This window comes from Janthinobacterium sp. GW821-FHT03C10, from assembly GCF_059420865.1.
On sequence record NZ_JBWKUN010000002.1, the window covers coordinates 359005 to 472823 of the forward strand.

Sequence of the window (113819 nt, forward strand, 5' to 3'; positions counted from 1 at the left end):
TCGCAGAACAGGAAGTGACGGGCTTGCGCGGCGGCCGCGTCTTCGCGTTCAACTTGCGTACGCGCAATCCCATACTGGTCTTCCGCCACAGGCACCCTGCCCTGCGTGGCGACGAACTCACGTAAATACTCGGGCACCCAGACGGTGCCGTAGCGCTCGGCCAGGGCCGCCGCCAGGGTCGACTTGCCCGACGATTCCGCGCCCAGGATGGCCACGCGCACGCAGCGGCCCGTCACTTGAGGACCATCGCGCCGGGCGCGGCGGGCGCCGACTTCTTCCACGCCAGCAAGCCGATAACGGCCATCACCACGAAGAAGGCGTACAGCACGGCCGTCAGGGTCAGGCCCTTGTGCACATACAGCCACACATACAGCACGTCGACGATGATCCAGGCGATCCAGTTTTCCAGCTTCTTGCGCGACAACAGGAATTGCCCCACCAGGCTACCTGCAGTGAGGAAACCATCCGCATGGGGCACGTCCGTGTCCGTCGTCGTCAGCAGCCAGGCGATGAGCAGGAAACCCACCAGCCAGCCCGCGGCGCAGGCCAGCCAGCCGCGGCCATCGAGGCGCGTGACGGGCAGGGTCTTGCCGCCGCTGGCCGGATGCAGCCACTGGTACCAGCCCCAGAATGAGACGCTGATGAACAGCAGTTGCAAGGCCATGTCGCCATACAGGCGCGATTCGAAAAACACGAAACCGTAGGCGGCCGAGGAAATGATGGCGAACAGCCACGCCCAGTGATTCTGGCGGATGTTCAGCGCAACGGTTGTCAGTGCCAGGACAAAGGAAATCAGTTCAAGCGGCGTGGTGGCAAAACCCAGCAGGAGAAGCGTATCGTTCATGGGAATCGTGATGAGGCTGGTGGTGCAGTATGCAATACCGGCCATGAATAAGCAAGATTGCCCTTGCCGTCCGCCCCCTCCCCGCCTCAGGCGAAGCCCGCCCTGGCGGCGCGCGCCAGCGAATGCCGCACGATCAGCTTGTGAAACGGGCGGATCAGCAGGATGTAGGCGCGCCCCACCCGGTTATGGCAATGCACGACGCTGGAAACGGTGACGCTGCCATGGCGGCCAGCGTCGCGGTTGCGCAGCACGGACAGGCGGAAATCGAGATGGCTGTCATCCTCGCCCAGGATGATCTCGTCGTCGCTGACGGCATAGATGCGGAAGATGCCGATGCGCTTGCCGGGCCGCGCTTCCATCTGTTTTGCCGTCCGGATGCCGAAACGCGCCACGATGGCGTCGCGCAGCACCATCAGCTTGCGCGCCCAGCCCGGCTGCCTGCCCAACAGCTGGCGCGCCAGGCTCTGCATGTCCATCTGGCGCGCCTGCGCGGTGGGCAAGTCGACGGCGTACGCATCGGCCAGGTTGCTGCCGGGATACAGCGGGGCGATGCTGGCGCCTGGCGGCAAGTCCACGGTGCGGACGGCAATCTTCATCTCACGCATGTGCTCTCCATGTTTTCAGTGATAACATGCCCATCATACACGACAATGTGAACAGCGATAACATAGAATGACAACAACGAGCACCTATCATCACGGCAACTTGCGCGACACCCTGGTCGCCACCGTCATCGCGCAACTGGCGCAGCAGCACGACGCCGCCCTGTCGCTGCGCGAACTAGCGCGCACGGTGGGCGTCTCGGTCGCCGCCGTGTACCGCCACTTCCCCAGCAAGGAAGCCCTGCTGGCCGAGGTGGCGGCGGCCGGCTTCGCCAGCCTGATACAGAAATGGGAAACGCAGCTGCCGCCTCCGGGCAGCTTGCCCGCCGAACAGCGCTTTCAATTGCTGGGCCAGCAATACATCGAATTCGCCCTGGCCGCGCCCGCCCACTACCGGCTGATGTTCGAACACCAGGATGTGCGCCAGTTCCCCGCCCTGCAGGAAGCGGCGCAAGCGTGCTTTCAATATGTGCTGCAGACGGCGGGCGCGGCCGTGCGCGATGCGGGCCTCGACCCGCGCTGGGACAAGGCCGCCGCCAGCGCCGGCTGGTCGCTGGGCCACGGCTACGTGATGCTGCTACTGAGCGGCCGCCTGGCCATGGCGGACGGCGGCGACGCGCTGTCGCCGGCCATGGTGCCGCGCTTTTTTCAATTGCCGGTGGAGGCGCTGCGGCAGGCCGATAAAAAACAGTGATGGCTGTACAGATAAACAGACATCGCAAGATGAGTCCCCCCTACTTGATACATTGTTGATTTATGCAGGATATTTCAATCGACACGCTCTCCGTGATCGCCAGGCAATGCATTGCCGTCACGTGCCTGCAACGTTTTTGCCGGCGCTTTGATATGGATCATCCCGCCCTGGCCGCGTTCGCCGCTCACGTGTGGAAAGTGGCGCAACTCGCGCCTGGAGGGTTTGCAGCCTGGGAACGGGGCTTTGCATCCCTGGCCGTGACGGGCATGGGCGATCCCTGGCCGGAAGACGTGCGCGCGGCACTGCCCGGGCACCTGCTGGGCACGCTGGAAGCACTGGTGCAGCATGTGCTGGAAACGAGCGCCTGCACCTGGCATGGCGATGACCTTGCGGCAAGCAGGCGCCAGCTGGAAGCCGTCTTTGCCATCTGCGTCCGGCATGACGTGGCGCTACCGCAGTTTGGGCACTATGCGCAGCACGATGCGGCGCTGCGCGGCGGCTGGGGGCCGGCGCTCACGGACGGGGAAGTGAAGGCCTGGCAAGCCCTGATATAGCGCTCACGCCAGAAGGCCTTGGCGCACATGCTCGAGCAGGCGCTCCTCTTCATCCGTATCGGCATCGATTTGCGTGACCACGGTCCAGAACGGCGCGCACGTCCTGATCTGCTCGAAAGCACGGCTCGTTTCCAGCCGCACCATGGTTTTCCTGAGGCTGTGCAGATAGCCTTCCTCGATGGCGCAGAGCAGCTCGTCATCGGCGGCGTCGATCAGCTCGCTTAAAGCATCTTCGATCCTTGCATGCCCCTCCTCCCACAATTGCCCGATTTCCGGCACGTCGGCTTCCATGCACTCGTTCGACCAATCAGGAGGATAGTAATCGCGCGCCCTGTTACCGGGATCGGTATCAAAGCTCAGCGAAATGGACGGGAACGATACGGCGTTGAAGGCAAAGGCTGAAAATGCCTGATCCTTGAAAGCGGACGCGCCCAGCAGCGCCAGCGATGCGCTGGCCAGCCTGAACCAGGTTGCCTCGACGTCGTAGGCTGTTTCAAACGCGTGCCAATCCGGCGGCAAATCGGGAGTCTGGGGCATGGGAACCTGTCGAAAAAGAATAGCGGAGGATAGTGGAGGAATTATACGTGGCACAGCCTATGCGGCAGGCCGTGGCGCGTGAACAGTGCGGGCGATGCCGGGACGGCAAACCGGCGGGACGCAGCGCATAGTTGGCGGCCAGGAAATATGGTTTTTGCAACAGCGAGGCGGCGCTTGGCTGCGGGGTGGCTGGCGGCGGGCGGACGCCCATGGCAGCATCAAGCAGGCTCTTTCGTTGACCATCCCAAGGCGGCAGATCGGCCGGTGGCAATGGCAAGATTTTATCGAGGTTGGGAAAGCGGCGATTGGGGTTGAAGCCGAGGGCATCTCCTAACACTCCATATCGTAAGGCTCGAGCCTTATCGATGTGCGGAGTGAACATATTGGATAAATCAAAGGGATGGTCAAATTCTATTTGCAATGCGTTAGCGCAACTTTCACAACCGAATTTGACACCCTCATGCAATACCTTTAGGGCGCGCGCTTTTGTTTCAGGGGTGCTGTCTCCGTTTGCGGTCCCATCAGATGATCTTAAAACCACATACAAATAATGCAAATCAAATGCGGCTTGGCCATACCCTTGTGCAAGCGCACACTCCAGCATTTTGGTCGCTACAGGAATGTTGCCCCACATATCAATACCTGGGTGATCCTCTCCAGCAGTCAATTTTTCGCCGAGAAAACCCATTGCCTGCGGATTTCCCATCTGCGCCGCCTTTTGCCAGAAGGCATAAGCACGAGTGATGTCGCCGTTGACACCCGTGCCATTCGCGTAATACGTCCCCATCCGGTCATATGCGGCCGGTATGCCCAGCCGCATCGCCTTTTCCACCAGTTGTACCGCCTCTTCATTACCGTATAACGGATCGCGCCCTTCCACATACAGGCTGGCCAGATTGAGCATCGCCTTCCAGTGCAATCGCTCTGCCGCCTGACGCGTCAAATCGACGATTTTTTTGTAGTCGCGGTCTTCCACGAAAATTTCAGGATCTTCCAAGGCGCGCGCTTCGAGAAACCGGTCCTCCGCTTGCGCATCGATGGGCGGCACCTTGCTTGCCTCGATTTCGCAAATGAAGTCGGGAACATGCGGATTGAAGAGGGGCAGGCTCTGGTTACGTGGCAAGACTTTGTCGTCTGGCATTTTGCAGGCAAGCAGGCAGCACAAGACAATCAGCGACGCAAAGCGTCCTCTCGCGGCAGCCATGCTGGATTGATTGCGATCCATTGCCTTATCCAAGATCAGGAGGGGAGGCATCCATCAAATGCCACGTCACGTCGCCATCTGGCAAGTCCAGCAGCCAGTCGCGGCGCGGTCGCGGGAACGGCGCGCCCTGGTTCAGCCACGCCTGGCGCCAGTACTGGTTGACGATGGCCTGCAGCGGATGGTCGGCCGCCACCCACGGTTGCCAGACGCCGCTGACCGGACAGGCTTGCCCGCAAGCGCAGCTCAACAAAGGCTCGGGCCGCGCCACCTCGCGCAGCAAACCGCGCGCCGCGCGCGGTTCCACGGCGCCATGGTTGTGCCGTATCGTCAGGCACTGCTCCCACGTCACGGGGCCATAACGACTGTTTCCGTCAGCATCGAGCACGCTGAAATGGCGGAACGCTTCGCCTTCACTGAACAGCCGGGCCGGCTCAGTCGCTCCTTGCCCTTTGGCGGGTTGCCAGTATGCGGAAAACGGCGCAGTCGGCGCGTCGCTGTGCAAGCCGGTGGGACGCAGCGCATAGTGGGCGGCCAGGAAGTACGGTTTTTGTAATAGCGCGGCGGCGCTTGGCTGCGGAGTGGCTGGCGGCGGGCGGACGCCCATGGCGGCATGCAGCAAGGTATCCCTGTCGCCATTCCAGGGCGGCAGATCGGCGGGCGGGAGCGGCAAGACCTTGTCCAGATTAGGAAAGCGCGCATTGGGATTGAATCCCAGTTCACGATTAAGTACCGCATAACGTTCGCCGCGAGCCTTGTCCACATAGGGCGCCAGCATATCGGCAAGATCAAAAGGTGAACCAAATTCAATTGCCAATGCGCTCGCGCACTCAGCGCAGCCAAACTTGACTCCCTCATGCAACACATTTAGAGCACGCTGTTTGGTTGCAGGAGTTCGATCGCCAATTTCATCGCCATTTGCAGCTCTTGGTATTGCATACAAATAGTGCAGGTTAAACGCAGCAGGCCCGTATCCCTGAGAAAGCGCACATGCCATCATTTTTATCGCTACGGGAATATTGGCCCAATATCCAGGAATAGCACCGTCTGTTCCCGCTCTTAATTTCTCTCCTAAAAATGCCATCGCCTGAGGATTGCCCATGACAGCAGCCTTTTGCCAGAAGGCATAAGCGCGAGTGATGTCGCCGTCAACGCCGGTGCCATTCGCATAATACGTTCCCATCCGGTCATAGGCGGCAGGTATGCCCAGCCGCATTGCCTTTTCCACCAGTTGCACCGCATCTTCCTCACCATATAAAGGATCGCGCCCTTCCACATACAGGCTGGCCAGATTGAGCATCGCCTTCCAGTGCAATCGCTCTGCAGCCTGATGCGTCAGAGCAACGATTTTTTTGTAATCGCGGTCTTCCACGAAAATTTCAGGATCTTCCAAGGCGCGCGCTTCGAAAAACCAGTCCTCGGCTTGCGCATCAATGGGCGGCACCTTGCTTGCCTCCACTTCGCAAATGAAGTCAGGAACATGCGGATTGAAGAGCGGCAAACTTTGGTTGCGCGGCAAGACTTTGTCGTTTGGCATTTTGCAGGAGAATAAAGGTATACATAGGAAAACTGCCAAGATAAAAAATGGCGGGCGAATGAATATCTTTTGATACTGTTTCATGCTCACCCCAGACGTATAGTAGAACTTCGGCTATCTTCTAATGGCAACAGAAAACCAATCATTTTTTTTAATTTTGCTCCTCCTTTTTTTGCCAGCTTTTTCGTCCGATTGGCCTTCATTAAGTTTCCCCACTTTTCAAAAGCATCCACAATCTCCGCCTTCGTCCCGCCCCCGCCATCAACCAGTTCCCCGCTATGCATGCGCCACACCCGCTTGCGCAAATCGCGGGCCACGCGGTGGTCGACGGTGGCGATATTGATTTCGCTGTCGACGGCCATGCTGCGCTGGTTCAGATTGGCGCTGCCCAGCGTCATGAACGCGTCGTCGACCAGCATCAATTTGGAATGGATGTAGATTTCACGGTAGCGCCAGCGGTCCTTGTCAAACGCGCTGACATTGAGCATGGCCACCGATACCTTCAGCCCGAATTCGCTTTCGAGCGTCATCGCACCGGGTTTGTTGATGCCGTTGGCATGCTGTACCACGTCGGGCAACTTGACTTCCGCCTCAGTGGAAATGCCGAATCCGGCCCTGACACGCCGGGTTTTCGGTCGCTTGTTGTAGTCGTCGATCATGGTGTTTTGCCCCGTCATGCCAGCCTGCTGCCCCAGCGCCGCCAGCGTATCGTGGGTGCGCGGCACCATCTGCGCGCGCTCCGGCACGGGGATGACGATGAACACGTGCATGACCGGCATATCTTCAAGACTCTTGCCCGCCTTGACACTGCCGGCCTTCCACGCGGCGACCACCTTCTTGCGCTCGGCCAGCAAGTGCCGGGCCCATTCTTCATACTGGAAATACTGGTTTTCCACATACAGGTAGCCGGCCGCCAGGCTGGCCTGGGTCACGGCGCGAAAATAGGTTTCCTTGATCGTCTTGTCTTGCTCCTCGGGCTGCGTCAGAACGATCTGCACGGTGGAGTCGCTTGGTCCGGCCTTATCCAACAGCCGCGCCGGTGGGCTGCCACATGGCAACTCCCGGCTAACACAGTCGGTGGAAGCCGAACGCGTGCGGTCGTCGATCGCGCGGTCCCATGCCTTCACGAAATTGTTGTAGAGCGCGATCAGCGCACGGCCGCCGTCGATGCGGCAGGCGTAATCCTGATAGGGCTTCAAGGTGGCGAAGCCGCCGTCCTCGGCCACTCCCTGCACACACTCGCGCCGCTCGTTGACGCCGCCCTGTTCGCGGCGCGTATCGTCGAGCAGATGGGCCGTCGTGTCCCAATAATCGGTCACCGAGTTCAGGCCCATCACGTAACCGACGGCCTTGGCGCCCTCTTCGTGATCGAAATCGATCAGGACCGGCTTCTGGTGGTGCGTGCCCAGGTATTGCATGCCGGGCTTTTCGATTTCCCCCATCGTCAAGCCGTGCGGCTGGTTGATTTCGGTCGCGATACTCTTGCTGATCGCGGCGCTGTCGCCGTGCCGCAAACGAATTTCCAGCCCCCCCGAACAGGCCCTTGAACGCGGCCGCATACCAGCTGTAACAATATTCTTGACGCGCCATTATCGGCATATTCTCGGGCCGGAGGTACTCGCCCCAATAACCGTTGCCTAAAATATGTTTCTTTTTTTGGACAGCATCGTGCAACATCGCCAGGCTGGCTTTGGCGCTGATGTCATCAAAGCGTTGTCCATCGGTTTTCCATGGCGAGGTGCCGTGCGAATAGCCCGGCATATTGCGCACCATCGGCGAACCGATCCGGTCATGCCAGACCAGCAGGCGTACCCTGACGTGCCGCCGTGCGGCGGCGATCAGCAAATCACCAAAGGTTTCGCCACGCGGCCAGGTGGCGCTGCTGCCGCGCACCAGTTCCATGCCCGGGTCGAAACCCCAGCAGCACAGGTCTATCGAATGTTTAGCCTTGGCGATCTCGCCGGCGATGTCGGCGAACCCTTCCTGTCCGCAAATGAACAGTGTCAGCTTGTTGTTGTGCGTAATCGGATGAGTGGCCTTGCCCTTCAGGTTGCGGTTTTCCAGCAGCCACTGGAGCGAACTGGTCGCAGTCCGTCCGACTTCGTCGATATGGGTGGTTTCGATGCGGCCGCTCGATTCCGGCATGGCGCTCTCCAGTCAGTGTCGTGCATCATTGAACCCCGCGGCCGTCGGCGGTGTCGTCGAACGCGCGCCAACCGCGGTTCGACAGCTTGTGTTCGCCGTCCGGCGCCGCGTCCGGGTCGAAGCGTGCGCTCGCTTGCAATGAAAACTCTTCGCCATTGCCAAGGACGACACGGTAGCGCGGCGTGCCGTCCTGATGCTCGATCAGGATGCGGCCGAATTCGTCGGTCAGGCCATGCTCGACTTCGGCTTCCCCGTTGTACAGCGTGTACGGCACCTGCGCGTATTGCCCGCCATCCGCATGGGCCTGTATCGTATGCTGCAACTGCCCCGCTGCCGGCGCGATGGGCGGCTCCAACTCCGGTTGCGGCCGGTTCTTGGGCGCCAAGGTTTCCAGGTTTCCATGGAACAGCGTCGGCGACGCGGTAAAAAACTGTACCTTGTCGCTAATTTCAAGCATGCAATCGGCGCCATGCAGGCGCACGCCTTTGCGGCCCCGGATATTCACCCAGTCGGTCTGACTGATCAATTCCAGCACCTTGTTGGCGACGATATCGACCGCATCGGTTTGCGCCGCGATCTGCACCGGGCCAGCTGCGGCGATCAGTTTCATGCCAGCCTTGTGGACGAACAGGCGGAACGCTGCGCCGATGCTGGCGAACAGGCCGCCGCCGGCCGCCAGCGACAGGTCGCGCCCGGACGTCAGCGCAGTGTGCTCGGCGCTGGCGATATGCGTCGATTGCGCGGTCGTCGTTTCGATACCGGCCGGACTGGCCAGCACCAGATGCGGCTTGGATAGTTCGGGAAATGCGCTTTCGCCACTGCCGGCACCGCCCTTGATCGCGGCATGCTGGGCATTGAGCACATCGGCGGCGGCACCCTGCTGGGCGGCGCTTTCTTGCGCGCCGTAATGCTGCGCCAGGGCGGCAAGCGCCTTGTGCCGCTCAGCAGCCTCGGCCAACCGGCGCAAGGTTTCATCCATGCTCTTGATATGCGAGGCGGCGCCAGGGCGCGCTTCGGTGGTCAGCAACATACCGCGCCCGGCCCGCGCCACGCCCCAGGCGTCTGACGCCAGTTCCCAGCCCTCGCCACGCGCATCCTTGCGCCCGCCGGCGTCTTCGATGCGGCTGATGCAGCCGAGCGACAATTGGCTGTGCTGATGATCGCTTTTCAGTTGCGCCTGGATGCGCTGGTGCGTGTCGTCGAGCACCAGCTGGTTGCCGCGCACGCCGCAGCCGCCGCCAGGCATCAGCTCGGCGCTGCGCCAGCCGCCCAGCATGCGTTGCCCCGGCAAATTCCACGGCGGCGCATGGTTGCCGTTGTACACAGCACCGACGATGACGGGACGGTCGATATTGCCGTCGAGAAACTGGATCAGCACTTCCTGGCCGATGCGCGGCAGCGCGATCTGGCCAAACGCCTGGCCCGCCCATGGCGTCATGACCCGGATCCATGGCGAACTGCCCGCGTCGAACTTGCCCAGCCGGTCCCAGTGAAATTGCACCTTCACCCGGCCCAGCCCGTCGGTATGGATGGTTTCGCCTGCCGGCCCGGTGACGATCGCCGTCTGCACGCCGGGCAAGGCGCAAGGTGTGCTGTTGAACTGCCGCCCCGGATACCAACGGATGCTCTTGCGGATGCAGTTAAACCGGTTTTCATAATGCGACTTCGCGCCCGTGCCTGCCTGGTAATTGTTGCTGGCGACGTGATCGACCGACAGGATCAGGTATTCGCGCGCGCCGATGTCCGGGCGCGCCGCCTCACCTCTGGCCGGCATGGATTGCTGGGCGCTGAAGTGTCCGCCCAGCGTGAAACTGCGCCCGGCATGGGCGCAGCGGTGATTGCCGCCCGCTTCGAAGTATTGCGCCTGGCAGTTCTGCTCCTCCAGGCGGCGTTGCGCCAGCGCTTCGCCGTCGCCCATGCCGGCATAGCCATAGCCGGTGTTTTGATACAGTTCATGGGCAAACACGTCGCCCTGCTGGTGCAGCGCATAGCCGCTGGCGCGGCTGGCATACGGATGCTTGTAGTTGAAGCTGGCCAGCGTGAGCGAGCCTGAGGCGATCTTGCGTATTGCCTGCCAATCGCGTATGCCGTCGCGCTCCAGCGAGCCGGCGCCGCTGCAAAACACCATCTCGTCGGCTTCGCTGGCATGGCCGTCGCCTGGATCGATGCTGTCGCTCAGCCAGGTATTGTCGCCCAGACAGAGCGTATGGCCGTCGGCGCGATGTTCATACCAGTAATGGATACCCTGGTCTTCCCAGCGCCGGTGCAGATGGTTGTAATCGGTTTCATTATGCTGGTTGGCGCAGCTTAATATCGCTTTTTCCTCATGCAGCCGGTTTTGCCAGTCGCGCTGCAAATAATGATTGAAGGTCGTTTCACTGATGTCGATGACCGTGCGTTCGTGGAACGAGACGTTGTCCATGCGCAGCCTGGACAACGCCAGCCAGGGCTGCAGCACCATCTGGTAGAACGCGAAACCGCCATCGCTGCGCAACAAGCGAAATTCGCCGACATAACCATTAAAATAGCGCAAGCTGCCGTCATCGCGCACCATCGAAATCGTGACCATGCGTCCCATCATCGCCGTCAGGGGAACGTGGAGATTGTCGGACAGCACTTCGACGTCGAAGCGGAAGTCGCGTGACATTTCCTCGTGTGCCCGCAAGCTGTTGACCAGCAGCGCGGTATCGGGCGGACCATCCTCGCGCGGGAAATCCATGCGCAGCAAGCGGCTGTCCTGAACTTGTCTGCCCGCCCCGAAAAGGCGCGCAAGATCGGCTGCCAGCTCGCCATCATCCATATTGCCTCCATCCCATAGTTTCCCTGATCCATGCTAACCATGGCGGACGCTGGCATATTGATGGAACTCAAATCAGTTGGCCATACGCAAAAAAGCCGCATCGGCCCCGGGGCGGATGCGGCTTTGCGCTAACGCAAGCTGAAGCTTACTTCTTGGCAGTTTTCACAGACTTGGGATACTTGATCGTCATTTCCTGCAGCAAATTATCCGCGTGGTCCACTTCCTTCATCACCCACAGCATGTAGCGGATGTCGAGGTGGATGGCGCGCGTGATGGCCGTGTCGAAGTACCAGTCCTTGGTGATCGATTCATACGTCGAATCGAAGTTCAGGCCGATCAGCTCGCCACGCTTGTTCATCACGGCCGAGCCGGAATTGCCGCCCGTGGTGTCCGCGCTGGTGAGGAAGTTGACGGGCACCGTGCCCAGGGCCGGGTCGCGGAACTGGCCGTAGCGCTTTTGCTTGACGGCGTCGATCAAGCCTTGCGGCGCTTCGAACGGGGCCTTGCCCGTGACTTTCTCGACGATGCCTTCCACGGTCGTGAACGGCCCCTTGGTGATGCCGTCGCGCGGCGAATACGGCGCGACCGTGCCGTAGGTCACGCGCAGGGTCGAGTTGGCGTCAGGATAGACCGGCTTGCCTTGCGATTTCTTCCAGGCGATCACGGCTTGCATGTATTGCGGAATCACGCGTTCCAGGTTACCGTCGATTTCCTTGCGGCGCTCTTCCAGCGCCAGTTCCACGGGCTGCAGCTTGACGGCCAGCTGCATGAAGGCGTCGTAGGACTGGGCCACGGCAGCCTGGTCCTTTTCCAGCCAGGCCAGGCGCTTGGCCGTGTCAGCCAGTTGCGTCTGCTGGTACAGGGCCGCCACGGCGCCTGGGGCCGGCAGCAGCGCGTCCAGGCCTTGCGGGTGGCTCTTCGCCGCCAGCTGGGCATAACGCTTCAGGCCGGCTTCAAAACGCGCCTGGTCGACCTTGTTGACGTACGACTGTTCCAGGCGCGTCAGACGGGCCTTGATGAAGGCCAGGTCGCGCTGCTGGAAGCCCGATTCGCGCTCGGCGTCCGGCTTCTGGCGCTCTTGCGACAGGCGGTAGACGGTGCGCGCGCTTTTCAGCAGATCGCTGTTGGTGGCCACCGTCCAGGCGAACTCTTCTTCGCTGAGGGCCATGTCGCTGGCGATCGCCGCGTCCAGTTCGGCCAGCAGGGTGGCCGACACGTTCGGCTGCTTGGCGTACCAGGCGCGGAACTCGGCGTCCTGTCCATCCTTGATGGCGGCGATGTCCTTGCGGGCGAAACCGTCGAGCAAGCCCTGGGTTTTCTTCAGCACGTTGTTGATGCTTTTCACCACGCTGGCGTAGCGCACGGCGGAGGCGGCATCGCCCTGCGTCGCGTCGGCCATCACGGCCAGGTCAGCTTGCAGTTCGGACACTTTCAGGGGGAAGGCCGTATCGCGCGCGAAGCGGATTTCCGCCGGCAGCTTGTAGCGGCTGGTGCGGCCGGGATAGCCCGCCAGCAAGATGCCGTCGCCGGCCTTCAAGCCTTCGGCCGAGACCACCAGGAAGTCCTTCGACTTGTACGGCACGTTGTCGGGCGACGGGTCGGCCGGACGGCCATCCTTGCCCACGTAGGCGCGCAGGAACGAGTAATCGCCCGTGTGGCGCGGCCATTCGTAGTTGTCGGTGTCGCCGCCGAAGTTGCCGATCTTGTCCGATGGCGCGTACACAAGGCGCACGTCGCGTATCATCATCTGGCGGATGCGGTAGTACTCGAGGCCGCGGTGGAAGGCTGGCACGGAGCAGCGGTACATCTTGTCCGTTTCGCATTCGGCGATCAGGTCCTTGATGCGCTTTTCCACGGCTTCGTGGCGCGCGCGGCCGCTCATGTCGGCCGTCAAGCCTTTCAGCACGCGCTCGCTGACGTTTTCCACCTTGTCCGTCACATACACGAGGCTGTTCGGACCGCCCGGCAGCTCGCTGGCGCGCGTCTTGGCCAGGAAGCCGTTGGTGATGTAATTGTGTTCCGGCGTGGAATTGCGCTGCACGGCGCCATACGCGCAGTGATGGTTCGTCACCACCAGGCCCGCGTCGGAGACGAAAGCGGCCGAGCAGCCGCCCAGCGACACGATGGCGCTCATCGGGTGCTTGCTCAGGTCGGCGAGTTTTTCTGCAGGAATGTCGATGCCGACCCGTTTGAGTTCGGCTTTCAGCTGTGGCAGCTGGTGTGGTTGCCACTGCCCTTCGTCGGCGTGTGCGCCGGCGAACGCGCCCAACAAGGCGACTGGTAAAACGATTGTTTTGAACAAGATATGCCCCTCCATGAATAGCAGGCGAAAGTATAGCCTGTCCAAGGGGCCTGGGTCGGCAAAAATTGACCCATTGCAATTTCTGTATCAGGCGGATGGACGCCCCACGCCGTGCAGCGGAATCTGCAATGCCAGCCGGCAGCCGGCACCCGACGCGGGCAAGCCCACCTCGAAATGCCCGCCCAGCGCCGTCACCCGCTCGGCGATGCCGATCAGGCCAAAACACTGTTTCTTGCGCTGCTGCTGCGGCGTGATGCCGATGCCGTTGTCGCTGATGGCCACGTACACGGCGCAGGCATCCGAACTGAGCTCGATCTCGACCTGGCTGGCCTGGGCGTGCCGCATGACGTTGCTGAGCGCTTCCTGCACGATGCGGAACAGCACGATCTCGGCCTGGCTGCCGATGGCGGCAAACAGGGCCTCGTCGCGTATCAGCAGACGGCAGGCGACGCCGCTGCGCTTGCGGAAGTCGCCCACCTGCCATTCGATGGCCGCCTGCAAGCCCAGGTCCAGGGCCATCGGGCGCAGCTCGTTCATGATGCCGCGCACGCTCTTGATGGTGGTGTCTACATTGCTGAGCACGGCGCCGACGCGGCGGTGCAGGCGCGGATGGGAACCCTCGGTGCGCGCGCTGAGCATGGAAATGTCGATGCGCAGCGCCAGCAGGTTTTGCCCCAGCTCATCGTGAATGTCGCGCGAAATGCGCTTGCGCTCGTCTTCCTTGGCCGTTTCCAGGTGCAGCGCCAGCTGGCGCAGCTGGGCGTGCGACTGGCGCAAGGCGCCATCCATCAGCTTGCGTTCCGTGATGTCCGTGTGCGCCACCACCACGCGCAGCGGCCCTTCGCCCAGAAAACGGCTGATCCTGGCCTGCGACCAGCGGGGACCTGAGCGCGTGGTAAATTCGTATTCGAGCGCAAACGCGTCGGCGGTGCCGGCAATGACGGAGCGGATGCCGGCGGCCAGCTCGCGTCCGGCGCTGCGCTGCCAGCGCGGGTCCATCTCGCAAAATTCCAGGTAGTTCAGCGGCCGCGGGATTTGCCCGACGAAAGCCAGGCAAGCCTGGTTCGCATGCACGATGCTGCCAGCCTGGTCCAGCACCAGCACGCGGTCCGTCAGCGAATCGATGGTGGCATGAAAGAAACGCTCGGCATCGCGCAAGGCTTCCTGCGCCCGCTCGCGCTGGTGCACTTCCAGCTGCAGGTGCTGGTTGGCGCGCAGCAATTCTGCCGTGCGGTCGACAACCCGCTGGTCCAGCTCGCGGTGCAGTTCGCGCAGGTCCGCCTCGGCCAGCTTGCGTTCGGTGATATCGGAAAAGACGCCGACAAAATGGCTGATGGCGCCGTCCTGGCTGCGCATGGGCGTGATCGACAGCGATTCGACGAAGCGCTCGCCATTCTTGCGCCGGTTCACCAGCTCGCCATACCAGCTGCCATCCTGGTGCAGGCTGCGCCACATGGCTTCATAAAACTGCGGCAAATGCGTGCCGCCGCCGAGGAAGGACGGGTCGCGTCCGATGGCTTCCTCCGCCTGGTAGCCGGTGATGGTGGTGAAGGCGGGGTTGACGGAAATGATGCGGTTGTCGCTGTCCGTCACCAGCACGCCTTCGCGTATGCTGTCGAGAATGACGAAGGCGCGCCGCAAGGCCGATTCGCGCGCGTGCTCGTCGCCCAGGTCCGTCACCAGCATGCGCGCCGTGGCGCTGGCCGCGTCGAAATTGGCCTCGATGCGCACCATGCCCATGCCGCCCGTGCCGCCCGCCTCGGCTTCGAACAGCTGCGCTTCGAGCACCTGGCGCGCACCGCTGTTGAAGACGGCGTCGAGGAAACGCCGGAAGCGGCCCTGTGCATGGGGCGCGACGAATTGCTCGAAGCGCCGCCCCAGCAGCTGGTTCTTGTCGCGCTGCAGCAAGCCGCAAGCGGCCACGTTGACACGCGTGACGACGCCATCGCTCGCCAGCGAAAAATAGCTGACGGGCGCCTGCTCGTACAGTTCCGCATAACGGTCGCGGCTGCTTTCAAATTCATTCTTCAGCTGCTCCAGCTCGGCCAGGGCCGCGTTCTGCATTTCCAGCTCGATCTGGCTGACCTGCAGCTCGTGCAGCTGGCGCATCATGTCTTCATTCGACTGCGGCGGCGGCACGGCCTGGCGCTGCTCCGCCGCCAATTGCTCGGCCTGCTCTCTCAGCCTGGCAGGCACGGCACCGCTGTCGAATGGTTCGCTCATGGCGCGCTCTCTCCGCCCGCCCCGTCCGACTGCATCTGGCGCAGCTGGGCTTCCAGCAGCTTCGATTCCGTGATGTTGATGAAGGTCACCACCACGCCGTCGATCACGTTTTCGATCGTGCGGTACGGCATGATGCGCACGTTATACCAGCGCCCCGTCTTGGTCGGCACCTGGCGCTCGCAAAATACCAGGCTGCGGATGACTTCGAGCGCATCGTCTTCCAGGTCCGGATAATCGAGGTCATTGACGATGTCGCTGAGCGGACGGCGCAAGTCCGTCTGGATCAGCTTATAGATTTGCGTGGCCGGCGCCGTGAAACGGCGGATGCGCAAGTCGCTGTCGAGGAAGATGGTGGCGATATCGGTGCTGTTGAGCAGATTCTTCATGTCGCTGTTGACGAGCGACAAATCATCGACCTTCGATTGCAGCTCGGCATTGACCGTATACAACTCCTCGTTGAGCGACTGCATCTCTTCCTTCGACGTGGTCAATTCCTCGTTCGTCGACTGCAGCTCTTCATTGGTCGACTGTAACTCCTCGTTGGCCGATTTGAGTTCCTCGCGCGAGGTCTGCATCTCGTCGCGCACGGCCTGGATCTCATTGCGCGCCTGCGCCAGCTGCTGTTCCAGTTCCAGCACCTTGGGGTTCGGCGAGCGGCCGCGCCGCGCTTCGGCCACCAGGGGCACGCTGGAAAACGTGACAAAGACCATGCCGCGCAGGGATTCGGGCTGGCTCAGGGCTTCGGCGCTCAGGTCCACGCCCAGCGATTGTCCCAGGTGGTCCTTGACGACCAGGCCCTTCAGGCGCACCACGCTTTCGCTCTGCAGCGCCTGCTTGATCAGGCCGGCCAGCTCATAGCGCAAGCCTTCGCGCGCCATGGCGTGGATATTCCAGTTGGCCTTGCCGGCCGCCGGTTCCAGGAAGGCGCCCGTACGGCCATTGATATACAGGATGTCCCCATCCTGGTTCAGCAGCGCGGCGGCAGGTGAGTATTTCTGGAGCAATAATTGCTCGACATGGGATTGAATCTTTCCGGTCATGCTGACTTCTCTCGTGTCGCTAGGTGTGGGGGGGGATGCCAACGAAACCTTGGTGGGAAAATACGTGGGCAGGCGCTGGCGCGCCAGGTTGTCGAGGCGGCGGTACAGCCGGGTCGACGTGGTCAGCGGCGAAAACAGCTCGGAAAAATGACCGGGCGTATCGGCGCTGCCCAGCAGCAAAATCCCATCGCGGTTCAAGGCGTAATGAAACAGGGGAATCAGGCGCTGCTGCAGCTTGGCATTGAGATAGATCAACAAGTTGCGGCAGCACAAGATGTCGAGCTTGGTGAACGGCGGGTCCGAAATGATGTTTTGCTGGGCGAAGATGATCGTGTTGCGGATCTCTTTCTTCACATGGTAGCCGTTCTTGTCATTGATAAAGAAGCGCTCCAGCCGTTCGGCGGATACGTCGCTGATGATGCTGTGCGGAAAGCGCCCCTGGCGCGCGCGGTCGATGGCGTCGGCCGACAGGTCGGTGGCAAAGATCTGCAGGCTGTATTTCGACGGCGGATTGATGCCGGCCACCACTTCATGGAACACCATGGCCAGCGAATACGCTTCCTCGCCCGTGGAACAGGCGGGCACCCAGGCCTTGAAGGCGCGCCCGTCCGGGTGGGCCGCCAGCATTTGCGGCACGACCACCATCTTCAGGTATTCCCACACTTTCGGATCGCGGAAAAAGCTCGTCACGCCGATCAGCAATTCCTTGAACAGCAAGTCGATTTCCGCGGGATTGTCGCGCAGGTAGGGAACGTACTCTTCCATCGACGTCATCTGGTACAAGCTCATGCGCCGCTCGATACGGCGCAGCACCGTGTTGATCTTGTAATCGGTAAAACTGTTGCCCGTATGCTCGGACAGCAAGGCGACGATTTCCTGCAGGGAATTGCGGCCGTTCGGTTCATGCCCCGGCAAGCTGAGGAAACTGCTGCGGAACAGATAGGTGATGATCTTGTCCGGCATCTTGTCGGGGAAATCGACGAGGTCCACCACTTCGGCGGAAATCGCGCTTTGCGGCATCATGTCGAACTTGGCCGTATCGGGATGCTGGGCCAGGGTCAGTCCGCCCGCCTGCTTGATCGCCTGCAAGCCGCGCGTGCCGTCGCTGCCCATGCCGGAAAAGATCACACCGACGGCCAATTCGCCCAGCTCGGCGGCCAGGCTTTCGAAAAAGGCATTGATGGGCAGCCGGTGTCCGCGCAGCTGCACCGGCTCGCTGAGCACGAATCGGCCCTTGGACAGGCCCAGGTCCGCATTCGACGGAATCACGTAGATATGATTGGGGCGCAATTCCGACTGATGCGTGATTTCCGCGACGGGGATGCTGGTGGCGCGCTGCAGCAATTCCGGCAGCATGGCTTTTTGCGTGGGATCGAGATGCTGGATCACCACATAGGCGATGCCGCTTTCCTGCGGCACGTTCGCCAGGAAAGCGACGATGGGATCGAGTCCGCCGGCGGAAGCGCCGATGGCCACCACGGGAAAGACGATGGTGGCCACGTCGGGAACGGACATATTGCTGTGTTTGCTGCGTGTCATCGTCTGCAAGAAAGCAGCCACGGCGGGACCGTCAGGCTGGGAATTGATAATCTTGCATTCTAGCACTCAAGATGCGCAGGAAAACGTGAATTTGGCGCAGGGGTTTTACCCTGCGCCAAGCCGCCCCTTACTGCGCCTGCGGCACATGCCAGCCGCCGCCCAGCGACTGGATCAGTGCCACGGCCGTCGTCTGGCGGTCCGCCTGGGCCTGCACCAGCGAACGGCGCGCCGACAGGGCCGTCACCTGCGCCGTCACCACGTCCGTGTAGCCGACCTGGCCCGCGTTGTAGCGGTTCAGCATCTGCTGTTCGACCTGGTCGGCGGCCGATGACGCCTGCTGGCGCAAGGCCAGCTGCTCGGCCAGCGCGCGCGTGGCCGACAACTGGTCTTCCACGGCGCCAAAGGCACTCAATACCGTCTGGCGGTAGCGCGCCACGGCCGCCTCATGGCCCGCCTTGGCCGCGTCCACGCTGGCCGTCGTGGCGCCCGCGTTGAACAGGGTTTGCGCGGCCGACACGCCCAGGGACCACAGGCTCGACGATGCATTGAACAGGTCGCCCACCTTGCTGGCGCCGGAACCATACGATCCCGTCAAATTCAGGCTCGGGTAGTAGGCCGAGCGGGCGATGCCGATCTGCTCGTTGGCCACGGCCACCCGGCGCTCGGCGGCGGCGATGTCGGGACGGCGCTGCAGCAGGGTCGATGGCACGCCCAGCGGCACCTCGGGCACGGTCAGGGTCCACGGCGCCACGGCCAGGCTGAAGTCGGACGGCGCGCGGCCCAAGAGGATGGCGATCGCATGTTCCAGCTGGGCGCGCACGCGCGTCTGGCTGGACAGGTCGATCTGCGCATTGGCTAGCTGTGTCTGCGCCTGCAGCAGGTCGGACTTGGCCGCGATGCCCGAGTTAAAACGGTTGCCGGTGATCTCCAGCACGCGCTTGTAGCCATCGATGGTGGCGTTCAGCAGCGCGATCTGCGCATCGCTCTGGCGCAGCGAAAAATAATTGGTGGCCAGCTCGCCCTGCGCCGACAGGCGCGCGGCGGCCAGGTCCGCCGCGCTGGCGGCCGCGCTGGCGTCGGCCCCCGTCACGCCGGCGCGCAGCTTGCCCCACACGTCCGGCTCCCACGAGGCGCCGATGGCGGCCTTGAAGTTGTTGTTCGTCTGCTGCTCGCCGCCGCCACCGGAGCGGGCGCCGCTGCCCGTCAGATTCACCGTGGGGAACAGCGAGGCGCGCTGTTCGCGCACCAGCGCGCGCGCCTGCTCGTACGACGCGACGGCGGCCGCCACGTTCTGGTTCGATATGTCGATGCCTTCGGCCAGCTGGTTCAGCTGCGCGTCGCCGAACAGGGTCCACCACGGCCCCCGCTCCAGTGTGTCGGCCGGCGCGGCAGGCTGCCAGCCGGCCGCCTCCTTGAACGTTTGCGGCGCGGCTGCCGTGGGCGTTTCATACGCGGGGCTGACGGCGCAGCCAGCCAGCAGGACGGCAGCAGCCACGGCCAGCAGGCGGCGTGCGGGGACGGCGGAGAAAATAGGTTTTACTTGCTTCATGATTGTGTGCTCGGGTTATCTGGCCCAGGAATGCGGCTCAATTGCTGCTCGTCGGCGCTGCGCGTGCGCAGCTTGTCGAGCAGGATGTAGACCACCGGGGTGGTCAGCAATGTGAGTAACTGGCTGGCGATCAGGCCGCCGATGATGGCGACCCCCAAGGGCTGGCGTAGCTCTGACCCCTCGCCGAAACCGATCGCCAGCGGCAAGGCGCCAAGCGCCGCCGCCAGGGTGGTCATCAGAATGGGGCGGAAACGCAGCAGACATGCCTCGCGCACCGCTTCCACGGCTGTCAGTCCGCGCGAACGCTCGGCCTCCAGCGCGAAGTCGATGATCAATATAGCATTTTTCTTGACGATACCGATCAACAGGAACACGCCGATCAGGGCGATGATGGAAAACTCCATGCGGAACAGCAGCAAGGCCAGCACGGCGCCCACGCCCGCCGACGGCAAGGTCGACAGCACGGTGACGGGATGGATCAGGCTTTCGTACAGGATGCCCAGCACGATGTAGATCACCACGATGGCCGCCAGGATCAAGAGCGGCTGCTCCTTGTTGCTGTCCTGCGCGCTCTTCGCCGAACCCTGGAAACTGCCGCGCACGTTGACCGGCATGCCGATTTCCGACTCCGCCTGGGCCACGGCAGCCTGCCCGTCGCTGAGCGGATAGCCGTCGGCCAGGTTGAACGACACGGTGGTCGCCAGTTCCCCGCCCTGGTGGTTGATCGACGTGGCCGTCGAGCTTTCCGCAAAGCTGCTGAACGACGACAGCGGCACCATGTGCGCCAGGGTGGTGGACAGAGCCGAGCCGCTGGACGGATCGCGCGCCGCCGTCGTGTTGGACGCTGTCGCGGCAACGCCGGTGGTCGCCGTCGCCGTGCTGGTGGCGGCGACGGCCGCCGCATTCGACGCCGGCACATACACGGAGCGCAGCGCTTCCGGGCTTTGCGCATAGCGGGGCGCCACTTCCATGATCACGTGGTACTGGTTCAGCTCATCGTAGATGGTCGCCACCTGGCGCTGGCCGAAGCTGTTGTACAGCGCATTGTCGATATCCTTCACTTGCACGCCCAGCTGCGTGGCGCGGTCCTTGTCGATGGTGACAAAGGTTTCCACGCCGTTTTCCGCCTGGTCCGTGTCGACGTCGATCAGGGCCGGCTGCAGTTTCATCTGGTCGCCCAGCTTCGCCGCCCATTTCTTCAGGTCGGCCTGGTTGTCGCTGATCAGGGTGTATTGGTACGTGGAATTGCTCGAGCGTCCGCCCATGCGCAAATCCTGCACGGGGTTGAGGAACAGCGAAATGCCCGTCACCTTGGCCAGTTGCGGACGCAGGCGCGCGATCACGGCTTGCCCCTTGTCCGTGCGCTGCGACGCGGGTTTCAGGTCGATGAACATGAAGCCGCCCCCTGCCCGTCCGCCGCCCGTAAACCCCACGACGGTGGCGACGGCCGGATCGTCCTTGATGATGTCGACCAGCTGGCGCAATTTACTCTGCATGGCCTGGAACGAGATGCTCTGGTCGGCGCGCATGCCGCCGTTGATCTGGCCCGTGTCCTGCTGCGGGAAGAAGCCCTTGGGCGCGGCCGCGAACAGGTAGACGTTCAAGCCGACGACGAAGACGAGGATGGTCATCACCAGCGCGGCGCTCGACAGGGCCCAGTCCAGGCAGTGCTCGTAGACTTTCAGCATGCGCTCGAAGCCCCGTTCGAACCAGCGCGCGACAGCGCCCGGCTTTTTATGCTGCTGGCCGCTTTTCAGCAGCCAGGCGCACATCATCGGCGTGGTGGTGAGCGAGATCACGAGCGAAATCATCACGGCGGCTGACAAGGTGACGGCAAATTCGCGGAACAGCCGTCCCACCTGCCCGCCCATGAACAGCAGCGGAATGAAAACGGCCACCAGCGACAGGCTGATCGACAGCACCGTGAAACCCACTTCGCGCGCGCCCAGCAGGGCGGCCTTGAAACGGTCCATGCCCGCCTCGATGTGGCGCTGCGTGTTTTCCAGCACCACGATGGCATCATCGACGACAAATCCCGTGGCCACCGTCAGCGCCATCAGGGACAGATTGTTCAGGCTGAAACCCAGCATGTACATCACGCCGAAGGTGCCCAGCAGGGAAACGATGGTGGCCACGGCAGGGATGATGGTGGCGCGCACGCTGCGCAAAAAGGCGCTGACCACCAGCACGACGAGCACGATGGACAGGATCAGGGTGAATTCGATCTCGTGCAGCGACGAGCGGATGGAATTGGTGCTGTCGGACGCCACCTGCAGCTTGATGTCGCCCGGCAGCTGCGCCTGCAGTTGCGGCAGCAGCGCGCGCACGCCGTCGACGGTGGCGATGACGTTGGCGCCCGGCTGGCGCGTGATCAGCACGATGACGGCCGGGTCGCCATTGAACAGGCCCAGGGTGTTGTTGTTCTCCACGCCGTCGACCACCTCGGCCACGTCGTCGAGGCGGATGGCGGCACCGTCGCGCCAGGCCACGACCAGGCTGCGGTAGTCGGCCGCGCTGCGCCCGCCCGAGGCCGTCGCCGCGCCCGAATAGATCTGCAGGCTGCGCTCGTCGCCGGAAATCGCCCCCTTGGGCCGGTTGGCGTTGCTGGCCTGGATGGCGGCGCGCACGTCCTCCATCGACACGGCATAGTGATTGAGCTGATACGGCAGCAATTCCACGCGCACGGCCGGCAGCGAACCGCCGCCCAGTTCCACGTCGCCCACGCCCTTCACTTGCGCCACCTTTTGCTGCACCAGGTTCGACACGGCATCGTAGATCTGGCCCGGCGTGCGCGTTTTCGACGTCAGCGCCAGGATGATCACGGGCGCGTCGGACGGATTGGCCTTGCGGTAGGTCGGGTTGCTGCGCAAGGTGGCCGGCAAGTCCACGCGCGCGGCGGCAATCGCGGCCTGCACTTCGCGCGCGGCCGAATCGATCTTGCGGTTCAGGTCGAACTGCAGGTTGATGCGCGCCGAACCCGTGCCCGACGACGACGTCATTTCGTTTACGCCCGAGATCACGCCCAGGCGCCGCTCCAGCGGCGTGGCTACCGAGGTGGCCATGGTCGCGGGGCTGGCGCCGGGCAGGCTGGCGCTGACGGAAATGGTCGGATAATCGACCTGCGGCAGCGGCGAGACGGGCAGCACGAAGAAGGCGCCGACGCCCGCCAGCGCGATGCCGATGGTCAGCAGCACGGTGGCGATGGGACGCTTGACGAACGGTTCGGACAGGTTCACGCGGCACTCCCCGCACCCGGTTTATCGAGACTGACAGCGTTCTTCCCTTTGCCCGCAAAGCGCTGGCCCAGGCGGTCGAAGCCCAGGTAGATGACGGGCGTGGTAAACAGGGTCAGCACCTGGCTGACGATCAGGCCGCCGAAGATGGCCAGGCCCAGCGGACGGCGCAACTCGGCGCCCTCGCCCCAGCCCAGCATCAGCGGCACGGCCGCGAACAGGGCCGCCAGGGTCGTCATCAGGATAGGACGGAAACGCAGCAGCGCCGCCTGGTGGATGGCTTCCTGCGGGCTTTTTCCCTCGTCGCGCTCGGCCTCGATGGCGAAGTCGATCATCATGATGGCGTTCTTTTTCACGATGCCGATCAAGAGGATGATGCCGATGATGCCGATCACGCCCAGGTCCTGGCCCGAGATCATCAGCGCCAGCAAGGCGCCCACGCCGGCCGACGGCAGGGTCGACAGGATCGTCAGCGGATGGATGTAGCTTTCGTACAGCACGCCCAGCACGATGTAGACGCAGACGACGGCGGCCAGAATGAGCCACAGCTGGTTCGACAGCGAGTTTTCATACGCGCCGGCCGCACCGAGGAAGGTCAAGGTCACCGATGGCGGCAAGGCGATGTCCTTCGCCGCCTGGCGGATGGCGTCGACGGCGCTGCCCAGCGCCACGCCTTGCGTCGTATCGAAGCCCAGGGTCGTGGCCGGGTATTGCGCCACGTGCGTGATCTGCAGCGGCGCCTGTTTTTCGCTGACGCTGGCAAAGGCGGACAGCGGCGTCGACTTGCCGGAACCCGTGCGCACCTGCAGGTCCGACAGGTCGGCCGGCGTGGTGACGATGCCCGGTTGCGCCTCAAGGATCACGCGGTACTGGTTGGTTTCCGTGAAAATCGTCGAGATGATGCGCTGCCCGAAGGCGTTGTACAGCGCGTCGTCGACGGTGGCCGTGGTCACCGACATGCGCGCGGCGCTGTCGCGGTCGATCGCCACCGTGACGGCGGCGCCCGTGGCGCCCGCATCCGTGACGACGTTGCGCAACTGCGATTGCTCGCGCATGCGGGCGGCCAGCTTGCCGGCCCACTCGGTGACGGTGGCCGTGTCGGCCCCTTCGAGCGAGACGCGGTATTGCGTCGGCCCCGATTCCGCATCGATGGTCAGATCCTGCGTCGGCTGCAGATACAGGGTCACGCCGGCCACCTGGGCCACGCGGTTGCGCAGGCGTTCCATGATCTCGTCCTGGCTGCCGCTGCGCGGGCGCTTCAGGTTGATCAGCATGCTGCCCGTGTGCAGCATGGTGTTGTTGGCCGCATCGACGCCGACGAGGGAACTCAAGGTATCGACAGCGGGGTCTTCCAGCAGCGCGCTGGCGGCCGCTTGCTGCAAGGTGGCCATGCGCGCGTACGAGACGGCTTGCGAGGTTTCGATGCGCGCCTGCAGCTGGCCCGTGTCCTGCGTGGGGAACAGGCCTTTGGGGATGGTGATATACAGGACGACGGTCAGCAGCAAGGTGGCCAGGGCCACGAGCAGGGTCAGTCCCTGGCGTTTCAGCACCCAAACGAGCGCAAGGTCGTACTGATGGATGACCTTGTCGAGGAAAGCCTGGATGCGCTGGCCCGTGGCGCTGATTTTTTCATCGGCGTGGCTTTTCAGCCAGCGCGCCGACATCATCGGCACCAGGGTCAGCGAGACCACAGCGGAAATCAGGATCGTGATGGCCAGGGTCATGGCAAATTCGCGGAACAACCGGCCCACCACGTCGCCCATGAACAGCAGGGGAATCAGCACGGCGATCAGGGACACCGTCAGCGAGATGATGGTAAAGCCGATCTGCGACGCGCCTTTCAGGGCGGCGGCCATCGGCGTTTCGCCCTCCTCGATGTAGCGGGCGATGTTTTCGATCATGACGATGGCGTCATCGACGACGAAGCCCGTGGCGATGGTCAAGGCCATCAGCGACAGATTGTTCAGGCTGTAGCCGAGCAGATACATGACGCCGCAGGCGCCGATCAGCGAAATCGGCACGGACAGGCTGGCGATCACCGTGGCGCGCAGGCTGTGCAGGAAGGCGAAGATCACCAGCACCACCAGCAGCACGGACAATAATAGTTCCATTTCCACGTGTTCGACGGAGGCGCGGATGCCCGTCGTGCGATCGCTCAGCACGTCGAGCTTCATGGCCGCCGGCAGGCTGGCCTGCAGGTCGGGCAACAGGGCCTTGATGGCGTCCACCGTCTTGATGACGTTGGCGCCGGGCTGGCGCTGCACGTTCAGGATGATGGCCGGCTGCTTGCCCGACCAGGCGCCCAGGCGCGTGTTTTCCGCGCTGTCGACGACATTGGCCACGTCAGCCAGGCGCACGGGCGCGCCGTTTTTATAGGTGATGATCAGGCGCTTGTAGTCTTCCGCCGTCACCAGCTGGTCGTTGGCGTTGATGGTAAACGAGCGCGTGGGACCGTCGAAACTGCCCTTGGCGCTGTTGACGTTGGCCGCCGCGATGGCCGTGCGCAGGCTGTCGAGGCCCAGGCCGTACGAGGCCAGCAATTTGGTGTCGCCCTGGATGCGCACGGCGGGACGCTGGCCGCCCGACAGCGAGACGAGGCCCACGCCATTGACCTGGCTGATCTTCAGCGCCAGGCGCGTGTTGACGATGTTCTGCACCTGCGTCAGCGGCATCGTGTCCGACGTGATGGCCAGCGTTAGCACGGGCGCGTCGGCCGGGTTGATCTTCGCGTACACGGGCGGCGCCGGCAAATCGGTCGGCAGCAGCGAGCCGCCCGCGTTGATGGCGGCCTGCACTTCCTGCTCGGCCACGTCCAGGGTCTGGCCCAGGGTGAATTGCAGGGTGATGAGGGAGACGCCGGCCGCGCTGGTGGAACTCATGCGCTGTAGACCCGACATCTGCCCGAACTGGCGCTCCAGCGGCGCCGTGACGGTCTGGCCCATGACTTCCGGACTGGCACCCGGGTACAGGGTCTGCACCTGGATGGTGGGGAAATCCACCTGCGGCAAGGCGGCCAGCGGCAGGAACTTGAAGCCGACCAGCCCCGCCAGCACGATGGCCAGCATCAGCAGCGCCGTGGCGACGGGGCGCTGGATGAACGGCGTCGATGGACTCATTGCGCAGCGCCCTTCGCCGGGGCGGTCGCCGGCGCACTGGCCGATGCGGAGGCCGATGCGCTGGCCGCGCCGCCACTGCCATCGGCGTGCTGGCGACGGTGGCGGCGTTCGCCACCTGCCGCGCCGCCCATGGCCGGCTTGTCGCCCGCCAGCATGACCTTCGCGCCTTCCTTCAGGCGGTCGGCGCCTTCCGTGATGACTTGTTCTCCCGCTTCCAGGCCGGCGCGGATTTCCACCATGTCGGTGGTGGCCTGGCCCCGCGTGACCATGCGCACGGTGACGGTCTTGTCCGCTTTCAGCACGTACACGAAGTCGCCGTTGTTACTGTGACGCAGGGCCGTGACGGGCACCAGCACGGCGCCCGTGATGTTGCCCAGTTCCAGCCGCACGTTGACGAACTGGCTGGGGAACAGGGCCATCTTGTCGTTCGTGTAGCGGGCCTTGGCGCGCACGGTGCCCGTCTGCACGTCGACCTGGTTGTCGAGCGCCGTCAGGCTGCCCTTGTCCAGGGTATGCGTGCGCGTGCGGTCCAGCGCCAGCGCCGCCAGGGCCGAACCGCCATTCAGGCGCTCCTGGATGGTCTGCACCTTATCCTGTGGCACGGAGAATTCCACGTCGATGGGCGACAACTGCGTCACCACCACCACGCCGCCCGCGTCGCTGGTGCTCACCAGGTTGCCGATATCGACCACCTTCAGGCCCGCGCGGCCGCTGATCGGCGAGACCACCCTGGTGTAGCCCAGGTTCAGCCTGGCCGTGCCTTCGGCGGCGCGGTCCGTCATGACGGTGCCTTCCAACTGTTTTACCAATGCGGCCTGCGTGTCGACGTCCTGGCGCGCGATGGAATCCTGGCCCAGCAGGGTTTGATAGCGCTTCAGGGTCAGGCGCGCGTTTTCCAGCTGCGCCTCGTCGCGCTGGCGCTGGCCCGTGGCCTGCATCAACGCCATCTCGAACTGCGCCGGGTCGATCTGCGCCACCACCTGGCCCGCCTTGACCATGCCGCCTTCCTTGAATTTCAGCTCCTTCAAGATGCCCGACACTTGCGGACGCACCGTCACCGTGGATGCGGCCGTCACCGTGCCCAGCGCATCGAGCACCACGGGCAGGTCGGACTTCACGGCCGTGGCCACGCCCACGGTGGTCGAGGGCGCGCCGCGGCGTCCGCCAGGCCCGCCCGGGCCACCGGGGCCGCCAGCGCCGGGGCCGCCCTGGGCGCTGGCGCCGGAATGGGTCAGGTACCAGGCACCGCCGCCCAGCGCGCCCATCACTGCCAGCGCGATGACGCTACCGACGATTTTCGAACGGCGGCTGCGCCGCGGGGTATGGGGTGCTGTCTGCGAATCCATCGCTTATCCTTGTAGTGGCCGCTGGCACGGCGAGTCTGTGGCGCCGGCCGAGGTGGGACACACTCAGGCCGGACGACCGTTTTTCGGGGTTGTTTCGGTACATAGCCGGGGGAGTCAAGAGCTGAAAGTCAGCTGAAAAAACATCGCTCCCTAGCGTGAAACGACTCTAGCATAGTCATGTAACTGTTTCATTTCTACTTGAAACAATTACACACAGCCAGGCAGGCATGGGAGGAGCAGACGGGCCGGCAGGCCGGCCGCCACTGCGGGGGAATAGTGAAAAAATCAGGCTTGCGGGGCGCCGCGCCACGGCGAGCACGTGACGCGGGCGACTCGCATGCAGATACAAACTCGCTACAAATCTCCCGCCAGCCGGCTTGACCTGGCGCCGCGTGGGGCTCAAGTGCTCACAGACGGGGCGATTCTTTACCTGGTTTTACAAGGTCATGCCGAGGATGACATCCTGGTAGTCGGTACGGCCCACGCGGAAGGTGCGCCGGCCCAGCTGCGCAAAACCGCAGCGCGCATAGAACGCCAGCGCGTCGTGGTTTTCCGCGTACACGCCCAGCAGCACGCGCCCCGCCCCGCCGGCGCGCGCCTGGCTCAGCGCCGCCTGCATCAGGCGCTGGCCCACGCGCCGGCCCTGGAAGCGGTGCAGCAAGTAGATGCGCTTGATTTCCACGTCGTCCGGGCGGGGGTCCGCCACCGGCAGGCTGGCGGGACTGAGCACCAGGTAGCCCACGGGCGCGCCGCCGGGCGTGGCCTCGGCCAGCCACAGGCGCATGGCCGGCAGCGCCAGCCAGTCGCGGTACAGCTGCGCGTCGTGCTGGCGCTGGCAATGGGCGATGACGTCGGCGCCATCGAGGATGCCGGCGAACGCTTCAAGAAAAGTAGCCTGTCCCACCAGCGCCAGCGCCTGTTCATCGCCTTTCACGCAAGGTCGGATGGCGATCGCACTATCCGTATCGCCGTTCATGTCGCTTGCCATAGTCCTCTCCTCAAGGAAAACAAGCCGGGCAAAGCCGGCTTGGGGTGTCATATCGCTGTGTAAGGCCTGACCTTACTTGCCGCCCAAAGGCACCTCGCACAGGCAGTGCGTGAGGGCCATGAACGGCTTGTGCTCGCGCGTGATACCCGACAGCCAGGAGAGGTCCTGCGCCATGCCCAGCGCCGCATCGGCTGGCAAGCCCGTGCCGGCCAGGCCCAGTTTCACGTGCTCGCCCAGCCCCAGCGAGGCCATGGCCTTGGAGCCGAACATGCCGATCAAACGGTCCACGTTCGACGTTTCCTGCTCCAGGTAGGTCACGCGGTAGTCGGTGCCCAGATTGGCGCGCTTGGCGGCCGAGGCCAGCGCATCGCCATAGCTGCCGATGCGGTCGACCAGGTTGCGCTCTTTCGCCTGCAAGCCCGTCCAGACGCGGCCCTGCGCCACTGCATCGATCTTTTCCGGCGTCGTCTTGCGCGCCTTGGCGGCCAGGTTCAGGAAGTCGCCATACACGTGGTTGATCGAACCCTGGATCACTTCGGCGAAGCGGGGATCGAGCGGACGCAAGGGGTTGCCCGCGTCGGCCAGCCAGGTGGTGGGCGAGCCGGCCGTGTGGATGCCCAGCTTTTCCACCACCTTGTCGGCCGTCGGCAGGATCGCAAACACGCCGATGGAGCCGGTGATGGTGGCCGCGTCGGCGATCACTTCATCGGACGAGGTGCTGATCCAGTAGCCACCGGAAGCGGCCACGTTGCCCATCGAGACGACCACCGGCTTGCCGGCGGCGCGCGTCAGTTCCAGTTCGCGGCGGATCAGTTCCGAGCCGAAGGCGCTGCCGCCCGGCGAATCGACGCGCAGCACGATGGCCTTGATCGACTTGTCTTCGCGCGCCTGGCGGATCAGGCGCGAGGTGGACAGGCCGCCGATGGCGCCCGGTGGCGCGATGCCGTCGCCGATTTCACCCGAGGCGATGACCACGCCGACGGCGTCGCCGATGTGCACGGGGCGCAAACGCGCCAGGTAATCGGTGTAGTTCACCTGGCGGAAGTTCGTGCCTTCCGTGTTCTTGGCGCCGCGCGCCATCATGAACTGGCGCAGTTCATCGCGCGTTTTCAGGCCGTCGACCAGTTTTCCATTGAGCGACAGCTTGGCAATGTCGCCGCCCGCAGCCGTCATCAGCGCGGGCAGGTTATCGATCGTTTGCATGATGGCGCCGGCCGGCAGCTTGCGCGCCTTTTCCACGTCCGCCGTGTAGGTGGTCCACAGGCCGTTGTTCAGGTAGCGGTCCGCTTCGGCCGCCGCTTCGGACGGGCCGTTGGCGATGAAAGGCTCGGCCGCGCTTTTATACGTGCCTACCTTCAGCAGGTTGACCGTCACGCCCACCTTGTCGAGCGCGTCGCGGTAGTAATTGCGGTAGCGGCCAAAGCCTTCCAGCATGACGCCGCCCATCGGGTGCAGGAACACTTCGTCGGCCTTGGCCGCCACCAGGTACTGGCGCTGGTTGTAGCTCGAACCCCAGGCCGTGACTTTCTTGCCCGTGGCGCGGAAACGCTCCACGCCGGCCGCCACTTCGCGCAGCGACGCCAGGCCGCCGCCCTGCAATTCGTCGAGCAGGATCACCATGGAACCGATGTTCTTGTCCTTGCCGGCCGTGTCGAGCACCGCCAGCACGTCGCGCAACTGCACGCTTTTCTTGACTTCGCCGCTGACATTGGCCAGCACCGCCTCGCGCACGCCGCCCGGGGTTTCCTCGACCAGCGGGCCTTGCAAGTCGAGTACCAGGGTGGTCTTGTCCGCCAGGGGCTTGGCGCCGCCGCCAAAGATGGCGATCAGGATGGCGATAACGATCAGCAGGAAAATCAGGTTGATGACCGCGCGGCGGGTGGCGTCCAGCGCGCGCCAGAATGCGCCAAAGCCGCGGCGCAGCGGCGGGAAGGGGTTGAGTGACATCGATGCTCCGTGAGGTTATGTACCTAAAGGAAATCAATATAGCTGAAAATGGCCGCGATCGCCTTGGGATTCGTCTTATTTTGACAAGTATTGCGCGTCCTGGCCGCCCTGCCCTGGCGGCGTGGAAATGAGGAACAGGCCAGCCAGCACCAGGGCGCCGTTCAGGATCAGCAGTTCCAGGCCGATGCGGTAATGCTCGAACAGCCGCGCCTGCTCCCCTTCGATCAGCGCGCACAGCAGCGGCCCCGCCACGGCCACCAGCGGCACCCAGCGGTCGCGCACGCCGCGCCGGCTCAGCAGGCCGAAGGCGAACAGGCCCAGCAGCGGACCATAGGTATAGCTGGCCAGCTTCAGGATCACGCCTATCATGCTGGGATCGTCAAACCACTTGAAGGCCATGATCAGCACCAGGAACAGGGCCGCAAAACCCAGGTGGACACGGCGGCGCCAGCGCATCTGCGCGGCCGCGCTCAAGTCCGGCCTGCGCTGCACGCCCAGGATGTCGATGCAGAAGGTGGACGTCAAGGCAGTGAGCGCCCCGTCCACGCTGGGAAACAGGGCGGAAACGAGGGCGATGAAGAAGATCAGCTGCACCACGGCGGGGAAGTGCCCCAGCACGACGGCGGGGAACAATTTGTCGCCCGTGGCCGTCACGCCGGCCAGCGGCGCATACAGGTGCAGCAAGCCGCCGAGGAAGAGGAACAGCAGCAGCACACCGGTCAGCACCACGGTCAGGCTGAGCATGTTCTTTTGCGAGTCGCGCAAGGTGCGCACGGAAATGTTCTTTTGCATCATTTCCTGATCCATGCCCGTCATGGCAATCGTGATGAACATGCCGGCGAGAATGTGCTTCCACACATAGGCGGGGCTGTCCGGGTCGACGTTGAAGATGCGCGTGAGGCCTTGCGCGCGCATGCGCTCCAGGCTGTCGACGAGGGACAGGTCCATCGCGCGCAGCAAAAACACGCTGCAGATGACGAGGCCCGCCAGCATGCACGCCGTTTGCAGGGTATCGGTCCAGACGATGGTCTTCACGCCGCCCTCGTAGGTGTAGAGCAGGATCAGCAGCAGCACGACGCAGGACGTCAGCCAGAACGGCACGCCCAGGCTGTCGAGTATGGTGGCCTGCAGGATATTGACCACCAGATACAGCCGCGCCGTGGCGCCCAGCAGCCGCGAGACGATGAAAAACGCCGCCCCGCTCTGGTAGGAGCGCCGGCCCAGGCGCACTTCCAGGTAGCGGTAGATGGAGGTCAGCTGCAGCCGGTAGTACAGCGGCAGCAAGATGAAGGTGATGGCCAGGTAGCCGAGCACATAGCCGATCATCAGCTGGATATAGCCGAAGCCGTTGCTGCCCACGGCGCCCGGCACGCTGATGAAGGTCACGCCCGTGAGCGTGGTGCCGACCATGCCGAAGGCCACCAGCATCCAGTTGCTGTCCTTGTTGCCGATGAAAAAACTGTCATTGGTGGCGTGGCGCGAGGTGCGCCATGCCACGCCCAGCAGGATCAGGAAATACGCGAGGACGACGGCAAACAGGATGAGGGGGGACATGGGCGATACGCTGGCGGCAAGGGGAACAGGGGCCGAAATATACAGCAAAGCCCCTGTTTATGCCGGCCTCAGCAGCCAGTCGGTTTGACTTTCTCCACTTCCAGGCCAAACCACGGGCGCAAACGCGTGCCGATGACGTTGCCCAGAAAAGCGCAGACCAGCCACAGCCAGCCGTGCAGGCTACCCGAGACGATGCCGCTGAAATACGCGCCGATATTGCAGCCGTAGGCCAGGCGCGCGCCGTAGCCGAGCAGCAAGCCGCCGACGACGGCGGCGATGATCGAACGGCGTGGGATGCGCCACACGGGCGCGTAGCGTCCGGCCAGGGCCGCCGCCAGCATGGCGCCCAGCACGATGCCGATGTCCATCACGGAAGTCTTGTCCTGCGTCAGCGGCGCGGCCAGCGCGGCCGCGTTGGCCTTGGTCGACCAGTAGGCCCAGCTGGCCGTGTCGATGCCGACCGCGGACGCCGCTTTCGCGCCCCACAGGGCGAACGCGGACGTCACGCCCCACGGCCGGCCCGACAGCGCCAGGGTGATGAAATTGAGCACGACGAGCGCGATGGCGCCCGCCACCAGCGGCCAGGGGCCGTGCAGCCACGGCGACGCCTGCGACGGGCGCAGGGGCGTCGCGACGAGCTTGCCATGGCGGCGCTTTTCCACCAGCACCGTGATGCCGGCGATCAGCGCGAAGACGAGCCAGTTCAGCGCCAGCGCGGGTACCAGGCCCAGGCTTGTGACGAGGGAAATGGGTTTCAATTGCGGCAATGCCGTCCAGAACGGCATGTGCGCCGTGCCGATCACGGAGCCGACGATGAAGGCGGCCAGCGTGATGAGCATGCGCGTGCTGCCCCCGCCCACCGTGTACAGCGTGCCGGAAGCGCAGCCGCCGCCCAGCTGCATGCCGATGCCGAAGATGAAGGCGCCGAAGATGACGGAAGTGCCGGCGGGCGACACCAGGCCCGCGACGGGCGTGCCGAACAGCGTGCCCGCCGACAACGCGGGGAAGAACAGCGCCACGCCCACGGCCAGCATCAGCATTTGCGCGCGCAAGCCGTCGCCGCGGCCGTCGGCGATGAAGACGCGCCAGGCGGATGTGAAACCGAACGCCGCGTGATACAGGGTGATGCCGAGCAAGGCGCCCACCACGTACAGCGCGGACTGGGTGGCGCCCACCGTCAGCGCCAGGTACCAGGCGCCGAGCACGATGAGCAACAGGGCGACGCCCAGCGGTTTCGGGTTGATGGCGGCGCGCAGGCGCAGCGGTGACATTGCGGTATCGGACATGGGGAGTATGGGCGAGATAAAGGTAAGCGCTATTGTAAACCCTGCTCTCGCGCATGCCAGCGACTTGCCTGTAGACTAATGCCCCACCGCATGCATCGACTTTTCGCCGCCCGCACGCACGGGGATGGGATTCAAACGGTCCATCCGGCCGCTCAAGGCCGTCAAGCCAAAGGCGCCCAGCACGACAATGCCGCCGATCCAGCCCGTGTGCACGAGGCCCAGGTGTTCCACGATCAGGCCGCCGCCCCAGGCGCCGCCGGCGATGCCAAGATTAAAAGCGGCGATATTCAAGCCGGAAGCGACGTCGACGGCGCGCGGCGTGAAGTGTTCCGCTTGCTGCACGACATACACTTGCAGACCGGCCACGTTACCGAAAGCCACGGCGCCCCACAGCAGCACGGTGATGACGACGAGCACGGGATGCGGCGCCGTAAAGGTCAACAACAGCAGGACGGCTGCCAGCAGCAGGAAGATCCGTTTCAGGGCGCTGACGGGCCCCTTCCTGTCGGCCAGCTTGCCACCCCAGATATTGCCGAACGCCACGGACACGCCATACACGAGCATCACCGCGCCCACGGCGCCGGCGCTGAAACCCGACACTTGCTGCAAGATCGGCGCCAGATAGGTAAAGGCGATGAAGGAGCCGCCATAGCCGACGGCCGTCATGGCGTACACCAGCAGCAGCCGGGGCTGGCCCAGCACCCGCACTTGCTGCAGCAGCGAGGCGGGCTTGCTGTGCTTGATGGTCGACGGCACGTACAGCAGGCTGCCGATGAACGCCACCAGACCCAGGGCCGAGACGGCGAGGAAGGTTTCGCGCCAGCCGAAGTGCTGGCCGATGAAGGTGCCCAGCGGCACGCCCGTCACCAGGGCCACGGTCAAGCCCGTAAACATGATGGCGATCGCGCTGGCCGCCTTGTCCTTGGGCACCAATGATGTGGCGATGGTCGAGCCGATGGAAAAGAACACGCCATGCGCCAGCCCCGTCAGGATGCGGGCGACGACGAGGGTTGCATAGCCCGGTGATTTCCACGCCAGCAAATTGCCCAGGGTGAACAAGACCATCAACGACAGCAACAGGGTTTTGCGCGGGATCTTGCCCGTCAGGGCGGTCAGCACGGGCGCGCCGACGGCGACGCCCAGCGCATACAGGCTGACCAGCAGGCCGGCCGACGGCAGGTTGACGCCCAGGTCGGCGGCGATGGTGGGCAACAGCCCTACGATGACAAACTCGGTGGTTCCGATGGCAAACGCGCTGAGGGTCAGCGCGAGCAAGGCAATGGGCATGACAAACTCCGATAAATGATGTTGACATGCAGTATCGGGGTTTTCTTTATTCCGAAAAATACCTGATCGGGCAGAAGATAATTGCGCTCAACTCAACAATGTAATGGTCTGCTACACTGGCCGCATCAACACGGGGTCACCACCATGAATTCAGAAAAACTGGCGCTGCTGGTCACGCGCGAAATGCCATACGGGAAATATCAGGGAAGGCTGCTGGCCGACTTGCCGGGACACTATCTGGGCTGGTTCGCGCGCGAGGGCTTCCCCTCGGGCGAACTGGGCAGTTTAATTGCTCTCATGTATGAGCTCGACCACAACGATTTACGCAGCTTGCTCGACCCCTTGCGCACGCGCAAGTCGCCGTGGCGGCCGGGCGAATAGGACGGAGCTTAAATCGCGCGCAGCTTCTTCGCGAGCATGGCGCTGAACTCGCCATTTTCCACGAGCTTTTGCAGCTCGCTGGCGCCGCCGATGAGCACTCCATTGACGAAAACCATGGGAAACGTGGGCCAGCCCGTCCACATTTTCAAGGCATTGCGGCGGTGCCACTGGTTCAGATAACTGCCGTATTGCAGGTACTGGTAGGGCGTGCCCAGCACGTCGAGGATCTTGCGCGCCTTGCGCGGAAACGGATTGAGCGCCATGCCGACCACCACGACCTGATGCGCGGCGATGGCCGCCCGCACCTCGTGCACGATGTCCTGGTGCTTGCTGCCGATCAAGGGGCGGGCGGCGGGATGGATCTGGGCTTCGTCGAGGATGGCGCGGGTCATGAAAGTCCTGGGGTCAGTGGCACGGGGCGTGCGGATCACACATTGTGCCATGCGCACAGGCTCGCGTGCGCTACACTGCGCCTCTTCTCCCCTCACGCGTGAAATAGATGCAAGCAATCACCTCCATGTCTGCATGCCGCACCCGCCGCCTGCTCGGCGCGCTTCTGCTCGCCCTTAGCTGCGCCAGCGCCGTGGCCGCCGCTGATCCCGGCCTGGAGACGGGTTTGCTCCATGCGCTGCACCTGAAAAAGGGTACGACGGAAAGAACAGGTACCTCCGGCAAGGCCATCGCCGCGTACGCGCGCGAAGGCTACGTCGGCAAGCGCCCCGACCAGCGCTTCGACTACACCGATTACTACCTGCTCAAGAAGCCGGCCAGCTTCATGGGGCATGAACTGGTGCTGATCGAGGAAGAATACATCACGCAATACATCGGCTGCTGCGTCAGCCCCGGGGCGGGCGTGACGCTCAAGGTGCAGGGCAGCACACAGAAGCTGCAAGCGTTCGCCATCGCCCAGCGCTGCACCTTGCGCGACCCCGTCGATATCCGGCAAGCACTGAGCGAGGTTGCCATCCAGGCCCGGCTGCCCCAAGGTCATTACGCGTCCTTGAGCTGCCGCGAACGCGATGCGGAGCGCGAAGAGCCTTGATGGCTGGCAGCCTTCAAAACAGCTCGTCGAGCAGCAAGTGAAATTGCAGCTTGCCTTGATCGATATCAAGGAGCCCATATTGCTCAGCAAACCTTTGCTGTAGCGCGGCGTCCAACTCACCGAGAGCACGCCAGGCGATGGCCAGGTCCTGATAACGGTCGGCAACGCCCGCCCGTCCCACGTCGAGGCAGCCGGCAACCTTTCCTTCGTGCATGAGGATATTTTCCAGCGAAAAATCGCCATGCGTGACGACAAAGTCGGGCGCGACGGGCTGGCAATCCTGTAGCGCCGCCCACACCTGCTGCGCCGTCCAGCCTTTCCGTTCAGCATCGAAATCATCGGTGTCGACCAGGCCCGCATCGATGCGCTGGCGCGCCTGGGCCAGCCGGACGGCAGGGCCGGCGTCGAACGGACAGCCGGCCACCGGCAGCGCATGCAGGCGGCGCAGGAAGGCCGCCAGCGCGTCGACCACGGTGGACCTTAGCGCGGGGTTCGCTTCCAGCACCGCAGACGCCGTTGTGCCTGGCAGCGCCGTCATCAGCAGCCATGCCTGCTGCCGGTCCGCCGCCTGGCCGAACTGGACCACGACCGGCACGGGCAGGTGCGGCGCCAGCCAGCGCAGGCGCGCCGCTTCATCGGCCAGGTCGGCGGCGGCAGGCCCCCTGCCGTGCTTCAGGTACAGGTCCGGCGCGCCATCCCTGCCCTGCAGGCGGTAGACGGCGGCATCCGACGCGCCGATGCTGTCGCGCGTCCATTGATAGCCGGCAACGGCGGTGCGCAGGCTGGCGGGCATGGCCGCCGTCACGGAGGTTGGCATGCTGTCGGAGGTACTCATCGCTCTATCCCAGCGGCACGTGCAAGCCCATCTTGAGGCAGGTCAATGCCACGGAGGTGCGGTAGCGCCGGATATTGTCGTCGCCGCCGAACAGGCGTTCCGTCAGCGCCTCGTACTCGGCCATGCTGCTGGCCGTGATGACCAGCAGGTAATCGGCCTCGCCGGTAATCCCATAGCATTGCTGGATGGCAGGTTCGGCCATGATGCGCGCGCGCATGCCGGCCGTGCGCTGCGGGTGCTCGTCGTGCAGATGCACTTCCACCGTCAGGGTCAAGGGGCGGCCCAGGCGGCTCGCGTCGAGCACGGCCACCTCCTTGCGGATCACCCCGCTCTCGCGCAGGCGGCGGATGCGCCGCTGTACGGCCGGCGCGGACAAATGCACGGCCTGGGCGATTTCGCGCTGCGAGGTCGTGTTATCACGCTGCAAGATGTCGAGGATGGCCAGGTCGAAGGCATCGAGGGCGGGCGAAGGCGTGAGCGAAAGTTGCGTCATGGAGGGAAAAATGCAGTGCAAATATCGGAGCAGACACAATAAACTTTCATTACTTCGATATCAAGCCATTTATTCCCATGCCATTACGCCGCTATTCCTCGTTCATTCCCCTGCTCGCCATCCTCGGCTCCGTCACCGCGCTGGGGCTGGGCACCTCATGGGCCAAGCACAGCCTGTTCCCGCTGGTCGGCGCGCAAGGCACGACGGCCGTGCGCGTGGGCTTTTCCGCCTTGCTGCTGTTGCTGTTCTGGCGCCCGTGGCGCTGGCAGCTGAGCCGCGCCGACCTGCGCACGGTGGCCCTGTACGGCGCGGCGCTGGGCTTGACCAACCTGTGCTTCTACATGGCCTTGCGCACGATCCCGTTCGGCATCGCCGTGGCCATCGAGTTTTCCGGGCCGCTGGCCGTGGCCCTGCTGGCCTCGCGCCGCCCGCTCGACTTCGTCTGGGTGGCCCTGGCCGTGGCGGGACTGGCGCTGCTGTTGCCGCTCGGCCACGACATCAGCAATCTCGATCCCACGGGCGTGCTGTTCGCTCTGGGCGCGGCCGTCTGCTGGGCCTCGTACATCGTCTTCGGCAAGCGCGCCAGCCATTTGCATGCGGGCCATTCGGTATCCCTGGGCCTGACCATGGCCGCGCTGGTGGTGGTGCCCGTGGGCGTGATGCACAGCGGCGCCGCCCTGCTCTCGCCCGTCGTGCTGGGCATCGGCCTGGGCGTAGCGCTCATTTCCAGCGCGATACCGATCTCGCTGGAAATGGTGGCCCTGAAACGGCTGACGCCGCAAGCGTTCGGCATCATGAGCAGCATGGAACCGGCCGTGGCCGCCATGCTGGCCTTCATCCTGCTCGATGAACGCCTGGACGCGGCGCAATGGCTGGCCATCGCCATGATCATGGCCGCGTCCATGGGCAGCTCCTACATGGCGCAGCGCCAGAGACGGGCGCCGGCCGCCGCCGTGCATACCTGAGTCCTCCCTATCCTTAATGCACGGCCGCCCCAGCCACGTGGGCGGCCAGGTTCTTGCGTGCCAGCCACGCCAGCGGCAGCAAGGCCAGCAAGGCGGCGGCCACACCGGCCCACGGCGAAGACGCCATCAGCTGGCGCGACACCATCAGCGCCCCCAGCATGGAACCGAAGGAAATGCCGAGATTAAACGCGGAAATGTTCAGGCCCGAGGCAAAATCGACGGCTTGCGGCGTGTAGCGCTCGGCCGTGGCCAGCATGCCGGCCTGCAAGGCAGGCGACAGGCCGAAGGCGAACACGCCCCAGACGAACAGCATCACCGTCATCATCCATGGCGAGCTGATGCTCAAGGCCACGCCCACTTGCGTGGCGGCCAGCAACAGCAGCATCAATCGCAGCGCCTTTTGCCAGCCCAGGTGGCTGGTCAGGTAGCCGCCCGCCAGGTTGCCGGCAAAGGTGGCGATGCCGAATACGATCAGCAAGGCGCTGGCCATGGTGGCGGAAAAGCCCGTCACGTCCGTCAAGATGGGCGTGATGAAAGTAAACGCGGCAAAGCTGCTGCCGAAGCCGAACGTGGTCACGGCCATCATCGTCAGGATGGGGCCGCTGCCGAGGGCCGCCAGCTGCGTCATGGCCTTGCCGCCCTTGCCTTGCGCTAAACCGGCCGGCAGCCAGCGCGCCATGGCGGCCAGGCCCACGGCGGCCAGGATTACCACGGCAAAGAAGGGCAAGCGCCAGCCCATCAGGTTGCCGAGGAAACTGCCGAAGGGCACGCCGATCACCATGGCCAGCGTCAGTCCCGCGAACATCACGGAAATCGCCCTGCCCGCCTGCGCCTTGGGCACCAGGCTGGCCGCCACGGTGGCGCCGATGGCAAAGAAGGTGCCGTGCGCCACCGCCGTGATGACCCGTCCCACCAGCAGCAGTTCGAACGTGTGGGAAAAGGCGGCCAGCAGATTGCCGGCCAGGAATACGCTCATCAGCCCCAGCAAGGCCGCCTTGCGCGGCAGGCGCGACATCAGCAGCACCAGCAGCGGCGTGCCGATGGCCAGCGCCAGCGCGTACAGGCTGACCAGCGAGCCGGCCGATTCGATGGAAATCTGCAAATCCTTCGCGATGGCGGGCAGGATGCCCACGACGATGAATTCGGTCACGCCGATGGCGAAGGCGCCGACGGCCAGCGCCAGCACGCCGGGCGGCATGCTGCTGGCTGAAGGGGAAACAGGGGCTGCGGTGGTCATGATGGCTCCAACAAATGGTTCAAGCGGGCCAGTGTATCGAGATAAATACTTTTGATATAGACTCTTATAATGGAAACACCTGTGAAATGGATTCAATAATGGCCAGGCAAGACATCAACCGCGCGTTCGAGATGGCCGTGTTCGTGGCCGTGGTGGAAACGGGCGCCTTTTCCGCCGCCGCGCGCCGCCTGGCCCTGACGCCGTCGGCCGTCAGCAAGCTCGTCAACCGCCTGGAAGCACGGCTGGGCGCCCGCCTGCTCCAGCGCAGCACGCGCCAGCTGCACACCACGCCCGAGGGCGACGCCTTCTTCGTGCAGTGCAAGCGCATCCTCGACGATATCGATGGCGCCGAGCGCGAAGCATCGCAGGGCGCGGCGCCGCGCGGACGCCTGCGCATCAACTGCTTCGTGCCGTTCGGCGTGCGCCATCTGCTGCCCATCCTGCCCGAGTTCGCGCAGCGCTATCCCGACATCGTGCTTGACGTCGTCGTCAGCGACGCCATCGTCGACCTGCTGGAAGACCGCACCGACATCGCCATCCGCACGGGCAAGCTGAAGGAATCGAACCTGGTGGCGCGTAAACTCGGCGAAGACGCGATGGTGGTGGTGGCGTCGCCAGCTTATGCGGCGGGCCGCGGCTTGCCGCGCACGCCGCAGGAGTTATCCGAACACAATTTATTGGCCTTCAACTTCCGCTGCCAGAACGAAACCTGGCCCTTCCTCGACAAGGACAGCGGCGGTACATTGCACGTGGCGCCGCAGGGCAATACCTGCGTCAGCGATGGCGAAAGCATGCGCCAGCTGGTGCTGGCGGGCATGGGGCTGGGGCGCTTTTCGCGCCAGCACGTGCAGCGCGACATCGAGCAAGGCCGACTCATACCCGTGCTGCAGGACTACAATCCGGGCGACAAGGAACTCGTGCACGCCGTCTTCGTGGGACCGGGCCTGCAAGTGCCGGCCAGGGTGCGCGTGATGCTCGACTATCTGCTGGAAAAAGTGCACCTGGGATGAGCGCCGCCCGCCGGCATCGCGTCTTATAATCGGCCATATCGTTGAAACCCCAGGGAGCCGCGCTATGCATGACGACTTGATCCGCACCTTGCAAACCCGCTTCAGCCGGCACATGCACCGCCATCCGGGATGGACCTGGGAGAAGGTGCTGGCGCGCTTGAACGCCGCTCCCGCCAGCCTGGCGGTATTGCGGCACATGGAAGACACGGGCGGCGAGCCGGACGTCATCGGGCACGCCGGCGAGACGGACGCCGTCACGTATTGCGATTGTTCAGCAGAAAGCCCGATCGGCCGGCGCAGCCTGTGTTTCGACGCGGCGGCCCTGGCCGCGCGCAAGGCCAACAAGCCGACCGGCAGCGCCATGGCCATGGCGCAGGCGATGGGCATCGCCTTGCTGACGCAGGCGCAGTACCGGCAGTTGCAGGAGCTGGAACCGTTCGACCGCAAGACCTCGAGCTGGATCGCGACGCCGGACAGCATCCGGGCGCTGGGCGGCGCCCTGTTTTGCGACCGCCGCTATGACCAGGTCTTCGTGTATCACAACGGCGCCGAATCGTATTATGCGAGCCGGGGCTTTCGCGGACTGCTGCGGGTCTGACCGGCCCCTCAGGCCAGCTCTTCCAGCCGCAACTGCCGCCCCTCGCCCAGCATCACTTCGAATTCCGCCGCCGGCACGGCCGGGCTGAACAGATAACCTTGCAACTGGTCGCAGCCGAGTTCGCGCAGGAAGCGCATCTGCTCGGCCGTTTCCACCCCTTCGGCAACGATTTCCTGGCGCAGCTGCTGCGCCATGGTGACGATGGCACGGGCGATGGCGCAATCGTTTTCCTCGAAGGGCAAGCCGATGACGAAGGAGCGGTCGATTTTCAGGGTGCTGATGGGAAATTTCTTCAGGTACGCCAGGCTGGAATAGCCGGTGCCGAAGTCGTCCAGCGCCAGCGCCAGGCCCATGGCCACCAGCTGGTTCATGATGTCGATCACCTTGTCGGCCCCGCGCATCAAGAGGCTTTCCGTGATTTCCAGCATGATCTGGTCGGGCCGCACGCCGTAGCGCTCGAGCACGGCCGCTATGCGCGCCGGCAACTGTTCATCGAACTGGCGCGCCGACAGGTTGACGGCGATGGCCGGCATGTGCAGGCCCCGGTCTTCCCAGCTGCGGATCTGGCGGCAGGCCTCGTCCAGCACCCAGGTGCCCAGTTCCAGAATCAGACTGGTTTCCTCGGCGACGGGGATGAAGACGCCGGGCGAGACCATGCCGCGCATCGGATGCTTCCAGCGCAGCAAGGCTTCCGCGCCCACGATGCGTCCGCTGGCCAGGCTCACCTTCGGCTGGTAATGCAATTCCAGTTCCTTGTCGCCCAGGGCCAAACGCATTTCGCTTTCCAGGCGCAAATGTTCCTTTGCCCTGCGGTTCATGTCTTCGCGGTAAAACAGAAAGGTCGATTCGATGGTCTGCCCCGCCTTGGACACGGCCACGTCGGCAAAGCGGAACAGGGCCGGCGCTTCCAGGCCGTCTTCCGGATACACGGTGATGCCGATGCTGGCGCCCACGTGCAGCGCGTGCGCATCGATATTGATCGGCGCTTCCAGCAGGTTGAGCAGCTTTTGCGCCACGTTGGCCGCGTGTTCGCGCTTTTCGATGTGCAGCAGGGCCACGACGAATTTGCTGTTGTCGACGCGCGCCAGGATGTCGGCGTCGCGCAGGGCGCCGCGGAACAGCTGGCCGATGGCGATCACCAGCTGGTCGCCCACTTCATGGCCCAGGGTATCGCTGATGGAACCGATGCGGCTGATGTCGATGACCATCAGCGCGCCATGCGTGCCTTGCCGTTTCGCTTCGGCCAGGCCCTGGTCGACCAATTGGTTCAGCAGGCAGCGGTTGGGCAAGCCCGTCAAGCTGTCGTAGTTGGCCATGCGCTGCATGCGCGCTTCCGCATCCTTGTGCACCGAGATATCGGAAAACAGGGAAAACACGTGGCTGATTTCGCCATACTCGTCGCGCACGACGCTGATGGTGACGTCTTGCGGGAACAGTTCGCCATTCTTGCGCTTGCCGATGATTTCGCCGCGCCAGGAACCGTGTCCGCGCATGGCGGCGCGCACCTTGGCGCGGAAATCGGGGTCGTGCACGCCCGAGCGCAACAGATCGGGCGTGCGGCCGATGGCTTCGGCCGGCGAATAGCCGGTGATGCGGGAAAACGAGCTGTTGATCGAGACGATGCGCTCTTCCGCATCCGTGATCAGCACGGCTTGCTCACTGTCTTCAATGATGCGTGCGTGCAACCTGACCTTGTCCACGTCGGACAGCGGCTCGCTCATGGCCGACAGGCGCACGGCCATGCCGCAGCCCTTGCCCGCCTGGTCGTGGATCACGTGGCGGTGCATGCGCAGCCACGTCACCATGCCCGACTTCTTGCGCCGGCGCACATCGGTGGCCACGTCGCCCTGGGTGAAATGCAGCTCCAGCACGCTCGCTTCCGCGTCGTCTTCCGGATACAGGAACAGGATGTGCTGACCCAGCGCTTCCAGTTCGGAATAGCCGAACATCTGTTCGGCGCCATGGTTCCAGCCGATCAAAAAGCCGTCGGGATCGATTTCCAGCAAGGCGTCGGCCGGCGCCACGCGCACCACGGGCCGGCTGGCGCCGCGCAGCCGCTCCAGCTCTTCCTCCAGCCGCGCCAGGGTGGCGGCCTGCTGCGGCCCCGCCTGTTCACGGGCATCCTGGGCCAGGCGCAGGCACAGCGCGACCTTCGCCTCAAGCATGGCAACCCCACGCTTGGGCCAGGTCAGGGGAACGTTTCAGGGGCGCTGCGGTGTGTGTAATCATCAAAATCCCACTGTGGGGCGTGGAGGTCGGGCGGAAATACTGTGAATATGGTAACTTAAAAATGTTGGCGTATGTCAACATTTTAAGGCCTACGCCGAATGGCCAGGCAGATGCTGCGCCAGGCGGGCAAACACATCCGGTTCACGCATGCGCGCCATCCACCAGCGCAGCGCGGCGCCATCCTCGCCCACGCGCCAGGCCAGGTAAAACGTTTCCGACGGTTTCGGTTCTTCCACGGCCTTTTCCACCAGCAAGCCGCGCGCGATGGCGGCGCGCGCGCATGGTCCCGGCAGGAAGCCGAAACCCAGCCCCAGCACCTGGTAATCGAACTTGACCTGCATGTTGGGCACGCTCAAGGCGTCTTGTCCCAGCAGCAGCCCCACCGTGCGCGGCGCCATCTGGCGCGCCGAATCGGCCACCACCACGGCCCGGTGCTGCTGCAGGTGGCCGCGCGACAAGGGTTCCGGCACCTGCGCCAGCGGATGCGTGGGCGCCACGGCAAAGACGAAGTCGAGCATGCCGATCGGCTGCGCGATATAGCCGCCGCCGGCCGGCCCGTCGCCGGGCGCGCCCACCAGCAAGTCGGCGCGCCGGTCCAGCAGCGCTTCCCAGGTGCCCGACAGGGTGTCTTGCGACAGGCGCAGGCGCGTCTGCTGCGCCACATCGTAAAAGGCGCGCACGTCATCGGCCAGGGCCACGGCGGAAAACATGGAATCGATACCGATGGACAATTCCGTTTCCCAGCCGGACGCCACCCTGCGCACGCGGTGCTCGAGGTCCTGCGCCGCCTTCAGCAGATAGCGGCCCTCTTTCAGCAATTCCTGGCCGGCCGCCGTCAGCATGACTTTCGGGCCATTGCGCTGGAACACCTGCACGCCCAGGTCGTCTTCCAGCTTGGCCACCGTATAGGAAATGGTGGACGGGACTTTATGCAGCTCCTTGCCGGCGGACGAGAACGATCCGCGGCGGTCGATGGCGTCGACGATTTGCAGGGCTTCCAGGCTCAGTCTTAACATTCGATTTTTTCGATCATAGCTCGGTAGATTTTCCGTTTTTCTTTCTCGGCTGGGCGCCCTATACTTTCTCCATCGTACAGCGAAGGGCAGAAAGAAGCCGGGGCATAGCGCCAGGCGACGGTCCTTCGAAATTATCGCACATTAACCTTTAGAAACGGAGTCCACCATGTTACAGATTCGTCATAGCGAAGAACGCGGCGCCGCCAACCACGGCTGGCTCAATTCCCACCACAGCTTTTCCTTCGGCAGCTACCACGATCCGCTGCACATGGGCTTTGGCCCCTTGCTGGTGATCAATGAAGACCGGGTCACGCCAGGCCAGGGTTTCGGCACGCACGGCCACCGCGACATGGAAATCATTTCGTATGTGCTCGACGGCGCGCTCGAGCACAAGGACAGCATGGGCACCGGTTCCGTGCTGCACTACGGCGATGTGCAGCGCATGAGCGCCGGCAGCGGCGTGCGCCACAGCGAATTCAACCATTCGGCGACGGATGGCTTGCACTTCCTGCAGATCTGGATCCAGCCGAACGTGACGGGCATTCCCCCCAGCTATGAAGAAAAACACTTCACGCCGGAAAGCAAACGGGGCAAGCTGCGCTTGATCGCCTCTTCCGACGGCCGCCAGGGTTCCGTGCTGATCCACCAGGATGCGGCCATCTACGCCAGCATCCTGCAGGAAGGCGAGCAAGCCGAACATGCGCTGGACGAAGGCCGCCTCGCCTACGTGCACCTGATCCGCGGCAGCCTGGTCGTCAACGGCACGCCCTTGAAGGCGGGCGACGCGCTGAAATTGACGCAGGAAGCGGCCGTGACCATCACGCAAGCAGAGGACGCAGAGTTTCTGGTCTTCGATTTACCGAAATAATTAATAAATACAAAGAAAGAGAAAATCATGGAAAACAGAACCAACGTATTGCTGCCCCTCGGCCGTGCCGCCCTTGGCGTGCTGTTCTTTGTTTCGGGCTTGCTGAAAATCGGCGGCTTTGCGGGCGTGGCCGGCTACATGGCCAGCCAGGGCTTGCCGATCGCCAATATCTTGCTGGTGGGCGTGATCGTGCTGGAAGTGGGCGGCGGCCTGCTGCTGATCACGGGCTGGCAGGCGCGCTGGGCGGCGCTGGCCCTGGCGCTGTTCCTGCTCCCCACCACCGTGATCTTCCACGCCTTCTGGAGCGCCGATGCGGCCCACTTCCAGGACCAGTTGACGAGCTTCCTGAAGAACCTGTCCATCTTCGGCGGCATGCTCTTGCTGGTGGAGCGCGGTTTTCGCCAGGCCAAGTGAGGCCAAGGTTGCCTGGCCGGACGGGCCCGTCACGTACGGGGTCCGCCCGGCCGGCGGCCTGTCACCATTTTGTCATCAAGCTGACATGGCGCTGTCACATTCAACAACTATCATGCGGTTGCCCTTAAATCACGCAACCACAGGACATCGCAGCCCATGAACAAGCCCAACGATCTGGCCATCCGCGCCACCGATCTGAACGACATCGACAGCAACGCGTCCCACGACAACCATTTCAACAGCATCCTGAACGCCCGCCTGAGCCGCCGCAACTGGCTGCGCGGCAGCGCCGTCACGGCCGCTACCGCCGTCATGGGTTCGATGGGCCTGTCCGCCTGTGGCGGCGGCAGCGATGCGGCGGCCGTCACGCCGACGCCAACGCCGACGCCCGAAAAACTGCTGGCCTTCACGGCCGTGCCGAAAAGCCTGGCCGACGTCGTGTCGGTGCCGGCCGGCTACACGGCCACCGCCCTGTATGCGCTGGGCGACTCGCTGCGCGCGGCGACGCCAGCCTACAAGAACGACGGCAGCGATACGGATTTCGACAACCGCGCCGGCGACCACCACGACGGCATGGAATACTACGGCCTGTCCGCCGCCGGCGCGCCGCTGGCGTCCGGCGCCGAACGGGGCTTGCTGGCGATGAACCACGAAGCGACCACGGACGAAAAACTGTCCTCGCACTTCCTGCACGTGAATGGCGGCACCACCACGCTGCCGCGCCCCGCCGCCGAAGTCGACAAGGAAGTGGCCGTCCACGGCCTGAGCGTGGTCGAAGTCAGGAAGACGGGCAGCGCCTGGGCCACCGTCAACGATTCCGCCTTCAACCGCCGCGTCACGCCGCTGACGGACATCGAGCTTGCCGGCCCCGTGCGCGGCAACGCCCTCGTGGTGACCAAGTACTCGCCGACCGGCACCAAGACGCGCGGTACCATCAACAACTGCGGCACGGGCAAGTCGCCATGGGGCAGCTACCTCTCCGGCGAAGAAAACTGGGCCGGCTACTTCACGCGCTCGTCCACCGACAACGCCGCGCGCGGCGACAAGTCCGTCGTGTCGCTGAACCGCTATGGCCGCAGCCAGGGCGGCGCCTCGCGCCACGGCTGGGAAACGGGCGGCAGCGACGACAAATACGCGCGCTGGAACCTGAGCAAGATCGGCGCATCGGCCAACGGCAGCGACGACTACCGCAATGAATTGAACGGCATGGGCTACATCGTCGAGATGGACCCGTACGACAAGACCAAGGCGATCCGCAAGCGCACGGCGCTGGGCCGCTACGCGCACGAAAGCGCCGCCTTCAGCGTGCCGGCCGTGGGCCAGCAGCTGGCCGTCTACATGGGCGACGATTCGCGCAACGAATACATCTACAAATTCGTCACGGCCGCCGTCTGGGCCGCCGCGGACGCCAACCCGGCCGACCGCATCGCCACCGGCGACAAATACCTCGATTCGGGCAAGCTGTACGTGGCCAAGCTGGCGGCCGACGGCACCGGCCAGTGGATCGAACTGGCCATGTCGAACGCGCAGATCCAGGCGTACGGCGCCTACAAGTTCGCCGACCTGGCCGACGTGCTGGTCAACGCCCGCCTGGCGGCCGACGCCGTGGGCGCGACGAAGATGGACCGCCCGGAATGGTGCTCGGTCAACCCGGCCAACGGCGAGATCTATTACACGCTGACCAACAACTCGAACCGCACCGTCAATCCGAGCGGCTCGTCGCAGCTGGCGCCGGACAGCGCCAACCCGCGCGCCTACACGGACATGAAGGGCAGCAGCGCGCAGAACGGCAATCCGAACGGCCACATCATCCGCTTCAAGGAAGGCACGGGCGCGGCCGCGGCCACCAGCTTTACCTGGGATGTCTACCTGTTTGGCGCCGAGAGCGGCGCCGACGCCAGCAAGATCAACCTGTCGAACCTGACGGCCGACCAGGACTTCTCGAGCCCGGACGGCCTGGCCTTCAGCCCCTACACGGGCATCTGCTGGATCCAGACGGACGATGGCGCGTACACGGACGTGACCAACTGCATGATGCTCGCCGCCATCCCCGGCAAGGTGGGCGACGGCGCCAAGTCCACCCTGAACTACGCCACGGCGGCCGGCGGCAACCTGGCCGTCGACACCTTCATCGGCAAGAAACCCACGGCCGACACGCTCAAGCGCTTCCTGGTGGGGCCGGTCGGCTCGGAAATCACGGGCATCAGCGAAACGCCGGACGGCAAGACCATGTTCATCAACATCCAGCATCCGGGCGAAAACACCGCGCTGGCGAATATCGGCGATCCGTCCAAATACACGAGCCAGTGGCCCGCCAACGCCGGTTATGGCGCCGGCAAGCGTCCCCGCTCGGCCACCATCGTGATCACCAAGAACGATGGCGGACGCATCGGCAGCTGATGTCCCGTGCCTGGCGGCGGCATCCGCCAGGCAAAGCCGGCCATCGACCTTGTAAAAGGAGGAAGTGCCCTTAAGTAAGGTTCATCACCAGACATTGCAACAACCGAATGGCAGCAGGGGAAAAACGTTTCCCGGCTTTTTGGTATGATGGCAAGGCGCGCCGGCACCGGAGTGGTGTCGCGCGCCTTTTATTTTTGATAATTACTTATATGAGCACAACCATGCAAAGCGGCGCAGACCTCCTGGCGACAGGCGAATTGGATTACACGACTTCCTGCGCACTGCCGACGCCGTGGGCCCAGTTCACCCTGCACGCCTTTGTCGAGCACGCCACGGGCAAGGAACACCTGGCCATGGTGCTGGGCGACATCGGCGACGGCGAACCGGTGCTGGCGCGCGTGCATTCCGAGTGCCTGACGGGCGACGTGCTGTTTTCGCAGCGCTGCGACTGCGGCGCCCAGCTCGAAGGCGCCTTGAAACGCATCGCCGAGGAAGGCCGCGGCATCTTGCTGTACCTGCGCCAGGAAGGGCGCGGCATCGGCCTGATCAACAAGATCCGCGCCTATCGCCTGCAAGAGGCGGGCGCCGACACGGTGCAGGCGAATGAACAGCTGGGCTTCAAGGCCGACGCGCGCAACTACACCTTGTGCCAGCCGATGTTTGCGCAATTCGGCATCCGCAGCCTGCGTTTGATGACAAACAATCCGCGCAAGATCGCCGCCATGGAAGCGCTGGGCATCACGGTGGCCGAACGGGTGCCGCTGCTGGTCAACCGCAACGCGTTCAACCAGCACTACCTGAATACCAAGCAAAGCAAGCTGGGCCACATGATGACGCCGGAAACGGCGCCGGCGCTGGAAGACGGCGCCCTGTAATTGCCGCACCGGCTTGCCGCACCGGCTTGCCGGGCCGGCGTGCAGCGGCGCGCCGCCTGGGCGCCCGCTTCGCTGCTGCTCACGCACAAAGGATGCATGAAATTATCTAACCTCGCCTGCTTGCTGGCCAGCCTGTGCGCTGCCGCAGGCGCCCACGCGGCCCCGCCACCGGCGCCAGCCGCGGCCACCACCGCTTCGACTCCCCCCGTAAAACCGCCGCCGGCCACCGCCGCGCCCGCGGCCACCGAACACGCGGCCCTGCCGCCACCCTCGTCCGCCGCGCAAAAACTCTACACGGCCGCGCGCGCCGATATTTTGCAAGTGCGCGTGCTGCTGAAAAACGGCCGCACGCAATCGTCGGTCGGCTCGGGCTTTTTGATCGGCACGGGCGACCTGGTGGTGAGCAACTATCACGTGGTGTCGCAATTCGCGCTCGACCCCGACACCTATGTGGGCGAATGGGTCGACACCAGCGGCCAGCGCGGCAATGTGGAGTTGCTGGCCGTTGACGTGCTGCACGACCTGGCCGTGCTGCGCGTGAACCGCCACGGCACGGGCTTCTTCAAGATGCCGGAGACGCTGGCACCGCTGACGCAGGGCCAGTACCTGTATTCGATGGGCAACCCGCTGGACCTGGGCTTCGCCATTTCGGAAGGCTCGTATAACGGCGTCGTCACGCGCAGCTTCTACGACCAGCTGATGTTTACGGGACCGATCAATTCCGGCATGAGCGGCGGCCCCAGCGTCACCGCGAATGGCGACGTCGCGGGCGTGAACGTGTCGAAACGCCTCGACGGCGAACTCGTCAGTTTCCTCGTGCCGGCCCGCTATGCGCAGCAATTGCTGGCCAAGGTCGCCCTGCAAGGCAAGCCGCCGAAGGACTTCAAGCCGCTGGTGACGGCGCAGTTGCTGGCGCACCAGGACGTCATGCTGGCGCGCCTGCTCGACACACCGTTGAGCCTGAAAACCATGGGCCCCTACCGCGTGCCCGTGCGCGAGTCCGACCAGATGCGCTGCTGGGGCCGCTCCAACGTCAAGTCCGACAAGCCCTACATGCTCGACAACACCAGCTGCGCCATGGAGTCGGCCATCTTCATTTCCGGCGCCCTGCAGACGGGGCAAGTGTCGATGCGCCACGAATTTCTGCGCAGCAGCGAACTGGGCGCGCTGCGCTTTTCCGAGCTGGCCAGCGCCTCGTTCAAGAATGAAAGTTTCGGCAGCTACAAGAGCGCGCACCTGACGGGCCCCCATTGCACCGAACAGTTCGTCAAGAACACCACCCTGCCCCTGCGCGCCGTCCTGTGCGTGCGCGCCTACCGCAAATTTACGGGACTGTACGACTTTGCCCTGCTGGCGGCCAGTACCGATGAGCCGCTCATGAGCCTGCAAAGCCGCATCGACGCGCGCGGCGTGTCCTACGCCAACGGCTTGCGCGTCACGCGCACCTTCCTCGAAGCGCTGTCGCGGGAAAGCAGCCGCAAGCCATGAAGCATCCCTATTACATCGAAATCCTCGCCGAAAATGGCGAAGTGCGGCAGCGCCAGCGCATTGAATCCCTGCCGATCCGCATCGGGCGCGGCTATGACAACGACTTCATCCTCGACGACGCGCATACGGCGGCCGAGCACGCCATTGTCGAGGACGATGGCGCAGGCGGCCTGCTGCTGCGCGACCTGGGCAGCCAGAATGGCGTGATCCACCGGGGACAGCGGCAACCGCAAGTGTCCCTGAACGGCAACAGCATCGTGCGCCTGGGCCACACGCGCCTGCGCGTGCGCGCCAGCGACCATCCGGTGGCGCCCGAACTGAGCGACACGACCAGGCACGACTGGGAAGGCTTGCGCCCCGCCGTCGCCGGCCTGGCCATGATCGGCGCCTCGGCCGCCTTCAGCAACTGGTTAAGTGATGCGGACGCCTTCGACCCGATTTCCTACCTGATGGTCATCGCGTATGCGCTCGGTGGCGGCCTCGTCTGGGCTTCCATCTGGGCCGTGGCGAACCGCCTGTTCGGCCATATGGCGCGCTTCGGCCGCCACCTGTTCATCATCGGCTGCGGCTTGCTGGCCATGGAAGTGTGGGAACTGGCAAGCAACGTGGCGGCGTATGCGCTCTCGCTCGAAGCGCTGACGCGCTACGGACGGCATATGTTCATCGTCATCGTCTGCGCCATGATCTACTACCATTTGCGCACGATCAAGCCGCAGCATCCGCGCCGCTTCGGCCTCGTCGCCGTGGTGCTGGCCATCCTTGGCTCGAGCCTGATCCTGCTGAGCAACCTGCAGATCAGCGGCCGCCTGGCCGACGAGGCGTACATGTCGGCGCTCTACCCGCCGGCCTTGCGCCTGAGCCCGGATCACACGACGGACGCCTTCTTCCGCGATGCGGCCAGCCTGCAGCGCGCCGTCGATGCCGAACGGGGCAAGGCGGCCAAGGGCGCCGACGAAGACGAAGACAGCGGCGATTAACGCGCCAGCATGCAAAAAGCCCGCCGTGTCCTGACAGACCGGCGGGCTTTTTATCGCGCGCCATCAGGCGCGGCGAGATCGGCGATACAAACTTAGAACTTGGCTTCCTGCTTGCGGCGCGCCGTAAAGCCCAGCAAGCCCAGGCCGATCAGCAGCATGGCGTAGGTGGTCGGCTCAGGAACGGCCGAGATCAAGCCATCGTTGGCGCCAAAGCTGACGAAATTATTGTTACCCGCCTTGAACTGCGCTTGCTGGCCGCCATCGCAGCAGTCTTCCAGGCCATAGATGCTCAAGGTATGGTTGCCGGCCGCCAGGATGCTCGAACCGCTGAAGAACTGGCTGCCATTGTCGTAGTTGCCTGCCCACCACATGTCGTTGCTCTTGAAGTCCAGCGCCACACCGTCGAGGAACAGGGCGCCGCCCTTGCCGAAATCGACGCCGCTGCGGAAGCTCCAGGCGCCCGCGTCGGCCGAGCTGACGCCAAAGTTGATGACGGATTTGAAGGCGATGTTCGAGCCACTGCCGAACAGGCCGCTGTTGTTGAAGTTATCGTAGCTGGCAATCGTCGTCGAGCCATAACCGGCGCCTGGCGTGGCCACGGCGGCATTCACCACGGACTCATAGGCGGCGGCGGAGCTTTGCGCGCCAGCGTCCGAGTAGCCGGTGGAAACGGTGATGGTGCTGGCGTTCGCGTGGGCAAACACACCGACGGCGATCAGGGACAGAGCGATTTTAGGCAAGTTTTTCATGATGGTATCCAGTAAGTAAGTATTCAGTGGGCGCAGCAAGGAGCGCTGGAGCTGAATACACGCTGCATTGAGGCGTGTCGGCAAAGCGCTGGGGATTGCGGGAATGAGCGGTCGGGGGCGTGAACTTCCGCGTAACAGCGCGGACTTGCAGCGTGCCATGGCGGCACCGCAAGCGTCCTGGAAAGGGTTCGGGTTCCCGGGACAAGGCCAGACAGTTGACGGGTCAGGCAAGACGTTGAAACTATTCTAGCGTAAATTCCCTAGAAGAAAAGTATTTTTCTTTTAATCATGAAAGATATTTTTCTGGCAAGCACTCTTCCGGAGGCAAAAAAAAGGCGTGTTCCACTCCGGCGCGACGGCCATCTGCGGTGCGCGGCGTGTCGCGGCGGTACCACAGACCAGGCCGGCACTGTCGCATCGCGCGCATTTCTTTTCGCATGCCGCTGCACCACGGGGCGAAACAGCATGGCAAAATGTAGTCACGCTGCTATCTGTCCGATGAGGGGGAAAGAGGAATGGTCGACCTGGAAGAACTACGCTATCTGGCACTGTCGTTTCCCGACACGACCGAGGAAGAACACCACGACCGTCCAGCCTTCCGCGTGGGCGGGAAGATCTTCGCCACCCTGCCCGATGACGAGCACATCAACGTGCTGCTCGATGCGGAAGCGGCGCATATCGCCACCGTCATCACGCCCTCCGGCTGCGAGAAACTCTGGTGGGGCGAACGCCTGGCCGGCATCACGGTATGCCTGGCGGACGCCGAGCTGGACATGCTGGCCGCCGCCCTGACGGCCGCCTGGCGCCGCAAGGCGCCCAGCGACCTGGCCAAGACCATCGACCAGGCCGGGTAAGGCGCCTGCTACATCGGCCAATTGCGCAGCAGCAAACCCACCATCTGCTGCAACTGTTCCCGCGAGACGCCCGCCGCCGCCTGGATGGCCATACCCTGCGACAGGGTCACGACAAAGCGCGCCTGCTGCTCCGGGCAGGAATCGGGCGGCAAATCCCCCTCTTCCTTGGCGCGCCGCAAGCGGTCGCGCAACTTGATCTCGCCGCGCAGCCGGCGCGCGAACAATTCATCGCGGATCGGCAAGGCATCGTCGCTGCAGGCGAGCGCCGCATTGACGCCCATGCAGCCGTGCGGGCCGTCCGGCATGGTTTGCGCGTCGACATACTGCGTCAGCAGGGCTTCCACCACCTGGCGCGCCGTCGGCTGTTCCAGCGCCGCATCGAAAAACCGCATGCGCGTATCGCTGTAGCGCTCGAGCGCCTTGTGGAACAATTGCTCCTTGTTGCCGAAGACGGCATACAGGCTGGGCCGGTTCATGCCCATGGCTTTCGTCAATTCCGGCAGCGAACTGCCCTCATAGCCCTTTTCCCAGAACACCTTCATGGCGCAATCGAGCGCCTCGTCCGCGTCGAAGGTGCGTGGCCGCCCCGTTTTCGCCTTGACGACTTCCTCTTTTTTATCTTGTTTCATACCGTTCGGTAAAAAATTATTGACAACACTGACTGCCTGCCCTGATTATATACCGACCGGTTAAAAACCTCCCGGCTTTTCAGGAACCCTATGCACACACCTTCCAACACCTCTGCCGACGATACCACCGTGGCGCCGTGGCTGGCCGTCTTATCGGTCGGCATCGGCGCCTTTGCCCTCGTCACTTCCGAATTCCTGCCCGTCGGCCTGCTGCCCGCGATGGCCGCCGAACTGGTCATCAGCAAGGGCCAGGCGGGGCTGATGATCACCACGCCCGGCATCGTTGCCGCCTTTGCCGCCATCTTCGTCACCGTCGGCTCGGGCCGGCTGGACCGCCGCATCGTGCTGCTGGCCCTTACCGCCCTGCTCGTCGCCTCGAACCTGCTGGTGGCGCTGGCGCCCTCGTATGGGGCGATACTGCTGGGCCGCGCCATGCTGGGCGTGGGCGTGGGCGGTTTCTGGGCCATCGGCAGCGCCATCGGCCCGCGCCTGGTGGCACCGCAGCATGCGTCGCGCGCCATGTCCATCATCTTCGCCGGCGTCTCGCTGGGCACGGTGGCGGGCGTGCCGGCCGGCGCGCTGGTGGGCGAGCTGGTGGGTTGGCGCGTGGCTTTCGGCGCGGCCAGCGCCATTGCCGTGCTGGTCTTCATCGGCCAGCTGTTGCTGCTGCCCAGGCTGCCGCCGACGCAGGCCATCCGCCTGCGCCAGTTGCCGATGATTTTCGGCATCCGCAAGGCCAGGCTGGGCCTGATCGCCACGGCCATGCTCTTCACGGGCCAGTTCGCCGCCTACACGTATATCGCCCCCTTCCTCACGCAGATCTCGCATCTGGCGGCCGGCACGGTCAGCGCCATGCTGCTCGTGTACGGCGCTTCCGGCTTCATCGGCAACCTCGTGGGCGGCTGGGCCGCCGGGCGCTACGAACGGGCCGCGCTGATGGCGACGGGCGCCGTGCTGGGCCTGTCCACCTTGGCCCTGGCCGCGTTCGGCAGCCATTCCGTGACGGCCATGCTGCTGGTGGCCGTCTGGGGCTTCGGTTTCGGCGCCATGCCGATCGCCGTGCAGACGTGGATGTTCAAGGCGGCGCCCCACTTGATGGAAGGCAGCAGCGCGCTGTTCGTTGCGATTGTGCAAGTATCGCTGGCGTCGGGCGCCTTGCTCGGCGGCATGGCCGTCGACCGGCTGGGCGTGTCCAGCGCGATGGTGGTGGGCGGCCTGTTCGCCCTCGGCTGCGCCTTGACGATCGCGCTCTTCGGCAAGCCGCAGGCCGGCGCCAAGGCCGGCGCGGCGTGCCCAGCGTCGTAGGAGCGGGCCTTCAGATGCGGCCGCGGCGGAATTCGCCGAGGAATTTCGTCACTTCGGCCGGCGTCATGGGCACGTCCGCATCGCCGTGATACGCATACAGGAAGGGCGTGCCGCCCAGGCGGTCCGTCAGCTTGGCGAACAACAAGAAGCGGCTGCCCAGCGGATAACGCTGCAGGTCCGACAGGCGGCGCGAGCACTGCACCGCCAGCTCGGGCGAAAAGGCCTGGCCCGGCACGGGGCGGATTTCCACGCGGCCATCAATGGCGCGGGATTCGACGGCAACATGCCGGTATGCATAAGTATCACGGGCCATGCCGCCACCTTGAATGAAATAAAGGCGCCATCTTAAGCGAAGATGGCGCCTGGCGTATTACTGCGGCACGATGCGCAGCAGGCGGCCGTTGTCTTCGTCCGTCAGCGCATACAGGTAGCCGTCCGGCCCTTGGCGCACGTCGCGCACGCGCGCGCCGATGGCCAAGCGGTCCTGCGCCGTCACCTTGCCGTTCGCATCGACGGCGATGCGGCGGATGTCCTTGGCCGCCAGGCCGCCGCTGAAGATGCTGCCCCGCCAGGCGGCGATCTTGTCGCCCGTATAGACGGCCAGGCCCGACGGAGCAGGCGACGGCACCCAGGCCACGCTGGGATTGAGCATGCCGGGCACCTCATGCTTGCCGACGGGCTCATGCGTCGTATAGTCGGCACCATAGCTTTGCAACGGCCAGCCGTAGTTGCCGCCCGCCACCACCAGGTTCAGCTCGTCGCCGCCGTACGGGCCGTGTTCCGTAGCCCACACGCGGCCGGACACGGGGTCGAGCGCCAGGCCCTGCACGTTGCGGTGGCCGTACGACCAGATTTCCGGCAAGGCGCCCTTGGCGGCCAAGGGATTGCCGGGCGCCGGTTTGCCGTCTTGCGTCAGGCGCAGGATGGAGCCCTGGTGCGTGGCCAGATTCTGCGCCTGCTCGCGCGCCAGGCGGTCACCGATGCGCAGCGGCGGATTGCCGCCGTCGGCCACGCTCATCAGCAAAGTGCCATCCGGCAGCCACAGCAGGCGCGAACCGAAATGCTGGCCGCCGCTCTTGTCGGTGGCGACCTTGAACAGGGTCTGGATGCCCGTCACCTTCCTGCCGTCGAACACGCCGCGCACGAGGGTCGTGCGGTTGGCGTCATTCGTGCCCGTCGACACCGTCATGTAGACGCGCTGCCGGGCCTTGCCCGCATCCTGCGGATGCAGCACGATGTCGAGCAAGCCGCCCTGCCCGCCCGTGAAGACGGCCGGCATGCCTTCCAGCGCCACGTCGGTAAAAGTCTTGCCATTGAGCAGATGCAGTGTCCCCTGCTTGCTGGTCACCAGCGCGCGCCCCTCGCCCAGCCAGGCGATGCCCCACGGCTGGCGCACGCCCTGCGCGACGGTCTCGGCTTTCCAGCCCTGTCTGGCGGCGGGCGGCTCGCCCGTGGCTTGCAGTTCGGCGTGGGCGGGCACGGCGCAAGCGGCGAAGGCTCCCAGCAGCAGTGCGGTGGCAAGGTATGTGCGCTTGATGGTTGGCATCCGGGATTCTCCTGTGTCGGCTATGAAAAAAGGCGGCCGGGATGGTCTGTGCCATCGCGCCGCCTTCTAAAAATAGCACAGATTGCCAGGCGGGCGCGCCGCCTGACAGCGACTATCAACGATAGATCAGATGGTACTTGACGCGCGGCGTGTTTTTCTGTGCGCCACCGGTCTGCACCAGCGCCACAGGCTCGCCAGCGGCCGTATGGAAGATGCCGATGCCATAACTTTGTTCGCCGCCAATGACGGGCAAGGTGACGCTACCATCAGGGAACAACAACTCGCCACTGAAACGCTTGTAGCTTGCTTGGTAGGTCACATCGCCAACCGGATACATATAGCTGTACGATGTTTCCATGAGCAGCGCTTCCGCCTTCACGGGCGAGTGACTCATTGACAGCACAGTGTTACCAGCCGAACTGAGGATAAAGCGGCCGACATATTTCAGCGTGTCGGTACTGAAGTACGTGCCAGCCGCCGTAAACAGCAGATCTTCCTTGGGCGACAAGAACAGCGGGGCCACCGCCGGGTAGTCGACATAGGCATAGGCACTGGCCTGAATCGCGTTGCTTTGCGGGTCTATGGAGAAATACGAGATAGCGGATGAATATCCCTGCGCTACAAATGCCTTGTTCTTGGATACCGCAAAAACGCCACGCAGCGTCCCATAGAAGCCGTTGGCATAATCAAGTCCAGGCAGGACCTGGCCGGTACGCCCATTGAGCACAGTAATGGCCGCTCGCGACGACGTGCCGACAGATTGGCCCATCAGAAAAACGATGCCATCATTGGTCGTGAATACCTCCGTCTGCGTACCGTCTGTGCCTGTAGAGCGCAGCAGTTGCCCTGCCACCAGATCAACCAGGCTGACCACGCCTTCATGCAATACCGCGGCCAGCTTACCGTCCGGACTCAGATTAAACGACTTGACCGCGGTTGGCAGACTGATGCTGGTAGTGACGCCATCAACCGGGTTGGTGATTTTCACGGCGTCAGGATCGGTGCTGATCATGACCAGGCGATCGAGTCCCTTGCTGTAGCGCACATCCTGCGGCGTGAAAGGCAAGGCCACGACACTATAGGATGCGATAACGGCATTGAACTTCAGGTAGGCCACCGCCGTTTGCCGGCCATTACTGACCGTCAAGGACAGCACATAAGCGCCGGCCACGTCCGGCGTGAACGATGGTATGGCAGTCGCTGCTGCGCCCAGCACGGCAACAGAAGCGGCAGGCCGGCTGTCGACCGCCCAGGCATAGGTCAATTGCGCGCCACCCTCGTCATAGCTCAGGATGCCGCTGGTCACCACCGGCTGGCCAACGGGCACGGTCTGGTTGCTGCGGCTGACCACGGCCACCGTGCCCTGGATCACGCCCGTCGGCATGCTGTTGTTGGCATCGAACTGGTACACCGTTTCGGCATACGCGCCCTTGCCGTCCGCGCCGCGGGCGCGCACTTTATACAGACCAACTACATCTGGGGCGAAACGCGCGGTTTGCCCCGCGACAAACAGCGTGGCGCTGCTACCGGCCGGCTTCTGGATCAGCTCCCACGTTGTGGTCACCTTGTCGCCGTCCGCGTCGGTGCTGCCGGTGGCATCGAGGACGATGCCGGAACCTGCCGAGACGCTCACGGCATCCTTCACGAGCGGCTGCGCCGTAAACGTCGCATTGACCACCACCACCGCATTCGGCACCCGGTTATTCACCAGCACGGTGGCGTTCTTTTCCGCAAAGCCGCCCTTGCTATTCGTCACGCGCAGCTTGAAGATATACGTGCCCAGGGCGTCGGGCTGGAAGTTCATTTTGGGGGTCGCGACAGCACCCATGTTCAGGCCGCTGCCGGCAGGCTTGGAGACCAGACTCCAGGCAAAACTCAGCGTCCCGCCGTCGCTATCCTTGCTGCTGCCGGCATCGAGTTCAATCTGCCCGCCCATGCTGCCGACAGCATCGGCGCCTTCTGCCGCCGCCGACACGGCACCGGCAAACAGGATGGCAGGCTGCGGCACGGCCGCTACGGGCGGCGGCGTACTGTCACTGCCGCCGCCACCGCCGCCACATCCGGCCAACATGGCCATGGCCAACATACCCGCTATCAAACAGCGCACTGCTGGTCCCTGCATACGACTACGCATATGATTCCGTTCTCTCAATATTTCCCGTGGTTATAAAGTGACGTCTTGTCGCGTCCGAAAAAGCGGACAAATATTATCATGACAATAACGTTAAATTTTCACTAAATTCCACTTTGGAAATATTAATTTTCAAGAATCATTAAAAAGGTACGGCAGGGTTAGCTCAAGCGCGCAGCAGCAAAGCCACGGCTTCGGCCGCAATGCCCTCTTCGCGGCCCAGGTAGCCCAGCTTTTCATTCGTCTTGGCCTTGATATTGACCTGGCCCACGGTCACACCGAGGTCTGCGGCCACGTTCGCGCACATGGCGGCGATGTGCGGCGCCATCTTCGGGCGCTGGGCGATGATGGTGGCGTCGATATTGCCGACCACATAGCCCGTCGCCTGCACGCGGCGCACGGCTTCGCGCAGCAGGGTGCGCGAATCGGCGCCCTTGAACTGCGCGTCCGTGTCGGGGAAATGGCGGCCGATGTCGCCCAGGGCGGCGGCACCGAAGATGGCGTCCGTGATCGCGTGCAGCAGCACGTCGGCGTCGGAATGGCCCAGCAGGCCCAGGTGATGGGGAATCTTCACACCGCCGATGATCAGGTCGCGGTTTTCCACCAGCGCGTGGCAGTCATAGCCCTGGCCGATGCGGAAAGGGAGGTCGGGTGTCGTTGTGTGCATGCGGGTCTCTCTGGAATTCAAGGATGGGCCAAATACAGCTCGGCCGTATGGATGTCGCGCGGCAGGGTCACCTTCAGGTTGCGCGGGTGGCCCTCAATCAGTTTCGGCGCCAGGCCCAGCGCTTCGACGGCGCTGGCGTCGTCCGTGATCGCTTGCGGGTCGGGCGCTTCAGTTAATGCCCGGTGCAGCAAGGCATAGCGGAACATTTGCGGCGTCTGCGCCAGCCACAGGCCGTCGCGCGGCACCGTCTGCGCCGACAGGCTGCCCGGCCCGGCCCGCTTGACGGTATCGACCACGGGCAAGGCCAGCAAGCCGCCGGCCGGGTGGGCGCCCACTTCTGCGATCAGTTTTGCGATCAGCGCCGGCGTCAGGCCGGGACGGGCCGCATCGTGCACCAGCACCTGGTCATGGGCATCGATGCAGCCGTGCAAGGCTTGCAGGGCGTTCAATATCGTTTCCATGCGCGTGGCGCCGCCGCAGCGCAGCACCGATATGCCCCCCCCTGCCCCTTGCTCCGGCACGACCGTGTCGATCACGCCATCGTCCGCGCTCACGACGACATAGGTGTGCGCGATCAGGGGGCTGGCGAGAAAGGCGTCGAGCGCGTGGCGCAGCATGGGCTTGCCGGCGATCTGTAAATATTGCTTGGGACTGCCCGCTGCCATGCGCGCGCCCACGCCGGCGGCGGGGATCAGGGCAAAGTAACGGACGCTATTCGGTGCTGCTGTCATGCCATTCCTTGTCTAGTTGGCGGGCGTTGCCTTGCCCGCCAGGATGTTCTGGATTTCTCCCTTGCACGCCTTGCCCAGGCGCGCATATTCTTGCGGAGAATCAATGGCGGCCTGCAAGGTTTCCACCTTGCGCATTTCTGCCTTGATATACGGCAACCAGCCCGTATCGATCTCGCGCGCCAGCGCCGCCTTGGCCGTGCCGCTGGGCGCGTACAGGGGCCGCGCCTCGAAGCGTTTGGCCAGCGCGGCGCGCACGGTCTTTTCCACGCGCGGCAAGTGTTCCATATAGGTTTTCATGTGCCGCAGCTCGTGCGCGAGTATCTCATCATACGCGCACGTGCCGGGCGCAAATTCGCGGCCGATGTAGATCACCACGGGCGCATACGTCAGGCTCACGGTAATCTGCGGCGCCACGCATTCATAGCCGCTGGCCGGGTCTTGCAGCATGGGACCGGCCAGGGCGATGGCCACGCGCGAATCCGTCTTCGTCAGGCCCAGCACCCAGGTATTCGCGCGCGCCGTGCCCTTCATCACCGTCAGCGCCTTGTACGGCAGATGCGTATCGATGCTGTAGCCGTTCTGCTGCGCCGTCAGCACGGACACCGTCTTGCTGATCGTGTCTTCGCAGCGCACCTGGAACGGCGTGCGCGCTGCCGCCAGCGTGTCCAGGCAGGCCGACGCCAGCAGCAGGAAGAGAGCCGCGCGCATGTGGGGAATCAGGCCGCTTGCCAGGCGCCGCTGGTGATCTTGTCGAGCCAAAAGATGCCGATGACGGTTTTCACGTCCGTGATCGTGCCATCCCTGACCCAGTCGAGCAGCTGCGGCACGGTGGCCGTAAACGTCTCCAGGAATTCGCCTTCATCGAGTTGGCGTTCGCCCGCCACGAGTCCACGCGCCAAAAACAGTTCCAGGTGCTCATCGGAATAGGCGATGGCGTTGTGAATGGTGGAAACGAATTGCCAGTCGGTCGCCGTGTAGCCCGTCTCTTCCAGCAATTCGCGCTGGGCACAGGCCAGGTGGGACTCGCCCGCGTCGATCTTGCCGGCCGGAAATTCAATGAAGACCCGGTCCAGCGGATAGCGGTACTGGCGTTCCATCAGCACCGTGCCGTCGTCGAGCAGCGGCAGGATCACGACGGCGCCCGGATGCAAAACGAATTCGCGCGCCGTGATCTTACCATCCGGCAGTGCAACGCGGTCGCGCTGCACGCGCAGGAAGCCGCCCTGGTAGACGAGCTCGCCGTCGACCTTGGTTTCAATCAATTGCGTATCAGTGGCTTGGGTATCCATACATTTCCTTATGTTCAATAAAAAACGGCGCCAGAGGCGCCGCTTTCGGAGGATGGTGCCTAGCGGCGTTTACGCAGATAACGAGTCACGAAACCTGGGAAAGCCAGCACCAGGAACAGGCATCCCGTGATGGCGTAGAACTCCCACGTCTGCGGGAAACCGTTGCCGATGCGCGCTTCGAGCGCGAACGCCGCGGCGCCGACGATGAAGTACAGAATCACAATCTCCAGCAGGCGCAGCGCCAGCGGCTTGCGCCAGCCTTTGCCCCCGTCTGCCTGCGCCGCCTTTTTCAGCGGCACGGCGGCAAACAGTTTCTCGTTCAGGAAAGGCAGGTTCGCGCCCAGGATGCCCAGGGCGATCACCAGCCAGCTCGAAGCGGTGACATCCATCGGTCAGGACGCCAGGGTCTTGGTGATGGCGGTCGCGCAGGCAGCCAGGATGCTGTTAGGCATCACACCGAGGGCCAGGACGAACACGCCGTTCAGGGCCAGCACGACGCGCATGTCGCCATGCACGACCAGCGCATTGCTGTCGCTCGGCTCGTCGAACCACATCATCTTGACGACGCGCAGGTAGTAGAAGGCGCCGATCAGCGAGAACAGCACGGCGGCGATGGTCAGCCACAGCTGGCCCGTGGCCAGCACGGAAGCGAGCACCGAGTACTTGGCCATGAAGCCCATCAGCGGCGGCACGCCGGCCAGCGAGAACATGAACAGGGTCATCACCAGCGCGAAGATCGGGCTGCGCTTGCCCAGGCCCTTGAAGTCGGCCAGTTCATCTGCTTCGAAACCATTACGTGCCAACAACATGATCACGCCAAAGGTACCCAGGGTGGTGAACACATAGGTGATGACGTAGTACATCGAGGCGCCGTAGGCGGTGGCTGCGCCGGCCGCGTTCAGCGTGTTGTTCGGCGCATCGACGGTGCCGGACAGCAAGCCCAGCAGCACGAAGCCCATTTGCGCGATGGTCGAGTACGCCAACATGCGCTTCAAATTGGTTTGCGCGATGGCGGTGAAGTTACCGATGGCCAGCGACATCACGGCCAGCACCAGCAGCATCTGCTGCCAGTCATGTGCCATCGGCAGCAAGCCTTCGGCCAGCAAGCGCAGGGTGATGGCGAACGCGGCCAATTTCGGCGCCGCGCCCAGCAGCAGGGTCACGGCCGTCGGCGAACCTTGATACACGTCAGGCACCCACATGTGGAATGGCACGACGCCCAGTTTGAAGGCCAGGCCGGCAACCAGGAACACCAGGCCGAAGACCATGATGGTGCCATTGGTCTTGCCGTTTTCCAGCGCCACGCGCAGTTCGCCCAGGTCCAGCGTGCCGGAGGCGCCGTACAGCATCGAGATACCGTACAACATGAAACCGGAAGCCAGCGCGCCCAGGATGAAGTATTTCATGGCCGCTTCCGTGGCCTTGGCATTGTCGCGGCGCAGAGCGATCAGCGCGTACAGCGACAGCGACATCAGTTCCAGACCCAGGTAGATGATCAGGAAGTTGTTGGCCGAGATCATGATCATCTGGCCCAGCAGTGCAAACAGGGCCAGCACGTAGAACTCGCCGCCCAGGTTACCCGACAGCATGCTGCGGTCGGTGGCATAGGCACGCGAGTAGATCAGGGTCAGCGCCACGGCGCCGTACGAGAACAGTTTCAGCAGCTGCGACATCGGGTCCGACACGAACATGTTGTGGAACGTGTAGACGGTGGTGCCCGCGTTGAAGTCGCCCACGGTCAGCAAGGCGCAGCCGGCCAGGGTCAGCAAGGACAGCGCATAGGTGATCGAACGCTTCGCCGCAGGCAAGAACATATCGATCAGCAAGAGCGCCGACGTGGCGATCAGCAGAAAGATTTCCGCGTACAGCGGTACCAGATTAGGTGCATTAGTCATGTTATCGGTCTTCTATTTAAGGCAACTTGCTGATGGCGACATGCTGCAGCAGGTCGGCAACCGAAGTTTGCATCGTGTCGGTGAACGGGGCTGGGTACAGACCCATCACGAGCACGGCGATGGCCAGCACAGCAAGCATGAAGAATTCACGTTTGTTGATGTCGGTCAATTCGGCCACGTGCTTGTTCTTGATCTTGCCGAACACCACGCGCTTGGCCATCCACAGCGAGTACGCCGCGCCCCAGATCAGTGCCGTCGCAGCCAGCAGGCCGATCCAGAAGTTGTATTTCACCGCGCCCAGGATCACCATGAACTCGCCGACGAAGCCGGACGTGGCTGGCAGACCGCAGTTGGCCATCGAGAACAGCACGAAGAAGGCGGCAAATTTCGGCATGCGGTTCACGACGCCGCCGTAGTCGGCGATGTTGCGGGTATGCATGCGGTCATACAGTACGCCGATGCACAGGAACATCGCGCCGGAGATGAAGCCGTGCGAGACCATCTGCACGATACCGCCCTGCACCGAAATGTCGTTGAACATGAAGAAGCCCAGGGTGACGAAACCCATGTGCGCGATCGACGAATAGGCGACCAGTTTTTTCATGTCGGTTTGCACCAGGGCAACCAGACCGATGTAGATGACGGCGATCAGCGACAGGGTGATCATGAAGCCCGACAGGTAGTGGCTGGCGTCCGGCGTGATCGGCAGCGAAAAACGCAGGAAGCCGTAGGCGCCCAGTTTCAGCATGATGGCGGCCAGCACGGCGGAACCGCCCGTCGGCGCTTCCACGTGGACGTCCGGCAACCACGTATGCACGGGGAACATCGGCACCTTGACGGCAAACGCCATCAGGAAGGCCAGGAAGATGAAGATCTGTTCGTTCATCGTCAGCTTGAACGCGTGCCAGGCCAGGATGTCGAAGGTGCCCGACACATTGCGCAGGTAAATGATGGCAACCAGGGTCAGCAGCGAACCGAAGAAGGTATACAGGAAAAACTTGAACGACGCGTACACGCGGTTCGAACCGCCCCAGATACCGATGATGATGAACATCGGGATCAGGGTTGCTTCAAAGAAGAAGTAGAACAGCAAGCCGTCCAGCGCGCAGAACACGCCGATCATCAGGCCCGACAGGATCAGGAAGGAGCCCATGTACTGGGCGATGCGCTTCTCGATCACTTGCCAAGCGGAAATGACGACGATGACCGTGATGAAGGCTGTCAGCGGCACGAACCACAGCGACAGGCCGTCGATACCCAGCGAGTACCAGATATTGAAGGTTTCAATCCACGGTGCTTTTTCGACGAATTGCATGCCGTGCGCGGCGTTGTCGAAATGCTGGATCAGCGGCAAGGTGCACAGCATGCTGAGCACGGCGCCAGCCAGCGACAGCCAGCGGGTAAAGCCCGCTTTGCTGTCACGGCCGAGAGCCAGGATCAGGACGCCGCAAATGATCGGCACCCAGATCGACAGACTCAGGTAAGGAGGTAGTGTAGAAATCGTAGACTGCATCATGGTTCTCAGTATTCTTTTATCAGGTCAGCTTACTTAGCGGGCCAGAATGGCAGGAAATAGATCAGGAAGCCCAGCACGCCCAGGATCATCACGAATGCATAGTGATAGATGTAGCCGGTCTGCAACACTCGCGACAGCGAGGACAGCCAGGCGACGACCTTGGCGCTGCCATTGACGACGAAACCGTCGATCAGCTTCTTGTCACCGAAGTTCCACAGGCCATTACCCAGCAAGCGGGCACCGCCGGCGAACACGACTTCATTGAACTTGTCCATGTAGTACTTGTTGTCCAGCAGGGTGTGGATCGCGTGGAACTTGGCAAAGAACCAGGCCGGTACGCGCGGGTTGACCATGTAGCAGTAGTAGGCTGCCACCACGCCGGACAATGCCAGCCAGAACGGTGCCGTCGACAGGCCGTGGATCGCCATCGCCATCGCGCCGTGGAATTCATGCGACAACTCTTCCATTGCTGGATGGTTTTCGCCGACAAAGATCACGCCCTTGAAGAAATCGCCATGCAGCATCGGGCCGATCGTCAGGTAACCGATGATCAAGGAAGGGATGGCCAGCATCACCAGCGGGAACCAGACGACGAACGGGGATTCATGCGGCTTCTGGCCAGGTTCCAGGCCGTGGTGGCCGTGGTCGTCCTCTTCCTCTTCATGATGGTCGTCATGCGCGTGGGCATCGTGCTTGGCCGCAGGCGCGTGGTGGTCGTCATGACCGTGCGCATGCGCCTGGCCGAAACGTTCCTTGCCGTGGAAGACGAGGAAATACATGCGGAACGAGTAGAAGGCAGTGACGAACACGCCAGCCAGCACGGCGAACTGGGCAAAGCCAGCGCCCCAGATGTGCGTCGCTTCGACGGCTTCGATGATGCTGTCTTTCGAGTAGAAACCGGAGAACAGCGGCGTGCCGATCAGGGCCAGCGAACCGATCAGGGAAGTGATCCAGGTGATCGGCATGTATTTGCGCAGGCCGCCCATGTTGCGGATGTCCTGGTCATGGTGCATGCCGATGATCACGGAACCGGCGCCCAGGAACAGCAGTGCCTTGAAGAATGCGTGCGTCATCAGGTGGAATACGGCCACGGAGTACGCGGACGAACCGAGCGCCACGGTCATGTAACCGAGCTGCGACAGGGTCGAGTAAGCGACGACGCGCTTGATGTCGTTCTGGATGATGCCCAGGAAGCCCATGAACAGCGCCGTGATGGAGCCGATCACCAGGATGAAGGACAGTGCCGTGTCGGACAGTTCGAACAGCGGCGACATGCGCGAGACCATGAAGATACCGGCCGTCACCATCGTCGCGGCGTGGATCAGTGCCGAGATCGGGGTAGGACCTTCCATCGAATCAGGCAGCCACACGTGCAGCGGGAACTGCGCCGATTTGCCCATCGCGCCGATGAACAGGCAGATGCAGGCAACGGTCAGCAGGGCCCAGTCGGTGCCCGGCATCGTCAGCAGCGCCAGTTCGTCTTTCTTGGCGAACACTTCCTGGTAATTCATGGTGCCGGCATAGGCCAGCAGCAGGCCGATGCCCAGAATAAAGCCGAAGTCGCCCACGCGGTTGACGAGGAAAGCCTTCATGTTGGCCACGATGGCCGTCGGACGCTGGTACCAGAAACCGATCAGCAGGTAGGAGACCAGGCCCACGGCTTCCCAGCCGAAGAACAGTTGCAGGAAGTTGTTGGCCATGACCAGCATCAGCATCGAGAACGTGAACAGCGAGATGTAGGCGAAGAAGCGGTTGTAGCCTTCGTCGTCCTTCATGTAGCCGATCGTGTAGATATGCACCATCAGGGAAACGAAGGTGACCACGCACATCATCATCGCCGACAGCGAATCGATCTGGAAGCCCACTTCCATCTTCAGGGTGCCGATCGTCATCCAGTTATAGATCGTGCCATTGAATGTCGCGCCATCCATCACTGCCAGCAATGTCTGCACGGACAGGATGAACGCAATCAGTACGCCCAGGATCGTCGCGGTATGCGACGTCTTGCGTCCGACCAAATTACCCAGGAACTGGGTGCCAAGCAAGCCTGCAATCGCGGCACCGGCCAGCGGCGCCAGCGGTACGGCAAGAAGGAGGTTAGGGTTGAGGAGTTGCCCCGCCATGATGAACCTTAATCGTTATTATTCGAGAGATCGAGTCTGAAAAACATCAGCCTTTGAGGCTGTCCAGGTCTTCGACGTTGATGGTATCCAGATTACGGAACATCACCACCAGAATAGCCAGACCGATAGCCGACTCAGCGGCGGCAACCGTCAGGATGAAGAAAACGAAGATCTGACCGGCCGCGTCGCCCATGAAATGGGAGAACGCGATGAAATTCATATTCACCGCCAGCAGCATCAATTCGATTGCCATCAGCAATACGATGATGTTCTTGCGGTTCAGGAAAATACCGACGATCGAGATTGCGAACAGGATCGCGCCCAGGACCAGAAAATGTGTGAGCGATAATGTCATGGTGCCTCCTTAACTTCCGGCTCAGCCGCAGGACGCTCGACGACCGCGTCCATCTTGATGATCTTCAGGCGGTCGTTGCGCTTGACGCGTACCGCATCGCCTGGAGCAAAATGCTTGGTGTCCTTGCGTTTGCGCAGGGTCAGTGCGACGGCGGCTACGATGGCCACCAGCAGCACGACGGCGGCGATTTCGAAGGCGAACACGTATTTCGTGTAGATCAGCAGGCCCAGTTCCTTGGTGCCGCCCAGGTTGACGTTCACCGGTGCGACGCTAGGCGCAAAGTTGCGGAAACCGTGCCACAGGACGGCGGCCATTTCCAGCACGATGATCACGCCCACCGTCACCGACAATGGCAAGTAGCCCCAGAAGCCTTCGCGCATGCGGTCGATATTGATATCGAGCATCATGACCACGAACAGGAACAGCACCATCACGGCGCCGACATACACCAATACCAGCACGATGGCCAGGAATTCAGCTTGCAGCAGCATCCAGATGCCCGCTGCCGAGAAGAAGGACAGTACCAGGAACAGTACTGCGTGGACCGGATTACGGGCCGTGATGACGCGCGTCGCTGCCAGAATCAAGATCAGCGCGAAGGCGTAAAACAAAATTGTTTTAAAGTCCATAAAAAACCCAATAGACGTACAGATGAACGAGGGGCGCGCCGCAGCCAGTGGCTGCGGCGCATCCATCAGCGATAAGGTGCGTCGGCGGCGCGCGCAGCGGAGATGTCATTTTCATAACGATCACCTACGGCCAGCAACATCTCTTTCGTGTAATACAAATCCCCGCGTTTCTCGCCGTGGTATTCCAGGATTTGCGTCTCGACGATCGAATCGACCGGGCAGGACTCTTCGCAGAAACCGCAGAAGATGCACTTGGTCAAGTCGATATCGTAACGCGTGGTGCGGCGCGAACCGTCGTCACGCTGTTCCGATTCGATCGTGATGGCCATCGCCGGGCAAACCGCTTCGCACAGTTTGCAGGCGATGCAACGTTCCTCGCCGTTCGGGTAGCGGCGCAGCGCGTGCAAGCCACGGAAACGCGGCGAGATCGGTGTCTTCTCTTCCGGGAATTGCACCGTGATCTTGCGCGAAAACATGTACTTGCCTGTCAGCGCCATGCCCTTGATCAGCTCGCCTAACAAGAGGCTGCTGAAGAAATCTTTTACCTTATCCATTCGTATGCACTCTCTTACTTCCAAATATTCCAGGATGTCTGCATCCAGGCAGCGACGAAGACCAGGTAGACCAGCGTCAACGGGATAAACACTTTCCAGCCGAGGCGCATGATCTGGTCATAACGGTAGCGTGGGAACGTACCGCGCACCCAGATGAACACCGACACGATGAAGAAGGTCTTGGCGAACAGCCAGAAGAAGCCGCCGAAACCACCCCAGAACTCAAGGAAAGCAAATGGTGCGGACCAGCCACCGAGGAACATGATCGAAGCCAGGGCGCCGATCAGGATCATGTTGGCGTATTCGGCCAGCATGAACATGGCGTAGGCCATGCCCGAGTACTCGACCATGTGGCCGGCAACGATTTCCGACTCGCCTTCGACGACGTCGAACGGGTGACGGTTGGCTTCAGCCAGGCCCGACACCAGGTAGATGACGAACATCGGCAGCAGCGGCAGCCAGTTCCACGACATGAAATTGACGCCCTTGTCGGCGAAGAAGCCGATCTGCTGGCCGCCGACGATGTCGATGAAGTTCAGGCTGCCCGAGACCATCAGCACGATGACCATCACGAAGCCCATCGGGATTTCATACGAAATCATCTGTGCCGACGCGCGCATGGCGCCCATGAACGAGTACTTCGAGTTCGACGCCCAGCCGGCGATGATGATGCCGTAGACTTCCATCGAGGTAATCGCCAGCAGCATCAGCAAGCCGGCGTTGACGTTGGCCAGCACAGCTTGCGGGCCGAACGGCACGACCGACCAGGCGGCCAGGGCCGGCATGATGGTCATGATCGGGCCGATCACGAACAGGCCCTTGGCGGCCTTGGACGGGATGATGATCTCTTTGAACAAGAGTTTCAGCGCATCGGCGATCGGCTGCAGCAAGCCCAAGGGGCCGACGCGGTTCGGGCCCACGCGGATCTGGATCCAGCCGATCAGCTTGCGTTCCCACAAGGTCAGGTAGGCAACCAGGCCCATCAGCGGCAACAGCACGCACAGGATCTTGATCAGGGTCCAGAAGAACGGCCACGTGCCGCCCAGCAGATCCTGACCGCTGCTGTTGATGACGTTTACAAATTCAGGCAGAGCCATCAGATTTTCCCCTCTGCTGTTTCAACTGTGATGTCACCGAACATGCCGCCCAGGCTGGCCGTCGAGGCATGCGCCGCCGACACTTTGACCACATTGGCTGGCAGGCCGGCATGAAGTGCCGCCACCAGGATGGCGCTGCCGGAGCCTTGCGCCACTTTGACCTTGTCGCCCGCCTTGATGCCCAGCTTCTCGGCCAATGCCGGCGACAGATGGGCTTGCGGCGCGGCGCCGTCGACCGTGCGTTGCAACGGTTCGGAGCGGCGTACCAGCGCGTCGGCGAAGTAGATCGGCACATCGGCGATGCGTTGCAGCGCTGGCGAGGCCGGTGCGTAGCTTGCTGCTTCCGGTGCGTTCTTCGCAATATTGTTCAGCTGTGCCGACAGATCGGTCACGCCGGCACCGAACGCTTCGTCGCGGATCGCTTCCGAGGTGTCGTAGTCGAAACCGGCCAGGCCCAGGATGTTGCCCAGTACGCGCAGCACTTTCCAGGCTGGACGGGTTTCCGCCAGCGGTTTGACGGTGCCGTTGAAGCTTTGCGCACGACCTTCGCAGTTGACGAAGGTGCCCGAAGTTTCAGCGAACGGAGCGATCGGCAGCAAGACATCGGCGTAATCCATGCCGTGCTTGAAGGCCGACATCGCCACGACCATGTCGGCGCCATCGAGGGCGGCGCGGGCCGCCTGTGGATTGGCGGCGTCGAGTTCCGGCTCGGCGTGCAGCAGCACATAAGCTTTCTTCGGTACGGCAAAGGCGGCTTGCACGTTGGCGCGCGGCTTGGCGACCAGGTGCGCGCCTACCGTGTTGGCCGCTTCCGTCAGGTAACCGAGCTTGGCGCCCGTCTGTTCGGCGATCCATTGCGCGGCAGCATGCAGTTGCGACGCTTGCGGGTGTTGCGTTGCCGCGTTACCCAGCAGCACGGCGCCATGGTCGCCGGCCATCAGGCTGGCAGCGATGGCAACGGCCACGTCGGAAGCAACAATCGCTTCAAAACCGGCTGGCGCGGCGATTTCTTTCGCTTTAGCAACAGCGACGACCACTTCCGACAAGGCCGCCAGCCAATCGCTTGGCGCTGCGATCATCTTGTTGGCGATCGTGATCAGTTGATCATCGTCGGAGGCATGCAGGATCGACAGCTTGGCGCCGCCCTTGACGGACGCGCGCAAACGCGTGGCCAGCAATGGGTGATCCTTGCGCAGGAACGAGCCGATGACGAAGGCGCGCTTGATCTGGCCAAATTCGCTGATCGGCATGCCCAGCCATGGTTTCACGCTGGCGTCCAGCGCGAAGTCGGTCTGGCGCAGGCGGAAGTCGACGTTCTCGGAACCGAGGCCGTGGGCGACTTTTTGCAGCAGGACCAGCTCTTCGACGGTCGAATGCGGGGTAGCCAGCGCGGCGATGGCGTCAGCGCCATGCTCGTGCTTGATATTTTTCAGGCCGTGCGCCACGTATTCCAGCGCGGTCTGCCAATCGACTTCTTTCCACTCGTTGCCTTGTTTCAGCATCGGAGACGTCAGGCGTTCGGCGCTGTCCAGCGCTTCGTACGAGAAACGGTCCTTGTCCGAGATCCAGCACTCGTTGACGGCTTCGTTTTCCAGCGGCAATACGCGCTTGACCTTGCCAGCTTTCACTTGCACGATCAGGTTCGAACCGAGGCCGTCATGCGGGCTGACCGATTTGCGGCGCGACAATTCCCACGTACGGGCGCTGTAGCGGAACGGCTTCGAGGTCAGTGCGCCGACCGGGCACAGGTCGATCATGTTGCCCGACAGTTCGGAGTCGACCGACTGGCCGACGAAGGACACGATTTCCGAGTGTTCGCCGCGGCCGATCATGCCCAGCTCCATCACGCCGGCCACTTCCTGGCCAAAGCGTACGCAGCGGGTGCACTGGATGCAGCGCGACATTTCTTGCATGGAAACCAGCGGACCGGCTTCCTTCGGCGTGACGACGCGCTTGTCTTCCTTGTAGCGCGATTCGCTCTTGCCGTAACCCACAGCCAAGTCTTGCAACTGGCACTCGCCGCCCTGATCGCAGATAGGGCAATCGAGCGGGTGGTTAATCAGCAAGAATTCCATGACCGACTTTTGCGCCTGCACAGCTTTATCGCTGGCGGAGCGCACGATCATGCCGGCACTGACCGGGGTCGCGCAAGCGGGCAAAGGCTTCGGCGCCTTTTCCACTTCGACCAGGCACATGCGGCAGTTCGCTGCGATCGACAATTTCTTGTGATAGCAGAAGTGCGGAATGTAGGTTCCCAATTTGTTGGCGGCGTCCATCACCATGCTACCAGCAGGGACTTCGACTTTTTTGCCGTCTATTTCGATTTCAACCATGGTGATCGTTACCTGACGCAGCTTAGATATATGCGGGCACTAAGCAATGCTTGTGCTCGATATGATATTCAAATTCTTCACGGAAATTCTTAATGAAGGCCCGTACCGGCATGGCAGCCGCATCGCCCAGCGCGCAAATGGTGCGGCCCTGGATGTTGTCGGCGATCGAGTTGAGCATGTCCAGGTCGTCTGGACGACCCTGCCCCTGCTCGATGCGGTGCACCATGCGGTACATCCAGCCTGTGCCTTCACGGCAAGGCGTACACTGGCCGCACGATTCTTCAAAGTAGAAGTAGGACAGGCGTTCCAGCGCCTTCACCATGCAGCGTGTTTCGTCCATCACGATGACGGCGCCCGAACCCAACATCGAACCGGCTTTCGCGATCGAGTCATAGTCCAGGTCGGTCTGCATCATGATGTCGCCGCGGATCACCGGCGCGGACGAGCCGCCAGGAATCACGGCCTTGATCTTTTTGCCACCGCGCATGCCGCCTGCCAGTTCCAGCAGGGTCGCAAACGGGGTGCCGAGCGGCACTTCGTAGTTGCCCGGTTTTTCCACGTCGCCCGAGATCGAGAAGATCTTCGAGCCGCCGTTGTTCGGCTTGCCCATCGCCAGGTATTTCTCTGGACCGATGTTCAGCACGAAAGGCACGGCCGCGAAGGTTTCCGTGTTGTTGATCGTCGTCGGCTTGCCGTACAGGCCAAACGAGGCAGGGAAAGGCGGCTTGAAGCGCGGCTGGCCTTTCTTGCCTTCCAGCGACTCCAGCAGGGCCGTTTCTTCGCCGCAGATGTAGGCGCCATAACCATGGTGCGCGTGCAACTGGAACGAGAACTCGCTGCCCATGATCTTGTCGCCCAGGAAACCGGCGGCGCGCGCCTCTTCCAGCGCTTCTTCGAAACGCAGGTATTCCTGGAAGATTTCACCGTGGATATAGTTGTAGCCCACGGTGATGCCCATCGCATAAGCGCCAATGGCCATGCCTTCGATCAGCGCATGGGGATTGTAACGAATGATGTCGCGGTCCTTGAAAGTGCCCGGTTCGCCTTCATCTGTATTGCAGACGAGGTATTTCTGACCCGGGAACTGGCGCGGCATGAAGCTCCACTTCAAGCCGGTAGGGAAACCCGCGCCGCCACGGCCGCGCAAGGACGACGCCTTGAGGTCGGCGATGATCTGTTCCGGCGTGATTTTTTCTTCCAGGATACGCCGCAGGGCGCTGTAGCCGCCGCGGTTCACATAATCTTGCAAATGCCAGTTCTTGCCATCCAGATCCTTCAGGATCAATGGATCGATATGGCGGTTGTGGAGTGACGTCATTTCTTGAGTTCCTCCAGCATGGCGTCGATTTTCTCGTTCGACATCCAGCTGCACATGGTTTTATTACTGACCAGCAAGACAGGCGCATCGCCGCAAGCACCCATGCACTCGCCTTCGACCAGGGTGAACTGGCCGTCTGCGGTGGTTTCGCGGAAATCGATACCCAGTTTCTGCTTCAGGTACTCTGCAGCGCGCACGCCGCCCGACAGGGCGCATGGCAGGTTGGTGCACACGGTGATCTTGTGCTTGCCCACGGGTTTCACGTTGTACATATTGTAGAACGTGGCCACTTCCTGCACGGCAATCGCCGGCATGCCGATGTAATCGGCCAGTTCCTTCATGGTTTCCGGCGCCAGCCAGCCCAGTTCATCCTGGGCATGGGCCAGCGCGGCCATGACGGCCGACTGACGCTGGTCGGCCGGGTACTTGGCCAGCTCGCGGTCAATTTTCTTATAGCATTGCTCTGATAACAACATACTTTTTGCCTCTTAGCGGTCAATACTGCCGAACACGATATCTTGCGTCCCGATGATGGTCACGGCGTCGGCAAGCATGTGCCCACGCGCCATCTCGTCGAGCGACTGCAAGTGGGCGTAGTCTGGCGCGCGCAGTTTCATGCGGTACGGCTTGTTGGCGCCATCGGACACCAGGTACACGCCGAACTCGCCCTTCGGATGCTCCACGGCGCTGTAGGCCTCGCCTGGCGGCACGTGGAAACCTTCCGTGAACAGCTTGAAGTGGTGAATCAGCGATTCCATGTTGGTCTTCATGTCGACGCGGCCCGGAGGCGCCACCTTGCGGTTGCTGGTCATGACAGGACCTTCATTGTTGCGCAGCCACTCCACGCATTGCTTGATGATGCGGTTCGACTGGCGCAGCTCTTCCACGCGGACCAGGTAGCGGTCGTAGCAATCGCCGTTGGTGCCGATAGGAATGTCGAAATCCATCAGGTCGTACACTTCGTACGGCTGTTTCTTGCGCAAGTCCCACTGCACGCCCGAGCCGCGCAGCATGGCGCCCGTAAAGCCCATGGCCAGCGCATCTTCCGGCGAGACCACACCGATGCCGACGGTACGCTGTTTCCAGATACGGTTGTCGGTCAGCAGGGTTTCGTACTCGTCCACGGAATTCGGGAAGCGGCGCGCGAAGTCTTCGATGAAGTCCAGCAGGGAACCCTGGCGGTTTTCATTCAGCTTGGAAATCGCCTTGGCGTTGCGGATGATCGAGGCCTTGTGCTGCGGCATCGCGTCCGGCAGGTCGCGGTACACGCCGCCCGGACGGTAGTAGGCCGCGTGCATGCGCGCACCCGATACCGCCTCGTAGGCGTCGAACAAGTCTTCGCGGTCGCGGAAGCAATACAGGAACGGGCCCATGGCGCCAACGTCCAGCGCGTGGGTACCGAGCCACATCAGGTGATTCAGGATGCGCGTCATCTCGTCGAACATGACGCGGATGTATTGCGCGCGCAGGGGCACTTCCAGGCCCAGCATCTTTTCGATCGCCATCACGTACGCGTGTTCATTGCACATCATCGACACATAGTCGAGACGGTCCATGTACGGCACGGATTGCAAATAGGTCTTCTGTTCGGCCAGCTTTTCGGTGGCGCGGTGCAGCAGGCCGATATGCGGGTCGGCGCGCTGGATGACTTCGCCATCCATCTCCAGCACCAGGCGCAGCACACCGTGCGCGGCCGGATGCTGTGGCCCAAAGTTCAGGGTGTAGTTCTTAATCTCAGCCATTATTTCATCCCGTAATGTTCTTCGCGGATCACGCGCGGCACGTTTTCCCGCGGCTCGATCGTCACGGGCTGGTAAATCACGCGCTTTTGTTCCGGATCGTAACGCATCTCGACATAGCCGGAGACGGGGAAATCCTTGCGGAACGGATGGCCGATGAAACCGTAGTCGGTCAGCAGGCGGCGCAAGTCGTTGTGGCCTTCGAAGAGGATGCCCAGCAGGTCGAACGCTTCGCGCTCGTACCAGTTGACGGCGCGCCAGATGTTCACCACGGAGGGCAGCAGCGGCATGTCGTCGTCCGGCGCGAACACGCGCACGCGCACGCGCCAGTTGTGCTTGACCGACAGCAAGTGCGACACGGCCGCGAACCGCAGGCCATCCCAGCTGCCGTCGCCATAGGTCGAGTAGTCGACGCCGCACAGGTCGAGCAATTGCTCGAAATGCAGGGCCGGATCGTCGCGCAGGGTCTGCATTACGGCCAGGTAGTCCTCGGCCTTGACCTGCAAGGTGACTTCGCCCAGCGCAACCGTCGTGCTAACGCGATCGCCCAGGGCAGTGCCGAGGGCGTTTTGCAATACTTCTAAATGTGTTGTCATAATCTGAAGCGACCCGGTTAGCGTGCGATCGTGCTGGTACGCTTGATCTTGTTCTGCAACTGCATGATGCCGTACAGCAAGGCTTCAGCGGTCGGAGGACAGCCAGGCACATACACGTCGACGGGCACGATGCGGTCGCAGCCGCGCACCACGGAATAGGAGTAATGGTAGTACCCGCCGCCATTGGCGCAGGAACCCATCGAGATGACCCAGCGTGGCTCTGCCATCTGGTCGTAGACCTTGCGCAGGGCCGGCGCCATCTTGTTGCACAGGGTACCGGCAACGATCATGACGTCGGACTGACGCGGCGACGGACGGAACACGACGCCGAAACGGTCCATATCGTAGCGGGCTGCGCCCACATGCATCATTTCGACCGCACAGCAGGCCAGACCGAACGTCATCGGGAACATAGACCCGGTGCGCGCCCAGTTGATCAGCTTGTCGGCCGAGGTGGTGATGAAACCTTCGCTTAATACGCCTTCAATAGCCATGGCTTATTCCCAGTCAAGGGCACCTTTCTTCCAAATGTACCAAAATCCGACCACGAATTCAGCGATGAACACCATCATCGTGACGAAACCGGCCCAGCCCAGGTCGCGCATTGCAACGCCCCATGGGAAAAAGAATGCCGTTTCCAGATCGAACAAAATAAACAGGATTGCGACCAGATAGTAGCGCACATCGAATTTCATGCGCGCGTCTTCGAATGCTTCAAAACCACATTCGTACGGGGAGAGTTTTGCTGCGTCAGGCTTGTTAGGGCCTAACAGGCGCCCCAGGAGCTGGGGAGCGATACCGACACCGAGGCCGATAATAATGAACAGCAGGACGGGGAAGTAATTTTCGAGGTTCACGATTGATGAGCTTATATTGAACGATCGGTTAAATGAGGACGCTGCGATCATTTGCAGCGTATCTAACGCACGACCCCAATCAAAGCTAAGACCAGGATCGAACGACACATCCTCGTAAAAAAAGCCAGCAACTTTGTACGAGCCATGGCTCGTGCGCCGTTGCTGGCTTCTGATTTCTGGTGCCGACGACGAGACTCGAACTCGTACAGCTTGCGCCACTACCCCCTCAAGATAGCGTGTCTACCAATTTCACCACGTCGGCGGTAAGGCCCGTATTCTACTCTGCTTTGGCGCTAAAGTTAATGCACAAATGCATCAAAACACAGATAAAAACGATAAATTTTTACATCTTCCAGCGCGTCACGATTTTTTCCTGCCGCGCTGCTAAAACATTGAGCAATAATCTGCCCGTAATGAGAATTACTCTCGATGAGGCATCGAGTTCCTGCAGAATTACTTCGGAATCGCGCCGGCCGGGGTGCTGGCGACCGGTGCCGCCGCTGCCGGAGCGCTGGCTGCCGGAGCTGCCGCAGGCACCGTCGTCGGGATCGCGCCCGCGCCGGTGACCGGCACAGGCTTGACGACCTTGTCCATCACGCCGCCGCCCACCGTGGTGGCGCGCTGATTGGCCATCAGCGACAGGGCCAGCGTGGCGCCGAAGAAGATCGCGGCGGCGACGCCCGTCGATTTCGACATGAAGTTCGACGAACCCGTCGCACCGAACAGGCTGCCCGAGGCGCCCGAACCGAAGGCGGCACCCATATCGGCACCCTTGCCGTGCTGCAGCAACACCAGCGCGATAATCGACAATGCCGAAATAACCTGTACTACCACTACCAGATTGAACATCATGTTCATTGCAATTCCATTCTCAGTTTAAATTAATTCAATCGGCGGCGTGAATAATCGCCAGGAAATCCGCCGCCTTCAATGCTGCTCCACCGATCAGACCGCCATCGATATCCGGCATCGCCATCAATTCTTTTGCGTTCTCCGGCTTCATGCTGCCGCCGTACAGGATCTGCACGCCGGCGGCCGCTACCGCATTCTTTTCTGCCAGCTGGGCGCGCAATACCTGATGCACGTCCTGCGCCATTTGCGGCGTGGCCGTCTTGCCCGTGCCGATGGCCCAGACCGGCTCATAGGCCAGCACCAGTTTCGCCACGTCGTCGGCGGAAATCGCCGCCAGCACGGCGCCCAGTTGCTGCTCCACCACGGCATTGGTCTGGCCCGCTTCGCGCTGCGCCAGGGTCTCGCCGATGCAGACGATAGGCACGATGCCCGCCGCCAGCGCGGCAACCGTCTTGGCCGCCACCTGCGCATCGGTCTCGCCGTGGTAGGCGCGGCGCTCGGAATGCCCGATCACCACATAGCCGCAGCCGAAATCCTGCAGCATGGCGACCGAGATTTCGCCCGTGTAGGCGCCGCTGGCATGCGCGGAAACATCCTGCGCACCCCAGCCGAGCGCCGTGCCTGCCAATTGCGCCTGGCACTGCGCCAGGTAGGGCGCGGGCACGCAGACGGCGCTGGCGGCGCCAGAGGCGGTCAAGCCAGCAACTATTTCAGACAATAACACCGCGTTCGAGGTGCGACTGCCGTTCATTTTCCAATTTCCGACGACGAGTTTGCGACGCATAGTAGCCTAAATTCTTAATAACCCGTCATTCTAACTCCGGCACCGATGCCGGTCAAACAGGCAGTGCCCCGTTTCAGGCAACTTGCAACATGATCTTGCCCACGTGCGTGCTCGCTTCCATCAAGGCATGCGCCTCGTTGGCTTTTTCCAACGGGAAAGTTTGATGGATCACGGGCTTGATCTTGCCCGCTTCGATCAGCGGCCAGACGGTCGTGCGCAGGTGGTGCGCGATGGCCGCCTTGAAGGTGACGGAACGGGGACGCAAGGTGGAACCTGTCACCGTCAGGCGACGGCGCAGCAAGGCACCCAGGTCCAGCTCCGCCTTGGTGCCGCCCTGCACGGCGATCAGGCCGATGCGGCCATCGTCGGCCAGGCAATCGATTTCGCGCGGCAGGTAGTCGCCGCCCACCATGTCGAGGATGACGTCGACGCCTTTGCCAGCAGTCAATTCCTTGACGACGGCCACGAAATCTTCCGTGCGGTAATTGATGCCCCGTTCGGCGCCCAGCGCCTCGCAGGCGCGCGCCTTCTCGTCGCTGCCGGCCGTGGCAAACACGCGGTGACCGAGCGCGGCCGCCAATTGAATGGCCGCCACGCCGATGCCCGAGGTGCCGCCCTGCACCAATAACGTTTCACCGTCCGCCAGCGCGCAGCGGTCGAAGACATTGCTCCAGACGGTAAAGAAGTTTTCCGGCAAGGACGCGCCTTCCAGCGCCGTCAAGCCCTTGGGCAAGGGCAGGCACTGGCCGGCGGGTGCGGCGCAGTATTCGGCATAGCCGCCGCCCTGCACCAGCGCGCAGACCAGGTCGCCCTTCTTGAATCCGGTATTGGCAAAGTCGCCATCGACGACTTCGCCCGCCACTTCCAGGCCAGGCAAGTCCGAGGCGCCGGCTGGCGGCGCATATTTGCCCAGGCGCTGCAGCACGTCGGGGCGGTTGATGCCGGCCGCGTGCACCTTGATCAGCAGTTCACCCGCCTTATATTGCGGCATGGGTCGTTCGGCGATCTGCAAAACGTCGGCGGGACCTGGCTGGCTGATGGCAACTGCACGCATGGCGGGACTCTTTCAAGGGAAAACGGCGATTGTACGCCAAGCCGTCCACCCTTGCAGGAAGGGTCCTTCCTAAGCGCCGCCCGTCTTCGACTGGCGCGGCAAGGGCGTGCCCGGCTTCCATTTCGCCGACAGGGCCTGCCCTTCCTCGACTTGCTCATGCGTCATCTTGCGCACCACGGCGGCGCGCTGGTCGGCCGCATTCGCGTTGCCATTCGCGGCCGCCAGGTTCCACAGCATGTAGGCGATGACGTTGTCCTGCTGCACGCCGCCCATGTGATAGCGGTACATCAGGCCCAGCACCTGCTGCGCCTCGGCATGGTTCTGCTCGGCCGCCTTGCGGAACCAGCTGACGGCCTGCTTGTGGTCTTGCAGCACGGCGTTGCCCGTGTAATACATGGCGCCCACCACGTACTGGGCGTCGGCCTTGCCCTGCTCGGCCGCCTTGCGGTGCCAGAACATCGCTTGCTTGTAATCCTGCGGCAAGCCCCGTCCCATGTAATACATCAAGCCCAGCAAGTGCTGGGCATCGGCATTGCCGGTCTTCGCAAGGGGCAATATTTCCTTATAAGCCAGCGCGTAATTCTTGTTGTTGTAGGCGCTGGCGCCTTCGACGAAGCCAGCCCGCGCGGGTAGCTGTATCGTCAACAGCATGAGTAATGTAATGATCAGTTTTTTCATCGGAATGGGATGTGGTCTGACTGCTTTTTCTTTTCCTATCCTGCCCAAGGCAGGAGCCCCTTACTTCCAGCTAACTTTGCCCAGGCCCTCGACGCTGACGTCGCGGTTGGCCGGCTTGCCGTACACCACCACCGAACCGAGTCCGCTCAGGTTCAGCTTGGCATTCGTATGGGCATTCACCGTGGCATTGCCCAGGCCGCTCAATTCCAGGTTGACGGCATCGACTTCGAACTGTTGCGCATTCAGGCTGCCCAGGCCGCCCAGGCTGGCTTTCAGCATGCGCCCGCGTCCGCCCAGCACCACGGAACCGGCGCCCTGCAAGTCCAGCTCCGCGCGCTCATTGTTGCCGATCCAGAGCTGCATGCTGCCCACGCCGCCCAGGCTGGCATTGAGCTTGCGGTAGTCGCCCACCAGCTTGATGCTGCCCGCCCCTTCCAGCGACAGGGTCAGTTCCTCGCCCTTGAAACCCGTGATGTCGGTGCTGCCGAAGCCTTCCGAACTCAGCTCGCGCAAGTTCGGCAAGACCAGGTCGGCGCGGATCGACGTGGGGCCGAGCTTGAAGCCGCGCACTTCCGTTTCGATGTGCAGCGTGTCACCGCTTTGCGCCGTGCTGACATCGGCGATATAGCGCTTGTCGGCCGTGATGCTCAGCGAAGGCACGTTGCCCTGGCGAATGCGCACTTCCATCACGCCATCGAGCTTGACGCGCACCACGCGGGCGTCGACGTTGCGCATTTCCAGCAAGCGGGTCTCGGCGGCCACGCCGCGCACCAGGCCCAGTGTCGCCAGGAACAGCAGCGCCAGTTGCAGTATCTTTTTCATGTAGTGCATCCTCGGTATCTTGTTTTTATGTATTGCGGCGCCCGCGTTGGGCGGCCGGCATTGCATCGCGCCTTGCACTCTAGCAGCGCGGAAAATGACTGGCAATGACTTTGACGCCTGACAAAACCGTAGCGAGCGGCAGTGAGGCTCGGCGCCCCCGTTGGCCCGAGAAGCGGAACTGTGCGAATGCACAGTGAGCATCGGAAGCCGCAAATCGCGACGCGCAGTAGGTTTTGATGGGTGTCTTATGCGAAACGGGCTTTTTCGGCGGCAGTCAGGCGCCTGGCCTTGACCACCACCACTTGCATGGCAGCCTTGTTCGCTGGCGCGGTCAGGCTGGCCGTGGAACTGGCCACTTGCAGGGCCGGGGCGGCCGGAGCGATGGCGTAACAGCCGGCGCCGAGCAGGATGGCGGCGGCAACGGCAATGATTTCCATGTTTTTAGCGACGTTCATGTTGTTCTCCTCGGGTGTCTGGCAGTGGGCTTGCGGTATGGTGTCACTATAGCCATACCGCCCCCGGCCGGCACGCCGATTGCGACGAACTGCGCTTTTGGCAGGCTGGCCTGACAAAAACGCGGATGAACGCGCAGATCGCTACGCTTGCAGCTTAAAACTCTTCCCACTCGTCGGCGCCGGACTTGGCCGCCTTGACGGGCTTGACCGGCGACAGCGCGCGGGCCGGCGCGCGTGGCGCCGGAGCAGCCGGCTTCGCCTTGAGGCGCGTCACGGGCGCGGGCGCGGCGGCAGGGCCGGCATCGCCCAGGCGGAACATGCCGACGGCTTGCGCCAGGTCCACGGCCTGCTCCTGCAGGCTTTCCGCCGCGGCGGCCGCCTGCTCGACGAGGGCGGCATTCTGCTGTGTCATGGTATCCATGTGCGTGACGGCCGTATTGATCTCGCCGATGCCGGCGCTCTGTTCGCGGCTGGCCACCGTGATTTCGCTCATGATGGTCGTCAATTGCTGCACCGAGGCCACCACCTGATCCATGGTCTGGCCCGCCTCATCGACGAGGCGGCCGCCCGCATCGACCTTCTCCACCGAGTCGCCGATCAATTCCTTGATTTCCTTGGCCGCGCCAGCGGAGCGTTGCGCCAGGTTGCGCACTTCGGACGCCACCACGGCAAAGCCCCTGCCCTGCTCGCCCGCGCGCGCCGCCTCGACGGCCGCGTTCAGGGCCAGGATATTCGTCTGGAAGGCGATGCCGTCGATCACGCCGATGATGTCGACGATCTTGCGCGAGCTTTCCTGGATGCCGGCCATGGTGCCCACCACCTGCTGCACCACGCGCCCGCCCTTGGCCGCCACTTCCGAAGCGGACACGGCCAATTCGTTGGCCGCATGCGCGTTTTCCGCGTTCTGCTTGACGGTCGAGGTCAGCTCATCCATCGAACTGGCCGTTTCTTCCAGCGCGCCCGCCTGCGCTTCCGTGCGCGAGGACAGGTCGGCGTTGCCGGCGGCAATATCGGCCGACTCGCTGCGCACCAGGGTGCTGATGCTGCGGATCTGCACCAGCACGGTGGCGATCTTTTCGACGAACAAGTTAAAGGCCTTGGCGATCTGCGCCAGCTCGTCCGTGCCTTGCGCATCGAGGCGGCTGGTCAGGTCGCCGTCGCCCGTGGCGATCGCTTCCATCGCATCGCGCACCAGGCCCAGGCGGCGCAAGGCGCGCGCCACCAGCACGCTCAGTACCGTGGCGGCCAGGGCCAGCACCAGCAAGGCCGTCAGGGCCGAGGCGCGCAGCATGGAGCTCAAGGCTTGCGTCGCTTCCGCCCGGTCGAGCACGGTCGCCAGCAGCCAGTCGCTGCCTGGAACCTTACTCACATGCAAGATGCCGTCGCGCCCGTCCAGGCGGATGGCGGCGCCGTCGCCGCTCTTTTCGATATCGGCCAGCGCCTGCGCGCTCAGGCCTGGATCGAGCTCGGCCAGCGGCTTCAGCGTCAGCTTACCGTCCGGATGGGCGATGATCTTGCCGCCGCCATCGACGAGGAAGGCATAGCTGGCCGCCGTCGGCTTGATCGAGGCGACGTTTTGCACCACCGCATCCATCATCACGTCGGCCGCCATCACGCCCGTCACGCTGCCCTTGCCGCCCAGCGGCTCGGCGAACGTCACCACCAGCTTGCCCGTGCTGGCGCCGATATACGGCGCCGTGATGATGGGGCCGCCCACTTCGGACGCCAGCTTGTACCAGGGCCGCGCCGTGGGATCGTAGTCGGCGGCGCGCTTGCGCTCCTGCGAGAAGACGGCGTGCTTGTCGGCAAAGCCGATATACGCCATGTCGAACGTGCCTGCCTGCTCGGCCGCCTTCAGGGCCGGCAGCGGATCGGCCGCCGTGGCGCCCTGCTTGAGCGAGCCCACGACGGCTTGCTTGGAACGCAGCCATTCGGCGATGGCTTGCGCATGGCTGTGCGACAACTGCAGCATCTGCGTGTCGAGCGCGGCCAGGGTGCTTGAACGCGTGGTGAAGAAATTGGCGATGGCGACGGCCAGCATGGCCAGCACGACGATGGAAACGGCGATGGCGATCAGCCGCGCCTTAAGGGAGGACAACATGGTGCATCCAATAAAAAAGAGAAAATCGGGAGGGATGCGCCATGGTCGGGGAATAAGAATTTGTCGTCAAGCAATACCGACTATCGATTACCCATAAACAACAATTGATACCTTATATTAACTGCACATTAATAAAATATTAACTATATCTCGCCGCGCAGCTTGCGCAGAGCCGGCGATTCGCCACCCGTCGCCTCGATGCGGAAGCGGGCAAATGCCTGTTCCAGCTCGGGGTACCGGCGCAAGCCGCCTTCCGTAAAATAGCGCCCGCCGGGGATATCGCCCCACGGCAGCGGCGCGCTCAAGGCGCCGCTGCCCGCCAGGGCCAGCAACGGCTCGAGCGCGCTGCGCAGGTCGGCCACCTCGCCGTCGGCGGGCGTCAGGCGGGCCAGCAACTGCTCCAGTTCGGCGGCATGGGCTTGCAAACGCTGTTGATCCATCATCTGTCCTCAATTCTTGATCGTGCCGATCAGCACGGGTGCCGACCACAGACTACGGTTGGGGAGCAAATACTGCTGCGCCCCACCCTTGCGCCGTACCAGCCCGCCCAGCTCTTCCGTCGGCGCCACCTCGCTGACGAATACGTTGACGGTGCCCTTGGGCATGATCTGATACACATCATACAGCGGCGCCTCGCTCTTCAAGGGCAAGCCGAAACAGTCGGCCAGGGTGGCGCAGCGGCCAGAAGCCAGCTGCAATTGCGCGCTGGTGGTGAAATACGGCGAATACGGCGACACATTCTGGCCATGCGGCACGATTTTTACCAATGCGGCTGACATGGCTTGCAAGTCGGGCACGGTGCTGCCGGAAGCGAGCTGCTCGACCGCCCGCGCATAGATGGTGTCGGCCGAGGCGGCAGGATCGGCGGCGCGCAGCTCGCGCAGGAACTGCTGTCCCGGCCCGCTCTCGAGGTAGGCGTCGATTGCGTCCCGCGGCAAGCCCGCCGTCCTGAACGTGCTGAGGTCATTGATTTCGCGCGCATGCACGGCGCGCAAGGCGTCAAGGTCTTGCGCCGGCATGGACGCGGACGCGGCGGCGATGGGGATGGGCAACGGCACCGGCGTGGGTACGTTGTCCGGCTGTGCCCGGACGCCGGGCGCGACGGCAAGCAGAAAGGCGGCGGCCAGCCCGCAGAATGTGCGCATGCTGCATCTCCTTGGAAGACTCGTTCGAGGGAAAGTCCCACTCCGAATCTACAAGGCGCGACGGCGGCCGATACGCGCTGGATCAAGGCCGGTGCATGCGTCGGCACACACCTTCGATACAGCGCAAGCGATATGCATAAAAAAACCGCCAGGGCTTGCGCACCGGCGGTTGTTGAGCATGCGGCCGAGGCCGCAGTCAGTATGACTTAAGCGGCTGGCGCTTCGTTGCCTTCTGCAGCTTTCATCGACAGCTTCAAGCGGCCGCGGTCGTCCGTTTCCAGAACCTTGACGCGGACCAGCTGGCCTTCTTTCAGGTAGTCGGCCACGGCGTTGACGCGCTCGTTGGCGATCTGCGAGATGTGCAGCAAGCCGTCCTTGCCTGGCATGACTTGCACGATGGCGCCGAAGTCCAGCAGTTTCAGCACGGTGCCTTCGTAGGTCTTGCCCACTTCGACGGATGCCGTCAGTTCTTCGATGCGGCGCTTGGCTTCCTGGCCGGCTTGCGCGTCGACGGAAGCGATGGTGACCACGCCTTCGTCGCTGATGTCGATCTGGGTGCCCGTCTCTTCGGTCAGCGCGCGGATCACGGCGCCGCCCTTGCCGATCACGTCACGGATTTTTTCCGGGTTGATCTTGATCGTGATCAGACGCGGTGCGAAATCGGACAGTTCGGTTTTGACGTGCGGCATGGCTTTTTGCATTTCGCCCAGGATGTGCTCGCGGCCTTCCTTGGCTTGCGCCAGTGCCACTTGCATGATTTCCTTGGTGATGCCCATGATCTTGATGTCCATCTGCAGCGCCGTGATACCGTTGCGGGTACCGGCTACCTTGAAGTCCATGTCGCCCAGGTGATCTTCGTCGCCCAGGATGTCGGACAGCACGGCAAACTTGCCGCCTTCCTTGATCAGGCCCATGGCGATACCGGCCACGTGCTCTTTCATCGGCACGCCGGCGTCCATCAGTGCCAGGCAGCCGCCGCACACGGAAGCCATCGACGAGGAGCCGTTCGATTCCGTGATTTCCGATACCAGGCGCACCGAGTAGCTGAACTCTTCGGCGGCTGGCAGGGCGGCGATCAGCGCGCGCTTGGCCAGGCGGCCGTGGCCGATTTCGCGGCGTTTCGGCGTACCGACACGGCCCGTTTCGCCGGTGGCGAACGGAGGCATGTTGTAATGCAGCATGAACGAATCGGTGAACTCGCCCATCAGCGCGTCGATCTTCTGGCTGTCGCGGGCGGTGCCCAACGTTGCCACGACCAGCGCCTGCGTTTCGCCGCGCGTGAACAGGGCCGAACCGTGGGTGCGTGGCAGCACGCTGGTGCGGATCGAGATCGGACGCACGGTGCGCGTGTCGCGGCCGTCGATGCGTGGCTCGCCGTCCAGGATCTGCGTACGCACGATTTTCGCTTCGATGTCGAACAGGATGTTGTTCACTTCCGCGCTGTCGATCGACGCGCCGCCGGCGGCAGCCGCTTCGGCCGACAGGTCGGCGATCACTTCCGACGTTGCTGCCTTCAGCTTGGCCGTACGCTCTTGCTTGTCCTTGGTTTGATACGCGTCATTGATCTTGGCGTTGGCGAAATGCGCGACGCGGGCGATCAGTGCTTCGTTCTTCGGCGCAGGCGCCCATTCCACTTCCGGCTTGCCGCCGTCACGCACCAGGTCGTGAATCGCGTCGATGACGACTTTCATCTGGTCGTGGCCGAAGACCACGGCGCCCAGCATGATTTCTTCGGACAGCTGTTTCGCTTCCGATTCGACCATCAGCACGGCCGTTTCGGTACCGGCGACCACCAGGTCCATTTCCGACGTTTTCAGTTGCTGGACGGTCGGGTTCAGGATGTACTGGCCGTTGGCGTAGCCGACGCGCGCGGCGCCGATCGGGCCGTTGAAAGGCACGCCCGACACGCACAGGGCGGCCGATGCGCCGATCATGGCGGCGATGTCCGGATCGATTTCAGGGTTGACCGACAACACGTGAATGATGACTTGCACTTCATTCAGGTAGCCTTCCGGGAACAATGGACGGATAGGACGGTCGATCAGACGCGATGTCAGTGTTTCTTTTTCGGAAGGACGGCCTTCGCGCTTGAAAAAACCGCCCGGGATTTTACCGGCAGCATAGGTTTTCTCGACATAATCAACCGTCAAAGGGAAGAAATCCTGGCCTGGCTTGGCATCTTTGCGTGCCACCACCGTTGCCAGAACGACGGTATCTTCGATCGACACCAGCACTGCGCCGGATGCCTGACGAGCGATTTCGCCGGTTTCCAGGGTCACTTGATGTTGACCGTACTGGAAGGTTTTCGTAACTTTGTTAAACATGGGGTATCCCTTTTCTAATTGCCGACAGATTTTCAGGGGCTGTCGTTCACCTCACCACAGGTGGCGGAAACACCGTTGCCGCCTTTACTACTTTACTTTTAAAACATGATATCGGTAGAGAATACTGTACTTCTCGACATAAATCCGGAATTCAAATGACAAAATGCCCGCGTCAGCGAACTGGCGCAGGCATTTCTGTATAAACCTTGTACGGCAAAAATTACTTGCGCAGACCAAGTTTAGCGATCAGGTCGCGATAACGGGTAGCGTCTTTAGCCTTCAGGTAGGACAACAGGCTCTTACGACGGTTGACCATCATGATCAGGCCGCGGCGGGAGTGGTGATCTTTCGAGTGGGCTTTGAAGTGGCCGTTCAGTTCGTTGATGCGAGCTGTCAGCAGTGCAACTTGCACTTCAGGGGAGCCGGTGTCGTTTTGACCACGTGCGTTGTCCGCGATGATAGCGGCTTTGTTGATGTTTTCTACTGTCATGATAAACCTTTCACATGCGGTGCACAGAGTCTGAACCCTATCCACCGTGAACTACGATTATTAAAATACTGGCCTAGGCTTCCAACCAGACGCGCAAGTATATCGGAAAAATGCCCGCCTGTATCCTGCCGTGCGCGCTTTTCTCAGTGCATGATAGGGTTTTCCTGCATTTCAGGAGGTCAAACATGAAAAAACTGCTCAAATTAGCAACGCCGCTGCTGTTTGCCGCGCTGACCGGCTGCGCCAGCTGGAACGTCCCGCCGCCGCAGCCGGGCGAGCCGCGCGCCGCCGTGGAAGCGCGCCTGGGCCGTCCGACGAATATCTATCAGCTGCCCACGGGGCCGGAACTCGAATACGCGACGGGGCCGTACGGCCAGTACACATATATGGCCCGCTTCGGTCCCGACGACAGGTTGATTTCCTACGAACAGGTGCTCGACACGCCGGGCTTTGCCCGCATCAAGGTAGGCGTGTCGACCCAGCAAGACGTGCTGCACATCCTGGGGCGCCCGACGGAAACCTCGTATCTGTCGCTGCCGAAACTGCACGTCTGGTCCTACCGCTACAAGGAATCGGGCGTGTGGGATTCCATGATGCACGTGCACTTCGACCACGACGGCATCGTGCGCATGATGATGAACGGGCCCGATCCGGCCAAGGAAGAGCGCCGCTTCTTCTGGTGACGAGCGTCTTGCACCAAGACTAGCGCCTATCCCAAATGCAAATTCTGGGGTCAGACCCGGCGGGTCTGACCCCGGCTTACGGCTGCGGGTCGATGCGCTCGTCTTTCGCGTGTAATTTATTCAGCGCCGACAAATACGCCTTGGCCGACGCGACGATGATGTCGGGGTCGGCGCCCACGCCGTTGACGATGCGCCCGTCGCGCGACAGGCGCATGGTGACTTCGCCCTGCGACTGCGTGCCCGTGCTGATGGCATTGACGGAGAACAAGACCAGTTCCGCGCCGCTGGCGGCCGCGCTTTCGATGGCGTTGACGGTGGCGTCGACGGGGCCGTCGCCCCGCCCTTCGCAGCTGCGCTGTTCGCCGCCGACGAGAAATTCCACGCGCGCATGGGGCACGGCGCCCGTCGTCGATTGCTGCGTCAGGGAAATGAAACGGTAGTGCTCACTCTCCTGCGCCTGCTGCTCCTCGCTGACGAGGGCCATGATGTCTTCGTCGAAGATCTCGGATTTGCGGTCAGCCAGCTCCTTGAAACGCAGGAAGGCGGCGTTGACTTCCGCCTCGGAGTCGAGCGCGATGCCCAGCTCGTGCAGGCGCTGCTTGAAGGCGTTGCGGCCCGACAGTTTGCCCAGCACGATCTTGTTGGCCGTCCAGCCCACATCTTCGGCGCGCATGATTTCATACGTCTCGCGCGCCTTTAAAATGCCGTCCTGGTGGATGCCGGACGCGTGCGCAAAGGCATTCGCACCGACGACGGCCTTGTTCGGCTGCACGGCAAAGCCCGTGATCTGCGACACCATTTTCGAGGCCGCCACGATTTGCGTCGTATCGATACCCACCGTCAAGTTGTAATAGGCGGCGCGCGTGCGCAGCGCCATCACCACCTCTTCCAGCGCCGTGTTGCCGGCCCGCTCGCCCAGGCCATTGACGGTACACTCGATCTGCCGCGCGCCGCCGATCATGACGCCGGCCAGCGAATTGGCCACAGCCAGGCCCAGGTCGTTATGACAATGGACAGACCAGATGGCTTTATCGGAGTTCGGTATGCGTTCGCGCAAGCGCTTGATGGTATTGCCGAAGATTTCAGGCACGGCATAGCCCACCGTGTCGGGGAAATTGATGGTGGTGGCGCCCTCGGCAATCACGGCTTCCAGTACGCGGCAGAGGAAATCCTCGTCCGAGCGGCTGCCGTCTTCGGGGCTGAATTCGATGTCGTCCGTGAACTGGCGCGCGTAGCGCACGGCGTTCTGCGCCTGCAATAAAACTTCCTCGGGCGTCATGCGCAGCTTCATCTGCATGTGCAGCGGCGAGGTGGCGATAAACGTGTGGATGCGCTTGCGCTCGGCGGGCGCCAGCGCTTCGGCAGCGCGGGCGATGTCGCGGTCGTTGGCGCGCGACAGCGAACAGATGGTCGATTCGCGCACGGCGCCGGCAATCGCCCGTATCGACTCGAAGTCGCCCTGCGAGGCGGCGGCGAAGCCCGCTTCGATCACGTCGACCTTCATGCGCTCGAGCTGCTTGGCGATGCGCAGCTTTTCCTCACGCGTCATGGAAGCGCCCGGCGATTGCTCGCCGTCGCGCAAGGTGGTGTCAAAAATGATGAGTCGGTTGCTGGTGTTCATGGCTGCTCCTGGCTGGCTGAAGACTGGCGACGCTACCGACCCAGCGCATCAATGCTCGGGGTCGGTCTGGATGATGCTGACGGGCTTGCCCTTCGCCATGCGCCAGAAAAACACGGCGTAGCCGGACAGGCCATAGGCGACGAAAATCGGGAACAGCACTTTCGGCGGGTCGATGGAAATGAGCGCGAAGAACAATGCCAGCAGGAATACCACGATGAAAGGCACGGACTTGCGGAAATTCACATCCTTGAAGCTGTAGAACGGCACGTTGGTGACCATCGTCAGGCCCGAGAACAGGGCGATCGTCCACGAGACCCAGGCCAGCTGGTTGCCGGCAAATTCCAGGTCGTTCATCAACAGGATGAAGCCGGCCACCATGGCAGCGGCAGCCGGGCTGGGCAAGCCCTGGAAGAAGCGCTTGTCGACCACCGCGATATTGGTGTTGAAGCGGGCCAGGCGTAAGGCGGCGCCGGCGCAATACACGAAGGCGGCCAGCCAGCCGAGCTTACCCATGCCGCGCAGCGACCATTCGTAGATCACCAGCGCCGGCGCGGCGCCGAACGACACCATGTCGGACAGGCTGTCGTACTGGGCGCCGAACTCGCTCTGCGTATTCGTCAGGCGCGCGATGCGGCCGTCGAGGCCGTCGAGGATCATGGCGATGAAGATGGCCCAGGCCGCGTGTTCGAATTTCTGGTTCATGGCCATGACGATGGCGTAGAAGCCGCAAAACAGGGCTGCCGTCGTGAAGGCGTTCGGCAACAGATAGATGCCGCGGCGGCGCAAGGTTTTCTTGCCAGTGCCATCGGTCACCGGCTGGCGCACGAATTTGCTGAAGCGGGACGCTTTGGATGCTGCGGGAGTGCCGTTCTTGCCTCTACGACGGGGGAAGTTTGCCATGTTGTTCCATATCTTGTGTACTGCAGGGGATTCGGTGCCAGATGGCAGGCGCAAGACTGTCACGGCGTGCGCCTGCCGATGTTGCCATTATAGAGGAGCCGCCGCCAAAGAAAAGCGCGGCGGCGTCAAGCCGGCAATATTGACACCAATACTAGCCTTATTTGAACTTGACCTTGGCCACCAGGCCCATGTTGAGGGTCGTTTCGCCCGGTTCGAAGCTCGGTTCGGCCACCTGGCTGCCACCATAGCCCATGGAATCGGCGCTCATGGCGCGCGCGCCTGCCACGTTGACGCGCTGCGCATAGTTGCCCGAACCTTCGAAATCGATGGTGTCGATCACGGCGTCATTGACGTTGCGGCCCATGGCGCCGGCGATGGCGGCCACGCGCTCGTTGAGGTTCTTGTACGCGGCGGCGATGCGCTGGTCGTCGAGCTTGCGCACGGTGGCAGGCGCCAGGCCGAAGTTCAGGCGGTTCAGGGTCAGCACGCCTTGCGCTGCGGAAACGGTTTTCGGCAAGGCGGCCAGGTTCGTCGTCGTTACCTGCAGGTACTGGCCTACGCGCCAGCCCGTCGGCACCCTTGGCTTGGCGGCGACGCCCGGCGGCAGGGGCGCCGTTTCCGGGTACACGGCATACGTGTAATATCCCTGGGTCTTCAGCACGGCTTGCGGGTCGGCCTTCTTGACGATGGCCGTGCCCTGGTTCATCTTCTGGTTCACGCGCGAGGCGGCGGCGGCCTTGTCCTTGTCCTGCTCTTCGATGGCCAGGGTGACGGTCACCTGGTCGTTCGCATGCAGCACTTCGCCGTTGGCCGGCACCACCACGAGGGTGCCGGCGGTGGGCAAGGTCTGGGCGTGGGCGCCCAGGGCTACGGCAGCGGCGGCTGCGGCCAGCAGCGATTTCATGACGGTCATGGTGTTCTCCTGGAAAATAATGGGGCAAAAACAACCATGGGGCCAACAGCCCCATGATCATCTTAAAACATGCTGACGCGGAAATTTGCCCGCGTTGGTCAGTCTACTTCAGCTTACTTGAACTTGACCTTGCCGACGACACGCATGTCGAGCGTCGTTTCGCCCGGCTCGAAGCTCGGTTCGGCGACGGTGCTGTCTTCGGCCATCTTGGCGCTGCGCATCATCATCGGCGCGGCAGCAGGACGGCTTTCCGTGGCGTAGTTGCCCGAACCTTCGAAGTCCACCGTATCGAGCACGGCGTCGGACACGTTGCGGCCCATGGCCTTGGCGATGGCGGCCACGCGCTCGTTCAGGTTTTTATAGGTGGCGGCGATGCGCTGGTCGTCCAGCAAGCGGATGGTTTCCGGCTTCAGGCCGAAATTCAAGCCATTCAGGGTCAGCACGCCTTGCGCCGCCGACACGGTTTTTGGCAAAGTCGCCAGGTTGGCCGTCGTCACTTCCAGGTACTGGCCGACACGCCAGGCCGTCGGCAAACGCGGCTTGGCCACGGCGCCGGCCGGCAATGGACGCTCTTCCGGGTACACGGGATAGGTGTAGTAGCCGTACGATTTCAGGGCCGCCGACGGATCGGCCTGCTTGACGATGGCGATACCCTTGTTCATCTTCTGGTTGACTCTCGACGCGGCGGCGGCCTTGTCCTTGTCCTGTTCTTCGACGGCCAGGGTAGCGACCACCTGGTCATTGACATGCTTGACTTCGCCAAATGCGGGGACCACCACCAGGGTGCCGTTGGTCGGCAAGGTTTGAGCTTGTGCGTGGGCTTGCGCGCTCAGGGCAACGGTGGCTGCGGCGGCAACAAGGACGGATTTCATCACGGTCATGGGGGTACTCCTAGGTAGTTAATGTGGCTGACAGCCCGCGAAAGGGATGCTTTTGCCATCCCTTTCGCCTGAGAAACTTGTCAAACTGTGTAGATTCTAACGCCTCATTCATTCCTGTGGCGCAAATTAACAAATCGTCACAAAATGTGCTTGCCAGTCACATCTGCTCACATTTCAATACACTGCTATTGAAAATAACAATGTTATTAGTGGCCCAGCACCGCGCCGCCGCTGCGCCGGTCCGGCTTGAAACTGTGGCGGTGCGCGCACCAGGCGATGGTCAACGCCACCAGCAGCAAGGCCAGCATGGCCCAGGGGAACGACGCCGCGCCATAGCCGTCGAGCAGCATGCCGCCCGCCAGGCCGCCGCCCGCGATGGCCACGTTCCAGATGGTCGCCACCATCGCTTGCGCCACGTCCATGCCGTCACCGGCCGCGTCCGCCGACGCCGTCTGCAGCAAGGTGCCGGCGCCGCCAAAGGTGATGCCCCAGATGGCCATGCTGACATAGATCACGGCCGGCGAGTCCATCGCCAGTCCCAGCGCGACCACCACGAGGGCAAAGGCGGCGATGCATCCCAGCACGAGCGGACGCAGCCAACGGTCGATCAGCTGGCTGACCAGCCAGATGCCGGCCAGCGAGCCGACGCCATACACGAGCAGCACCAGGTCGACGCGGGGGCGCAAGCCGGACGGCGCCAGGAACGGTGCGATATACGTATATAAAATGTTATGCGCCAGCATCCAGGCGACGATCACCGCCAGAATCGGCCGCACGCCCGGCGTCATGAACACCTGGCGGATTGACAAACGCTCGCCCTGCTTTTGCCCCGGATAATCGGGCACGGCCAGCAACACCCACGCGACCAGCACCACGGCCAGGCCGGACATGATGCCGAAGATGCTGCGCCAGCCCAGCACGCCGCCCATCAGGGTGCCCAGCGGCACGCCCAGCGACAGGGCCAGCGGCGTGCCGATCATGGCGATGGCCATCGCCCTGCCCTGCTGCTCGACGCTCACCATGCGGCGCGCGTAACCGGCCATCAAGCCCCAGGCCAGACCGGCGGCCATGCCCGTCACGAAGCGCGACACCAGGGCGACGAGGTAGTTGGGCGCCAGGGCCGTCGCCGTATTGAAGATCAAAAAGCCGATGATGGCCAGCAACAGGACATTGCGCCGGCGCCAGCTGCTCGTCAGCGCCGTCAGGGGAATCGCCGTCAATATGGAACCGATGGCGTACACGGTGACCAGCTGGCCCGTCATGACTTCGGAAATGCCGAGGTCCCGGGCAATCTGCGGCAGCAAGCCGGCCGGCAAGGTTTCCGACAGGAGGGCGAGAAACGCCGTCATGGCCAGGGCCAGCAAGGCCAGCACGGGAAGTCGTTCGGAAATGGAAGAGTCTGCAGTGCCCGGCATGGGCACTGTGGCGGTAATACGGTCGGTCATAGGGGTCCTTCAGATTGCGCAAGCGGCTAATCAGCTAGCGCCTGGCGTGCTACAAAAGCGGTGATGCGCGTTGCGGTCGGCAGATACCGAAACAGATGCAGTCCACAGGAAACTGCAAAGGAAGGGCGGAATTGTAAAGCAAACGCAGCAAAAGCGTGCGCACCTCAAGCTGGCGTCATGCAGGCATCATTGGCCGCCTTGCGCGGCGAAAACCAGGCATTCGATTTCGGACTGTACAGGAAGGCGCAGGTGACGGCGAACATGAGCGCGCCAGGCAAGACGTTCATCTTCAGCGGCAAGGTCGCCAGACAGAACGCAATGTCGATCACGCCCCACACCAGATAGACGGTGCGCGCGCCACGCTGCCTTTGCAGCATGGCCAGCGCTGTCACCAGGGTCAGGCCCAGGCTGAAGAGCATCATCGCGTATTGCACCTCCGCGGGAATCGCGCCATGCGCCATCCCGGCCAGCATGGCGGGATCGTTGCGGCCAAGGTAAGCCGAGGCCAGCGATAACAACGAGCTGAGGATCAGAAACCAGCAGCTGATGGCAACCGAGACGGGACGCTTGACCGCATGAAGATTCCCTACAAAAACTTTAGAAAAAACAAGCATGGTGCTGACGGTATGGTTGACTGGGCCTGATTGTAACGGATGTTGGCGGCCAAACGCCTGCGCACAAAAAAAGCCGGCTTGCGCCGGCTTCCTGTAAAGAACGGTAAATGCTTAGTTCTTCGACTGGTCGACCATCTTGTTCTTCGCGATCCAAGGCATCATGGCGCGCAGTTTCGCGCCCACTTCTTCGATCTGGTGCTCGGACGTCAGACGGCGGCGCGAGATCAGGGTCGGTGCGCCTGCCTTGTTTTCCAGGATGAAGCTCTTCGCGTATTCGCCCGTTTGAATATCTTTCAGGCATTGACGCATCGCATCCTTGGTGGCCGAGGTGACGACCTTAGGACCGGTCACGTATTCGCCGTATTCGGCGTTGTTCGAGATCGAGTAGTTCATGTTGGCGATGCCGCCTTCATAGATCAGGTCGACGATCAGCTTGAGTTCGTGCAGGCACTCGAAGTACGCCATTTCAGGCGCGTAGCCCGCTTCCGTCAGGGTTTCGAAGCCGGCCTTGATCAGTTCCACGGCGCCGCCGCACAGCACGGCTTGTTCGCCGAACAAGTCGGTTTCGGTTTCTTCACGGAAATTCGTTTCGATGATGCCGGCACGGCCGCCGCCGTTGGCCGAGGCGTACGACAGGGCGATATCGCGGGCGATGCCCGATTTGTCCTGGTACACGGCGATCAGGTGGGGCACGCCGCCGCCCTGGGTGTAGGTGGCGCGCACGGTGTGGCCCGGCGCTTTCGGCGCGACCATGATCACGTCCAGGTCGGCGCGTGGCACGACTTGACCGTAATGCACGTTGAAGCCGTGGGCGAAGGCCAGCACGGCGCCTTGCTTGGCGAACGGCGCGATGTTTTCGTTGTAGACCTGGGCGATGTTTTCATCCGGCAGCAAGATCATGATGACGTCGGCCGCTTTCACGGCGTCGTTGACTTCCGCTACTTTCAAGCCCGCTTGTTCGACCTTGGTCCACGAAGCGCCGCCCTTGCGCAGGCCGACGGTGACGTTGACGCCCGAATCGTTCAGGTTTTGCGCGTGCGCGTGGCCTTGCGAACCGTAGCCGATGATGGCGACGTTTTTGCCTTTGATCAAGGAGAGGTCAGCGTCTTTGTCGTAAAAAACTTTCATGGTATTTCCTATAATTTGATGATGCGTTGTTGTTTTAAATGCGGCCCGCGGGCCGCGTAGTGCTGCTGTGTACTTTTATACCTTGAGGATGCGTTCGCCGCGGCCGATGCCGGAACCGCCCGTGCGGACGGTTTCCAGGATGGCGGCGCGGTCGATCGAATCGATGAACGCGTCGAGCTTGACCTTGTTGCCGGTCAGTTCGATCGTGTACGTCTTTTCGGTGACATCGATGATGCGGCCACGGAAGATATCGGCGGTGCGCTTCATTTCCTCGCGCTCCTTGCCCACGGCACGGACCTTGATCAGCATCAACTCGCGTTCGATATGCTGGCCTTCGGTCAGGTCCACCACCTTGACTACCTCGATGAGGCGGTTGAGGTGCTTGGTGATCTGCTCGATGATGTCATCCGAACCGCTGGTGACGATGGTCATGCGCGACAGGGTCGAGTCTTCCGTCGGCGCCACCGTCAATGTTTCGATGTTGTAGCCGCGTGCCGAGAACAGGCCCACCACGCGCGACAGGGCGCCCGCTTCGTTTTCCAGCAAGACAGAAATAATATGGCGCATATTAGAGATCCTCCGAACCGAGCATCATTTCGGACAGGCCCTTGCCGGCTTTCACCATTGGCCACACGTTTTCAGACTGGTCGGTAATGAAGTTCATGAATACCAGCCTGTCTTTCATGCCAAACGCCTCTTTCAGGGCGCCGTCGACGTCGCCCGGTTTTTCAATTTTCATGCCCACATGGCCATACGCTTCCGCCAGCTTCTCGAAGTCGGGCAGCGAATCCATGTACGACTCGGAGTAGCGCGAACCGTAATCGATTTCCTGCCACTGGCGCACCATGCCGAGGAAACGGTTGTTGAGCATGATGATCTTCGGCGTCAGGTGATACTGCTTGCACGTGGCGAGTTCCTGGATGCACATCTGGATCGAACCTTCGCCCGTGATGCAGGCAACGGTGGCGTCCGGATTGGCCATCTGCACGCCCATGGCGTACGGCAAGCCGACACCCATAGTGCCCAGGCCGCCGGAATTGATCCAGCGGCGCGGCTTGTCGAAGCCGTAGTATTGCGCGGCCCACATCTGGTGCTGGCCCACGTCGGACGTGATGAAGGCATCGCCCTTGGTGATCTGGAACACTTTTTCCACCACCGCTTGCGGCTTGATGACCAGGTCCGAGGTCGGGTATTTCAGGCATTCGCGGCCACGCCATTCGGCGATCTGCTTCCACCAGTTGCTCAAGGCATTGACGTTCGGCTTGGCTTCGGCCGCGTCGAGTTGCGCGAGGAACTCGATCAGCACATCCTTGACATTGCCGACGATGGGGATATCGACCTTGACGCGCTTGGAAATCGACGATGGATCGATGTCCACGTGGATGATCTTGCGCGGATGCGAGGCGAAATGTTTCGGGTTGCCGATCACGCGGTCATCGAAACGGGCGCCGATGGCGATCAGCACGTCGCAGTTCTGCATCGCCATGTTCGCTTCATAGGTGCCGTGCATGCCGGGCATGCCGACATACTGCTCGCTCGAGGCGCGGTAGCCGCCCAGACCCATCAAGGTGTTGGTGCACGGGAAACCCAGGCGGTCGACCAGCTTGTTCAGCTCGGCCGAGGCATTTGCCAGGATGACGCCGCCGCCCGTGTAGATCATCGGGCGTTCGGCTTGCAGCAGCAGCTGCACGGCCTTGCGGATCTGGCCCGAATGGCCCTTGTCGACGGGACGGTAGGAACGCATCTCGACTTCCTTCGGATAGTCAAAGTTGCATTTGTGCATGCTGATATCCTTGGGGATATCGACCAGCACGGGTCCCGGACGGCCGGTACGGGCGATGAAGAAGGCTTTCTTGATCGTCGCTGCCAGGTCCTTGACGTCCTTGACGAGGAAGTTGTGTTTGACGACGGGGCGCGTGATGCCGACCGTGTCGCATTCCTGGAACGCATCCTGCCCGATGGCGTGGCTCGGCACCTGGCCGGAGATCACGACCATGGGAATCGAGTCCATGTAGGCGGTCGACAGGCCCGTGACGGCATTCGTGACGCCCGGACCGGACGTGACGATGGCGACACCGACCTTGTTCGAGCTGCGCGAATAGGCATCGGCGGCGTGGATCGCGGCCTGCTCGTGGCGTACCAGGATATGCTGGAATTTGTTTTGCTGGAAGATGGCGTCGTAGATGTAGAGTACGGCTCCGCCCGGGTATCCAAAGACGTGCTCGACGCCCTCTTCAGCCAGACAGCGCACGACAATTTCTGCGCCGGTAATGGGTCCTGCTGTTGCTTCGGTATTCATGAAACATTCCTTTCAAGGTCCATTGGAGATTGATCGGATGTTCTTTCCTGACGAGGTACGCCTAACGCAACAGTGCTCCTGCTTCCCTTTTCATGCGGTCACGCAATTTCTTTGGGCACCCATAGATACCTTACAAAACAACGCTTAACGCAACTCGTTTGGCTGGAGTTTCTGTGGCGCCTGTACGAACCGCTCGCGCTTGTGGCGCGGGTTAGAACAAACTGCCTACAAATGAAAGCGCGTCTTGTCGCGGATGGCCTTGTGTGCCGGTCGCGACCTGACCATAGGGCTTTGGGGTGTTCAAAGCGTCCCATACGTTATCGCGTTGCACCATGATGGTCAAGGAAAATGTCGGCCTCGCTGCATTTTTGCCCGCACAACGTGCAAAAACCCTGCGGAAACGCACATTTTTTGCTAGCATGCACGGGGTTGCAAAAAGCATACCCGCCCCCATTCGCCCACCGCACCCCGCAGCCGCTAAGATCCCCATACCGCATGGCAACAGACAAAGAATTATCCGACTTTCTAGAAAATGTCGAGCGGCGCGCTTTCAAGCAGGCCGCCTACGCGGTCCGCAAGGAAGAATCGGCACTCGACATCGTGCAGGATGCCATGATCAAGCTGGCCGAGAAATACGGCGACAAGCCGGCCGCCGAGCTGCCGATGCTGTTCCAGCGCATCTTGCAGAACACCATCCTTGATTATTTTCGCCGCGAAAAAGTTCGCAACACCTGGGTCAGCCTGTTTTCCGGCATGAAGCCCTCGGGCGACGAACATGAGGATTTTGATATACTTGACACCTATGAATCGGAACAGGGCTCCAGCGCCGCCGAATCGTCGGCCGACCAGGTCGAACGCGCGCAAATCCTTGATTTGATTGATGCAGAGGTACAAAAACTGCCCTCACGTCAACGCGAAGCCTTCCTCATGCGTTATTGGCAGGACATGGATGTGGCTGAAACAGCGGAAGCGATGGGTTGCTCCGAAGGTAGCGTGAAAACACATTGCTCTAGAGCTACCCACACGCTCGCCGAATCGCTGAAAGCCAAGGGAATTAAATTATGAACACCGACGATCTCAATTTCGCTTACAAAGTGCGCCATGCACTGAACGAAAAACTCGACGAGCTGCCCGCATCGGCCACCGATCGCCTGGCAGCGGCACGCAAGCTGGCCCTGTCGCGCAAGAAGGCGGACGCGCCCGCCGCCGTCACCGTGCGCCAGAATGTGTTCGCCGGCGTGGCCAGCAGCCTGTTCGTCGAGCCGCTGTCGTGGCTGGGCCGCATGAGCGTCATCATCCCCCTGCTGCTGCTGGTCGGCGGCCTGGTGGGCATCTATCAGTTTGAGCAGGAACAACATATTGCCGAACTGGCAGAAATCGACGCCGCCGTGCTGTCCGACGAATTGCCGCTCTCCGCGTACATGGACCATGGCTTCAACGCCTACCTGACGAAACGCGAGCAATAATGGCACGCACGAGCGTACGCAAAGGCTGGCTGGCCGGCGGCATCGGCCTGGGCGCCTGCGCCCTGGCCGGCGCCGCCTGGGTAGGCGCGCAGCAACATCCCGCTCCCGCCGCGCCTCCCGTGGCGGCGGCGCCCGTGGTGGCGCCGGCCCCGGCCTCAGCCGCCAAGCCCGGCTCACCCCGCACGGCCGGCAAGGGCGGCACGCCACCGAAGGCTGGCGAGAATCCCTCGTGGAACAAGTTGTCGCGCGCGCAGCAGGAAGCCCTGCAGCCGCTGGCGGGCGAGTGGAACAAGCTGGAAGCCTTGCGCAAGCAGAAATGGCTCGATATCGCCAGCCGCTTCGCCTCCATGTCGCCCGACGAGCAAATCCGCGTGCACGAACGCATGCGCGAATGGATCAAGCTGACGCCGGAACAGCGCCGCCTCGTGCGCGAAAACTATACGCGCACGAAGAAGATCGATCCGGGTCAAAAAACCGCGCAATGGGAGCAGTACCAGCAATTGCCGGAAGATCAAAAGAAAAAGCTGGCGACGGAACTCGTGCCGAAAAAACCGCTGGGCAAGGTGCCGGCGATCAATTCGAATACGAGCAAGCCGGCCCCCATCCTGCTCCCCGCCACGCCGCCAGCGCCTGCCGCCGCCGCGCCCGTCCTGCCGCCAGCCGCCACGCCAGCGGCGGCCGTGCCGCTCACGGATCCTGCCGCGGTCCCCGCCACCGTGCCCGTCACGCCACCTGTTACGCCAGCCCCACTACCAACCAATGTCAAATAGCACGCCTGCCGCCAGCATCACCTCCCATCCCACGATCAAGCGCCGCCTGATTTCCATGGTGTACGAGTCGCTGCTGGCCCTGGCCGTGCTCTTTTTACCCTTCCTGCTGTTTGAACTGGCCGTGCAGGGCGCGCATACGCCCATGACGGAACACATGCGCCAATGCCTGGCCTTCCTCGTCATGGGCGCGTATTTCATCCATCAATGGAGCCGCGAAGGGCAAACCCTGGCCATGAAGACGTGGCGCCTGAAAGTCGTGCTGCCGGGCCACGCCCACGTGCCGCTGCGGGTGGCCGCCTACCGCTACATGCTGTCATGGATGTGGTTGCTGCCGGCCCTGCTGGTGTCGTATGCATTCGGCTTGCAGCACTGGACAGCGCTGGGCGCCATCGGCGCGGGCATCCTGGCCTGGTCGGCCACGGCCCTGTTCACGGGCAATGGACAATTCCTGCACGACAAGCTGGCGGGCACGCAGATCGTGCAATTGCCGGCCCCCGCGAAAAAGTCGAAGAAAGTCGCCGCCTGAGTTTTTATGCGGCTTGACCTGCGTCATTGAAGCGCTACGGGGGCTCTGCGATCATGGCGTGCCATGAATAATACCGCCCCCCTCCCCCACACACGTTTCGCTCCCTACCGCGAGGAAGTCTGCAGCGAAGACGAAGTCAAGCACCTCGTCCATACCTTTTATGCGGCCGCGCGCGAAGACGCCATGCTGGGTCCCATCTTTGCCGCCGAGGTCAAGGATTGGGACGCCCATCTGGCAACATTGGTCGATTTCTGGTCTGGCTTGCTGCGCGGCACCATGCGCTACCACGGCAAGCCGCTGGCCCAGCACGCGAACATGGAAAACCTGACGCCATGCATGTTCCGCCGCTGGCTGACCCTGTTCTTCGCCACCACCGAAAACATGGGCAATGCCGCCTTGCAAGAAAAGGCCGACACCATCGCCTTGAATATTGCCGAACGGCTATGGAAAAGCTTTGCGGAAAACCACGCGAACAAATGCAGCCCGCAGCAAACAGCCAGCCTCACGACGCCTGAGAAAACCGTAGCGAGCGGAAGCTAGTTGTGGCTAAGAAGCGCAACTGTACTCTAGTACAGTGAGCATCGCAGGCCGCAAATAGCGACGCGCAGTAGGTTTGCTCAGGCGTTCCTAGAATCGCTCGTAACCCTGCAAGTAACGCCATTGACCCACGGGCATGGCGCCCATCGGGATGCGGCCGATGCGCAAGCGCTTCATGGCGACGACGTCCAGTCCCACCATCTTGCACATATGGGCGATCTGGCCCGGCTGCACGTTTTTCAGGGCGAAACGCAGGCGCGTCTCGTTCTGCCAGCTCACCTTGATCGGCGGCAAAGGCTTGCCATTGAAGGGCAGGCCGTGATTCAGCAGCGCCAGGCCATTCTCAGCGATCGCGCCCGACACTTCCACGATGAATTCCTGCTCCACCGTCTTCGCTTCATCGACCAGCTTGCGGGCCACGCGGAAATCCTGCGTGAACACGAGCAAGCCCGAGGCCATGGTTTCCAGCGGATTGGTGATGGTCAGGCCGATCAAATGGCGCTTGAGGAAACGCGTGACGGAGCTGGGCGCCACGTTCTCCGGCGTGAAAATCTCTTCGGGACGCAAACAGCTCAATGCGGGTTTGCCCTCGCTGCCGATACCGCCATGGATGCCGGCCGGCTTGTGCAGCAGAATCGTCACGGGCGGCATTTCATCGAGGGTGGCGTTCGGCAACAGCACCACTTCCTGATTATCCGCCACGCGCGCGCCCGATTCCTCCACCAGCACGCCATCGACCGTGACCCAGCCGCCCTCGATATACAGCTCGGCCTCGCGGCGCGAGCAGGGCACGTCTTCGGACAGGCGCTTGGCCAGGCGGACGGTGGGCATTTCGTGTGGTGTGGTCATGGGGAGGCGCAAAAGCAAGAGGAGGAGAAAGCCGGTATTATAACCGACCCGCTCCTCCTCTTTTGCGGTGCGCGCTGCTGATTGTCGGATTACGCTGCGCTAATCCGACCTACCCGACCTACCTGACCATGTGCGGTTTTGTAGGTTGGCTTAGCGGCTAGCCGCGTAAGCCAACAATCAGGCTTGCGCCTTGGCCAATTCCTCGGCAAAGAAACGGTGGCCCATCTCTTCCAGGCCCAGCGTTTGCAGCACTTCCTGCAGGCGCTCCGTCGGACGCTGGCGCGGCAGATTCTTGTAGCTGGCGATGATCAGCTCATTCTTCATCGAATGCTCCCAGCCCACCAGTTCCGTCACGCTGACCTGGTAGCCGTGCGCTTCCAGCTGCAGACAGCGCAGCACGTTGGTGATCTGGCTGCCGAACTCGCGCGTGTGCAGCGGGTGGCGCCACAATTCCGTCAAGACGTTCTTGCCCAGGCTCTTGCCCTTGTTCTTCTTCAGGACGGAAGCGACTTCGGCCTGGCAACATGGCACCAGCACCATGAACTTCGCCTTTTTCTTCAGGGCGAAGTGGATGGCGTCATCGGTGGCCGTGTTGCACGCATGCAAGGCCGTGACGATGTCGATCTGCTGCGGCAGCAAGTTCGATTCCGTCGATTCGGCCACGGACAGGGGTAAAAACGACATGCCGGGGAACTTGAACTTCTTCGCCAGCTCTTGCGAACGCTGCACCAGCTCTTCGCGCGTCTCGATGCCGTAGATGTGCGAACCGTCGTTGCCGTTCTTGAAGAACAGGTCGTACAGGATGAAGCCCAGGTAGGACTTGCCGGCGCCGTGGTCGACCAAGGATACGCCGGGATGGTCGAGCTGCACTTCGCGCAGCAGCGGCTCGATGAATTGCGTCAGGTGGTACACCTGCTTGAGCTTGCGGCGGCTGTCCTGGTTCATCTTGCCGTCGCGCGTCAGGATGTGCAATTCCTGCAGCAAGGCGACCGACTGGCCATCCTTGATCTCGGGCATGTTGCTGGCGGCCGTGATGACGTCTTTCGGCGCAGCGGCTGCGGTGGCGGCGGGCGCCGCGCCCTTAGCGCGCTTCATCGATCCACGCCATCTGTATCGCTTCGAGCACTTTTTCGCCGCCGCGCGTGTGGTCATCGTCGAAGCCGTCCAGTTCCACCACCCAGTTGTGCAGGTCGGTGAATCGCACGGTCAGCGGGTCGATGTCCGGATGCGCGTCGAACAACGCCTCGGCGATCGCGTGTATGTCGGACCATTTCATCTTAGTGACTGCCTTCGCTGACCTGGTTGATCGTGTATTTCGGGATTTCGACGACGAGGTCGGCCTCGGCCACGATGGACTGGCACGACAGGCGCGACACGGCTTCCAGGCCCCAGGCCTTGTCCAGCATATCTTCTTCCAGTTCAGTCGCTTCGTTCAGGGATTCGATGCCTTCGCGCACCAGTACGTGGCAGGTGGTGCAGGCGCACGATTTTTCGCAGGCGTGCTCGATGTCGATGTCGTTTTCCAGCAGGATGTCGCAGATGGACTTGCCGGCCGGGGCTTCGATGACGGCGCCGTCCGGGCAAAGCTTGGCGTGCGGCAGGATAACGATTTGTGGCATGGTTTCTTCTTTCAGTCTGTCATTCGGGGCGCGGCCGCGGCGAGTGCCTGCGGCGCGCTGTTCAATTAGTTTTATACGACCTGATCCAGCGTTTTGCCGGTCAGCGCCGTGCGTACGCTGCGGTCCATGCGGCGCGAGGCGAAATCCTCGGTGCCGTCGGCCAGCGCTTCGATCGCCAGCTTCAAGGCCTGGTGGTCGATGGCGCCGCTTTGCGATTGGGTAATAGCGTCGCGCACCTTGTTCATCAGGTCATCGACTTGCGCGCGTTCGGCGTCGTCGAGCAAGCCGCCGTCTTCGTCCAGCGCCGACTGCGTGGCCAGCAGGATGCGTTCCGCTTCCACCTGCTCTTCGCGCAGCGCGCGCGCCACCATGTCGGTGTCGGCCGAGGTGTAGGAATCCTGCAGCATGCGGGCGATGTCGTCGTCGCCCAGGCCGTACGCGGGCTTGACGCTGATCGACGCTTCCACGCCCGAGCGCAATTCGCGCGCCGAGACGGACAGCAAGCCGTCCGCATCGACCTGGTAGGTGATGCGGATGCGCGCGGCGCCCGCCACCATCGGCGGAATGCCGCGCAATTCAAAGCGCGCCAAGGAACGGCAATCGCTGACCAGTTCGCGCTCGCCCTGCAGCACGTGCACGGCCAGGGCCGTCTGGCCATCTTTAAATGTCGTGAATTCCTGGGCGCGCGCGCATGGTATGGTCGAGTTGCGCGGGATGATCTTTTCCACCAGACCGCCCATGGTTTCGATACCGAGCGACAGCGGAATGACGTCCAGCAGCAGCCAGTCGTCGCCGGCGGCACGGTTACCTGCCAGCAAGTTCGCCTGGATGGCCGCGCCCAGCGCCACCACCTTATCGGGGTCGATATTCGCGTGCGGCGTCGTGTGGAAGAATTCGCTCACGGCGCGCTGCACGTGCGGCATGCGCGTGGCGCCGCCCACCATCACCACGCCGTCGACGTCGTCCGCATCCACGTTCGCGTCGCGCAGGGCTTTCTTGATGGCGTTCATGGTCTTGGCCACCAGATGCTGCGTCATGGCGGCAAAGTCGGCCGCCGTGATGCGCAGGTGGATTTCTTCGCCCGAGTTCAGCTTGGCGTCGATCGTCGTTTCCGGCTTGGTCGACAGCAGTTCCTTGATCTCGCGCGCCTTCACCATCAGGATGGCCGTGTCTTCGTCCGACAGCGGCGCCAGCTTGGCGTGTTCGCTGATCCAGCAGAACAGGCGGCGGTCGAAATCATCGCCGCCCAGGGCCGAGTCGCCGCCCGTGGACAGCACTTCGAAGACGCCCTTGCTCAGCTTCAGGATCGAGATATCGAAGGTGCCGCCGCCCAGGTCGTACACGGCGTACACGCCTTCGGACGCGTTATCGAGGCCGTACGCGATGGCGGCGGCCGTCGGCTCGCTCAGCAGGCGCAAGACATTGATACCGGCCAGCTGGGCCGCATCTTTCGTCGCCTGACGCTGCGCATCGTCGAAATACGCTGGTACGGTAATCACGGCGCCCACCAGGTCGTCACCGAGGGAGTCTTCCGCGCGCTGGCGCAGGGTGGCGAGGATTTGCGCCGACACTTCGACGGGGCTTTTCACGCCGGCCACGGTTTTCAGCTGCACCATGCCAGGCGTATCCTGGAAATCGTAGGGCAGGTTTTCCGCGTAGGCGATGTCGGCCAGGCCGCGGCCCATGAAGCGCTTGACGGAGACGATGGTGTTCTTCGGGTCGGTGGTCTGTGCGGCCAGGGCCTTGTAGCCGATGTTGGCGTGGCCGTTCGGCAGGTAGCGCACGACGGAGGGCAGCAGGGAGTGCCCTTCTTCGTCGTTGAGTACCTCGGGAATGCTGTTGCGCACGGTCGCGACCAGGGAATTGGTGGTGCCAAGGTCGATGCCGACGGCCAGACGGTGCTGGTGCGGCGCGGTCGACATGCCTGGTTCGGAAATTTGCAGAAGTGCCATTGTATTCGTGCCTCGATTAATTTTTTGCGTGATGCAGCTGATGCCTGGTGCGCATTATAAGACGCGCGCCAGACTGGCGCTTGGCACGCCGGTCAAGCTATCCGGCGATCAAACCTCGATCGCCTCATAGGCAAAACGGACTTCCTCGCCGAATTTGTCGAGGAACATCAGGGCGCGCACGCTTTGCGCGGCATTCACATAGTCGCCGCCATCGAGCTGGGCCGCCACCTGGGCCAGCAGGGCCTTGCGTTCGCCGCGCAGCTGGCGGTCCAGGGCGTCGAGCGCCTCGGCATCCTTGCCCGCGCGCGCATCGCCCAGTTCCTCGCGCCATTCCATCTGCTGCATCAGGAAGCTGACGGGCATGGCCGTGTTCGATTCCGTCTGCAGATCGACGCCATTCAGTTCGCACAGGTATTGCGCGCGCTTTTGCGGGCTTTTCAGGGTTTGATAGGCTTCATTGGCGCGCGTGGCCCATTGCATCGCCACGCGCTTCTCGGCGCTGCTGGCGTTGATGAAACGGTCCGGGTGGACCTTGCCCTGCACGTCGCGGTAGGCCGCGTCGAGCGCGCTCATGTCGAGCCCGAACTGCGCCGGCAACTGGAATAATTCGAAGTGGTTTTGCATAATTGTCAGTGGTCGCTGTACCGCAATCGATGGGTACAGCGCACCGACCGGGGTCTTGCCAGCTGTTTAAATCCTGAAGGACTCGCCGCAGCCGCAGGCGTCTTTTTCGTTCGGATTGTGGAACTTGAAGCCTTCGTTCAAGCCTTCGCGCGCGAAATCGAGTTCCGTGCCGTCGATGTAAGGCAGGCTTTTCGGATCGACGAAGACTTTCACGCCGTGCGATTCGAAGACGCTGTCTTCGGCCGCCGCTTCATCGACATATTCGAGCTTGTAGGCCAGGCCCGAGCAGCCCGTGGTGCGCACGCCGAAGCGCAGGCCCATGCCCTTGCCGCGCCGTTCGATATAACGGTTGATGTGTTTCGCCGCTTTTTCGGTCAGTGTGATCATGTATTTCTCCGCGCCCGCCCCGCGCCTTGCGGCGCCGGGCAGGATGCAAACTTAGGCCGCAGCCGGATGGCGGGTCTGGTAGTCCAATACTGCCGCCTTGATGGCGTCTTCCGCCAGGATGGAGCAGTGGATCTTCACTGGCGGCAGGGCCAGTTCTTCGGCGATCTGCGTATTCTTGATGGCCAGCGCCTGGTCCAGGGTCTTGCCCTTGACCCATTCGGTCACCAGCGAGCTCGATGCGATGGCCGAACCGCAGCCGTAGGTCTTGAATTTCGCATCTTCGATCAGGCCGTCGGCGCCGACCTTGATCTGCAGTTTCATCACGTCGCCGCAGGCAGGCGCGCCCACCATGCCGGTGCCGATGGTTTCATCACCCTTGTCGAAAGCGCCCACGTTGCGCGGGTTTTCGTAGTGATCGAGTACTTTGTCCGAGTAAGCCATTTTGATGCTCCTTAAATATTCTTGCCGGCCCCGTCAACAGGGGCCACGGTGTTGGTTAGTGGGCTGCCCATTGGATGGAATTGATGTCAATGCCATCTTTAAACATGTCCCACAGCGGCGACAGTTCGCGCAGCTTGTGTACTTTCGATTTCAGCAGGTTCACGGCGAAGTCGATGTCTTCCTCGGTCGAGAAGCGGCCGATGGTGAAGCGGATCGAGCTGTGCGCCAGTTCGTCGCTGCGGCCCAGGGCGCGCAGCACGTACGATGGTTCCAGGCTGGCCGAGGTGCAGGCCGAACCGGACGACACGGCGATATCCTTGATCGCCATGATCAGCGACTCGCCTTCGACGTAGTTGAAGCTCACGTTCAGGTTGTGCGGCACGCGGTGATCCATGTCGCCGTTGATGTAGACTTCTTCGATCTCTTGCAGGCCCTTGGCCAGGCGGTCGCGCAAAGCCTTGATGCGGCCGATTTCGCTGTCCATCTCTTCCTTGGCGATGCGAAAGCTCTCGCCCATGCCGACGATCTGGTGCGTCGGCAGGGTGCCCGAGCGCAGGCCGCGCTCATGGCCGCCGCCGTGCATCTGCGCTTCCAGGCGCACGCGCGGCTTGCGGCACACGTACAGAGCGCCCACGCCTTTCGGGCCGTAGGTTTTGTGCGCCGTGAAGGTCATCAGGTCGACCTTGGTCTTTTGCAGGTCGATGACGACCTTGCCCGTCGCTTGCGCGGCGTCGCAATGGAAGATGATGCCTTTCGAGCGGCAGAATACGCCGATCTCGTCGATCGGCTGGATCACGCCGATTTCGTTGTTCACCAGCATCACCGACACGAGGATGGTGTCCGGGCGCACGGCCGCGGCCAGCTGCTCGACGGTGATCAGGCCGTTGTCCTGCGGTTCCAGGTACGTCGCTTCGAAGCCGATGCGTTCCAGTTCGCGCACCGTGTCGAGCACCGATTTATGCTCGGTCTTGACGGTGATGATGTGCTTGCCCTTGGTCTTGTAGAACTGCGCCGCGCCCTTGATGGCCAGGTTGTTGCTTTCCGTCGCGCCGGAGGTCCAGATGATTTCGCGCGGATCGGCGTTCACCAGGGCCGCCACGTGGCCGCGTGCCTCTTCCACGGCTTTTTCCGCCGTCCAGCCGTACATGTGGCTGCGCGAGGCCGGATTGCCGAACTGCTCGCGCAGGTAGGGAATCATCTTGTCGGCGACGCGTGGATCGATCGGCGTGGTGGCCGAGTAATCCATGTAGATCGGGAAATGCGGTGCGGTTTCAAAGTGCACTTGGCCTACGTTTTTTTCTGGGGCGTTCATCAATAACTCCTGCAATCAGCAACTTGGTATTTTGTTATGTTCAACCGAGGGCGGCGTGGTTACGGTGCATCACCATCACGCTTTGTTCGGCAATCTTTTGTCTCTGCTGGTCGACCAGGTCCTGCAAGGACACAGAATCCAGATAATCGACCATTTTTTCGTTGAGCGTGGACCACAATTCATGCGTCATGCAGCGCGCCCCCGTGGCCGCGTCGGCGCCGTGGCAATGTTCCTTGCCGCCGCACTGCGTGGCATCGAGCGGCTCGTCGACGGCGATGATGATGTCGGCCACCGTCACCTTGTCGGCACGGCGCGCCAGGCTGTAGCCGCCGCCGGGACCGCGGATCGATTCGACGATCTCATGCCGGCGCAGCTTGCCGAACAGCTGCTCCAGGTAGGACAGGGAAATCGACTGGCGCTGGCTGATGCCGGACAAGGTGACCGGTCCCTTGCCCTGGCGCAGGGCAAGATCGATCATCGCTGTCACGGCAAAACGGCCTTTTGTAGTCAGACGCATACATCCTCTGGTCAACTGGTTTAAAATATTGCGGTTTTTCAACTTCTCAAACCCCGAGTAGTTGAATGATTTAGTCAAGTATAACAAATTCGGCGGGGTTTGTCAGAGCGCCCCTCGATGACCACAGGGCTGGAAGGGGCATGGCCGGCCGCGCCAGGCGCGGCGGCATCAGGAAAACAACAATACTGCTCAGGCACGCAGAGCGCTACGTACTTTCATTAACTCAAACCCCAGCAGGTTCAAGCCGTCCCAGCGGGCCGGATCGCCGATGCGCGGATTGTCCGACGCCAGGCCCACGCCCCAGATGCGGTCGACGGGGCTCGCTTCGACGATGACGCGCTCGCCCGTGCCCAGCAAGAACTTGCGCAGCGCGGCTTTTTGCGAGAACTTGGCAAAGTTGCCATCGAAGACGATGCCCGCGCGCGCCGCCTCCCACACCCTGGCGTCAAAATTGGCCACTTCGCGCCCCAGCTTCTTGACTTCCGACGGCCGTGCGGCCGCCACGATGCGCGCCTGCACGGCCGTGTCGCCAAACAGGGCCGCCTTTTGCGCCATCATGTAGTGCTCGGCCGTGGCGTACGTCACGCCGGCCAGGCTGAATGGCGAGGGAAACCACTGGCTGAAGCAGCTTTTGTCGGGCACCTGCGGCTGCGCCGGCGTGTGGCCCCAGAAATACAGATAGTCGGGCTCGCCACCCGCCGCGATCCACGCCTTCAATTCTTCCACGTTACTGATTTGCATATTCCCCGCACTTCCGCCAGACAGGCGATGATTCAAGCTCAAGCACGCAACAGCTGCATCGGGCCAAACAGGGCCTGCATGTCGCTGTTGCCGATAAAGGACAGATTATACGGATGTTCCGCCGTCACCTGCGGCAAGGCTGCGGCCACCGGCAAGCGTTTGATGAGCTCGGCAATCTTGCCCCACAAGACCAGTTGCGGCAAGGCCGCCCCGCCCTGCTGCGCCAGCGCTTCCAGCACCACCTGCAGGAAGGGCAGCCAGCCGCGCGCATCCTGCACGGGCGGCACGTGGGCACGGAATACCAGCGCCGCGTTGAGCAACAAGAAACCCTGCTCCGTCATCTTGCGCTGCAAGTCGGGCAGGGTCTGGATGACGCCGCTGCCGGCTTGCAGCGCGGCCGCCGCCACGGGCGCCATGGCCACGCCGGAAGTATCTCCGCCCAGCAGTTGGCCATCGGCCACCAGCAGCATCTTCATGAAGTTGCGCAGGGAGGTGGCGCGGTTGACGGGCTTCGACAGGCCCGTCGCCGACCACAGGCTGCCGACGGCGCCATCCATGAAGCACACGCCCGTGGCGCTGTCGGCGCGCGGATACGGTCCCTCGCCCACCAGCACGTAGCGCACCTGCGCCAGCGGCAGGGCAAAGGCGGCGAACAGCCGGCCCTGCGTGGGCAGGTAATCGTCGGCGGCCAGCGCCGGCAGGTAGGCGGGATCGGCCGCCATCACGGCCTGCAAGCCGCGCAGCAGGATGGGACGCCAGGAAGCGTGCGCCAGGGACAGGGCATCGGTGATGCTGGCAGGAACGGTTGTTGCGGTCATGGCGCGTCAGTAAAATATTTGGGCAAACGCAAATTGTAGCCTACCGGCAAGCGGGTATTGACTGCCCAAAATCAATTCCGCATAAAAAAGCCCCGGTCTGCATGCTGACCGGGGCGGCTTACGTTTGATGCGGCGCAAACTTACTCGGCGTCAGGCTGCTGCGACGGATGGGCGGCGGCAAAGGCCGGCAAGCCGGCGCAATGCGCATGGATGCGCGCCACGCGCGGGTACGGCGCCAGGTCGATGGCGAAGCGCTGCGCATTGAATACCTGCGGCACCAGGCAGCAGTCGGCCATCGTCGGGCTGTCGCCATGGCAGAACAGGCCCGCTCCGGCCGGGTCGCCCTGCGCCAGCAGCGCTTCCACGGCCGCCAGTCCCTCGGCCATCCAGTGGCGGTACCATTCCTGCTTGGCCTCGTCCGAGAGCCCCAGGGTGTTTTTCAGGTATTTCAGCACGCGCAGATTCGTCAGCGGATGGGCGTCGCAGGCGATCGCCAGCGCCAGCGCGCGCACGCGGGCGCGTCCCAGCGCATCCGCAGGCAGCAGCGGCACGGCTGGCCGCGTCTCGTCGAGATACTCGAGCATGGCCAGCGACTGCGTCAGGATGGCGCCCTCGTCATCGAGCGCCGGCACCAGCGCCGACGGATTGACGGCGCGGTAGGCCGGCAGCAGCTGCTGGCCGCCGTCCTGCAGCAGGTGCACCGGGATGCTGTCGTAGGCGATGCCCTTCAAATTGAGGGCGATGCGCACGCGGTAGGCGGCCGAACTGCGGAAATAGGTGTACAGCTTCATGGGGCGCCCTCCCCTCAGGCGCGGCCGGCGCTGTTGCCAACATACAGCGCGACCGCCTGCTCGATGCTGCCGAAGATGCTGGCGCCGGCCGCGTCGCGCATTTCGATGCGCACCGTGTCGCCGAACTTCAGGTACGCCGTCTTGGGCGCGCCATGTTCGATGGTTTCATACATGCGCACTTCGGCCAGGCAGCAGTAACCCACGCCGCCGTTCTCGATGCTGGAACCGAACAGGTTGCCCTGCTTGTTCGACACGGTGCCCGAGCCGACGATGCTGCCGGCGCCCAGTTCGCGCGTCTTCGCCGCATGGGCGACGAGCTGCGCAAAATTGAAGGTCATGTCTTCGCCCGCATTTGGTTTACCGAACGGCTTGTCGTTCAGGTCCACCAGCAGCGGCAGGTGCAATTTGCTGTCCGCCCAGTCGGCCCCCAGTTCATCGGGCGTGACGGCGACGGGCGAAAACGCGCTGGCCGCCTTCGACTGGAAGAAACCGAAGCCCTTGGCCAGTTCGCCCGGGATCAGGTTGCGCAAGGAGACATCGTTGACCAGCATCACCAGGCGGATCGCTCGCGCCGCGTCGTCCACGCCGGCGCCCATGGCCACGTCGCCCGTGATGACGGCCACTTCCGCTTCCAGGTCGATGCCCCACTCTTCCGACAGGGCGAAGATGGGATCGCGCGGGCCGATGAAGCTGTCGGAGCCGCCCTGGTACATCAGCGGGTCCGTGTAGAACGAGGCCGGCACTTCCGCGTTGCGCGCCTTGCGCACCAGTTCCACGTGGTTGATGTAGGCGGAACCGTCGGCCCACTGGTAGGCGCGCGGCAGCGGCGAGTGGCACAGATTGGCGTCAAACGGCTGCGCGTCCGGCGCCCGGCCCGCGTTCAGGTCGGCGTAGGCTTGTTCCAGCTTCGGCGCCACGGCGTCCCAGTTGTCGAGCGCCGCCTGCAGGGTGGGAGCGATGGCAGCCACGCGCTGGTACTGGCGCAGGTCGCGGCTGACGAGGATCAGGGCGCCGTCGCGGCTGCCGTTTTTCAGGGTTGCGAGTTTCATGGAGTGTGTTCCTTGTTAGGCGTAGGGTTCAGATGGATGCCGTGTGCGGCGCTCAGGCGTCGGCCGGCGCATGCATCCAGGCGGCGTGCTTCGGTGCGCGGCGCGTCTGCGACCATTCTTCCAGCATTTCCCATTTGACGGCGTCCAGTTTGGCCATCATCTCGGGCGTGCCCACGTTGGCCGCCAGTTCCAGGCGGTGGCCGTTCGGGTCGAAGAAATAGATCGACTGGAAGATGGCGTGATTGACGGGGCCCAGCACCTCGATGCCGCCGGCCACCAGGCGCTCCTTGGCGGCCAGCAGTTCTTCCATGCTGCCCACTTCCAGCGCCAGGTGCTGCACCCAGGCCGGGGTATTGCGGTCGCGGTCCATCGGCGGCTGCGTCGGCAGCTCGAAGAAGGCCAGCACATTGCCCTGGCCCGCGTCGAGGAAGACGTGCATGTACGGGTCCGGCGCCTTGGTCGACGGCACCAGATCCTCGGCGATGGCGAGGACGAAATTCATGTTCAAATGCTTGACGTACCACTCGACGGTCTGCTTCGCGTCGATGCAGCGGTAGGCGACGTGGTGGATTTGCTTGATCTTCATGTGCTTGTCTCCAATGGATGGCGCCCGGGGCGTGATGGCTGGCCTGTTTTTCAGCTTTTCACCATTAGAATCGAGTTACAGCTATCATACAAACAATTTTTAACCATTGATTTATCGGATTATCTTATGAGTCCCAGCCTGCGGCAAATGCGCGCCTTCGTGGCGCTGGCCAAGACCGGCAGTTTTACCCTGGCCGCCGAATACCTGCACGTGACGCAATCGGCCTTGAGCGGCTTGATCAAGGAACTGGAAAGCGTGCTGGGCGTGCGCGTGGTCGAGCGCAGCACGCGCAAGACGCAGCTGTCGGAAATCGGCCGCGAACTGTATCCGCTGTTTGAAAAGATGATCGAGGACCTCGACGGCGCCATGGCCGGCATCGCCCAGCGCAAGGCCCTGAAGACCGGCCTGGTGCGCATCGCCGCGCCGCAGATGATGGCGTGCACCCTGCTGCCGGAAGTGATCGCCGCCTACCGCCAGACGCACCCGGACGTACAATTGCGCCTCGTCGACTGCCCCGTGGAAAACGTGTCGGCGCGCGTCTTCAGCGGCGAAGTCGATTTCGGCATCGGCCCCGAGCGCGATCCGACGGCGGAAATCGCCGCGCAAGTGCTGTTCGAAATGCCCTTCGTGCTGGTCTTCCCCGAGCAGCATCCGCTGCAGCAGAAAGAGCGCGTGACCTGGGCCGACGTGGGCGACTACCCGTTCATTTCGCTGCAGGGGCAGTTCACGGAGCGTTTGCTGCGCGACATGCACGGCGCGTTTCGCGAGCTGTCGCTCAACCCCTACAATGAAGTGACCTTCATGACGACGGCGCTGGCCATGGTCAGCGCCAATCTGGGCATCACGGTCTGCCTGCCCTACGCGGAGCCGATGGTCAAACTCTACAAATTGCAGATGCGCGCCCTGCACGAGCCGGAACTGACGCGACGCTTTTTCGTCTACACGAAGACGGGCCGTTCGCTGTCGCCGGCGGCCGAAAGCTTCATGGCCTTCCTGTTCCGCTTCGTCGAGACGCACGAGTGGAATGTGGGCGTGGGCGGGCCCGCAGCCCGCGACACGCTGCCGGCCGGCGCCCCTTTATAATGGCGCATCGCCCCTTGCCGCTAACGCCATGACCCAGCCTGACCAGCACGACCTGTCGCCCACCGACGCCGCCACCATCGCCATCAACCAGCGCATGAACAAATTCGACGGCCATGCGCAGGTCTGGCTGTTCGGCTATGGCTCGCTGATCTACAAGGCCGATTTCCCCTATATCGAACGGCGTCCCGCCAGCATCGCAGGCTGGACGCGGCGCTTCTGGCAAGGTTCGCACGACCACCGGGGCACGCCGATGGCGCCGGGCCGGGTCGCCACCATCGTGCCGCAGGCGGGCGCCGTGTGCGACGGCATGGCGTATCTGATCACGCCCGAAGTCTTCGCCCACCTCGACCACCGCGAAAAGAACGGCTACCTGCGCCTGGCCACCGAGATCACCTTCGACGATGGCAGCAAGGCCGAAGGCCTGGTGTACATCGCCAACGAGGAAAACGCCGCCTTCCTCGGTGCCGCATCGGAACTGGATATCGCGCGCCAGATCG

At 62.8% G+C, this 113819-nt stretch carries 108 protein-coding genes and 1 tRNA gene (2 of these 109 only partly in view); 23 read left to right on the forward strand and 86 right to left on the reverse strand.

What is annotated here, in order from left to right; all coding sequences use genetic code 11:
- From AC07VH_RS09445 to AC07VH_RS09455, 3 genes are all read right to left on the reverse strand, one after another.
- Positions 1-281 carry the start of an AAA family ATPase gene (locus AC07VH_RS09445; RefSeq protein WP_494787303.1) on the reverse strand. 304 nt of this gene lie to the left of the window's left edge, so the window shows 281 of its 585 coding nt (coding positions 1-281); the start codon lies at positions 279-281; its stop codon lies beyond the left edge, outside the window.
- Entirely contained in the window at positions 233-844 is a 612-nt protein-coding gene (gene pnuC / locus AC07VH_RS09450; protein ID WP_489630357.1) for a nicotinamide riboside transporter PnuC, read from the reverse strand. The genes AC07VH_RS09445 and pnuC overlap by 49 nt, the downstream gene beginning before the upstream one ends.
- Before the next feature lie 86 nt (positions 845-930).
- The gene (locus AC07VH_RS09455) at positions 931-1449 is read right to left on the reverse strand and encodes a DUF2867 domain-containing protein (protein ID WP_494787304.1); all 519 of its coding nucleotides are present in this window, start codon (positions 1447-1449) and stop codon (positions 931-933) included.
- Between the two features lie 67 nt (positions 1450-1516).
- Between AC07VH_RS09455 and AC07VH_RS09460 the strand changes: the two genes are divergently transcribed.
- Positions 1517-2140, forward strand: coding sequence for a TetR/AcrR family transcriptional regulator (locus tag AC07VH_RS09460; protein WP_494787305.1), 624 nt, complete (start codon positions 1517-1519; stop codon positions 2138-2140).
- 152 nt (positions 2141-2292) lie between these two features.
- Complete coding sequence (locus tag AC07VH_RS09465; RefSeq protein WP_489630354.1) at positions 2293-2694, forward strand: hypothetical protein; 402 nt, start codon at positions 2293-2295, stop codon at positions 2692-2694.
- Positions 2695-2697: 3 nt separating this feature from the next.
- Here AC07VH_RS09465 and AC07VH_RS09470 read toward each other — a convergent pair whose 3' ends face one another.
- The 17 genes from AC07VH_RS09470 to AC07VH_RS09550 all read right to left on the reverse strand — a co-directional run bounded on the left by AC07VH_RS09470 (position 2698) and on the right by AC07VH_RS09550 (position 34324).
- Positions 2698-3231: a hypothetical protein gene (locus AC07VH_RS09470; protein WP_494787306.1), complete on the reverse strand. Its 534-nt coding sequence runs from the start codon at positions 3229-3231 to the stop codon at positions 2698-2700.
- On the reverse strand, positions 3188-4456 hold the full coding sequence (locus AC07VH_RS09475; protein WP_494787307.1) for a tetratricopeptide repeat protein: 1269 nt from the start codon (positions 4454-4456) through the stop codon (positions 3188-3190). Before AC07VH_RS09475 ends, AC07VH_RS09470 begins: the two co-directional genes overlap by 44 nt.
- A gap of 4 nt (positions 4457-4460) precedes the next feature.
- Entirely contained in the window at positions 4461-6053 is a 1593-nt protein-coding gene (locus tag AC07VH_RS09480; RefSeq protein WP_494787308.1) for a tetratricopeptide repeat protein, read from the reverse strand.
- Positions 6054-6055: 2 nt separating this feature from the next.
- Positions 6056-7483, reverse strand: a complete 1428-nt coding sequence (locus AC07VH_RS09485) for a phospholipase D-like domain-containing protein (protein ID WP_494787309.1) — start codon at positions 7481-7483, stop codon at positions 6056-6058.
- Positions 7484-8139: 656 nt separating this feature from the next.
- A complete protein-coding gene (locus AC07VH_RS09490; protein ID WP_494787430.1) occupies positions 8140-10833 on the reverse strand; it encodes a type VI secretion system Vgr family protein in 2694 nt (897 codons plus the stop codon).
- A 226-nt stretch (positions 10834-11059) separates the two neighbouring features.
- Positions 11060-13216 (reverse strand): S46 family peptidase, encoded by a 2157-nt coding sequence (locus AC07VH_RS09495; RefSeq protein ID WP_494787310.1) that lies wholly within the window; start codon positions 13214-13216, stop codon positions 11060-11062.
- Positions 13217-13303: 87 nt separating this feature from the next.
- On the reverse strand, positions 13304-15439 hold the full coding sequence (locus tag AC07VH_RS09500; RefSeq protein ID WP_494787311.1) for a PAS domain-containing sensor histidine kinase: 2136 nt from the start codon (positions 15437-15439) through the stop codon (positions 13304-13306).
- Entirely contained in the window at positions 15436-18018 is a 2583-nt protein-coding gene (locus AC07VH_RS09505) for a chemotaxis protein CheB (RefSeq protein ID WP_494787312.1), read from the reverse strand. The genes AC07VH_RS09500 and AC07VH_RS09505 overlap by 4 nt, the downstream gene beginning before the upstream one ends.
- A gap of 127 nt (positions 18019-18145) precedes the next feature.
- Positions 18146-19567, reverse strand: a complete 1422-nt coding sequence (locus tag AC07VH_RS09510; RefSeq protein ID WP_494787313.1) for an efflux transporter outer membrane subunit — start codon at positions 19565-19567, stop codon at positions 18146-18148.
- The gene (locus AC07VH_RS09515; RefSeq protein WP_494787314.1) at positions 19564-22803 is read right to left on the reverse strand and encodes an efflux RND transporter permease subunit; all 3240 of its coding nucleotides are present in this window, start codon (positions 22801-22803) and stop codon (positions 19564-19566) included. The genes AC07VH_RS09510 and AC07VH_RS09515 overlap by 4 nt, the downstream gene beginning before the upstream one ends.
- Positions 22800-25916 (reverse strand): efflux RND transporter permease subunit, encoded by a 3117-nt coding sequence (locus AC07VH_RS09520; RefSeq protein WP_475415219.1) that lies wholly within the window; start codon positions 25914-25916, stop codon positions 22800-22802. The genes AC07VH_RS09515 and AC07VH_RS09520 overlap by 4 nt, the downstream gene beginning before the upstream one ends.
- A complete protein-coding gene (locus AC07VH_RS09525) occupies positions 25913-27262 on the reverse strand; it encodes an efflux RND transporter periplasmic adaptor subunit (RefSeq protein WP_494787315.1) in 1350 nt (449 codons plus the stop codon). Before AC07VH_RS09525 ends, AC07VH_RS09520 begins: the two co-directional genes overlap by 4 nt.
- 436 nt (positions 27263-27698) lie before the next feature.
- Complete coding sequence (locus AC07VH_RS09530) at positions 27699-28250, reverse strand: GNAT family N-acetyltransferase (protein WP_494787316.1); 552 nt, start codon at positions 28248-28250, stop codon at positions 27699-27701.
- 72 nt (positions 28251-28322) lie between these two features.
- Entirely contained in the window at positions 28323-30197 is a 1875-nt protein-coding gene (gene sppA / locus AC07VH_RS09535) for a signal peptide peptidase SppA (protein ID WP_494787317.1), read from the reverse strand.
- A 75-nt stretch (positions 30198-30272) separates the two neighbouring features.
- Positions 30273-31751: a sodium:solute symporter gene (locus tag AC07VH_RS09540; RefSeq protein WP_494787318.1), complete on the reverse strand. Its 1479-nt coding sequence runs from the start codon at positions 31749-31751 to the stop codon at positions 30273-30275.
- Positions 31752-31819: 68 nt separating this feature from the next.
- A complete protein-coding gene (locus AC07VH_RS09545) occupies positions 31820-33037 on the reverse strand; it encodes a YeeE/YedE family protein (protein WP_494787319.1) in 1218 nt (405 codons plus the stop codon).
- A 75-nt stretch (positions 33038-33112) separates the two neighbouring features.
- A complete protein-coding gene (locus AC07VH_RS09550) occupies positions 33113-34324 on the reverse strand; it encodes an MFS transporter (protein WP_494787320.1) in 1212 nt (403 codons plus the stop codon).
- A 144-nt stretch (positions 34325-34468) separates the two neighbouring features.
- Here AC07VH_RS09550 and AC07VH_RS09555 point away from each other — a divergent pair, with 144 nt between their 5' ends.
- Positions 34469-34705: a DUF3820 family protein gene (locus tag AC07VH_RS09555; protein ID WP_034749909.1), complete on the forward strand. Its 237-nt coding sequence runs from the start codon at positions 34469-34471 to the stop codon at positions 34703-34705.
- A gap of 8 nt (positions 34706-34713) precedes the next feature.
- Here AC07VH_RS09555 and AC07VH_RS09560 read toward each other — a convergent pair whose 3' ends face one another.
- Entirely contained in the window at positions 34714-35097 is a 384-nt protein-coding gene (locus AC07VH_RS09560) for a glutaredoxin domain-containing protein (protein ID WP_494787321.1), read from the reverse strand.
- 125 nt (positions 35098-35222) lie between these two features.
- Between AC07VH_RS09560 and AC07VH_RS09565 the strand changes: the two genes are divergently transcribed.
- Entirely contained in the window at positions 35223-35747 is a 525-nt protein-coding gene (locus tag AC07VH_RS09565) for a hypothetical protein (RefSeq protein ID WP_494787322.1), read from the forward strand.
- 13 nt (positions 35748-35760) lie between these two features.
- Here the strand turns inward: AC07VH_RS09565 and AC07VH_RS09570 are convergent, their stop codons facing one another.
- Both AC07VH_RS09570 and AC07VH_RS09575 read right to left on the reverse strand, forming a co-directional pair.
- Positions 35761-36582, reverse strand: coding sequence for an APH(3') family aminoglycoside O-phosphotransferase (locus AC07VH_RS09570; protein WP_494787323.1), 822 nt, complete (start codon positions 36580-36582; stop codon positions 35761-35763).
- A gap of 4 nt (positions 36583-36586) precedes the next feature.
- On the reverse strand, positions 36587-37075 hold the full coding sequence (locus tag AC07VH_RS09575; protein WP_494787324.1) for an Lrp/AsnC family transcriptional regulator: 489 nt from the start codon (positions 37073-37075) through the stop codon (positions 36587-36589).
- 77 nt (positions 37076-37152) lie between these two features.
- On the opposite strand from AC07VH_RS09575, the gene AC07VH_RS09580 reads away from it, so the two are divergent.
- Positions 37153-38040, forward strand: coding sequence for an EamA family transporter (locus tag AC07VH_RS09580; protein WP_475415358.1), 888 nt, complete (start codon positions 37153-37155; stop codon positions 38038-38040).
- A 13-nt stretch (positions 38041-38053) separates the two neighbouring features.
- Here AC07VH_RS09580 and AC07VH_RS09585 read toward each other — a convergent pair whose 3' ends face one another.
- Complete coding sequence (locus tag AC07VH_RS09585) at positions 38054-39277, reverse strand: MFS transporter (protein WP_494787325.1); 1224 nt, start codon at positions 39275-39277, stop codon at positions 38054-38056.
- Positions 39278-39375: 98 nt separating this feature from the next.
- Here AC07VH_RS09585 and AC07VH_RS09590 point away from each other — a divergent pair, with 98 nt between their 5' ends.
- Both AC07VH_RS09590 and AC07VH_RS09595 read left to right on the forward strand, forming a co-directional pair.
- On the forward strand, positions 39376-40287 hold the full coding sequence (locus AC07VH_RS09590) for a LysR family transcriptional regulator (RefSeq protein WP_494787326.1): 912 nt from the start codon (positions 39376-39378) through the stop codon (positions 40285-40287).
- 64 nt (positions 40288-40351) lie between these two features.
- On the forward strand, positions 40352-40885 hold the full coding sequence (locus tag AC07VH_RS09595; protein ID WP_494787327.1) for a DUF4256 domain-containing protein: 534 nt from the start codon (positions 40352-40354) through the stop codon (positions 40883-40885).
- 8 nt (positions 40886-40893) lie between these two features.
- Here AC07VH_RS09595 and AC07VH_RS09600 read toward each other — a convergent pair whose 3' ends face one another.
- Complete coding sequence (locus AC07VH_RS09600; protein ID WP_475415362.1) at positions 40894-43050, reverse strand: putative bifunctional diguanylate cyclase/phosphodiesterase; 2157 nt, start codon at positions 43048-43050, stop codon at positions 40894-40896.
- Between the two features lie 153 nt (positions 43051-43203).
- Entirely contained in the window at positions 43204-44130 is a 927-nt protein-coding gene (locus AC07VH_RS09605) for a LysR family transcriptional regulator (RefSeq protein ID WP_475415363.1), read from the reverse strand.
- Positions 44131-44296: 166 nt separating this feature from the next.
- Between AC07VH_RS09605 and AC07VH_RS09610 the strand changes: the two genes are divergently transcribed.
- From AC07VH_RS09610 to AC07VH_RS09635, 6 genes are all read left to right on the forward strand, one after another.
- Positions 44297-44998, forward strand: a complete 702-nt coding sequence (locus tag AC07VH_RS09610; protein ID WP_489630329.1) for a pirin family protein — start codon at positions 44297-44299, stop codon at positions 44996-44998.
- 27 nt (positions 44999-45025) lie between these two features.
- Positions 45026-45412 carry a DoxX family protein gene (locus tag AC07VH_RS09615; protein WP_494787328.1) on the forward strand — a complete coding sequence of 129 codons (387 nt, stop codon included), beginning with the start codon at positions 45026-45028 and terminating at the stop codon, positions 45410-45412.
- Between the two features lie 156 nt (positions 45413-45568).
- A complete protein-coding gene (locus AC07VH_RS09620) occupies positions 45569-47812 on the forward strand; it encodes a PhoX family protein (RefSeq protein WP_494787329.1) in 2244 nt (747 codons plus the stop codon).
- A gap of 221 nt (positions 47813-48033) precedes the next feature.
- Positions 48034-48687, forward strand: a complete 654-nt coding sequence (gene ribA, locus AC07VH_RS09625; protein WP_475415366.1) for a GTP cyclohydrolase II — start codon at positions 48034-48036, stop codon at positions 48685-48687.
- A gap of 96 nt (positions 48688-48783) precedes the next feature.
- Complete coding sequence (locus tag AC07VH_RS09630; protein WP_494787330.1) at positions 48784-50175, forward strand: S1 family peptidase; 1392 nt, start codon at positions 48784-48786, stop codon at positions 50173-50175.
- Entirely contained in the window at positions 50172-51152 is a 981-nt protein-coding gene (locus AC07VH_RS09635) for an FHA domain-containing protein (protein ID WP_494787331.1), read from the forward strand. The genes AC07VH_RS09630 and AC07VH_RS09635 overlap by 4 nt, the downstream gene beginning before the upstream one ends.
- Before the next feature lie 92 nt (positions 51153-51244).
- Here the strand turns inward: AC07VH_RS09635 and AC07VH_RS09640 are convergent, their stop codons facing one another.
- Positions 51245-51901 carry a CCXG family PEP-CTERM protein gene (locus AC07VH_RS09640; RefSeq protein WP_494787332.1) on the reverse strand — a complete coding sequence of 219 codons (657 nt, stop codon included), beginning with the start codon at positions 51899-51901 and terminating at the stop codon, positions 51245-51247.
- A gap of 515 nt (positions 51902-52416) precedes the next feature.
- Here AC07VH_RS09640 and AC07VH_RS09645 point away from each other — a divergent pair.
- Positions 52417-52755 carry an MmcQ/YjbR family DNA-binding protein gene (locus AC07VH_RS09645; RefSeq protein WP_475415370.1) on the forward strand — a complete coding sequence of 113 codons (339 nt, stop codon included), beginning with the start codon at positions 52417-52419 and terminating at the stop codon, positions 52753-52755.
- Between the two features lie 8 nt (positions 52756-52763).
- Here the strand turns inward: AC07VH_RS09645 and AC07VH_RS09650 are convergent, their stop codons facing one another.
- Positions 52764-53384, reverse strand: coding sequence for a TetR/AcrR family transcriptional regulator (locus AC07VH_RS09650; RefSeq protein ID WP_070224096.1), 621 nt, complete (start codon positions 53382-53384; stop codon positions 52764-52766).
- A 90-nt stretch (positions 53385-53474) separates the two neighbouring features.
- Between AC07VH_RS09650 and AC07VH_RS09655 the strand changes: the two genes are divergently transcribed.
- Positions 53475-54689, forward strand: a complete 1215-nt coding sequence (locus AC07VH_RS09655) for an MFS transporter (RefSeq protein ID WP_494787333.1) — start codon at positions 53475-53477, stop codon at positions 54687-54689.
- Positions 54690-54699: 10 nt separating this feature from the next.
- Here the strand turns inward: AC07VH_RS09655 and AC07VH_RS09660 are convergent, their stop codons facing one another.
- From AC07VH_RS09660 to rpsO, 34 genes are all read right to left on the reverse strand, one after another.
- Entirely contained in the window at positions 54700-55002 is a 303-nt protein-coding gene (locus tag AC07VH_RS09660) for a hypothetical protein (RefSeq protein WP_489630323.1), read from the reverse strand.
- A gap of 57 nt (positions 55003-55059) precedes the next feature.
- Positions 55060-56235 carry a PQQ-dependent sugar dehydrogenase gene (locus AC07VH_RS09665; RefSeq protein WP_494787334.1) on the reverse strand — a complete coding sequence of 392 codons (1176 nt, stop codon included), beginning with the start codon at positions 56233-56235 and terminating at the stop codon, positions 55060-55062.
- Between the two features lie 115 nt (positions 56236-56350).
- Positions 56351-58321 (reverse strand): PKD domain-containing protein, encoded by a 1971-nt coding sequence (locus AC07VH_RS09670; RefSeq protein WP_494787335.1) that lies wholly within the window; start codon positions 58319-58321, stop codon positions 56351-56353.
- Between the two features lie 211 nt (positions 58322-58532).
- Entirely contained in the window at positions 58533-59033 is a 501-nt protein-coding gene (gene ispF, locus AC07VH_RS09675) for a 2-C-methyl-D-erythritol 2,4-cyclodiphosphate synthase (RefSeq protein ID WP_494787336.1), read from the reverse strand.
- Positions 59034-59050: 17 nt separating this feature from the next.
- Positions 59051-59764 carry a 2-C-methyl-D-erythritol 4-phosphate cytidylyltransferase gene (gene ispD / locus AC07VH_RS09680; protein ID WP_494787337.1) on the reverse strand — a complete coding sequence of 238 codons (714 nt, stop codon included), beginning with the start codon at positions 59762-59764 and terminating at the stop codon, positions 59051-59053.
- A gap of 12 nt (positions 59765-59776) precedes the next feature.
- Entirely contained in the window at positions 59777-60472 is a 696-nt protein-coding gene (locus tag AC07VH_RS09685) for a hypothetical protein (protein ID WP_494787338.1), read from the reverse strand.
- An 8-nt stretch (positions 60473-60480) separates the two neighbouring features.
- Positions 60481-61053: an NUDIX domain-containing protein gene (locus AC07VH_RS09690; protein WP_489630318.1), complete on the reverse strand. Its 573-nt coding sequence runs from the start codon at positions 61051-61053 to the stop codon at positions 60481-60483.
- A 59-nt stretch (positions 61054-61112) separates the two neighbouring features.
- Positions 61113-61442: a DUF2818 family protein gene (locus tag AC07VH_RS09695; protein ID WP_494787339.1), complete on the reverse strand. Its 330-nt coding sequence runs from the start codon at positions 61440-61442 to the stop codon at positions 61113-61115.
- A gap of 3 nt (positions 61443-61445) precedes the next feature.
- Positions 61446-62948: an NADH-quinone oxidoreductase subunit NuoN gene (gene nuoN, locus AC07VH_RS09700; protein ID WP_475415379.1), complete on the reverse strand. Its 1503-nt coding sequence runs from the start codon at positions 62946-62948 to the stop codon at positions 61446-61448.
- A 16-nt stretch (positions 62949-62964) separates the two neighbouring features.
- Positions 62965-64464: an NADH-quinone oxidoreductase subunit M gene (locus AC07VH_RS09705; protein WP_489630317.1), complete on the reverse strand. Its 1500-nt coding sequence runs from the start codon at positions 64462-64464 to the stop codon at positions 62965-62967.
- 29 nt (positions 64465-64493) lie between these two features.
- Positions 64494-66587, reverse strand: coding sequence for an NADH-quinone oxidoreductase subunit L (gene nuoL, locus AC07VH_RS09710; RefSeq protein WP_489630316.1), 2094 nt, complete (start codon positions 66585-66587; stop codon positions 64494-64496).
- A 46-nt stretch (positions 66588-66633) separates the two neighbouring features.
- Positions 66634-66942 carry an NADH-quinone oxidoreductase subunit NuoK gene (gene nuoK / locus AC07VH_RS09715; protein ID WP_010399724.1) on the reverse strand — a complete coding sequence of 103 codons (309 nt, stop codon included), beginning with the start codon at positions 66940-66942 and terminating at the stop codon, positions 66634-66636.
- On the reverse strand, positions 66939-67571 hold the full coding sequence (locus AC07VH_RS09720) for an NADH-quinone oxidoreductase subunit J (RefSeq protein ID WP_070224108.1): 633 nt from the start codon (positions 67569-67571) through the stop codon (positions 66939-66941). The genes nuoK and AC07VH_RS09720 overlap by 4 nt, the downstream gene beginning before the upstream one ends.
- A gap of 65 nt (positions 67572-67636) precedes the next feature.
- A complete protein-coding gene (nuoI, locus tag AC07VH_RS09725; protein ID WP_494787341.1) occupies positions 67637-68125 on the reverse strand; it encodes an NADH-quinone oxidoreductase subunit NuoI in 489 nt (162 codons plus the stop codon).
- A 14-nt stretch (positions 68126-68139) separates the two neighbouring features.
- Positions 68140-69222 carry an NADH-quinone oxidoreductase subunit NuoH gene (gene nuoH, locus AC07VH_RS09730; RefSeq protein ID WP_475415382.1) on the reverse strand — a complete coding sequence of 361 codons (1083 nt, stop codon included), beginning with the start codon at positions 69220-69222 and terminating at the stop codon, positions 68140-68142.
- The gene (gene nuoG / locus AC07VH_RS09735; RefSeq protein WP_494787342.1) at positions 69222-71555 is read right to left on the reverse strand and encodes an NADH-quinone oxidoreductase subunit NuoG; all 2334 of its coding nucleotides are present in this window, start codon (positions 71553-71555) and stop codon (positions 69222-69224) included. The genes nuoH and nuoG overlap by 1 nt, the downstream gene beginning before the upstream one ends.
- A 22-nt stretch (positions 71556-71577) precedes the next feature.
- On the reverse strand, positions 71578-72873 hold the full coding sequence (nuoF, locus tag AC07VH_RS09740; protein ID WP_010399729.1) for an NADH-quinone oxidoreductase subunit NuoF: 1296 nt from the start codon (positions 72871-72873) through the stop codon (positions 71578-71580).
- Positions 72870-73349: an NADH-quinone oxidoreductase subunit NuoE gene (nuoE, locus tag AC07VH_RS09745; protein WP_035820520.1), complete on the reverse strand. Its 480-nt coding sequence runs from the start codon at positions 73347-73349 to the stop codon at positions 72870-72872. Before nuoE ends, nuoF begins: the two co-directional genes overlap by 4 nt.
- Positions 73350-73361: 12 nt before the next feature.
- Complete coding sequence (locus AC07VH_RS09750; RefSeq protein WP_010399731.1) at positions 73362-74615, reverse strand: NADH-quinone oxidoreductase subunit D; 1254 nt, start codon at positions 74613-74615, stop codon at positions 73362-73364.
- Positions 74615-75208, reverse strand: coding sequence for an NADH-quinone oxidoreductase subunit C (locus AC07VH_RS09755; protein ID WP_494787343.1), 594 nt, complete (start codon positions 75206-75208; stop codon positions 74615-74617). Before AC07VH_RS09755 ends, AC07VH_RS09750 begins: the two co-directional genes overlap by 1 nt.
- A gap of 17 nt (positions 75209-75225) precedes the next feature.
- Complete coding sequence (locus tag AC07VH_RS09760; protein WP_010399733.1) at positions 75226-75702, reverse strand: NuoB/complex I 20 kDa subunit family protein; 477 nt, start codon at positions 75700-75702, stop codon at positions 75226-75228.
- A gap of 3 nt (positions 75703-75705) precedes the next feature.
- The gene (locus tag AC07VH_RS09765; protein WP_010399734.1) at positions 75706-76065 is read right to left on the reverse strand and encodes an NADH-quinone oxidoreductase subunit A; all 360 of its coding nucleotides are present in this window, start codon (positions 76063-76065) and stop codon (positions 75706-75708) included.
- A gap of 177 nt (positions 76066-76242) precedes the next feature.
- A tRNA-Leu gene (locus AC07VH_RS09770) sits at positions 76243-76327 on the reverse strand.
- Between the two features lie 191 nt (positions 76328-76518).
- Positions 76519-76923 (reverse strand): preprotein translocase subunit SecG, encoded by a 405-nt coding sequence (gene secG, locus AC07VH_RS09775; RefSeq protein ID WP_034749996.1) that lies wholly within the window; start codon positions 76921-76923, stop codon positions 76519-76521.
- A 28-nt stretch (positions 76924-76951) separates the two neighbouring features.
- Positions 76952-77701, reverse strand: coding sequence for a triose-phosphate isomerase (gene tpiA / locus AC07VH_RS09780; RefSeq protein ID WP_489630313.1), 750 nt, complete (start codon positions 77699-77701; stop codon positions 76952-76954).
- A gap of 73 nt (positions 77702-77774) precedes the next feature.
- Positions 77775-78755: an NAD(P)H-quinone oxidoreductase gene (locus AC07VH_RS09785; RefSeq protein ID WP_494787344.1), complete on the reverse strand. Its 981-nt coding sequence runs from the start codon at positions 78753-78755 to the stop codon at positions 77775-77777.
- A 69-nt stretch (positions 78756-78824) separates the two neighbouring features.
- On the reverse strand, positions 78825-79433 hold the full coding sequence (locus AC07VH_RS09790; RefSeq protein WP_475415387.1) for a tetratricopeptide repeat protein: 609 nt from the start codon (positions 79431-79433) through the stop codon (positions 78825-78827).
- Positions 79434-79493: 60 nt separating this feature from the next.
- On the reverse strand, positions 79494-80255 hold the full coding sequence (locus tag AC07VH_RS09795) for a GIN domain-containing protein (RefSeq protein ID WP_475415388.1): 762 nt from the start codon (positions 80253-80255) through the stop codon (positions 79494-79496).
- A gap of 245 nt (positions 80256-80500) precedes the next feature.
- Positions 80501-80710: a hypothetical protein gene (locus AC07VH_RS09800; protein WP_494787345.1), complete on the reverse strand. Its 210-nt coding sequence runs from the start codon at positions 80708-80710 to the stop codon at positions 80501-80503.
- 154 nt (positions 80711-80864) lie between these two features.
- Positions 80865-82811 carry a methyl-accepting chemotaxis protein gene (locus AC07VH_RS09805; protein ID WP_494787346.1) on the reverse strand — a complete coding sequence of 649 codons (1947 nt, stop codon included), beginning with the start codon at positions 82809-82811 and terminating at the stop codon, positions 80865-80867.
- Between the two features lie 143 nt (positions 82812-82954).
- The gene (locus AC07VH_RS09810) at positions 82955-83254 is read right to left on the reverse strand and encodes a hypothetical protein (protein WP_494787347.1); all 300 of its coding nucleotides are present in this window, start codon (positions 83252-83254) and stop codon (positions 82955-82957) included.
- A gap of 6 nt (positions 83255-83260) precedes the next feature.
- The gene (locus AC07VH_RS09815; RefSeq protein WP_494787348.1) at positions 83261-83956 is read right to left on the reverse strand and encodes a hypothetical protein; all 696 of its coding nucleotides are present in this window, start codon (positions 83954-83956) and stop codon (positions 83261-83263) included.
- A gap of 206 nt (positions 83957-84162) precedes the next feature.
- A complete protein-coding gene (gene pnp, locus AC07VH_RS09820; protein WP_071322777.1) occupies positions 84163-86280 on the reverse strand; it encodes a polyribonucleotide nucleotidyltransferase in 2118 nt (705 codons plus the stop codon).
- A gap of 220 nt (positions 86281-86500) precedes the next feature.
- Complete coding sequence (gene rpsO / locus AC07VH_RS09825) at positions 86501-86770, reverse strand: 30S ribosomal protein S15 (protein WP_010399743.1); 270 nt, start codon at positions 86768-86770, stop codon at positions 86501-86503.
- Positions 86771-86955: 185 nt separating this feature from the next.
- On the opposite strand from rpsO, the gene bamE reads away from it, so the two are divergent.
- Positions 86956-87453: an outer membrane protein assembly factor BamE domain-containing protein gene (gene bamE, locus AC07VH_RS09830; RefSeq protein ID WP_494787349.1), complete on the forward strand. Its 498-nt coding sequence runs from the start codon at positions 86956-86958 to the stop codon at positions 87451-87453.
- Positions 87454-87529: 76 nt separating this feature from the next.
- On the opposite strand, the gene AC07VH_RS09835 is transcribed toward bamE, so the two are convergent.
- The 9 genes from AC07VH_RS09835 to AC07VH_RS09875 all read right to left on the reverse strand — a co-directional run bounded on the left by AC07VH_RS09835 (position 87530) and on the right by AC07VH_RS09875 (position 97254).
- Positions 87530-89074, reverse strand: a complete 1545-nt coding sequence (locus AC07VH_RS09835) for a 2-isopropylmalate synthase (protein WP_494787350.1) — start codon at positions 89072-89074, stop codon at positions 87530-87532.
- A gap of 48 nt (positions 89075-89122) precedes the next feature.
- Positions 89123-89974: a CDP-diacylglycerol--serine O-phosphatidyltransferase gene (gene pssA / locus AC07VH_RS09840; RefSeq protein WP_086136413.1), complete on the reverse strand. Its 852-nt coding sequence runs from the start codon at positions 89972-89974 to the stop codon at positions 89123-89125.
- Between the two features lie 157 nt (positions 89975-90131).
- The gene (locus AC07VH_RS09845; protein WP_494787351.1) at positions 90132-90887 is read right to left on the reverse strand and encodes an SIMPL domain-containing protein; all 756 of its coding nucleotides are present in this window, start codon (positions 90885-90887) and stop codon (positions 90132-90134) included.
- A gap of 113 nt (positions 90888-91000) precedes the next feature.
- Positions 91001-91768 carry an SIMPL domain-containing protein gene (locus AC07VH_RS09850; protein WP_494787352.1) on the reverse strand — a complete coding sequence of 256 codons (768 nt, stop codon included), beginning with the start codon at positions 91766-91768 and terminating at the stop codon, positions 91001-91003.
- A 206-nt stretch (positions 91769-91974) separates the two neighbouring features.
- Entirely contained in the window at positions 91975-93183 is a 1209-nt protein-coding gene (locus AC07VH_RS09855) for an MFS transporter (protein ID WP_494787353.1), read from the reverse strand.
- A gap of 194 nt (positions 93184-93377) precedes the next feature.
- Positions 93378-93827 (reverse strand): hypothetical protein, encoded by a 450-nt coding sequence (locus AC07VH_RS09860; protein WP_494787354.1) that lies wholly within the window; start codon positions 93825-93827, stop codon positions 93378-93380.
- 111 nt (positions 93828-93938) lie between these two features.
- Positions 93939-94955, reverse strand: a complete 1017-nt coding sequence (gene ilvC / locus AC07VH_RS09865; RefSeq protein WP_034750044.1) for a ketol-acid reductoisomerase — start codon at positions 94953-94955, stop codon at positions 93939-93941.
- A gap of 75 nt (positions 94956-95030) precedes the next feature.
- Positions 95031-95522: an acetolactate synthase small subunit gene (gene ilvN / locus AC07VH_RS09870; protein WP_010399754.1), complete on the reverse strand. Its 492-nt coding sequence runs from the start codon at positions 95520-95522 to the stop codon at positions 95031-95033.
- Position 95523: 1 nt separating this feature from the next.
- Positions 95524-97254, reverse strand: a complete 1731-nt coding sequence (locus AC07VH_RS09875) for an acetolactate synthase 3 catalytic subunit (protein ID WP_475415399.1) — start codon at positions 97252-97254, stop codon at positions 95524-95526.
- Positions 97255-97749: 495 nt separating this feature from the next.
- Between AC07VH_RS09875 and AC07VH_RS09880 the strand changes: the two genes are divergently transcribed.
- From AC07VH_RS09880 to AC07VH_RS09900, 5 genes are all read left to right on the forward strand, one after another.
- Positions 97750-98319, forward strand: coding sequence for an RNA polymerase sigma factor (locus AC07VH_RS09880; protein WP_034779551.1), 570 nt, complete (start codon positions 97750-97752; stop codon positions 98317-98319).
- Complete coding sequence (locus AC07VH_RS09885) at positions 98316-98720, forward strand: DUF3619 family protein (RefSeq protein WP_475415401.1); 405 nt, start codon at positions 98316-98318, stop codon at positions 98718-98720. The genes AC07VH_RS09880 and AC07VH_RS09885 overlap by 4 nt, the downstream gene beginning before the upstream one ends.
- Positions 98720-99490, forward strand: a complete 771-nt coding sequence (locus tag AC07VH_RS09890) for a DUF3106 domain-containing protein (RefSeq protein WP_494787355.1) — start codon at positions 98720-98722, stop codon at positions 99488-99490. Before AC07VH_RS09885 ends, AC07VH_RS09890 begins: the two co-directional genes overlap by 1 nt.
- A complete protein-coding gene (locus AC07VH_RS09895; RefSeq protein WP_489630299.1) occupies positions 99480-100016 on the forward strand; it encodes an RDD family protein in 537 nt (178 codons plus the stop codon). The genes AC07VH_RS09890 and AC07VH_RS09895 overlap by 11 nt, the downstream gene beginning before the upstream one ends.
- A 63-nt stretch (positions 100017-100079) precedes the next feature.
- Complete coding sequence (locus AC07VH_RS09900) at positions 100080-100556, forward strand: group III truncated hemoglobin (RefSeq protein WP_494787356.1); 477 nt, start codon at positions 100080-100082, stop codon at positions 100554-100556.
- An 87-nt stretch (positions 100557-100643) separates the two neighbouring features.
- Here AC07VH_RS09900 and AC07VH_RS09905 read toward each other — a convergent pair whose 3' ends face one another.
- The 15 genes from AC07VH_RS09905 to AC07VH_RS09975 form a co-directional block, all read right to left on the reverse strand.
- On the reverse strand, positions 100644-101402 hold the full coding sequence (locus AC07VH_RS09905; protein WP_494787357.1) for an rRNA pseudouridine synthase: 759 nt from the start codon (positions 101400-101402) through the stop codon (positions 100644-100646).
- Positions 101403-101579: 177 nt separating this feature from the next.
- Complete coding sequence (locus AC07VH_RS09910; RefSeq protein ID WP_070311301.1) at positions 101580-102497, reverse strand: class I SAM-dependent methyltransferase; 918 nt, start codon at positions 102495-102497, stop codon at positions 101580-101582.
- Entirely contained in the window at positions 102484-102678 is a 195-nt protein-coding gene (gene iscX, locus AC07VH_RS09915; RefSeq protein WP_070288776.1) for a Fe-S cluster assembly protein IscX, read from the reverse strand. The genes AC07VH_RS09910 and iscX overlap by 14 nt, the downstream gene beginning before the upstream one ends.
- 1 nt (position 102679) lies before the next feature.
- The gene (gene fdx / locus AC07VH_RS09920; RefSeq protein WP_034750070.1) at positions 102680-103021 is read right to left on the reverse strand and encodes an ISC system 2Fe-2S type ferredoxin; all 342 of its coding nucleotides are present in this window, start codon (positions 103019-103021) and stop codon (positions 102680-102682) included.
- Between the two features lie 71 nt (positions 103022-103092).
- Positions 103093-104973, reverse strand: a complete 1881-nt coding sequence (hscA, locus tag AC07VH_RS09925; protein WP_494787358.1) for a Fe-S protein assembly chaperone HscA — start codon at positions 104971-104973, stop codon at positions 103093-103095.
- Between the two features lie 108 nt (positions 104974-105081).
- Positions 105082-105597 carry a Fe-S protein assembly co-chaperone HscB gene (hscB, locus tag AC07VH_RS09930; protein WP_494787359.1) on the reverse strand — a complete coding sequence of 172 codons (516 nt, stop codon included), beginning with the start codon at positions 105595-105597 and terminating at the stop codon, positions 105082-105084.
- 66 nt (positions 105598-105663) lie between these two features.
- A complete protein-coding gene (gene iscA, locus AC07VH_RS09935; protein WP_034750079.1) occupies positions 105664-105984 on the reverse strand; it encodes an iron-sulfur cluster assembly protein IscA in 321 nt (106 codons plus the stop codon).
- A 51-nt stretch (positions 105985-106035) separates the two neighbouring features.
- Positions 106036-106425, reverse strand: coding sequence for a Fe-S cluster assembly scaffold IscU (gene iscU, locus AC07VH_RS09940; RefSeq protein ID WP_034779562.1), 390 nt, complete (start codon positions 106423-106425; stop codon positions 106036-106038).
- Between the two features lie 55 nt (positions 106426-106480).
- On the reverse strand, positions 106481-107737 hold the full coding sequence (locus tag AC07VH_RS09945; protein ID WP_070311292.1) for an IscS subfamily cysteine desulfurase: 1257 nt from the start codon (positions 107735-107737) through the stop codon (positions 106481-106483).
- 40 nt (positions 107738-107777) lie between these two features.
- Entirely contained in the window at positions 107778-108254 is a 477-nt protein-coding gene (gene iscR, locus AC07VH_RS09950) for a Fe-S cluster assembly transcriptional regulator IscR (protein WP_034779566.1), read from the reverse strand.
- A 189-nt stretch (positions 108255-108443) separates the two neighbouring features.
- Positions 108444-108995, reverse strand: coding sequence for a riboflavin biosynthesis intermediates N-glycosidase (gene ybiA, locus AC07VH_RS09955; protein WP_070288780.1), 552 nt, complete (start codon positions 108993-108995; stop codon positions 108444-108446).
- A 38-nt stretch (positions 108996-109033) separates the two neighbouring features.
- Complete coding sequence (locus AC07VH_RS09960) at positions 109034-109813, reverse strand: uracil-DNA glycosylase family protein (protein WP_494787360.1); 780 nt, start codon at positions 109811-109813, stop codon at positions 109034-109036.
- A 140-nt stretch (positions 109814-109953) separates the two neighbouring features.
- A complete protein-coding gene (gene maiA / locus AC07VH_RS09965; protein WP_494787361.1) occupies positions 109954-110604 on the reverse strand; it encodes a maleylacetoacetate isomerase in 651 nt (216 codons plus the stop codon).
- Positions 110605-110618: 14 nt separating this feature from the next.
- Positions 110619-111653 carry a fumarylacetoacetate hydrolase family protein gene (locus AC07VH_RS09970; RefSeq protein ID WP_494787362.1) on the reverse strand — a complete coding sequence of 345 codons (1035 nt, stop codon included), beginning with the start codon at positions 111651-111653 and terminating at the stop codon, positions 110619-110621.
- A gap of 52 nt (positions 111654-111705) precedes the next feature.
- Positions 111706-112239, reverse strand: coding sequence for a VOC family protein (locus AC07VH_RS09975; RefSeq protein WP_326458466.1), 534 nt, complete (start codon positions 112237-112239; stop codon positions 111706-111708).
- Positions 112240-112365: 126 nt separating this feature from the next.
- Here AC07VH_RS09975 and AC07VH_RS09980 point away from each other — a divergent pair, with 126 nt between their 5' ends.
- Positions 112366-113322: a LysR family transcriptional regulator gene (locus AC07VH_RS09980; protein WP_494787363.1), complete on the forward strand. Its 957-nt coding sequence runs from the start codon at positions 112366-112368 to the stop codon at positions 113320-113322.
- A 28-nt stretch (positions 113323-113350) separates the two neighbouring features.
- A protein-coding gene (locus AC07VH_RS09985) for a gamma-glutamylcyclotransferase (RefSeq protein ID WP_494787364.1) crosses the window boundary here: on the forward strand, positions 113351-113819 show its 5' portion. 191 nt of this gene lie beyond the right edge of the window; the window shows 469 of its 660 coding nt (coding positions 1-469); its start codon is at positions 113351-113353; its stop codon lies off the right edge, out of view.

Bases quoted from the DNA above. Each gene is read 5' to 3' on its own strand.
- pnuC (WP_489630357.1), bottom strand. From the start codon at position 844: ATGAACGATACGCTTCTCCTGCTGGGTTTTGCCACCACGCCGCTTGAA.
- AC07VH_RS09455 (WP_494787304.1), bottom strand. From the start codon at position 1,449: ATGCGTGAGATGAAGATTGCCGTCCGCACCGTGGACTTGCCGCCAGGC.
- AC07VH_RS09460 (WP_494787305.1), top strand. From the start codon at position 1,517: ATGACAACAACGAGCACCTATCATCACGGCAACTTGCGCGACACCCTG.
- AC07VH_RS09465 (WP_489630354.1), top strand. From the start codon at position 2,293: ATGGATCATCCCGCCCTGGCCGCGTTCGCCGCTCACGTGTGGAAAGTG.
- AC07VH_RS09470 (WP_494787306.1), bottom strand. From the start codon at position 3,231: ATGCCCCAGACTCCCGATTTGCCGCCGGATTGGCACGCGTTTGAAACA.
- AC07VH_RS09475 (WP_494787307.1), bottom strand. From the start codon at position 4,456: ATGGATCGCAATCAATCCAGCATGGCTGCCGCGAGAGGACGCTTTGCG.
- AC07VH_RS09480 (WP_494787308.1), bottom strand. From the start codon at position 6,053: ATGAAACAGTATCAAAAGATATTCATTCGCCCGCCATTTTTTATCTTG.
- AC07VH_RS09490 (WP_494787430.1), bottom strand. From the start codon at position 10,833: ATGGATTTCCCGCGCGAGGATGGTCCGCCCGATACCGCGCTGCTGGTC.
- AC07VH_RS09500 (WP_494787311.1), bottom strand. From the start codon at position 15,439: ATGAGCGAACCATTCGACAGCGGTGCCGTGCCTGCCAGGCTGAGAGAG.
- AC07VH_RS09505 (WP_494787312.1), bottom strand. From the start codon at position 18,018: ATGACACGCAGCAAACACAGCAATATGTCCGTTCCCGACGTGGCCACC.
- AC07VH_RS09510 (WP_494787313.1), bottom strand. From the start codon at position 19,567: ATGAAGCAAGTAAAACCTATTTTCTCCGCCGTCCCCGCACGCCGCCTG.
- AC07VH_RS09520 (WP_475415219.1), bottom strand. From the start codon at position 25,916: ATGAGTCCATCGACGCCGTTCATCCAGCGCCCCGTCGCCACGGCGCTG.
- AC07VH_RS09525 (WP_494787315.1), bottom strand. From the start codon at position 27,262: ATGGATTCGCAGACAGCACCCCATACCCCGCGGCGCAGCCGCCGTTCG.
- AC07VH_RS09530 (WP_494787316.1), bottom strand. From the start codon at position 28,250: ATGGCAAGCGACATGAACGGCGATACGGATAGTGCGATCGCCATCCGA.
- sppA (WP_494787317.1), bottom strand. From the start codon at position 30,197: ATGTCACTCAACCCCTTCCCGCCGCTGCGCCGCGGCTTTGGCGCATTC.
- AC07VH_RS09540 (WP_494787318.1), bottom strand. From the start codon at position 31,751: ATGTCCCCCCTCATCCTGTTTGCCGTCGTCCTCGCGTATTTCCTGATC.
- AC07VH_RS09545 (WP_494787319.1), bottom strand. From the start codon at position 33,037: ATGTCCGATACCGCAATGTCACCGCTGCGCCTGCGCGCCGCCATCAAC.
- AC07VH_RS09550 (WP_494787320.1), bottom strand. From the start codon at position 34,324: ATGCCCATTGCCTTGCTCGCGCTGACCCTCAGCGCGTTTGCCATCGGA.
- AC07VH_RS09555 (WP_034749909.1), top strand. From the start codon at position 34,469: ATGAATTCAGAAAAACTGGCGCTGCTGGTCACGCGCGAAATGCCATAC.
- AC07VH_RS09560 (WP_494787321.1), bottom strand. From the start codon at position 35,097: ATGACCCGCGCCATCCTCGACGAAGCCCAGATCCATCCCGCCGCCCGC.
- AC07VH_RS09565 (WP_494787322.1), top strand. From the start codon at position 35,223: ATGTCTGCATGCCGCACCCGCCGCCTGCTCGGCGCGCTTCTGCTCGCC.
- AC07VH_RS09570 (WP_494787323.1), bottom strand. From the start codon at position 36,582: ATGAGTACCTCCGACAGCATGCCAACCTCCGTGACGGCGGCCATGCCC.
- AC07VH_RS09575 (WP_494787324.1), bottom strand. From the start codon at position 37,075: ATGACGCAACTTTCGCTCACGCCTTCGCCCGCCCTCGATGCCTTCGAC.
- AC07VH_RS09580 (WP_475415358.1), top strand. From the start codon at position 37,153: ATGCCATTACGCCGCTATTCCTCGTTCATTCCCCTGCTCGCCATCCTC.
- AC07VH_RS09585 (WP_494787325.1), bottom strand. From the start codon at position 39,277: ATGACCACCGCAGCCCCTGTTTCCCCTTCAGCCAGCAGCATGCCGCCC.
- AC07VH_RS09590 (WP_494787326.1), top strand. From the start codon at position 39,376: ATGGCCAGGCAAGACATCAACCGCGCGTTCGAGATGGCCGTGTTCGTG.
- AC07VH_RS09595 (WP_494787327.1), top strand. From the start codon at position 40,352: ATGCATGACGACTTGATCCGCACCTTGCAAACCCGCTTCAGCCGGCAC.
- AC07VH_RS09600 (WP_475415362.1), bottom strand. From the start codon at position 43,050: ATGCTTGAGGCGAAGGTCGCGCTGTGCCTGCGCCTGGCCCAGGATGCC.
- AC07VH_RS09605 (WP_475415363.1), bottom strand. From the start codon at position 44,130: ATGTTAAGACTGAGCCTGGAAGCCCTGCAAATCGTCGACGCCATCGAC.
- AC07VH_RS09610 (WP_489630329.1), top strand. From the start codon at position 44,297: ATGTTACAGATTCGTCATAGCGAAGAACGCGGCGCCGCCAACCACGGC.
- AC07VH_RS09615 (WP_494787328.1), top strand. From the start codon at position 45,026: ATGGAAAACAGAACCAACGTATTGCTGCCCCTCGGCCGTGCCGCCCTT.
- AC07VH_RS09620 (WP_494787329.1), top strand. From the start codon at position 45,569: ATGAACAAGCCCAACGATCTGGCCATCCGCGCCACCGATCTGAACGAC.
- ribA (WP_475415366.1), top strand. From the start codon at position 48,034: ATGCAAAGCGGCGCAGACCTCCTGGCGACAGGCGAATTGGATTACACG.
- AC07VH_RS09630 (WP_494787330.1), top strand. From the start codon at position 48,784: ATGAAATTATCTAACCTCGCCTGCTTGCTGGCCAGCCTGTGCGCTGCC.
- AC07VH_RS09635 (WP_494787331.1), top strand. From the start codon at position 50,172: ATGAAGCATCCCTATTACATCGAAATCCTCGCCGAAAATGGCGAAGTG.
- AC07VH_RS09640 (WP_494787332.1), bottom strand. From the start codon at position 51,901: ATGAAAAACTTGCCTAAAATCGCTCTGTCCCTGATCGCCGTCGGTGTG.
- AC07VH_RS09645 (WP_475415370.1), top strand. From the start codon at position 52,417: ATGGTCGACCTGGAAGAACTACGCTATCTGGCACTGTCGTTTCCCGAC.
- AC07VH_RS09650 (WP_070224096.1), bottom strand. From the start codon at position 53,384: ATGAAACAAGATAAAAAAGAGGAAGTCGTCAAGGCGAAAACGGGGCGG.
- AC07VH_RS09655 (WP_494787333.1), top strand. From the start codon at position 53,475: ATGCACACACCTTCCAACACCTCTGCCGACGATACCACCGTGGCGCCG.
- AC07VH_RS09660 (WP_489630323.1), bottom strand. From the start codon at position 55,002: ATGGCCCGTGATACTTATGCATACCGGCATGTTGCCGTCGAATCCCGC.
- AC07VH_RS09665 (WP_494787334.1), bottom strand. From the start codon at position 56,235: ATGCCAACCATCAAGCGCACATACCTTGCCACCGCACTGCTGCTGGGA.
- AC07VH_RS09670 (WP_494787335.1), bottom strand. From the start codon at position 58,321: ATGTTGGCCATGGCCATGTTGGCCGGATGTGGCGGCGGTGGCGGCGGC.
- ispF (WP_494787336.1), bottom strand. From the start codon at position 59,033: ATGCACACAACGACACCCGACCTCCCTTTCCGCATCGGCCAGGGCTAT.
- ispD (WP_494787337.1), bottom strand. From the start codon at position 59,764: ATGACAGCAGCACCGAATAGCGTCCGTTACTTTGCCCTGATCCCCGCC.
- AC07VH_RS09685 (WP_494787338.1), bottom strand. From the start codon at position 60,472: ATGCGCGCGGCTCTCTTCCTGCTGCTGGCGTCGGCCTGCCTGGACACG.
- AC07VH_RS09690 (WP_489630318.1), bottom strand. From the start codon at position 61,053: ATGGATACCCAAGCCACTGATACGCAATTGATTGAAACCAAGGTCGAC.
- AC07VH_RS09695 (WP_494787339.1), bottom strand. From the start codon at position 61,442: ATGGATGTCACCGCTTCGAGCTGGCTGGTGATCGCCCTGGGCATCCTG.
- nuoN (WP_475415379.1), bottom strand. From the start codon at position 62,948: ATGACTAATGCACCTAATCTGGTACCGCTGTACGCGGAAATCTTTCTG.
- AC07VH_RS09705 (WP_489630317.1), bottom strand. From the start codon at position 64,464: ATGATGCAGTCTACGATTTCTACACTACCTCCTTACCTGAGTCTGTCG.
- nuoL (WP_489630316.1), bottom strand. From the start codon at position 66,587: ATGGCGGGGCAACTCCTCAACCCTAACCTCCTTCTTGCCGTACCGCTG.
- nuoK (WP_010399724.1), bottom strand. From the start codon at position 66,942: ATGACATTATCGCTCACACATTTTCTGGTCCTGGGCGCGATCCTGTTC.
- AC07VH_RS09720 (WP_070224108.1), bottom strand. From the start codon at position 67,571: ATGGACTTTAAAACAATTTTGTTTTACGCCTTCGCGCTGATCTTGATT.
- nuoI (WP_494787341.1), bottom strand. From the start codon at position 68,125: ATGGATAAGGTAAAAGATTTCTTCAGCAGCCTCTTGTTAGGCGAGCTG.
- nuoH (WP_475415382.1), bottom strand. From the start codon at position 69,222: ATGGCTCTGCCTGAATTTGTAAACGTCATCAACAGCAGCGGTCAGGAT.
- nuoG (WP_494787342.1), bottom strand. From the start codon at position 71,555: ATGGTTGAAATCGAAATAGACGGCAAAAAAGTCGAAGTCCCTGCTGGT.
- nuoF (WP_010399729.1), bottom strand. From the start codon at position 72,873: ATGACGTCACTCCACAACCGCCATATCGATCCATTGATCCTGAAGGAT.
- nuoE (WP_035820520.1), bottom strand. From the start codon at position 73,349: ATGTTGTTATCAGAGCAATGCTATAAGAAAATTGACCGCGAGCTGGCC.
- AC07VH_RS09750 (WP_010399731.1), bottom strand. From the start codon at position 74,615: ATGGCTGAGATTAAGAACTACACCCTGAACTTTGGGCCACAGCATCCG.
- AC07VH_RS09755 (WP_494787343.1), bottom strand. From the start codon at position 75,208: ATGACAACACATTTAGAAGTATTGCAAAACGCCCTCGGCACTGCCCTG.
- AC07VH_RS09760 (WP_010399733.1), bottom strand. From the start codon at position 75,702: ATGGCTATTGAAGGCGTATTAAGCGAAGGTTTCATCACCACCTCGGCC.
- secG (WP_034749996.1), bottom strand. From the start codon at position 76,923: ATGAACATGATGTTCAATCTGGTAGTGGTAGTACAGGTTATTTCGGCA.
- tpiA (WP_489630313.1), bottom strand. From the start codon at position 77,701: ATGCGTCGCAAACTCGTCGTCGGAAATTGGAAAATGAACGGCAGTCGC.
- AC07VH_RS09785 (WP_494787344.1), bottom strand. From the start codon at position 78,755: ATGCGTGCAGTTGCCATCAGCCAGCCAGGTCCCGCCGACGTTTTGCAG.
- AC07VH_RS09790 (WP_475415387.1), bottom strand. From the start codon at position 79,433: ATGAAAAAACTGATCATTACATTACTCATGCTGTTGACGATACAGCTA.
- AC07VH_RS09795 (WP_475415388.1), bottom strand. From the start codon at position 80,255: ATGAAAAAGATACTGCAACTGGCGCTGCTGTTCCTGGCGACACTGGGC.
- AC07VH_RS09800 (WP_494787345.1), bottom strand. From the start codon at position 80,710: ATGAACGTCGCTAAAAACATGGAAATCATTGCCGTTGCCGCCGCCATC.
- AC07VH_RS09805 (WP_494787346.1), bottom strand. From the start codon at position 82,811: ATGTTGTCCTCCCTTAAGGCGCGGCTGATCGCCATCGCCGTTTCCATC.
- AC07VH_RS09810 (WP_494787347.1), bottom strand. From the start codon at position 83,254: ATGATGGATCAACAGCGTTTGCAAGCCCATGCCGCCGAACTGGAGCAG.
- AC07VH_RS09815 (WP_494787348.1), bottom strand. From the start codon at position 83,956: ATGCGCACATTCTGCGGGCTGGCCGCCGCCTTTCTGCTTGCCGTCGCG.
- pnp (WP_071322777.1), bottom strand. From the start codon at position 86,280: ATGTTTAACAAAGTTACGAAAACCTTCCAGTACGGTCAACATCAAGTG.
- rpsO (WP_010399743.1), bottom strand. From the start codon at position 86,770: ATGACAGTAGAAAACATCAACAAAGCCGCTATCATCGCGGACAACGCA.
- bamE (WP_494787349.1), top strand. From the start codon at position 86,956: ATGAAAAAACTGCTCAAATTAGCAACGCCGCTGCTGTTTGCCGCGCTG.
- AC07VH_RS09835 (WP_494787350.1), bottom strand. From the start codon at position 89,074: ATGAACACCAGCAACCGACTCATCATTTTTGACACCACCTTGCGCGAC.
- pssA (WP_086136413.1), bottom strand. From the start codon at position 89,974: ATGGCAAACTTCCCCCGTCGTAGAGGCAAGAACGGCACTCCCGCAGCA.
- AC07VH_RS09845 (WP_494787351.1), bottom strand. From the start codon at position 90,887: ATGACCGTCATGAAATCGCTGCTGGCCGCAGCCGCCGCTGCCGTAGCC.
- AC07VH_RS09850 (WP_494787352.1), bottom strand. From the start codon at position 91,768: ATGACCGTGATGAAATCCGTCCTTGTTGCCGCCGCAGCCACCGTTGCC.
- AC07VH_RS09855 (WP_494787353.1), bottom strand. From the start codon at position 93,183: ATGCCGGGCACTGCAGACTCTTCCATTTCCGAACGACTTCCCGTGCTG.
- AC07VH_RS09860 (WP_494787354.1), bottom strand. From the start codon at position 93,827: ATGCTTGTTTTTTCTAAAGTTTTTGTAGGGAATCTTCATGCGGTCAAG.
- ilvC (WP_034750044.1), bottom strand. From the start codon at position 94,955: ATGAAAGTTTTTTACGACAAAGACGCTGACCTCTCCTTGATCAAAGGC.
- ilvN (WP_010399754.1), bottom strand. From the start codon at position 95,522: ATGCGCCATATTATTTCTGTCTTGCTGGAAAACGAAGCGGGCGCCCTG.
- AC07VH_RS09875 (WP_475415399.1), bottom strand. From the start codon at position 97,254: ATGAATACCGAAGCAACAGCAGGACCCATTACCGGCGCAGAAATTGTC.
- AC07VH_RS09880 (WP_034779551.1), top strand. From the start codon at position 97,750: ATGGCAACAGACAAAGAATTATCCGACTTTCTAGAAAATGTCGAGCGG.
- AC07VH_RS09885 (WP_475415401.1), top strand. From the start codon at position 98,316: ATGAACACCGACGATCTCAATTTCGCTTACAAAGTGCGCCATGCACTG.
- AC07VH_RS09890 (WP_494787355.1), top strand. From the start codon at position 98,720: ATGGCACGCACGAGCGTACGCAAAGGCTGGCTGGCCGGCGGCATCGGC.
- AC07VH_RS09895 (WP_489630299.1), top strand. From the start codon at position 99,480: ATGTCAAATAGCACGCCTGCCGCCAGCATCACCTCCCATCCCACGATC.
- AC07VH_RS09900 (WP_494787356.1), top strand. From the start codon at position 100,080: ATGAATAATACCGCCCCCCTCCCCCACACACGTTTCGCTCCCTACCGC.
- AC07VH_RS09905 (WP_494787357.1), bottom strand. From the start codon at position 101,402: ATGACCACACCACACGAAATGCCCACCGTCCGCCTGGCCAAGCGCCTG.
- AC07VH_RS09910 (WP_070311301.1), bottom strand. From the start codon at position 102,497: ATGAAGCGCGCTAAGGGCGCGGCGCCCGCCGCCACCGCAGCCGCTGCG.
- iscX (WP_070288776.1), bottom strand. From the start codon at position 102,678: ATGAAATGGTCCGACATACACGCGATCGCCGAGGCGTTGTTCGACGCG.
- fdx (WP_034750070.1), bottom strand. From the start codon at position 103,021: ATGCCACAAATCGTTATCCTGCCGCACGCCAAGCTTTGCCCGGACGGC.
- hscA (WP_494787358.1), bottom strand. From the start codon at position 104,973: ATGGCACTTCTGCAAATTTCCGAACCAGGCATGTCGACCGCGCCGCAC.
- hscB (WP_494787359.1), bottom strand. From the start codon at position 105,597: ATGCAAAACCACTTCGAATTATTCCAGTTGCCGGCGCAGTTCGGGCTC.
- iscA (WP_034750079.1), bottom strand. From the start codon at position 105,984: ATGATCACACTGACCGAAAAAGCGGCGAAACACATCAACCGTTATATC.
- iscU (WP_034779562.1), bottom strand. From the start codon at position 106,425: ATGGCTTACTCGGACAAAGTACTCGATCACTACGAAAACCCGCGCAAC.
- AC07VH_RS09945 (WP_070311292.1), bottom strand. From the start codon at position 107,737: ATGAACGCCCCAGAAAAAAACGTAGGCCAAGTGCACTTTGAAACCGCA.
- iscR (WP_034779566.1), bottom strand. From the start codon at position 108,254: ATGCGTCTGACTACAAAAGGCCGTTTTGCCGTGACAGCGATGATCGAT.
- ybiA (WP_070288780.1), bottom strand. From the start codon at position 108,995: ATGCAAATCAGTAACGTGGAAGAATTGAAGGCGTGGATCGCGGCGGGT.
- AC07VH_RS09960 (WP_494787360.1), bottom strand. From the start codon at position 109,813: ATGACCGCAACAACCGTTCCTGCCAGCATCACCGATGCCCTGTCCCTG.
- maiA (WP_494787361.1), bottom strand. From the start codon at position 110,604: ATGAAGCTGTACACCTATTTCCGCAGTTCGGCCGCCTACCGCGTGCGC.
- AC07VH_RS09970 (WP_494787362.1), bottom strand. From the start codon at position 111,653: ATGAAACTCGCAACCCTGAAAAACGGCAGCCGCGACGGCGCCCTGATC.
- AC07VH_RS09975 (WP_326458466.1), bottom strand. From the start codon at position 112,239: ATGAAGATCAAGCAAATCCACCACGTCGCCTACCGCTGCATCGACGCG.
- AC07VH_RS09980 (WP_494787363.1), top strand. From the start codon at position 112,366: ATGAGTCCCAGCCTGCGGCAAATGCGCGCCTTCGTGGCGCTGGCCAAG.